This is a genomic window from Bacillus sp. SRL543 (assembly GCF_984799205.1).
In genome coordinates this window covers 2,610,838-2,720,904 of record NZ_OZ481794.1, presented here as the reverse complement: position 1 = coordinate 2,720,904, position 110,067 = coordinate 2,610,838, and the positions used below count along the sequence as shown (strand labels likewise).

General features: G+C 43.5%; 133 protein-coding genes and 3 pseudogenes (2 of these 136 cut by a window edge). 102 read left to right on the top strand and 34 right to left on the bottom strand.

Going from position 1 to position 110,067, the window contains the following annotated elements; genetic code table 11:
* Positions 1-74, top strand: the end of a protein-coding gene (locus tag AC4E8B_RS13860) for a GNAT family N-acetyltransferase (protein WP_490213967.1). The gene continues 775 nt to the left of window position 1, outside the view; only the last 74 of its 849 coding nucleotides appear in the window; its start codon lies beyond the left edge, outside the window; the stop codon is at positions 72-74.
* Positions 75-418: 344 nt separating this feature from the next.
* On the opposite strand, the gene AC4E8B_RS13855 is transcribed toward AC4E8B_RS13860, so the two are convergent.
* The gene (locus tag AC4E8B_RS13855) at positions 419-622 is read right to left on the bottom strand and encodes a hypothetical protein (protein WP_490213966.1); all 204 of its coding nucleotides are present in this window, start codon (positions 620-622) and stop codon (positions 419-421) included.
* A gap of 177 nt (positions 623-799) precedes the next feature.
* Here AC4E8B_RS13855 and AC4E8B_RS13850 point away from each other — a divergent pair, with 177 nt between their 5' ends.
* Positions 800-1,354, top strand: a complete 555-nt coding sequence (locus AC4E8B_RS13850; protein WP_490213965.1) for a GNAT family N-acetyltransferase — start codon at positions 800-802, stop codon at positions 1,352-1,354.
* A 170-nt stretch (positions 1,355-1,524) separates the two neighbouring features.
* Here AC4E8B_RS13850 and AC4E8B_RS13845 read toward each other — a convergent pair whose 3' ends face one another.
* The gene (locus AC4E8B_RS13845; protein WP_490213964.1) at positions 1,525-2,037 is read right to left on the bottom strand and encodes a CBO0543 family protein; all 513 of its coding nucleotides are present in this window, start codon (positions 2,035-2,037) and stop codon (positions 1,525-1,527) included.
* A gap of 200 nt (positions 2,038-2,237) precedes the next feature.
* Here AC4E8B_RS13845 and AC4E8B_RS13840 point away from each other — a divergent pair, with 200 nt between their 5' ends.
* The 7 genes from AC4E8B_RS13840 to AC4E8B_RS13810 all read left to right on the top strand — a co-directional run bounded on the left by AC4E8B_RS13840 (position 2,238) and on the right by AC4E8B_RS13810 (position 7,212).
* A complete protein-coding gene (locus AC4E8B_RS13840) occupies positions 2,238-2,729 on the top strand; it encodes an NUDIX domain-containing protein (RefSeq protein ID WP_490213963.1) in 492 nt (163 codons plus the stop codon).
* Positions 2,730-2,879: 150 nt separating this feature from the next.
* Positions 2,880-3,533, top strand: coding sequence for a hypothetical protein (locus AC4E8B_RS13835; RefSeq protein ID WP_490213962.1), 654 nt, complete (start codon positions 2,880-2,882; stop codon positions 3,531-3,533).
* A gap of 572 nt (positions 3,534-4,105) precedes the next feature.
* Positions 4,106-4,546: a hypothetical protein gene (locus tag AC4E8B_RS13830; RefSeq protein ID WP_490213961.1), complete on the top strand. Its 441-nt coding sequence runs from the start codon at positions 4,106-4,108 to the stop codon at positions 4,544-4,546.
* 149 nt (positions 4,547-4,695) lie between these two features.
* A complete protein-coding gene (locus tag AC4E8B_RS13825; protein ID WP_490213960.1) occupies positions 4,696-4,884 on the top strand; it encodes a hypothetical protein in 189 nt (62 codons plus the stop codon).
* Positions 4,885-4,910: 26 nt separating this feature from the next.
* Complete coding sequence (locus AC4E8B_RS13820; RefSeq protein WP_490213959.1) at positions 4,911-6,578, top strand: ribonuclease J; 1,668 nt, start codon at positions 4,911-4,913, stop codon at positions 6,576-6,578.
* A 68-nt stretch (positions 6,579-6,646) separates the two neighbouring features.
* Positions 6,647-6,805 (top strand): hypothetical protein, encoded by a 159-nt coding sequence (locus tag AC4E8B_RS13815; protein WP_490213958.1) that lies wholly within the window; start codon positions 6,647-6,649, stop codon positions 6,803-6,805.
* 53 nt (positions 6,806-6,858) lie between these two features.
* Positions 6,859-7,212: a hypothetical protein gene (locus AC4E8B_RS13810; protein ID WP_490219679.1), complete on the top strand. Its 354-nt coding sequence runs from the start codon at positions 6,859-6,861 to the stop codon at positions 7,210-7,212.
* 93 nt (positions 7,213-7,305) lie between these two features.
* On the opposite strand, the gene AC4E8B_RS13805 is transcribed toward AC4E8B_RS13810, so the two are convergent.
* Positions 7,306-7,713 (bottom strand): pentapeptide repeat-containing protein, encoded by a 408-nt coding sequence (locus AC4E8B_RS13805; RefSeq protein ID WP_490213957.1) that lies wholly within the window; start codon positions 7,711-7,713, stop codon positions 7,306-7,308.
* A 276-nt stretch (positions 7,714-7,989) separates the two neighbouring features.
* On the opposite strand from AC4E8B_RS13805, the gene AC4E8B_RS13800 reads away from it, so the two are divergent.
* The 9 genes from AC4E8B_RS13800 to mgrA all read left to right on the top strand — a co-directional run bounded on the left by AC4E8B_RS13800 (position 7,990) and on the right by mgrA (position 17,608).
* Positions 7,990-8,598 (top strand): alpha/beta hydrolase, encoded by a 609-nt coding sequence (locus AC4E8B_RS13800; RefSeq protein ID WP_490213956.1) that lies wholly within the window; start codon positions 7,990-7,992, stop codon positions 8,596-8,598.
* 119 nt (positions 8,599-8,717) lie between these two features.
* The gene (locus AC4E8B_RS13795) at positions 8,718-9,302 is read left to right on the top strand and encodes a GNAT family N-acetyltransferase (protein ID WP_490213955.1); all 585 of its coding nucleotides are present in this window, start codon (positions 8,718-8,720) and stop codon (positions 9,300-9,302) included.
* Positions 9,303-9,430: 128 nt separating this feature from the next.
* Complete coding sequence (locus AC4E8B_RS13790; RefSeq protein WP_490213954.1) at positions 9,431-10,870, top strand: glycoside hydrolase family 1 protein; 1,440 nt, start codon at positions 9,431-9,433, stop codon at positions 10,868-10,870.
* A 364-nt stretch (positions 10,871-11,234) separates the two neighbouring features.
* Positions 11,235-12,530, top strand: a complete 1,296-nt coding sequence (locus AC4E8B_RS13785) for an ABC transporter substrate-binding protein (RefSeq protein WP_490213953.1) — start codon at positions 11,235-11,237, stop codon at positions 12,528-12,530.
* Between the two features lie 67 nt (positions 12,531-12,597).
* Complete coding sequence (locus tag AC4E8B_RS13780) at positions 12,598-13,563, top strand: carbohydrate ABC transporter permease (RefSeq protein WP_490213952.1); 966 nt, start codon at positions 12,598-12,600, stop codon at positions 13,561-13,563.
* A complete protein-coding gene (locus tag AC4E8B_RS13775) occupies positions 13,560-14,402 on the top strand; it encodes a carbohydrate ABC transporter permease (protein ID WP_490213951.1) in 843 nt (280 codons plus the stop codon). Before AC4E8B_RS13780 ends, AC4E8B_RS13775 begins: the two co-directional genes overlap by 4 nt.
* A gap of 91 nt (positions 14,403-14,493) precedes the next feature.
* Entirely contained in the window at positions 14,494-15,510 is a 1,017-nt protein-coding gene (locus AC4E8B_RS13770; protein WP_490213950.1) for a LacI family DNA-binding transcriptional regulator, read from the top strand.
* Positions 15,511-15,558: 48 nt separating this feature from the next.
* Complete coding sequence (locus AC4E8B_RS13765) at positions 15,559-16,482, top strand: ROK family protein (RefSeq protein ID WP_490213949.1); 924 nt, start codon at positions 15,559-15,561, stop codon at positions 16,480-16,482.
* A 133-nt stretch (positions 16,483-16,615) separates the two neighbouring features.
* Positions 16,616-17,608 (top strand): L-glyceraldehyde 3-phosphate reductase, encoded by a 993-nt coding sequence (gene mgrA / locus AC4E8B_RS13760; RefSeq protein WP_490213948.1) that lies wholly within the window; start codon positions 16,616-16,618, stop codon positions 17,606-17,608.
* 31 nt (positions 17,609-17,639) lie between these two features.
* Here the strand turns inward: mgrA and AC4E8B_RS13755 are convergent, their stop codons facing one another.
* The 3 genes from AC4E8B_RS13755 to AC4E8B_RS13745 all read right to left on the bottom strand — a co-directional run bounded on the left by AC4E8B_RS13755 (position 17,640) and on the right by AC4E8B_RS13745 (position 20,408).
* On the bottom strand, positions 17,640-18,170 hold the full coding sequence (locus AC4E8B_RS13755; RefSeq protein ID WP_490213947.1) for a DUF2238 domain-containing protein: 531 nt from the start codon (positions 18,168-18,170) through the stop codon (positions 17,640-17,642).
* Between the two features lie 30 nt (positions 18,171-18,200).
* Positions 18,201-18,818 (bottom strand): DUF421 domain-containing protein, encoded by a 618-nt coding sequence (locus AC4E8B_RS13750; RefSeq protein ID WP_490213946.1) that lies wholly within the window; start codon positions 18,816-18,818, stop codon positions 18,201-18,203.
* 366 nt (positions 18,819-19,184) lie between these two features.
* Complete coding sequence (locus AC4E8B_RS13745; protein WP_490219678.1) at positions 19,185-20,408, bottom strand: Bcr/CflA family efflux MFS transporter; 1,224 nt, start codon at positions 20,406-20,408, stop codon at positions 19,185-19,187.
* Positions 20,409-20,609: 201 nt separating this feature from the next.
* Here AC4E8B_RS13745 and AC4E8B_RS13740 point away from each other — a divergent pair, with 201 nt between their 5' ends.
* The 4 genes from AC4E8B_RS13740 to AC4E8B_RS13725 all read left to right on the top strand — a co-directional run bounded on the left by AC4E8B_RS13740 (position 20,610) and on the right by AC4E8B_RS13725 (position 24,836).
* On the top strand, positions 20,610-20,753 hold the full coding sequence (locus tag AC4E8B_RS13740) for a hypothetical protein (RefSeq protein ID WP_490213945.1): 144 nt from the start codon (positions 20,610-20,612) through the stop codon (positions 20,751-20,753).
* A gap of 213 nt (positions 20,754-20,966) precedes the next feature.
* On the top strand, positions 20,967-21,167 hold the full coding sequence (locus AC4E8B_RS13735; protein ID WP_490213944.1) for a hypothetical protein: 201 nt from the start codon (positions 20,967-20,969) through the stop codon (positions 21,165-21,167).
* A 236-nt stretch (positions 21,168-21,403) separates the two neighbouring features.
* On the top strand, positions 21,404-23,017 hold the full coding sequence (locus tag AC4E8B_RS13730) for an aminotransferase class V-fold PLP-dependent enzyme (RefSeq protein ID WP_490213943.1): 1,614 nt from the start codon (positions 21,404-21,406) through the stop codon (positions 23,015-23,017).
* A complete protein-coding gene (locus AC4E8B_RS13725) occupies positions 23,004-24,836 on the top strand; it encodes an LTA synthase family protein (RefSeq protein ID WP_490213942.1) in 1,833 nt (610 codons plus the stop codon). The genes AC4E8B_RS13730 and AC4E8B_RS13725 overlap by 14 nt, the downstream gene beginning before the upstream one ends.
* A gap of 400 nt (positions 24,837-25,236) precedes the next feature.
* Here AC4E8B_RS13725 and AC4E8B_RS13720 read toward each other — a convergent pair whose 3' ends face one another.
* On the bottom strand, positions 25,237-25,560 hold the full coding sequence (locus AC4E8B_RS13720; protein WP_490213941.1) for a hypothetical protein: 324 nt from the start codon (positions 25,558-25,560) through the stop codon (positions 25,237-25,239).
* A gap of 591 nt (positions 25,561-26,151) precedes the next feature.
* Positions 26,152-27,267 (bottom strand): serine hydrolase, encoded by a 1,116-nt coding sequence (locus AC4E8B_RS13715; RefSeq protein WP_490213940.1) that lies wholly within the window; start codon positions 27,265-27,267, stop codon positions 26,152-26,154.
* Positions 27,268-27,393: 126 nt separating this feature from the next.
* Between AC4E8B_RS13715 and AC4E8B_RS13710 the strand changes: the two genes are divergently transcribed.
* From AC4E8B_RS13710 to AC4E8B_RS13700, 3 genes are all read left to right on the top strand, one after another.
* Entirely contained in the window at positions 27,394-27,816 is a 423-nt protein-coding gene (locus AC4E8B_RS13710) for a cytidine deaminase (protein ID WP_490213939.1), read from the top strand.
* Positions 27,817-28,024: 208 nt separating this feature from the next.
* On the top strand, positions 28,025-28,681 hold the full coding sequence (locus AC4E8B_RS13705) for a 2OG-Fe(II) oxygenase (protein WP_490213938.1): 657 nt from the start codon (positions 28,025-28,027) through the stop codon (positions 28,679-28,681).
* A gap of 206 nt (positions 28,682-28,887) precedes the next feature.
* Positions 28,888-29,664, top strand: a complete 777-nt coding sequence (locus AC4E8B_RS13700; protein ID WP_490213937.1) for a sulfotransferase family 2 domain-containing protein — start codon at positions 28,888-28,890, stop codon at positions 29,662-29,664.
* Positions 29,665-29,715: 51 nt separating this feature from the next.
* Here AC4E8B_RS13700 and AC4E8B_RS13695 read toward each other — a convergent pair whose 3' ends face one another.
* From AC4E8B_RS13695 to AC4E8B_RS13680, 4 genes are all read right to left on the bottom strand, one after another.
* Complete coding sequence (locus AC4E8B_RS13695; RefSeq protein ID WP_490213936.1) at positions 29,716-31,002, bottom strand: FtsW/RodA/SpoVE family cell cycle protein; 1,287 nt, start codon at positions 31,000-31,002, stop codon at positions 29,716-29,718.
* A 4-nt stretch (positions 31,003-31,006) separates the two neighbouring features.
* A complete protein-coding gene (locus AC4E8B_RS13690; protein WP_490219676.1) occupies positions 31,007-31,414 on the bottom strand; it encodes a PadR family transcriptional regulator in 408 nt (135 codons plus the stop codon).
* Positions 31,414-31,950 carry a sigma-70 family RNA polymerase sigma factor gene (locus AC4E8B_RS13685; protein WP_490213935.1) on the bottom strand — a complete coding sequence of 179 codons (537 nt, stop codon included), beginning with the start codon at positions 31,948-31,950 and terminating at the stop codon, positions 31,414-31,416. Before AC4E8B_RS13685 ends, AC4E8B_RS13690 begins: the two co-directional genes overlap by 1 nt.
* Before the next feature lie 133 nt (positions 31,951-32,083).
* Positions 32,084-32,272: a DUF4083 domain-containing protein gene (locus tag AC4E8B_RS13680; RefSeq protein WP_490213934.1), complete on the bottom strand. Its 189-nt coding sequence runs from the start codon at positions 32,270-32,272 to the stop codon at positions 32,084-32,086.
* A 76-nt stretch (positions 32,273-32,348) separates the two neighbouring features.
* On the opposite strand from AC4E8B_RS13680, the gene AC4E8B_RS13675 reads away from it, so the two are divergent.
* The 4 genes from AC4E8B_RS13675 (at position 32,349) to AC4E8B_RS13660 (ending at position 34,067) form a co-directional block, all read left to right on the top strand.
* Entirely contained in the window at positions 32,349-32,555 is a 207-nt protein-coding gene (locus AC4E8B_RS13675) for a hypothetical protein (protein WP_490213933.1), read from the top strand.
* Positions 32,556-32,618: 63 nt separating this feature from the next.
* Entirely contained in the window at positions 32,619-33,038 is a 420-nt protein-coding gene (locus AC4E8B_RS13670) for a VOC family protein (protein WP_490213932.1), read from the top strand.
* 56 nt (positions 33,039-33,094) lie between these two features.
* Positions 33,095-33,652 (top strand): AAA family ATPase, encoded by a 558-nt coding sequence (locus tag AC4E8B_RS13665; protein ID WP_490213931.1) that lies wholly within the window; start codon positions 33,095-33,097, stop codon positions 33,650-33,652.
* Positions 33,653-33,695: 43 nt separating this feature from the next.
* Positions 33,696-34,067 (top strand): NUDIX hydrolase, encoded by a 372-nt coding sequence (locus AC4E8B_RS13660; protein WP_490219674.1) that lies wholly within the window; start codon positions 33,696-33,698, stop codon positions 34,065-34,067.
* 270 nt (positions 34,068-34,337) lie between these two features.
* On the opposite strand, the gene AC4E8B_RS13655 is transcribed toward AC4E8B_RS13660, so the two are convergent.
* On the bottom strand, positions 34,338-34,868 hold the full coding sequence (locus tag AC4E8B_RS13655) for a hypothetical protein (protein WP_490213930.1): 531 nt from the start codon (positions 34,866-34,868) through the stop codon (positions 34,338-34,340).
* 181 nt (positions 34,869-35,049) lie between these two features.
* On the opposite strand from AC4E8B_RS13655, the gene AC4E8B_RS13650 reads away from it, so the two are divergent.
* The 7 genes from AC4E8B_RS13650 to AC4E8B_RS13620 all read left to right on the top strand — a co-directional run bounded on the left by AC4E8B_RS13650 (position 35,050) and on the right by AC4E8B_RS13620 (position 37,984).
* Entirely contained in the window at positions 35,050-35,526 is a 477-nt protein-coding gene (locus AC4E8B_RS13650) for a DUF2975 domain-containing protein (RefSeq protein WP_490213929.1), read from the top strand.
* Between the two features lie 9 nt (positions 35,527-35,535).
* Entirely contained in the window at positions 35,536-35,733 is a 198-nt protein-coding gene (locus AC4E8B_RS13645) for a helix-turn-helix domain-containing protein (protein WP_490213928.1), read from the top strand.
* Positions 35,734-35,864: 131 nt separating this feature from the next.
* Positions 35,865-36,068, top strand: a complete 204-nt coding sequence (locus AC4E8B_RS13640) for a helix-turn-helix transcriptional regulator (RefSeq protein ID WP_490213927.1) — start codon at positions 35,865-35,867, stop codon at positions 36,066-36,068.
* Positions 36,068-36,505: a hypothetical protein gene (locus tag AC4E8B_RS13635; protein WP_490213926.1), complete on the top strand. Its 438-nt coding sequence runs from the start codon at positions 36,068-36,070 to the stop codon at positions 36,503-36,505. Before AC4E8B_RS13640 ends, AC4E8B_RS13635 begins: the two co-directional genes overlap by 1 nt.
* A gap of 62 nt (positions 36,506-36,567) precedes the next feature.
* On the top strand, positions 36,568-37,035 hold the full coding sequence (locus AC4E8B_RS13630) for a nucleoside 2-deoxyribosyltransferase (RefSeq protein WP_490213925.1): 468 nt from the start codon (positions 36,568-36,570) through the stop codon (positions 37,033-37,035).
* Positions 37,036-37,230: 195 nt separating this feature from the next.
* Positions 37,231-37,686 (top strand): DUF4064 domain-containing protein, encoded by a 456-nt coding sequence (locus AC4E8B_RS13625; RefSeq protein ID WP_490213924.1) that lies wholly within the window; start codon positions 37,231-37,233, stop codon positions 37,684-37,686.
* A 40-nt stretch (positions 37,687-37,726) separates the two neighbouring features.
* Positions 37,727-37,984, top strand: a complete 258-nt coding sequence (locus tag AC4E8B_RS13620; RefSeq protein ID WP_490213923.1) for a hypothetical protein — start codon at positions 37,727-37,729, stop codon at positions 37,982-37,984.
* Positions 37,985-38,112: 128 nt separating this feature from the next.
* Here AC4E8B_RS13620 and AC4E8B_RS13615 read toward each other — a convergent pair whose 3' ends face one another.
* Complete coding sequence (locus AC4E8B_RS13615; protein ID WP_490213922.1) at positions 38,113-38,757, bottom strand: cupin domain-containing protein; 645 nt, start codon at positions 38,755-38,757, stop codon at positions 38,113-38,115.
* Positions 38,758-38,949: 192 nt separating this feature from the next.
* Here AC4E8B_RS13615 and AC4E8B_RS13610 point away from each other — a divergent pair, with 192 nt between their 5' ends.
* The 5 genes from AC4E8B_RS13610 to AC4E8B_RS13590 all read left to right on the top strand — a co-directional run bounded on the left by AC4E8B_RS13610 (position 38,950) and on the right by AC4E8B_RS13590 (position 42,664).
* Complete coding sequence (locus tag AC4E8B_RS13610; protein WP_490213921.1) at positions 38,950-39,462, top strand: SRPBCC family protein; 513 nt, start codon at positions 38,950-38,952, stop codon at positions 39,460-39,462.
* A gap of 148 nt (positions 39,463-39,610) precedes the next feature.
* Positions 39,611-40,615: a DUF3231 family protein gene (locus AC4E8B_RS13605; RefSeq protein ID WP_490213920.1), complete on the top strand. Its 1,005-nt coding sequence runs from the start codon at positions 39,611-39,613 to the stop codon at positions 40,613-40,615.
* Positions 40,616-40,872: 257 nt separating this feature from the next.
* Complete coding sequence (gene spxA / locus AC4E8B_RS13600) at positions 40,873-41,268, top strand: transcriptional regulator SpxA (protein WP_490213919.1); 396 nt, start codon at positions 40,873-40,875, stop codon at positions 41,266-41,268.
* 60 nt (positions 41,269-41,328) lie between these two features.
* Complete coding sequence (locus AC4E8B_RS13595; protein WP_490213918.1) at positions 41,329-41,745, top strand: RrF2 family transcriptional regulator; 417 nt, start codon at positions 41,329-41,331, stop codon at positions 41,743-41,745.
* Between the two features lie 346 nt (positions 41,746-42,091).
* The gene (locus AC4E8B_RS13590) at positions 42,092-42,664 is read left to right on the top strand and encodes a hypothetical protein (protein WP_490213917.1); all 573 of its coding nucleotides are present in this window, start codon (positions 42,092-42,094) and stop codon (positions 42,662-42,664) included.
* A gap of 137 nt (positions 42,665-42,801) precedes the next feature.
* On the opposite strand, the gene AC4E8B_RS13585 is transcribed toward AC4E8B_RS13590, so the two are convergent.
* Positions 42,802-43,557, bottom strand: a complete 756-nt coding sequence (locus AC4E8B_RS13585; RefSeq protein WP_490213916.1) for an SDR family NAD(P)-dependent oxidoreductase — start codon at positions 43,555-43,557, stop codon at positions 42,802-42,804.
* 298 nt (positions 43,558-43,855) lie between these two features.
* Between AC4E8B_RS13585 and AC4E8B_RS13580 the strand changes: the two genes are divergently transcribed.
* Complete coding sequence (locus AC4E8B_RS13580) at positions 43,856-44,464, top strand: hypothetical protein (RefSeq protein ID WP_490213915.1); 609 nt, start codon at positions 43,856-43,858, stop codon at positions 44,462-44,464.
* A gap of 177 nt (positions 44,465-44,641) precedes the next feature.
* On the opposite strand, the gene AC4E8B_RS13575 is transcribed toward AC4E8B_RS13580, so the two are convergent.
* Positions 44,642-45,784, bottom strand: coding sequence for a metal ABC transporter solute-binding protein, Zn/Mn family (locus AC4E8B_RS13575; protein ID WP_490213914.1), 1,143 nt, complete (start codon positions 45,782-45,784; stop codon positions 44,642-44,644).
* 445 nt (positions 45,785-46,229) lie between these two features.
* Between AC4E8B_RS13575 and AC4E8B_RS13570 the strand changes: the two genes are divergently transcribed.
* The 3 genes from AC4E8B_RS13570 to AC4E8B_RS13560 all read left to right on the top strand — a co-directional run bounded on the left by AC4E8B_RS13570 (position 46,230) and on the right by AC4E8B_RS13560 (position 48,919).
* Positions 46,230-47,048 (top strand): VOC family protein, encoded by an 819-nt coding sequence (locus AC4E8B_RS13570; protein WP_490213913.1) that lies wholly within the window; start codon positions 46,230-46,232, stop codon positions 47,046-47,048.
* Between the two features lie 24 nt (positions 47,049-47,072).
* Positions 47,073-47,831 carry a MerR family transcriptional regulator gene (locus AC4E8B_RS13565; RefSeq protein WP_490219672.1) on the top strand — a complete coding sequence of 253 codons (759 nt, stop codon included), beginning with the start codon at positions 47,073-47,075 and terminating at the stop codon, positions 47,829-47,831.
* Positions 47,832-47,965: 134 nt separating this feature from the next.
* The gene (locus AC4E8B_RS13560) at positions 47,966-48,919 is read left to right on the top strand and encodes an RNA polymerase sigma factor (protein WP_490213912.1); all 954 of its coding nucleotides are present in this window, start codon (positions 47,966-47,968) and stop codon (positions 48,917-48,919) included.
* A gap of 127 nt (positions 48,920-49,046) precedes the next feature.
* Here AC4E8B_RS13560 and wrbA read toward each other — a convergent pair whose 3' ends face one another.
* Positions 49,047-49,670, bottom strand: a complete 624-nt coding sequence (gene wrbA / locus AC4E8B_RS13555) for an NAD(P)H:quinone oxidoreductase (RefSeq protein ID WP_490213911.1) — start codon at positions 49,668-49,670, stop codon at positions 49,047-49,049.
* Positions 49,671-49,991: 321 nt separating this feature from the next.
* On the opposite strand from wrbA, the pseudogene AC4E8B_RS13550 reads away from it, so the two are divergent.
* The 3 genes and pseudogenes from AC4E8B_RS13550 (at position 49,992) to AC4E8B_RS13540 (ending at position 53,470) form a co-directional block, all read left to right on the top strand.
* Positions 49,992-51,188: pseudogene (locus AC4E8B_RS13550) on the top strand (iron-containing alcohol dehydrogenase).
* 36 nt (positions 51,189-51,224) lie between these two features.
* Positions 51,225-52,682 carry a CoA-acylating methylmalonate-semialdehyde dehydrogenase gene (locus tag AC4E8B_RS13545; protein ID WP_490213910.1) on the top strand — a complete coding sequence of 486 codons (1,458 nt, stop codon included), beginning with the start codon at positions 51,225-51,227 and terminating at the stop codon, positions 52,680-52,682.
* 218 nt (positions 52,683-52,900) lie between these two features.
* Complete coding sequence (locus AC4E8B_RS13540) at positions 52,901-53,470, top strand: hypothetical protein (RefSeq protein WP_490213909.1); 570 nt, start codon at positions 52,901-52,903, stop codon at positions 53,468-53,470.
* A gap of 41 nt (positions 53,471-53,511) precedes the next feature.
* On the opposite strand, the gene AC4E8B_RS13535 is transcribed toward AC4E8B_RS13540, so the two are convergent.
* Positions 53,512-54,168: a GntR family transcriptional regulator gene (locus AC4E8B_RS13535; RefSeq protein WP_490213908.1), complete on the bottom strand. Its 657-nt coding sequence runs from the start codon at positions 54,166-54,168 to the stop codon at positions 53,512-53,514.
* 267 nt (positions 54,169-54,435) lie between these two features.
* Between AC4E8B_RS13535 and brnQ the strand changes: the two genes are divergently transcribed.
* From brnQ to AC4E8B_RS13515, 4 genes are all read left to right on the top strand, one after another.
* Entirely contained in the window at positions 54,436-55,776 is a 1,341-nt protein-coding gene (gene brnQ / locus AC4E8B_RS13530; protein WP_490213907.1) for a branched-chain amino acid transport system II carrier protein, read from the top strand.
* Positions 55,777-55,840: 64 nt separating this feature from the next.
* A complete protein-coding gene (locus AC4E8B_RS13525; RefSeq protein ID WP_490213906.1) occupies positions 55,841-56,002 on the top strand; it encodes a hypothetical protein in 162 nt (53 codons plus the stop codon).
* 103 nt (positions 56,003-56,105) lie between these two features.
* Complete coding sequence (locus AC4E8B_RS13520; protein WP_490219670.1) at positions 56,106-56,951, top strand: aldo/keto reductase; 846 nt, start codon at positions 56,106-56,108, stop codon at positions 56,949-56,951.
* 110 nt (positions 56,952-57,061) lie between these two features.
* A complete protein-coding gene (locus AC4E8B_RS13515; RefSeq protein WP_490213905.1) occupies positions 57,062-57,547 on the top strand; it encodes a GyrI-like domain-containing protein in 486 nt (161 codons plus the stop codon).
* A 33-nt stretch (positions 57,548-57,580) separates the two neighbouring features.
* Here AC4E8B_RS13515 and AC4E8B_RS13510 read toward each other — a convergent pair whose 3' ends face one another.
* The gene (locus tag AC4E8B_RS13510; RefSeq protein ID WP_490213904.1) at positions 57,581-57,826 is read right to left on the bottom strand and encodes a DUF2164 domain-containing protein; all 246 of its coding nucleotides are present in this window, start codon (positions 57,824-57,826) and stop codon (positions 57,581-57,583) included.
* A 205-nt stretch (positions 57,827-58,031) separates the two neighbouring features.
* On the opposite strand from AC4E8B_RS13510, the pseudogene AC4E8B_RS13505 reads away from it, so the two are divergent.
* The 3 genes and pseudogenes from AC4E8B_RS13505 to AC4E8B_RS13495 form a co-directional block, all read left to right on the top strand.
* Positions 58,032-58,196 (top strand): annotated as a pseudogene (locus tag AC4E8B_RS13505) (DinB family protein); the annotation flags it as partial.
* Positions 58,196-58,648, top strand: coding sequence for a hypothetical protein (locus AC4E8B_RS13500; RefSeq protein ID WP_490213903.1), 453 nt, complete (start codon positions 58,196-58,198; stop codon positions 58,646-58,648). The pseudogene AC4E8B_RS13505 and the gene AC4E8B_RS13500, both read left to right, overlap by 1 nt.
* 9 nt (positions 58,649-58,657) lie before the next feature.
* On the top strand, positions 58,658-58,855 hold the full coding sequence (locus AC4E8B_RS13495; RefSeq protein ID WP_490213902.1) for a hypothetical protein: 198 nt from the start codon (positions 58,658-58,660) through the stop codon (positions 58,853-58,855).
* Positions 58,856-58,888: 33 nt separating this feature from the next.
* Here the strand turns inward: AC4E8B_RS13495 and AC4E8B_RS13490 are convergent, their stop codons facing one another.
* From AC4E8B_RS13490 to AC4E8B_RS13475, 4 genes are all read right to left on the bottom strand, one after another.
* The gene (locus AC4E8B_RS13490) at positions 58,889-59,152 is read right to left on the bottom strand and encodes a CotD family spore coat protein (RefSeq protein WP_490213901.1); all 264 of its coding nucleotides are present in this window, start codon (positions 59,150-59,152) and stop codon (positions 58,889-58,891) included.
* 127 nt (positions 59,153-59,279) lie between these two features.
* Positions 59,280-60,008, bottom strand: coding sequence for a ZIP family metal transporter (locus tag AC4E8B_RS13485; RefSeq protein WP_490213900.1), 729 nt, complete (start codon positions 60,006-60,008; stop codon positions 59,280-59,282).
* Between the two features lie 99 nt (positions 60,009-60,107).
* Positions 60,108-60,347, bottom strand: coding sequence for a hypothetical protein (locus tag AC4E8B_RS13480; RefSeq protein ID WP_490213899.1), 240 nt, complete (start codon positions 60,345-60,347; stop codon positions 60,108-60,110).
* 257 nt (positions 60,348-60,604) lie between these two features.
* Positions 60,605-60,745, bottom strand: coding sequence for a hypothetical protein (locus tag AC4E8B_RS13475; RefSeq protein WP_490213898.1), 141 nt, complete (start codon positions 60,743-60,745; stop codon positions 60,605-60,607).
* A 149-nt stretch (positions 60,746-60,894) separates the two neighbouring features.
* On the opposite strand from AC4E8B_RS13475, the gene AC4E8B_RS13470 reads away from it, so the two are divergent.
* The 10 genes from AC4E8B_RS13470 to AC4E8B_RS13425 all read left to right on the top strand — a co-directional run bounded on the left by AC4E8B_RS13470 (position 60,895) and on the right by AC4E8B_RS13425 (position 69,604).
* Entirely contained in the window at positions 60,895-61,320 is a 426-nt protein-coding gene (locus tag AC4E8B_RS13470; RefSeq protein WP_490213897.1) for a MarR family winged helix-turn-helix transcriptional regulator, read from the top strand.
* An 81-nt stretch (positions 61,321-61,401) separates the two neighbouring features.
* Positions 61,402-63,165: an ABC transporter ATP-binding protein gene (locus tag AC4E8B_RS13465; protein ID WP_490213896.1), complete on the top strand. Its 1,764-nt coding sequence runs from the start codon at positions 61,402-61,404 to the stop codon at positions 63,163-63,165.
* Positions 63,083-64,987, top strand: a complete 1,905-nt coding sequence (locus AC4E8B_RS13460) for an ABC transporter ATP-binding protein (protein WP_490213895.1) — start codon at positions 63,083-63,085, stop codon at positions 64,985-64,987. The genes AC4E8B_RS13465 and AC4E8B_RS13460 overlap by 83 nt, the downstream gene beginning before the upstream one ends.
* Positions 64,988-65,908: 921 nt before the next feature.
* Positions 65,909-66,163, top strand: a complete 255-nt coding sequence (locus tag AC4E8B_RS13455) for a DUF3949 domain-containing protein (protein ID WP_490213894.1) — start codon at positions 65,909-65,911, stop codon at positions 66,161-66,163.
* 116 nt (positions 66,164-66,279) lie between these two features.
* Positions 66,280-67,368 carry a threonine aldolase family protein gene (locus AC4E8B_RS13450; protein WP_490213893.1) on the top strand — a complete coding sequence of 363 codons (1,089 nt, stop codon included), beginning with the start codon at positions 66,280-66,282 and terminating at the stop codon, positions 67,366-67,368.
* A 35-nt stretch (positions 67,369-67,403) separates the two neighbouring features.
* A complete protein-coding gene (locus AC4E8B_RS13445; protein WP_490213892.1) occupies positions 67,404-67,589 on the top strand; it encodes a zinc ribbon domain-containing protein in 186 nt (61 codons plus the stop codon).
* Between the two features lie 18 nt (positions 67,590-67,607).
* The gene (locus AC4E8B_RS13440) at positions 67,608-68,135 is read left to right on the top strand and encodes a GNAT family N-acetyltransferase (RefSeq protein WP_490213891.1); all 528 of its coding nucleotides are present in this window, start codon (positions 67,608-67,610) and stop codon (positions 68,133-68,135) included.
* Positions 68,136-68,189: 54 nt separating this feature from the next.
* Positions 68,190-68,681 carry a GNAT family N-acetyltransferase gene (locus AC4E8B_RS13435; RefSeq protein WP_490213890.1) on the top strand — a complete coding sequence of 164 codons (492 nt, stop codon included), beginning with the start codon at positions 68,190-68,192 and terminating at the stop codon, positions 68,679-68,681.
* Between the two features lie 55 nt (positions 68,682-68,736).
* Entirely contained in the window at positions 68,737-68,931 is a 195-nt protein-coding gene (locus tag AC4E8B_RS13430; RefSeq protein ID WP_490213889.1) for a hypothetical protein, read from the top strand.
* A gap of 103 nt (positions 68,932-69,034) precedes the next feature.
* Positions 69,035-69,604 carry a histidine phosphatase family protein gene (locus AC4E8B_RS13425; protein ID WP_490213888.1) on the top strand — a complete coding sequence of 190 codons (570 nt, stop codon included), beginning with the start codon at positions 69,035-69,037 and terminating at the stop codon, positions 69,602-69,604.
* Between the two features lie 24 nt (positions 69,605-69,628).
* Here AC4E8B_RS13425 and AC4E8B_RS13420 read toward each other — a convergent pair whose 3' ends face one another.
* The gene (locus AC4E8B_RS13420; protein WP_490213887.1) at positions 69,629-70,147 is read right to left on the bottom strand and encodes an NUDIX domain-containing protein; all 519 of its coding nucleotides are present in this window, start codon (positions 70,145-70,147) and stop codon (positions 69,629-69,631) included.
* 640 nt (positions 70,148-70,787) lie between these two features.
* Between AC4E8B_RS13420 and AC4E8B_RS13415 the strand changes: the two genes are divergently transcribed.
* The 8 genes from AC4E8B_RS13415 (at position 70,788) to AC4E8B_RS13380 (ending at position 77,101) form a co-directional block, all read left to right on the top strand.
* A complete protein-coding gene (locus tag AC4E8B_RS13415) occupies positions 70,788-71,429 on the top strand; it encodes a pyridoxamine 5'-phosphate oxidase family protein (RefSeq protein WP_490219668.1) in 642 nt (213 codons plus the stop codon).
* Positions 71,430-71,447: 18 nt separating this feature from the next.
* The gene (locus AC4E8B_RS13410) at positions 71,448-71,639 is read left to right on the top strand and encodes a hypothetical protein (protein ID WP_490213886.1); all 192 of its coding nucleotides are present in this window, start codon (positions 71,448-71,450) and stop codon (positions 71,637-71,639) included.
* A gap of 561 nt (positions 71,640-72,200) precedes the next feature.
* Positions 72,201-72,737, top strand: a complete 537-nt coding sequence (locus tag AC4E8B_RS13405; protein ID WP_490213885.1) for an RNA polymerase sigma factor — start codon at positions 72,201-72,203, stop codon at positions 72,735-72,737.
* Positions 72,724-74,295 (top strand): DUF4179 domain-containing protein, encoded by a 1,572-nt coding sequence (locus AC4E8B_RS13400; RefSeq protein WP_490213884.1) that lies wholly within the window; start codon positions 72,724-72,726, stop codon positions 74,293-74,295. The genes AC4E8B_RS13405 and AC4E8B_RS13400 overlap by 14 nt, the downstream gene beginning before the upstream one ends.
* Positions 74,296-74,446: 151 nt before the next feature.
* Positions 74,447-75,301, top strand: a complete 855-nt coding sequence (locus AC4E8B_RS13395) for a phosphotransferase family protein (protein ID WP_490213883.1) — start codon at positions 74,447-74,449, stop codon at positions 75,299-75,301.
* A gap of 167 nt (positions 75,302-75,468) precedes the next feature.
* Positions 75,469-75,948, top strand: a complete 480-nt coding sequence (locus AC4E8B_RS13390; protein ID WP_490213882.1) for a hypothetical protein — start codon at positions 75,469-75,471, stop codon at positions 75,946-75,948.
* Positions 75,945-76,124 (top strand): hypothetical protein, encoded by a 180-nt coding sequence (locus tag AC4E8B_RS13385; protein WP_490213881.1) that lies wholly within the window; start codon positions 75,945-75,947, stop codon positions 76,122-76,124. The genes AC4E8B_RS13390 and AC4E8B_RS13385 overlap by 4 nt, the downstream gene beginning before the upstream one ends.
* Positions 76,125-76,420: 296 nt before the next feature.
* Positions 76,421-77,101 carry a hypothetical protein gene (locus AC4E8B_RS13380; protein WP_490213880.1) on the top strand — a complete coding sequence of 227 codons (681 nt, stop codon included), beginning with the start codon at positions 76,421-76,423 and terminating at the stop codon, positions 77,099-77,101.
* 253 nt (positions 77,102-77,354) lie between these two features.
* Here the strand turns inward: AC4E8B_RS13380 and AC4E8B_RS13375 are convergent, their stop codons facing one another.
* Complete coding sequence (locus AC4E8B_RS13375; RefSeq protein ID WP_490213879.1) at positions 77,355-79,076, bottom strand: glycosyltransferase family 4 protein; 1,722 nt, start codon at positions 79,074-79,076, stop codon at positions 77,355-77,357.
* 2 nt (positions 79,077-79,078) lie between these two features.
* Positions 79,079-80,173 carry a CotS family spore coat protein gene (locus AC4E8B_RS13370; protein WP_490213878.1) on the bottom strand — a complete coding sequence of 365 codons (1,095 nt, stop codon included), beginning with the start codon at positions 80,171-80,173 and terminating at the stop codon, positions 79,079-79,081.
* Positions 80,174-80,493: 320 nt separating this feature from the next.
* Here AC4E8B_RS13370 and galU point away from each other — a divergent pair, with 320 nt between their 5' ends.
* The 3 genes from galU to AC4E8B_RS13355 all read left to right on the top strand — a co-directional run bounded on the left by galU (position 80,494) and on the right by AC4E8B_RS13355 (position 83,825).
* Complete coding sequence (galU, locus tag AC4E8B_RS13365; RefSeq protein ID WP_490213877.1) at positions 80,494-81,378, top strand: UTP--glucose-1-phosphate uridylyltransferase GalU; 885 nt, start codon at positions 80,494-80,496, stop codon at positions 81,376-81,378.
* 112 nt (positions 81,379-81,490) lie between these two features.
* Complete coding sequence (locus tag AC4E8B_RS13360) at positions 81,491-82,798, top strand: UDP-glucose dehydrogenase family protein (RefSeq protein ID WP_490213876.1); 1,308 nt, start codon at positions 81,491-81,493, stop codon at positions 82,796-82,798.
* A 25-nt stretch (positions 82,799-82,823) separates the two neighbouring features.
* Complete coding sequence (locus AC4E8B_RS13355) at positions 82,824-83,825, top strand: NAD-dependent epimerase (RefSeq protein ID WP_490213875.1); 1,002 nt, start codon at positions 82,824-82,826, stop codon at positions 83,823-83,825.
* Positions 83,826-83,879: 54 nt separating this feature from the next.
* Here AC4E8B_RS13355 and AC4E8B_RS13350 read toward each other — a convergent pair whose 3' ends face one another.
* Positions 83,880-84,656 (bottom strand): Cof-type HAD-IIB family hydrolase, encoded by a 777-nt coding sequence (locus tag AC4E8B_RS13350; RefSeq protein ID WP_490213874.1) that lies wholly within the window; start codon positions 84,654-84,656, stop codon positions 83,880-83,882.
* A gap of 275 nt (positions 84,657-84,931) precedes the next feature.
* Between AC4E8B_RS13350 and AC4E8B_RS13345 the strand changes: the two genes are divergently transcribed.
* From AC4E8B_RS13345 to AC4E8B_RS13335, 3 genes are all read left to right on the top strand, one after another.
* Positions 84,932-85,222: a DUF5316 family protein gene (locus tag AC4E8B_RS13345; protein WP_490213873.1), complete on the top strand. Its 291-nt coding sequence runs from the start codon at positions 84,932-84,934 to the stop codon at positions 85,220-85,222.
* 261 nt (positions 85,223-85,483) lie between these two features.
* On the top strand, positions 85,484-86,017 hold the full coding sequence (locus AC4E8B_RS13340) for a GNAT family N-acetyltransferase (protein ID WP_490213872.1): 534 nt from the start codon (positions 85,484-85,486) through the stop codon (positions 86,015-86,017).
* Positions 86,018-86,212: 195 nt separating this feature from the next.
* Positions 86,213-86,650, top strand: coding sequence for a GNAT family N-acetyltransferase (locus AC4E8B_RS13335; protein ID WP_490213871.1), 438 nt, complete (start codon positions 86,213-86,215; stop codon positions 86,648-86,650).
* A 176-nt stretch (positions 86,651-86,826) separates the two neighbouring features.
* Here AC4E8B_RS13335 and AC4E8B_RS13330 read toward each other — a convergent pair whose 3' ends face one another.
* Positions 86,827-87,183: a hypothetical protein gene (locus AC4E8B_RS13330; RefSeq protein WP_490213870.1), complete on the bottom strand. Its 357-nt coding sequence runs from the start codon at positions 87,181-87,183 to the stop codon at positions 86,827-86,829.
* Positions 87,184-87,284: 101 nt separating this feature from the next.
* On the opposite strand from AC4E8B_RS13330, the gene AC4E8B_RS13325 reads away from it, so the two are divergent.
* The 4 genes from AC4E8B_RS13325 to AC4E8B_RS13310 all read left to right on the top strand — a co-directional run bounded on the left by AC4E8B_RS13325 (position 87,285) and on the right by AC4E8B_RS13310 (position 90,053).
* Positions 87,285-87,674 (top strand): hypothetical protein, encoded by a 390-nt coding sequence (locus AC4E8B_RS13325; protein WP_490213869.1) that lies wholly within the window; start codon positions 87,285-87,287, stop codon positions 87,672-87,674.
* Between the two features lie 329 nt (positions 87,675-88,003).
* Positions 88,004-88,132, top strand: a complete 129-nt coding sequence (locus AC4E8B_RS13320; protein WP_490213868.1) for a hypothetical protein — start codon at positions 88,004-88,006, stop codon at positions 88,130-88,132.
* Positions 88,133-88,293: 161 nt separating this feature from the next.
* Positions 88,294-88,773 (top strand): hypothetical protein, encoded by a 480-nt coding sequence (locus AC4E8B_RS13315; RefSeq protein WP_490213867.1) that lies wholly within the window; start codon positions 88,294-88,296, stop codon positions 88,771-88,773.
* A 392-nt stretch (positions 88,774-89,165) separates the two neighbouring features.
* Positions 89,166-90,053 (top strand): SDR family oxidoreductase, encoded by an 888-nt coding sequence (locus tag AC4E8B_RS13310; protein WP_490213866.1) that lies wholly within the window; start codon positions 89,166-89,168, stop codon positions 90,051-90,053.
* An 18-nt stretch (positions 90,054-90,071) separates the two neighbouring features.
* Here AC4E8B_RS13310 and AC4E8B_RS13305 read toward each other — a convergent pair whose 3' ends face one another.
* Both AC4E8B_RS13305 and AC4E8B_RS13300 read right to left on the bottom strand, forming a co-directional pair.
* On the bottom strand, positions 90,072-90,704 hold the full coding sequence (locus AC4E8B_RS13305) for a VanZ family protein (protein WP_490213865.1): 633 nt from the start codon (positions 90,702-90,704) through the stop codon (positions 90,072-90,074).
* Between the two features lie 151 nt (positions 90,705-90,855).
* Positions 90,856-92,319 carry a M20 family peptidase gene (locus AC4E8B_RS13300; protein ID WP_490213864.1) on the bottom strand — a complete coding sequence of 488 codons (1,464 nt, stop codon included), beginning with the start codon at positions 92,317-92,319 and terminating at the stop codon, positions 90,856-90,858.
* A gap of 235 nt (positions 92,320-92,554) precedes the next feature.
* Between AC4E8B_RS13300 and AC4E8B_RS13295 the strand changes: the two genes are divergently transcribed.
* The 12 genes from AC4E8B_RS13295 (at position 92,555) to AC4E8B_RS13240 (ending at position 99,838) form a co-directional block, all read left to right on the top strand.
* On the top strand, positions 92,555-93,400 hold the full coding sequence (locus AC4E8B_RS13295; RefSeq protein WP_490213863.1) for a YwqG family protein: 846 nt from the start codon (positions 92,555-92,557) through the stop codon (positions 93,398-93,400).
* A gap of 15 nt (positions 93,401-93,415) precedes the next feature.
* The gene (locus AC4E8B_RS13290; RefSeq protein ID WP_490213862.1) at positions 93,416-93,721 is read left to right on the top strand and encodes a hypothetical protein; all 306 of its coding nucleotides are present in this window, start codon (positions 93,416-93,418) and stop codon (positions 93,719-93,721) included.
* 124 nt (positions 93,722-93,845) lie between these two features.
* The gene (locus tag AC4E8B_RS13285; RefSeq protein ID WP_148972922.1) at positions 93,846-94,043 is read left to right on the top strand and encodes a hypothetical protein; all 198 of its coding nucleotides are present in this window, start codon (positions 93,846-93,848) and stop codon (positions 94,041-94,043) included.
* Positions 94,044-94,631: 588 nt separating this feature from the next.
* A complete protein-coding gene (locus tag AC4E8B_RS13280; RefSeq protein ID WP_490213861.1) occupies positions 94,632-94,973 on the top strand; it encodes a hypothetical protein in 342 nt (113 codons plus the stop codon).
* Between the two features lie 75 nt (positions 94,974-95,048).
* The gene (locus AC4E8B_RS13275) at positions 95,049-95,927 is read left to right on the top strand and encodes a pirin family protein (RefSeq protein WP_490219667.1); all 879 of its coding nucleotides are present in this window, start codon (positions 95,049-95,051) and stop codon (positions 95,925-95,927) included.
* Between the two features lie 12 nt (positions 95,928-95,939).
* Positions 95,940-96,878: a UDP-N-acetylmuramate dehydrogenase gene (gene murB, locus AC4E8B_RS13270; RefSeq protein WP_490213860.1), complete on the top strand. Its 939-nt coding sequence runs from the start codon at positions 95,940-95,942 to the stop codon at positions 96,876-96,878.
* A gap of 21 nt (positions 96,879-96,899) precedes the next feature.
* Complete coding sequence (locus tag AC4E8B_RS13265) at positions 96,900-97,148, top strand: YuzB family protein (RefSeq protein ID WP_148972918.1); 249 nt, start codon at positions 96,900-96,902, stop codon at positions 97,146-97,148.
* A 26-nt stretch (positions 97,149-97,174) separates the two neighbouring features.
* The gene (locus tag AC4E8B_RS13260; RefSeq protein WP_490213859.1) at positions 97,175-97,711 is read left to right on the top strand and encodes an NADPH-dependent FMN reductase; all 537 of its coding nucleotides are present in this window, start codon (positions 97,175-97,177) and stop codon (positions 97,709-97,711) included.
* 123 nt (positions 97,712-97,834) lie between these two features.
* A complete protein-coding gene (gene crcB / locus AC4E8B_RS13255) occupies positions 97,835-98,209 on the top strand; it encodes a fluoride efflux transporter CrcB (protein WP_490213858.1) in 375 nt (124 codons plus the stop codon).
* Positions 98,206-98,568: a fluoride efflux transporter FluC gene (locus AC4E8B_RS13250; protein WP_148972915.1), complete on the top strand. Its 363-nt coding sequence runs from the start codon at positions 98,206-98,208 to the stop codon at positions 98,566-98,568. Before crcB ends, AC4E8B_RS13250 begins: the two co-directional genes overlap by 4 nt.
* Before the next feature lie 136 nt (positions 98,569-98,704).
* The gene (locus tag AC4E8B_RS13245) at positions 98,705-99,463 is read left to right on the top strand and encodes a DUF2087 domain-containing protein (protein WP_490213857.1); all 759 of its coding nucleotides are present in this window, start codon (positions 98,705-98,707) and stop codon (positions 99,461-99,463) included.
* Between the two features lie 18 nt (positions 99,464-99,481).
* The gene (locus AC4E8B_RS13240; RefSeq protein ID WP_490213856.1) at positions 99,482-99,838 is read left to right on the top strand and encodes a GIY-YIG nuclease family protein; all 357 of its coding nucleotides are present in this window, start codon (positions 99,482-99,484) and stop codon (positions 99,836-99,838) included.
* Positions 99,839-99,862: 24 nt separating this feature from the next.
* On the opposite strand, the gene AC4E8B_RS13235 is transcribed toward AC4E8B_RS13240, so the two are convergent.
* Positions 99,863-100,828, bottom strand: a complete 966-nt coding sequence (locus tag AC4E8B_RS13235) for a cation diffusion facilitator family transporter (RefSeq protein ID WP_490213855.1) — start codon at positions 100,826-100,828, stop codon at positions 99,863-99,865.
* Between the two features lie 515 nt (positions 100,829-101,343).
* On the opposite strand from AC4E8B_RS13235, the gene AC4E8B_RS13230 reads away from it, so the two are divergent.
* Positions 101,344-102,636: a hemolysin family protein gene (locus tag AC4E8B_RS13230; RefSeq protein ID WP_490213854.1), complete on the top strand. Its 1,293-nt coding sequence runs from the start codon at positions 101,344-101,346 to the stop codon at positions 102,634-102,636.
* Positions 102,637-102,693: 57 nt separating this feature from the next.
* On the opposite strand, the gene AC4E8B_RS13225 is transcribed toward AC4E8B_RS13230, so the two are convergent.
* Positions 102,694-103,725 (bottom strand): AI-2E family transporter, encoded by a 1,032-nt coding sequence (locus tag AC4E8B_RS13225; RefSeq protein ID WP_490213853.1) that lies wholly within the window; start codon positions 103,723-103,725, stop codon positions 102,694-102,696.
* A gap of 474 nt (positions 103,726-104,199) precedes the next feature.
* Between AC4E8B_RS13225 and AC4E8B_RS13220 the strand changes: the two genes are divergently transcribed.
* From AC4E8B_RS13220 to AC4E8B_RS13205, 4 genes and pseudogenes are all read left to right on the top strand, one after another.
* Positions 104,200-104,385: a hypothetical protein gene (locus AC4E8B_RS13220; RefSeq protein ID WP_490213852.1), complete on the top strand. Its 186-nt coding sequence runs from the start codon at positions 104,200-104,202 to the stop codon at positions 104,383-104,385.
* An 845-nt stretch (positions 104,386-105,230) separates the two neighbouring features.
* A pseudogene (locus AC4E8B_RS13215) lies at positions 105,231-105,626 on the top strand (VOC family protein).
* Positions 105,627-105,867: 241 nt separating this feature from the next.
* Positions 105,868-106,119, top strand: a complete 252-nt coding sequence (locus tag AC4E8B_RS13210) for an NUDIX domain-containing protein (protein ID WP_490213851.1) — start codon at positions 105,868-105,870, stop codon at positions 106,117-106,119.
* Positions 106,120-106,272: 153 nt separating this feature from the next.
* Positions 106,273-106,788: an AAA family ATPase gene (locus AC4E8B_RS13205; RefSeq protein ID WP_490213850.1), complete on the top strand. Its 516-nt coding sequence runs from the start codon at positions 106,273-106,275 to the stop codon at positions 106,786-106,788.
* Positions 106,789-106,914: 126 nt separating this feature from the next.
* Here the strand turns inward: AC4E8B_RS13205 and AC4E8B_RS13200 are convergent, their stop codons facing one another.
* Both AC4E8B_RS13200 and AC4E8B_RS13195 read right to left on the bottom strand, forming a co-directional pair.
* Entirely contained in the window at positions 106,915-107,940 is a 1,026-nt protein-coding gene (locus AC4E8B_RS13200) for a DUF1646 family protein (protein WP_490219665.1), read from the bottom strand.
* A gap of 124 nt (positions 107,941-108,064) precedes the next feature.
* On the bottom strand, positions 108,065-108,655 hold the full coding sequence (locus tag AC4E8B_RS13195; RefSeq protein ID WP_490213849.1) for a TetR/AcrR family transcriptional regulator: 591 nt from the start codon (positions 108,653-108,655) through the stop codon (positions 108,065-108,067).
* Between the two features lie 170 nt (positions 108,656-108,825).
* Between AC4E8B_RS13195 and AC4E8B_RS13190 the strand changes: the two genes are divergently transcribed.
* Together AC4E8B_RS13190 and AC4E8B_RS13185 are read left to right on the top strand one after the other, a co-directional pair.
* A complete protein-coding gene (locus AC4E8B_RS13190) occupies positions 108,826-109,740 on the top strand; it encodes an ABC transporter ATP-binding protein (RefSeq protein WP_490213848.1) in 915 nt (304 codons plus the stop codon).
* A protein-coding gene (locus AC4E8B_RS13185; RefSeq protein WP_490213847.1) for an ABC transporter permease crosses the window boundary here: on the top strand, positions 109,741-110,067 show its start. It continues 1,275 nt past the right edge of the window; the window shows 327 of its 1,602 coding nt (coding positions 1-327); the start codon lies at positions 109,741-109,743; the stop codon falls past the right edge of the window.

Below are 110,067 nucleotides of genomic sequence, written 5' to 3'. Positions count from 1 at the left end.
TGATTTTAAACGATGATACAATGCCTCCAAGAAACGGCATGCTTTACGCCCTGGCAGCCCAGGCATTTGGCTAAGTGTCACATTGAGGTAACTGCTGAAACAGGAAAGTGCGAAGAAAGAAGCTGATCAGGCTTCCTTATACCTTGAAGAAAATGGGGCAGGACACCATCATGCGGGATGTAGAGCCGGATACATACTTCTAGGATCAAAAGGAAAAAGTTGTAAAAGATACCGTTCAGCCGGGGTCTATCATTCCCATCCTTCCTATTTATGTTCAGTCTGGAGGAGAGCTTGAAACGATTGAAGGAATTTTGTCATCATTAACAGAAGAAGGCTGCTCGTTTGTACCAGTCAATGAACTTCAAATGCTGGGAAGAAGGTGAAAAAGGTGGAGAGCATATTTGGCTCTCCACCTTTATTATGATTTATTTTTTCCGATTAACCGGATTGATTTTTGTCCGCTGTGGGGATGTGAGGATGAAGAGAAAAGCTGGCTTAAATAAAGCCCCTCGAGCTCCGTGCAAGTCATTTCCCCAAGTTCTGTTTTGTTCTGGAATTGTGCAATGGCCATCAGTTTATCGAGAATTAAACTTCTTCGGGATTCTTCCTTTGTCATGATCAAAATGCTCATCCCCCTCAATTATTTTCTAAGGCTTAAGCAATAAGTGATATAAGATATTATGTACAACTATAATCCCTACATATCCGATTTGTCAAGTTGGGATTGAATTCTTGTGCCGAAAAGAAGGATTCTGTCTTCTCTCCATGGAAGAGAAAAGAATTGGAAGGGGAGAGAAGAATGGATTTGTGCATAGCATCGAATGAGACAGAAAGGCTTATCATACGGCCATTTGTGCTGTCTGATTATGAAAACTGGTTCTCTGCTTTTGCAGGCAGAAATCCTTCATTATATAAGTATGATGAAGGAAGACCCGAGAATATGGAAAAAAACACAAAAGAGTGGTTTGAGAAGTGGATTGAACGATCTGAAATTGCAGCAAGGAAGGATCAGATGACAAATCTCGGGATCTTCCGGAAAAAAGATGGCCTCAATATCGGCAAAGTTGAGCTGTTTACCATCCTCAGAATGGACTATCAGTGGGGAATGATGGGCTACTCTCTTCATAATCAGTTCTGGAAAAAAGGCTACGGAACAGAAGCCGTTTCAGCAGCAGCTGAAGTATTCCATGAGAAACTGGGCTTTCATCGTCTTGAACTTCATATAAACACCGATAACCACCCATCCGTCACCCTGGCCGAAAGAAGCGGATTTCACTTAGAAGGCACCAGGAAGAAGTTTGCTTATGAATATGGTGAATGGAAGGACTTTCTCATTTTTGTGAGATATCAATGAGCTTGTGTCAGGCACCGCCAAAAGACAAAGCGGGTCAAAGTGTCCATTTGAGGTGCCTGGCACGTTATTTTTTTCTGTTGAGATAGATGGCCATAGAAATGTAAATGGTAATAGCCAGGATCAGAAAGACTGGTGTGGGTATTGGGTTAGGTTCCATGAAAGCACCCCGATTACTTTAAAACTTTTAAGCCTGGATGGAAGATGCAAAGCAGAATGATGATTATCGGCAAGGAGACAACTAGTGCAAGGTTTGGCTTTTTACTGTGAAGCCTGACCATTGTGAAAAGAATGATATTAAATAGGCCGGAACAAAGGATATTCCACCCGTTGTCATAGATAAAAAGACCTTTTTTATAAAATATATATTCTAGTACGGTGAAATAAGCAATCCATATGGATATATAAGTGAACCGCTTTTTGCCTTTAGGATAAAACCTGAGGTAAATCATAAGAACAACCGGCAAGATAAAAAAAGTGAAGGTTAATTCAATCAGTGTGTGGTTGAGCCATCCAACTGTCACTGCATGGTAACTCCATAGAGGATGCTGATAAAAAAGAAAATTGTAAAGAAGATTGCAGATAACGAAATATTGGATGGTCGGATAAAATTCGTTCCAGCGCTTCCAGTCGACAAGATAGACCGCAAATAAAATATAGACAATAATAACCAATAACAGATACATATCTTTAGCCTCTCCAAAATGATAGTAAACAGTATATCCACAAATGAAAATACTCAATCAGCAAAGCAGAAAAGACTATATTATCAGTACTAAGCATGATTTTTGCAATTGTGTGCCGAATCCAATTGAAAGCGGGCAGTTGCACCATTCGAATTTTATAGAGGAGATTTATGAAAACCAAAAAAGAGGAGGATAGTTTGATGTCATATCATATAAGAGTCAAAGCAGGGGCTGTGATTATTAAAGATGATGCAATCCTGCTGATTGAATTCAACGATGAAAATGGTCTCCATTATAATCTTCCGTCCGGCGGAGCCGAACCCGGTGAAACAGTCAGGGAAGCTGCCAGAAGGGAAGCTAAGGAGGAGGCAGACGTGGATGTAGAAGTAGGGGCGCTCGCATTTGCGTATGAATATGCTCCTCATAACTCGGACGGCCGGTTTGGAGGAACACATTCACTTTGTCTGATGTTTGAATGCAGCTTAAAAGATGGGTCACAAGCAAAATTGCCGGATAATCCTGATCAGCACCAAACAGGTGTAAGGTGGGTAAAGCTATCCGAACTTCATGAAATCATCCTCTATCCAAATATAAAGGAACATATAATAGAATACGCGCTAAATAAAAGGAATTTGGAGCTTATTGAGGAACATCAGCTCGGGGAGCATATACCAGATCCTGCCGGGAAGTAAAGTGCAGAAGAAACAGTAGTTTTGTTGGGCCACTTGGCTGCTTTCTGAATATCAGGACCTTTGAAAAAAGGAAGACTGCAGGCTGAATTGAAACATTTTTCTTTTTCATCCGTATATTAAGCAGATGATAAACGCAGCGGGGTGTTTTGCATGATTAATAATAAGAGAATGTTTACAGTGGCTCTCGTTCTTCTTGGTGCCGTCATGGTTTTGAATTTCCCTTTTCCGCATAAGTATCCGCTGGGCGAGGGCTTAATCACCGTATTCAATATACCGGTCACTTTGGAGAGCGGATTTCATTTGCCAGGAATTATTATCCTTATATTGCTTATGGGGAGTTTTTATCTGCTGGCCAAGTCATTGGACATGTTTAAGGGACGGGCCATTTTCGCTGCTATTCTCGCTGTTTCCCTGATTCCTCCATTCTTGGCGGATATGTATCAAAAAACAGCAGCAAGCGGGATATACGCTGTAAAGTATGAAAAAGAACTGAGCTCTTGCTCAATTGAAGCGGGGGAACGGAAACACGTACATGCAACCTGTACAGTTCCCTTAAAGAACTATAGCAGCCGCGGAACTGAATTCAGTCTTTCTTTTAGGGAATATCCTGACACTGAAGTACGATTTGCATCCCTAATGAATGAGGCAGGCCCTTTTAGCATACAGCTTAATCCAAACGAAGACCGTTTCATTGAACTTGAAGCTGATATAGACGTGTCAGGAATGGATCATTATGTGGATAGCGGAGAAGGAAGCTATATTAATATTGTGATTGAGGCTGAGGGGAAGGAAAGGCGGCTTTGAAGTCATTGTATTGCTTGTGATAATAACTGAATAAAACTAAGGGGTGCGATGCAAATTCCTTTGCAGCATCCCTCTAATTTATCCGCGGCAAACCGGAGAGCATCCAGCGTCTCATTCTGGTGTCAAACAGGACATCAAGCAGGAAAAATAGTAATGAAAGATGATGGCTGAAGTCCTTAGCAGTAAATCATCTTGCACTAAAAGCAGAACTGCAAAAGTAAAGCCAGCATAAATGCTTGCTGAAAATACAAGCTGGAGTGCTATCCTCTTTTTAAAAAGAGCGGCAGCCGCAGAAGCGAGCATGGAAACGGGGAGACCGTAAAATAACGGCAAGCGAAAACATTATTGTGAGAAACAGCCCGAGCAGAGTATCCAGCAGAGGTATCGGACCTGTAAGAATAAAGCTTATTACATACGAAGATATGGAATAGATAAAGGAAACTGCAATGGCTATTAGAAATTTTTGATATAACATTATGTACCTTCTGACTATTAGATTCGAATGACATTATATACTATTTTTCCTGAGAATTCCTCAGCCAAAATCATCCACTTCTGGGGAGATGTTGAGCATGTTTTTTAAAATTATATTGATTCTGTTTTCTTTGTCCGTATCTTTCTATAAAATATATTTAGCTTTCACCGCTGATCAAGGCTGGCCGGCTTTTCTGATTAGGATGACAGCAGGCATTATTATAATGCTGCTGGCTTTGCTGATCTATAAAGAGCGGAATATGACCAGGAAGCAGCGTCTTGTCAGATGGAAGAATAAAGATGAACCTCGCGGTATGGGCGTATTTATGCTGAAATGGGCGTTTGGCTGGGGGATAATTGCAGGGTTTATTGTTTTTTCTGACATGGCTGCTTTTACTGTAAACGAAGATTTAGCGGGAGAGTGCTTTGTTTATATGGCTGCCAATATGGCTGCTGGATTATTTGCCGGCATACTTGCCTGGCGGGTGAATCAGAATGAAATCAAAAAGTCAGATTATATGGATGAGGGCTGCTTCTAACAGGAAGCGGCCTTTTTTATCGAAAAAAGGCCGGAAAGATAGCAATTACTAATCTATATCAAGATCAGATTTTTACAGCTGTCTGGAAATAATATCATTCCCTATGGGTCATATTAACAGTGTAAGAAGTTTTGACAAGGGGGCACATCATGATGCATCAATCAGAGACCCGGTTGGAAAAGCTGCTTGGGCAAAACAGTTCAGCAAGGCATAAAAATGAAAATGAGGACTTGTCTTTAGACCATTATTTCAGGCAGCCAATTGTACATAAGCAAATCAATGGGGAAAAGGTGTATGTTCCATTGAATCTGGACAGGATTTGGAACCAGCCAAGCTAGTGGCATAAGATTAGGAGGGTAAGTGCATGAAGGATGGAGCGGTGTCTATTTTCGCCCTTGGCGGCGTGAATGAAATCGGCAAAAATATGTATGTTCTTCAAACTGGAGAAGATATTGTGGTCATTGACTGCGGAGGGAAGTTTCCGGATGAAAGCCTGATGGGCATAGATTTAATCATTCCTGATATTTCTTATCTTCAAGAAAACCAGGCAAAGATAAAAGGGATGATCATCACACATGGACATGAAGACCATATTGGAGGCATCGGCTATTTTCTCAAACGGTTGAATGTGCCTGTATATGGAACAAGATTTACATTGGGCCTTATTGAATTGAAATTATCAGAACACGGAATCCTGTCTGATTCAGAGCTTAACCAGATAGATTCTGATACAGTTTTGGACTTTGGCAGCATACAGGCAAGCTTTTTTAAAGTCAATCACAGCATTCCCGACTGTCTCGGGATTGCCTTCCAAACACCTGAAGGGATGATAGTTCATACTGGGGACTTCAAATTCGATCTGACGCCTATGAATGAGCAGTATGCTGATATCCATAAGATGGCTGAGCTGGGAACAAAGGGAGTGCTTGCTCTTCTTTCTGAAAGTACCAATGCAGAGAGGGCAGGATTTTCTCCGTCTGAACGAATTGTCGGCGATCATATCCTGGAAGCCTTTATCAAGGCGCCGCGGAAGGTGGTCATTTCGACTTTCGCGTCAAATGTGAACAGGGTCCAGCAGGTGGCGGATGCCTGCTTTAAAACGGGACGCAAGCTCGCACTCCTGGGCAGGAGCATGATCAATGTAGTGGGGGTCGCGATGGAACGCGGCTATCTGACTATACCTGAAGGCATGCTGATCCAGGGTGCGGACATTGACTCTCATCCGCCCGAAAAGGTATGTATTTTATGCACAGGGAGCCAGGGGGAGCCGATGGCCGCTCTGGCCCGTTTGTCTACCAATAATTTCAGGGATGCCGAAGTGCTGCCGGGCGATACGGTCATCCTTGCAGCCGGTCCGATACCTGGAAACGAACGGGGTGTGACCAAAATCATCGACAATCTTTATATGCTTGGAGCGAACGTTATCTATGGCTCAGGCACTTCAACCGGGATGCACGTTTCCGGGCACGGTTATCAGGAGGACCTTAAGCTGATGCTAACTTTGATGAAGCCTAAGTATTTCATTCCGATCCACGGGGAATACCGGATGCTGCACCATCACAGATTGCTGGCTGAGTCTGCAGGTGTTGAAGAGGGGCACACATTTATTGTGAAAAACGGTGATGTGGTGGATATTGAAGATGGCACGGCCCGTCAGACAAGGGAGGTGCCATCAGGGAATACCCTCATTGACGGGATGGGTGTCGGAGATGTCGGCGAGGTTGTTCTCCGAGACAGGAAGCAGCTGTCAGAGGATGGGATGCTTGTCATCGTCTTCACCTTCAGCAAGAAGGAAAGGAAAATTGTCTCAGGGCCTGATACTATATCTCGGGGCTTTGTCTATACGCGTGAGTCCGATGATCTGCTGCGAAAGGTGAATAGTATTGTTAAAAGCACGGTTAATGATCTGAGGCAGGAGAATTATTACCAAAGAAATTCTACAAAGCAGAAAATTAAGAAGTCAGTCGGGCAATATTTATTTTCCGAAACGAAAAGGAAGCCGATGATTCTGCCGATCATTATTGAGATTTAAAAGCCCAAGCTGCACCGCCCAGCCTTCCTGCATATATTGCCCATATGCTTAAGCAGGGAGGCTGAATCATGAAGATTGAAAAGCTGAAAACTTATTATGGCTATGATCTGCTGATTGACCGGGTGCTGTATAAAAGATGCTTGAACTGCGAGAACTGGTTTCCATTCGAAAATGAAATGGGGTTTTGCCGTTCTTGCCTCCATAAGGCACACAGGCCGTGTAAGTAAACACTTTGTTCATAGAAGGAAGGATCGGGTTGAGCAATAATTTGTTTGAAGCAATGGATGAAGAGACTAATAAGGAAGTCAGTGAAGCGATAGCAGGACTATCATTCACTAAAAATTTCCGTTCCCCTACTGCTGAAGAATGGTATGTGTTCCTGCCAGGATACCAGGATCCGCAGACGGGAGGAGCAGCAGGAAAGGCAATCATCCATTATAATATTTACGATACAAAGCATTTTAATATCAATACAACGATTGTTTGGGATGATCCGGCACTTTACCATGCACACAGGCATAAGTTTGTTTACGCAGTCTGTGATGAAATTGTCAATCGTCTTGTAGGCTATGCTGATACACTGCTGTCAGTCCATTCCGGCGAAAATTCATATAATGCAGAATACAGGCAGTAGGGAAATTCACTTGAATGAATCTCCCTTTGTTTGTTTTTAATAATCATATTATGTAAATTAATTTTACATTTAGTTTGCTTATTTGCGAAAAAATCACCTGTTCCAATGGGCAGGTATCTTAAGGGCGGGTGGCAGCTTAGTCGAAAGGTTTCCAAAAGATGCATTCACCTGGGCCTGGGTTAAAAATATACACCCCGTGAGGTCAGCTCCGCAAAGATTGGCATCCCGCAAATCAGCACCGATCAAATCGCTTTTCCGCAGATCAGCATTCTGCAGATCTGCCGCAATCAGAAGCGCCCCCCTCAGACTTGTTCCCCTTAAATCTTCACCTTTTAGCTTTGCACCAATAAAATCCATGCTTTTTTTCAGCTTAGATATTTTAGATTTTTTCTTATGCTGGATGCCTTTCCTGTAAAGTTCGCTGCTTTTGACCAGCAGCTCATTGACTATGCTTCTGTGTGCATGAACATCCAGAGCCATTATGGATTTTGCATCAAGCATTGCTAGTAATTTTATGTTGTCATAAGCAGTTTGTCTTTAAAGGCAAAACGGAAACTTCCTTTGAACGAATATATAGTAAATTATAACATGGTGCCAGTCATCAGAGTGGGTGATTTTTACAAATGATCGCTCATAGATACATACCTGTTGACATTATCTCGGAACCATCTTAGAATTATCTCGAATTAAAGGTAAACATCAGAAGGTTAAACACTGCCAAAATAGGGGAAATCAGAGATAGACAAAACAATTAAACAATACTGGAAGGTGAATGGGATGGAACATATTTTTCGAAAGGGCTCAAACCCGGATAAGCCGACACTCCTGCTGCTGCACGGGACTGGGGGAAATGAAAGGGACCTGATTCCGCTGTCAGTGATTATAGATGAAGAAGCCTCTGTACTCAGCGTGAGGGGGAATGTGCTGGAAAATGGGATGCCGCGCTTCTTCCGGAGATTATCGGAAGGTGTATTTGATGAAGAAGATCTTGTTTTCCGCACAAATGAACTGAATGAATTCCTGGATGAAGCAGCTGCCAAATATGAGTTTGACCGCAGCAATATCTTCGCCGTAGGCTATTCTAATGGTGCCAATATAGCTGCCAGTTTATTATTTCACTATAAAGACGCCTTAAAAGGTGCGATCCTTCACCATCCGATGGTGCCAAGAAGGGGTGTCGAGCTGCCTGACCTGACCGGAACCACAGTCTTCATCGCTGCCGGCAAAAACGATCCGATCTGCCCATCTGCAGAATCAGAAGAACTCACATCTCTACTGGAAGATGCCAATGCTGATGTTGAGCTGCACTGGGAGAATTATGGACATCAGCTGACATCTCAGGAGGCAGAGGCTGCGGCAGAATGGTATAAGAGCAAAGTAAAATAAAAGATTATGATTACTTAACAGATGCTGGCCATTTTTATGGTCAGCCTTTTTCTTGGTAAATCTATATATATATTAAGGGCAATTATGGTAAAATAGTGAAAACTCTAGGGGGAGTATTCATGTTTCATCTGGATTTGGATGCTGAAATTTCACTCAGGCTTTATCAGCCGGAGGATGCTGACGAACTTTTTAATCTGACAATCGAGTCAAAGGAATATTTAAAAGAATGGCTGGGCTGGCTGGATTATACCAAGACAGCAGAGGATTCAGCCGGTTTTATTCAATCCTCTCTCAGTGCGTATGAGAAGAATGGAAAGCATCCCCAGGCTGCGGCCATCATTTACAAGGGGAAGATTGCCGGCACGATTGGTTTCAATGAAATCAGCCGGATTCACAAAATCGGCGTATTAGGCTACTGGCTTGGTGAGAAGTATCAGGGAAAAGGAATCATGAACAGTGCTTTCTCAGCCCTTGTAGAATATGGATTCTCAGAAGCATGCCTCAACCGGATTGAAGTAAGGGCTGCTGCCGGCAATGTGAAAAGCCGGGCTTTGCCGCTACGGCACGGTTTCACGGAAGAAGGCATTATACGGGATGCAGAATGGCTCTATGATCATTATGTAGACCATATAGTATACGGTCTCCTGAAAAAAGAGTATACAAGCAGAGAAACAGATGATATTTTACATAGCACGACTATTTAGAGCCGCCCTAAGCGGTTCTTTTTTTATAAAAAATTATGCGGAATTATATTTCTGAATATATTGTTTTATCAGAATTTGTTATACTGTTTTAGGAAACCGGTTTCAATAAAAAGAAAGGGGCAGTGAAGATGATACATAAAGAATTGAAGGCTTTTCCGCAGAATTTCCTTTGGGGGGCTGCTTCTGCGGCCTATCAGGTAGAAGGTGGCTGGAACGAAGATGGCAAAGGTCTTTCCAATTGGGATGAATTTGTCCGGATTCCCGGCAAGACATTTAAAGGGACGACTGGCGATGTGGCTGTTGGCCATTACCGGCACTTTAAAGAAGATGTGCAGCTGATGGCTCAAATGGGATTGAAGGCATACCGTTTTTCAGTTGCCTGGACGAGAATTTTTCCTGAAGGAAAGGGAAAAGTGAATGAAAAGGGCATCGAATTTTATGATTCACTGATCAATGAGCTGATCAAACATGATATTGAACCCATCATTACTCTTTATCACTGGGATCTGCCGCAGGCACTCCAGGAGGAATACGGCGGCTGGGAATCCCGGCAGATCATTGAAGACTTTACGGCATACAGTTCAGAGCTGTTTAAGCGTTTCGGCGATAGGGTCAAATATTGGGTCAGCCTGAACGAGCAGAATATTTTCACGATGTTTGGCTACCGTAATGCCATGCATCCGCCTGGAGTCAAGGATGACAAGCTTTTTTACCAGGTGAATCACCATGCAAATCTGGCCAATGCCAGTGTTATAAAAGCATTCCGTAATTATGTGCCGGAAGGGAAAATCGGGCCGAGCTTTGCGTACACGCCTTCTTATCCGCGCTCTCCTGAACCAAAGGATATCATTGCCAGTGAAAACGCAGAAGAGCTCAACAGCCACTGGTGGATGGATGTCTACGCATGGGGCAAGTACCCGAAAGCAGCCTGGAATTATTTAGAGAATGAAGGGATCGCCCCTGAAGTGGAAGCGGGGGACTGGGAGCTTTTGCAGGCAGGGAAGCCTGATTTTATGGGGCTGAATTATTATCAGACAGCAACCTTTGAAGCGAATCCGCTTGATGGGGGTGTGGCTGAAGGCGAAATGAATACCACTGGCAAAAAAGGGACCACTAAAGCGTCAGGTGTGCCCGGCTTATATAGAACAGCTGACAACCCGTCCCTGGAAAAAACGAACTGGGACTGGACAATCGATCCTCAGGGGCTGCGAGTGGCACTGCGCCGGATCACAAGCAGATATCAGCTTCCAGTGTTGATCAGTGAAAACGGGCTGGGAGAATTCGATAAGCTTGAAGAAGATGGCACGGTGAATGATGAGTACCGGATTGCCTTTATCCGTTCTCATATCCAGTCCATGCAGGAAGCCATTTCTGATGGAGTGGACCTGCTTGGCTATTGCGTCTGGTCATTTACCGACCTGCTGAGCTGGCTGAACGGCTTCCAGAAGAGGTATGGTTTTGTGTATGTCAATCAGCATGAAGAAGGAGAGCATGACCTTAAAAGAACTAAAAAGAAGAGTTTTTATTGGTATAGTGAAGTAATAAAAAGCAATGGAGACACATTATAAGCTAATTAATAAAAAGAGAGCGATAGGCTCTCTTTTTGTTTGGAAATCGGTTTCTAAATTTGGGGAATATGAGTGAAATGGAGTGAATATGCAGCATTCAGAAACATTTTTAGTTTTGAAAATATTATATTAATCTAGTATTCAGAAAAATTATTGACTAAATTTTCAAAAATATAGTTGATTTCTTAAAAATAGGCTCATATAATTACAAATGAAAGCGGTTTCCGGTAAAGAACGAAAGCGGTTTCCGTAAAAAGATGCGACAGGTCCTTGGATACTTTCGGAGGGGGTGGCTTAAGGCAGGATAGGCAGGTTCTCTAGAGGGATGGTTTAAATTTACTTAATAATATTGGGGGAGATTCACTTGAAATGGAACAGCCTGAAAAAAATAGCGGCATTCGGAGCATCATCTGTTCTGGCATTATCACTTGCCGCCTGCAGCGGCGAAGAAACTTCATCCGGAGGATCGGATGGGGGCGGTGACGTGACTTTAAGCTTCTGGACGTTCGGAGCGACCAATTATGAGGAGCTTGCCAAAAAATATACAGAAGAAAACCCGAATGTCAAAATCAAAGTGAAATCATCAGAGACCGCAGATCATCATGATGCCTTATTTACTTCCTTGTCAGCCGGCAGTGGGGCGCCTGACATCGCCATGCTGGAAATTGACCAGTTTGACCGCTTCAAAGTTGCCCAGGACCGGTTTGAGAACTTATACGATCTAGGTGCCAAGGATGTCCAGGATCAATATCTGGATTGGAAATGGCAAGGCGGAGAGAACACGGATGGGGACTTCCTGTTCGGCATGCCGACCGATATTGGGCCAAAGGCTTTATACTATCGTTCAGACATCTTTGAGGAAGCCGGCCTTCCTACAGATCCTGCCGAGGTTGCAGCTCTCATCAACTCGCCTGAAGCTTTCCAGGAAGCGGGCCTGCAGGTGAAAGAAAAAACCGGGAAGCCTTTCGTCGACAGCATTGAAATGGCTTACAGGGCATACTTGGATTCGGCTGAGTCGACTTATCTGAATCCAAAGGGCGAGCTTCTTCTGGAGGAAGATGGAAATGCAGTGAAGGAAGCTTATGATTATGCCGTTAAGCTTGATGAATTGGGAATTGTCGGGAAATATGAGATGTGGTCGCCGGAATGGTCCAATGCGGTGAATAAAGGCGAGTTTGCAGCAGAGCTCGGGGCTGGCTGGCTTAAAGGCTGGATGGAAGGAAATGCTCCTGATGCTGTAGGCAAGTGGAAAGTAGCCACGCTTCCGAAGGAATTCGCTGCAAACTGGGGCGGCTCATATATTGCTGTTCCAAAGGAAACCAAAAATGCGCAGGCGGCGTATGACTTTGTTGAATGGCTAGTATCGCCGGACCGCCAGCTTGAATCTTTCCAGAGCAAGGGCCTTTTCCCATCTGCACCGGCTGTTTATGATATGGAAGAGTTCAAATCGAATGAAGATGAATTTTTCGGCGGACAGGTAACATCCAGCGTGTTTGCAGAAGCGGCACAGGATATCCAGGGAGCCGTCTATAAGGGAGAAAAATACTTCCCGGTTCACCAGGAAATTACAAATGCCCTGAAGAATGTCCAAAACGGCAAGGATCCTGAAAAAGAATGGAAAGCAGCCATTAAACGGGCTAAAGACCTGATAGGAAGATAAAGAATTAAAAAAAGGAAATGGCTTTCTAAAGCCATTTCCTGATTTATGATAGAAATGAGGCGGGAACATGCAAACGGCTGCCAAAGAAAGCAAACCGAATAAGAGGCCATTGCCTGGAACGAAGAAGCATTTGTCTGAAGCTAAAAAGGATATGATATCCGGCTATTTATATATAGCACCTTTTTTTATCATTTTTGCTATTATCGGCCTTTATCCGGCCATTTTCAGCTTGTACCTGGCATTCCAGAAATGGAACGGGCTGAGCCCGATGACATTTGCCGGACTGAATAATTTCAAGATTGTATTGGAAGATCCGCTTTTCTGGAAGTCGGTTTACAACACAATCGTGATGGGGCTTTTAGGAACAGCCCCGCAGCTGATTGTCGGGATCATCCTCGCCTTTCTGCTCAATCTTACGTTCATCCGGTTCAAGAATTTTTTCCGGGTGACCATTTTCATGCCATATATCACCTCGATGGTGGCTGTTGCCTTAATTTTCAGCGTCCTGTTCAGCAACCATGAAACCTCGCTGGCCAACTATGTCTTAAGCCTCTTCGGCTTTGATCCGGTCAACTGGGGAGCTTCGGAATGGGGCACGAAAATCGCAATTTCCATTATGGTCTTCTGGAGATGGGTCGGCTATAATACGATCATTTTCCTGGCAGGGATCCAAAGTATTCCAAATGACTTATACGAGGCGGCAACAATCGATGGAGCAAGCAAAACGCAGCAGCTGTTTTACATAACACTTCCGCTGCTGAAGCCGTTTATTCTCCTGACTGTTTTCTTCTCAACAGTCGGTGCGCTCCAGCTGTTCTCAGAACCTACTGTATTCCTTGGGGCCGGAGCATTTTCAAGGGACGAAGCAATGACGATTGTTATGTATTTGTACCGTGATGCGTTCAAGCTTCAATCATTTGGTACAGCATCTGCAACAGCCATCATCCTGCTTGTCATCATCGCTGCTTTCGCAACTATCAATACTATGCTGACATCAGGATATGGGCGGGGAAAAAGGAGGGCAACTAAATGAGCATGAACACAGCCAGAAAGAAACCCGGAAAAGGGAATCTGCCGATCTATCTGTTTCTGGGCATTGCTTCTTTAATTTCCCTTTTCCCTTTTTATTGGATGTTTGTGATGGCAACAAGCCCAAGCTCAGCATACAACACGATTCCCCCGACGCTGACACCTGGGAATCTGCTGGTGGCCAATTTCAAGAAAGTGCTGAGCAATATTGATTTTTTCAACGCAATGCTGAATTCCTTTATCATCTGTGCGGTTGTTACACTCGTGGTTCTGGCTATCAGTTCCCTGGCCGGTTTCGCATTTGCAAAATTTAAGTTTCCCGGGAAGAATATTCTTTTCATCTCAATCCTGGTGACGATGATCATTCCGCCGCAGCTCGGCCTCATTCCCCAGTATTTCCTGATTTCCAAGGCAGGGCTTCTTGATACACTTTCTGGAGTGATGGTCTTGTTCTTCCTGAATCCTTTAGGAATTTTCCTGATGAGGCAATATGTGAATGAAGCTGTTCCGGATGAGCTGATTGAAGCGGCAAAGCTGGATGGGTGCTCCAATTTCCGGATTTACAGAAGCATCGTTCTGCCCATCATCCTACCTGCCTTTGCAACGCTTGGAATTATCGTGTTTACGGCAGTATGGGGAGAGTTCCTATGGCAGTTCACGGTGCTGAGGGATCCGGAAATGTATACGATACAAGTTGCACTTGCTAATCTGAGCAACACTCATAATATCGATTTCGGAATGATCATGTCCGGCGTATTCTGGGCTACGGTGCCTCTTTTGGTCATATTCCTGCTGTTCAACAAGCTTTTCATTTCCAGCATCACAGAAGGGTCTGTAAAATAATCGGACCTTTCTGATTCTGGAGATTGAAACGAAAGGAAACAGCTAGTAATCTAGTAATAAAGAACATATTTTGGAAGCAGAAGGGATTCTCATGAGCCTAACGATAAAAAATATTGCGGAAATTGCTGGCGTCTCGGCCGCAACCGTTTCTAAGGTCATCAATAATTACGGAGGCATCAGTGAAAGAACGAAGAAAAAGGTTATGGCTGTCATTCATGAGATGGATTATGAACCGAATTTTTCGGCCAGATCGCTCGCTACAAAAAAATCCAATCTCATCGGCCTTATTTATGCCGGCAAAATCAATGTAGACATGACCCACCCATATTTCAACGAAGTCATTTCTTCTTTTAAAAAAAATATCGGCATGCTTGGCTATGATATCCTGATGTTCTCCAATGAAAATTTCCGGCAGGACAATGGGAGTTATATGGCAAGGTGCAGACATTTTAATGTGGACGGCTGTCTTGTCATTGCCGGGGAAGAAGTGGAGGAAGCAGTACATGAGCTCGCTAAGGCTGATTTTCCTTGCATCGGGATCGACATTGAACTGACCGGCCCGAAATCGGCCTTTGTCATGACTGATAATGTGAATCTCTCCCGAAAGGTTATTGAGCATCTTTATCTCAATTCTGTCAGGGATGTTGGTTTCATCGGAGGAATGAAGGGGTCTGTAATTTCCAATTTAAGAAAAAAAGGATTCCTTGAGGCGATGAACCAGTTCGGCCTTGAAATCAGGGAAGACTGGATCCAATACGGCGATTATCATGAAGGCAGCGGGTATCAGTGCATGCAAAGGATCCTTGAAGGGAAAAGGAAGCCCGAAGCTGTCTTTGCAGCCTCCGATTTAATGGCGCTTGGAGCACTAAGGGCTATTAAGGAAGCCGGGCTTTCCGTCCCTCACGATATAAGGGTGATTGGCTGCGATGATATTGCCGCCTGCCGCTACAGCGATCCCAAGCTTTCGACAGTCAAGCAGGATAAAGAGAAATTCGGGAAATTGTCGGCTTATATGCTGAACGATCTAATCAACGGCAAATCCCAGCCGCGGCCTGCCCTGATCGACTCTGAGCTGATCATCAGGGAATCCTGCGGAACACATATGTAATAGAAGGAAAATGATCCTTTGGCGGAAGGATACATGGGGGTAGGAGCATTGAGAAATTATGCAGCATTTGATGTAGGGGGCTCATCCATAAAATATGCCTTGATGGATGAAGCGGGCAGCATTATAAAAAAGTCATCAATCCCGACTCCAAAGGAAGGCATTGAAGCACTTATAGAAGCGATCGGAAAGGCTGTCGAGGAAATCGAGTTCATTAGCCCCGTGGAGGGAATCGCGATGAGCATGCCGGGAGCGGTCGATGTGGTAAGCGGGACCATCCATGGGGCAAGCGCCGTTCCATATGTACATGGCCCGAATATCAGGGAGCTGGTGGAAAGAAGGACAGGGCTTCCGGCGGAGCTGGAAAATGATGCGAATTGTGCCGGCCTTGCAGAAGGATGGATCGGTGCTGCAAAGGATGTTCGGGATTATATATGCATAGTTATTGGGACTGGAATCGGCGGAGCCATTGTCCTGGACAAAAAAGTGAGGCATGGAGCGAGCTTCCATGGCGGAGAGTTCGGCTATATGATCATGGAGGATTATTTAGATAATCCTTTAGGAAGAAGCTGGAGCGATCTTGGTGCCACTGGTGCACTGGTCAATATTGCAGCAGCCAGAAAAGGTTTGGATCCTGAAACACTGGACGGCCGTAAAGTGTTTGAAATGGCAGAGGGCGGAGATAAAGAAATCCAGGAAGAAATAGAGCGCTTCTACAAACGCCTGGCTGTCGGCATTCTGAATCTGCATTATATTATCGATCCTGAAAAAATTCTTATCGGCGGTGCGATATCAGGCAGACATGATTTTTGTGAGAGAATCAATAGAGTTCTTGCAAGCATGAAATCTGATATCCACTCGCTTGATGTAAAAGCCGAGGTATGCAAATTTGGGAACGACTCCAATCTTATTGGAGCGCTGTACCATTTTTTACAGCGCCAAAAGGCGAAAGATATAGTAATGGACTTAAGATAAAGATTAGTTTTCGGCTAATCTTTATTTTTTTCATTTAAAAAGAAAGCATGGCATGGGCAGTTTTTTTGTGAAGCTTCATGAAAGCGTTTAATATGGAAATGAGCTGCTAGTATTGCTTAAAGGAGGAATATTGATGGTGTATCTTGCAGGTGAACAGCGCTATGAAACTATGAAGTACAATCGGAGCGGACGCTCAGGGCTAAGGCTGCCAGCCATTTCCCTTGGTTTATGGCATAATTTCGGTGGAACTGATACATATGAAAATGGGAGGGGAATGCTCAGGAGGGCATTTGACCTGGGAATAACCCATTTCGACCTGGCCAATAACTATGGCCCTCCGGCAGGATCGGCTGAGGAAATGTTCGGCCGGATGATGAAGTCGGATTTTGCCCCTTACAGAGATGAAATGATTATATCCACGAAGGCTGGCTATTATATGTGGCCCGGACCCTATGGGGAGTGGGGAAGCAGGAAATATCTCATTTCAAGTCTGGACCAAAGTTTGAAGCGGATGGGGCTTGATTATGTGGACATTTTCTACTCACACCGCCCTGACCCGGACACGCCGCTGGAGGAAACGATGGGAGCTTTGGATTCAATAGTGAAGCAGGGTAAAGCCTTGTATGTCGGCATCAGCAGCTATTCGGCAGAGCAGACTGAAGAAGCTGTGAAAATCCTGAACAGGCTCGGGACGCCGCTGGTTATCCACCAGCCAAGCTATTCGATGCTTAACCGCTGGATCGAGGACGGCCTACAGGATGTTTTGGAAGAAAACGGTGTGGGATCGATTGCCTTCTGTCCGCTAGCTCAGGGGCTGTTGACCAACAAGTATATAAACGGAATTCCTGCTGACAGCAGGGCTGCCAGCGAGACTGGTGCGCTCAGCGGGGACCAGGTGACAGAGCAAACAATCGAAAAAGTCAGGAAGCTCCATGAACTCGCTTCTGAACGCGGGCAGAGCCTTGCTCAAATGTCGCTTGCATGGGTCCTTCGCGGGGGGCGGGTGACATCTGCTTTGATCGGTGCAAGCAGGGTCTCCCAGATTGAAGAAAATGTCGCTGCGCTGGATAATCTGGAGTTTTCGGCTGAAGAGCTAAGCAGGATCGAAGATATTTTAAAAAGCTGAAATATGGCCGGTTCCTATTAGGAGCCGGCCGTTATAGTTTCCTGAATCTCAAAATAATGCAGAATCCTGCTATTAATGCGCCTGAAGTGCCGGCAATGAGATCCAGCATGGTATCTTTATTGCCGCCGCGCTGCATCGTTTCCGTGAAAAGCTGGTCGCCGGCAAACTCATAAATTTCCCAGAGGACGCTCGCTGCGGCAGATAAGGAAAAGCTGAAAAGGAATAAAAGTGTGCGTGAATTCCCTTTTCCGCCGGATAATATCTTAAAGATAAAAACGGCAGCTATGCCGGCAAAAATTCCTTTATAAAGGTGAAGGGTGGTATCCCACCAGGCATATTTGTCATAGAAGCTTGCGATCGAGCCCAGGCAGATGGAGCAGAATACGAACAAAAAGTAGCCGAAGACCAGGGCAGCCGGGAACGGTTTTTTTACTAAAATCAGTAATAAGGGAAGTGCGCTTACGATGATTCCTCCGATAGATACCTGCCAGCGGGAAGAATCGTCTTTGAAAAGATAATAAATGCATAAAGCCGCAAAAAAAATGGTGAAAGCAGTACACAATATAATTAGAATCCTTTTTTTCGCCGCCATTTATTGCAGATGCTCCGGCGGCTCTGTGCTATGGGATTTATGGGCCACTTCCGCAAATAGATCCTGTTTTGACGTATCAATGGCGGGCACAGGTACGGCATTTCCATTCAGCAGCAAGATCATTTGGTTCATCTGCTGCTGAAGCTGCTGGATATCCTTTTTCAATGCCGGCTTGGCATCTTCCTTCAGCTCGAATCCAATTTGCCCGTTAGGCTCTAATGTTGCCCATTTGACATCCTGAAGGCTTGAGACATTATTCTGCCGGAGCTTCATCTCCAGCTGGTCAACAGTCAGCCTTACCTTTTTCAGACCTTTCTCATCAAGATTTCCATTATTGATTAATATTTTTGCTCTTCCGGTGATGAATTTCTCAACCTTATCAAACTTCACCTGCAAGAGCTCCATGATGACCAGGGTTACTACCAGAATTGCTCCTACAATGATGGTTGTCCAAATGTTTTTTCCGGCGAGCGGCTGAATTAACAAAGAACCGATTCCAATCATAATGACTGTCTGGGCAAGGGTCATCTGGGAAATTGATTTCCTGCCGGCTATCCTGAGGAGCAGGGTGCCTGCCACTACAATCAAGATCGATTTCCAAATCCAATTAAGATCCATTTACATCACCTTTCAGAAAAACCTTTTAGCATAGTCTTCTGCAGTCAAACATGAATATATGCATCCGTGACGGATAGACGGTATGGTGGATTCTAAAGTGGTGCAGTATTTTGGCAATAAATGTATTTTATGTAGAATGACGGTTAATTTATGTAGAATTATTGCCTTTTTATGTAGAATCATTGCTTTATTATGTAGAAAAATTAAAGATTTATGTAGAATTCCACTGCAGCAGCAATTTTGCTGACTAAAACTAAGCTGCTGCGGAGGATCATACTTATTAAAAGGCGTCTGAAGAAGAGTTTCACACGCATAAGCACAAAATCAACATGGAGCACGAACAAAAGTCTACAAAAAAGGAGGGGATTACCCCTCCGGATTTAGCTTCATATTAGACTGTTTTTCTTTTGTCAGTGTAAAGAAAAGAATGAAGCCGATAAATGATGTGGTGAATAAGATGCTTCCCATCGGTACGGCGGATGCTTCATTGATCCCGACAAGAGGGGAGACGATACTGCCCAGGAGGAGCGGCATCATGCCGATGACGGCGCTGGCGCTTCCTGCGCGGTGACCCTGATTTTTCAATGCGAGCGTAAAGGAGCTGGTAAGGATCATCCCCATAGACGTCATATATATAAATATCGGGATGACCAGCATAAACAGCGGCCCCTTAATGATGGTCATAGTAAGCAATAATGCAGTCGCGCTGACAGCAATGCAGACGGCTGTCCGAAGCAGCGTCCTTTCCGGAACAATGCCGGCGAGGCGGCCGATCAGAAAGCTCCCGGTGATGATGGCAATCCCATTAATTCCGAACAGGATGCTGAATATCTGGGGGGAAACTCCATAAATTCCCTGGTAAACAAATGGTGTTCCGGATACATAAGCAAAGCTTCCTCCATGTACAAAACCGACAATCAGGGCATAGCCTATGAAAGAGCGGTCCTTGAACAAGCCGCCCATTGCCTTGACTGTGCCGCCCAGGCTGCTGGGAATGCGCTTTTCAGCAGGAAGCGTCTCGGGCAGGCGAATTGAAATGATTGTAACGATGGCCAGTCCAAGCGCACATAAAAAGTAAAAAATGGTATGCCAGCTGGCGAATGGAAGCAAGAGGAGTGCACCGCCGGTCATAGGCGCAATCATCGGAGCGGTAGCATTTATCACCATTAATAAGGAGAAAAACTTCGTCAGCTCTGTACCGCTGAATACATCCCTGACAACTGCACGCGACAGGACAATCCCGGCTGAAGCGGTTAACCCCTGAAAGAAACGGGCAGCTATAAAAGTAGTGATATTTGGTGCAAGCGCACAAAATAATGAAGCGATGCTAAAAAGGGAAATCCCAATCAGAAGCGGTGTTCTCCTGCCTTGTGCATCACTGATCGGCCCGACAATCATCTGACCGGCAGCGAGCCCCATCAGACAGGCGGTCAAGCTGAGCTGTACAAGGGACGCAGAGGCATTCAGATCTCTGCCGATATCCGGAAAGCTCGGCAAGTACATATCGATGTTAAATGGCCCTAAGATTCCTAATGAACTAAGAAGAAAAGCAAGGGCGAGCCTTTCTCTTCCTGTTGGATTTTGAAGCATGATCTCAAACCTTTCTTTCCAGCAATCTGCTATTCTTGGCATAAATATGGCTAGTATACGCCAGCATTAAGAGGAAGTCCAGTGCAGAGCAATAGTATTGATGATATTTTTACAGAAAAGCAACGGAGCAGTTGTGCTGAATGAATTTCAATGCATGGGAAAGCCTCTTTTTAGACATCCTAAGTCTTGGAGGTGATTGACATGCGCAAAGATGATCAAGAAGGCGTGCCGGAGGAGAGCGGGCAAAACACCCTTATCGATACTGTAAATGCTACCTTTAACAGTATGGTTGAGGATGTCAAAAATATAATTAATGACAATGACGAGCGAGCCAGCCGAGAATGATAAACGCCTGAATGGGCGTTTATTTTTTAACTTGTTATAAAACTGGTATAAATTCTTTTGAAAAAGAAACCTTTCCTTTTAAAAAACGTAAAAGTGTTAGATGAAGGGGATACTCTCAAGTGCCAGCAGCTGGCTGGAGATTTTTTAAGGCACTTTATACAGGAAGTTTTTTAAAAAATATGATATGGTATATTAAGGAAAAGGGGGGGGAGGATGGGTAAAGTTTTCTTGTCAATTCTGCTGGTTCTGCTTGCTGCGACAATTGTCAGCTTTGTTTCGGGATTCCATTCTGCCGGCTATTTATTTGGCTTCATGTTCGGTACATTTGCAATGGGGATAAGCTTTGTGTACTCTGCCAGGGATGATGACCGGTACAGGCCGAATTATCTGAACAACGGAAGCGGGAAAAAATAGACCGCTGACTAAAGCAAGTCCGGGAACCCAAATTTTCAAGCGGGTTCTTTTTTATTTTGCGGGTTTGCAATATTTATAGAAAGGCTAAAAGAAAGATGTAATAAAATGAAACTTTTTACTCTTTTTAATCGTTAAATTATATATAGTATTACGAGGTAGTCTAAACTTTATTAATATATTATCCATTAGCTCAGCCAGTTAAACCGGATCATCATGTCTGACATAGGAGGGTAACCGTGGAAAGTTTAACATATAAGCTTGCCAGTGAGCAGAGTGAGTTTGAACAAATCCATCAGCTCAATTATCAAACATTTGTAGAGGAAATCCCGCAGCACAGCCAAAATGATGAAAATGAATTGATTGATAAATTTCATCAGGAAAATACATATATGATTGCCAAAAAAGGAGAGGAAGTGGTGGGCATGATTGCCATCCGTGCCAAAAGGCCATTTTCTCTGGATTATAAGCTTAAGTCACTTGATGACTGCCTCCCCGTAAAGGGAACAGCTTGCGAGGTCCGTCTGTTATCGATCAAGAAAGCATACAGAAGCAGCCGTGTCTTTTATCATTTATGCGAAAGGCTTGTACAGTTTTGCTTAGATAAAGGGTATTCGATGGCCCTTATTTCCGGTACGGTCCGGCAGCTTAAGCTGTACAGGCGGATCGGCTTCATTCCATTTGGCCCTTTGACAGGTGAAGAGGGTGCACAATTCCAGCCAATGTATTTAACGAAGGAGAATTTTGAACGGTCTACAAAAGCTTTTATCCGCCTGATGGCGAAGAACACTGAGCCTGTTAAAAAGATCTCATTGCTGCCAGGCCCGGTTTCGATCCATCCTGAGGCTGAAAAAGCTTTTACAGAGCCTGCCATTTCCCACCGGAGCGAAGAGTTTAAGAGAGAACTCAATGATCTTCGCAGCAGGCTGTGCAAGATGACAGGGGCTGCACACGCAGAAGTCGTCGCAGGTACGGGAACCCTTTCCAATGATCTTGTCGGTGCACAGCTTTCATGCCTGCACGGGCAAGGTCTGATCCTGGCCAATGGGGAATTTGGCTTCAGGCTCATCGACCACGCTAAAAGGCAGAGGCTTTCTTTTCAGTCTATTGAAAAAGAGTGGAATGAGCCGGTCGGAATATGGGAGATTGAAGAGGCAATCAATGACAATCCTTCTATCAGCTGGATTTGGACCGTTCACTGTGAAACCTCGACAGGCTATTTATATGATCTTGATTCACTCAAGAAGCTGTGCAGCCGCCACGGGATCGAGCTTTGTGTGGATGCCTGCAGCTCGGCAGGTGTCGTCCCCCTTGATCTGAAGGAAATCTATCTTGCATCTGCTGTCAGCGGCAAAGGATTGGGTTCGTATCCCGGCCTCGCGATTGTTTTTCACAGGGAGAGAGTTCATGGAGGCAGTCATATACCAAGATATTTGGATTTGAAAATGTATCAGGATTATGAAAGCATTCCCTATACCCATTCTTCCAATCTAGTAAAGGCGCTGAACAAAGCTTGCGGTCTCACTGATTATGAAAAAACAGCAAGTATTGCAAAGCAGGCAAGGGAAAGGATGAAGGCGAACGGGTGGAATGTCCTTGGGAATGACAGCTATTCTCCCGGTATTATCACGATCAGCGTGTCTGAGAATCTATCAAGCAGAAACATTGGTGATTACTGCAAGGGTAAAGGGGTGCTGATCAGCTATGAAAGTGAGTATCTGCTGAATAGAAACTGGATTCAGGCCGCCTTCATGGGGGCCATCAGCGAACAAGAAGCGGCAAAAGCGCTGGGCGTATTGGAACAGGCTTTTGAAAAACAGAAAGAAAAACGGTATCAGTATGGAACAGTATAAGAAATTGAAGCCGGTATGGATAGCTGTCTTATTGATGTGGCTAAAAACAGCTCTGGTATCTTTTATTGGCTTCAATCTTCATGCTGCAAGCCCGCTCGAGGTGCTGCTGATCACCGTTTCACCGCTGGGGCTGATTCTGCTGTTGATGGGTGCCGGACTTTTTTGGAAAAGGAAAGTGAAACCGGCTGGAATTTGGCTGACCATGCTCTTTTTAACTGGTATCCTTTATGCAGATCTTCTTTATTACCGTTTTTATACAGACTTTGTTACTGTACCGATCCTTTTCCAATTTAAGAACGTCGGCGGCCTCGGACCGAGCACCCTGGAACTGATCAGTCCCTGGGATCTGCTGCTGTTCGTTGACTTGGCATTATATTTTCTTTTAATCAAAAAGAAGAAACTTACCAAACTAGCGGTGACAGGAAGGACGGCAGGACAGTATGCGGCAGCCTGCATAGCCCTTTTCCTCCTGACTGGGGTAATAGGGCTTGCAAATGCGCCGCATCTCTTTACTGAATCATACAATCGCCCGCAGCTCGTCAAAAATATCGGGCTGTATCCGTATCATTTATATGATATTGGAGTAGCGGCAGCCTATCCGCTGCAAAAGGCATTTGCAGATGCTTCTGATGCCAAGGCTTCTGCCGAGTATGTCAACGGCAGGACAGAGGAGCCTTCAGATTATTTCGGCGCTGCAGAGGGGATGAACGTCGTTTTGATCAGCATGGAATCGACCCAGAATTTTGTTCTTAATCAAAAGGTGAAGGGGAAAGAAATAACCCCATTCCTTAATTCTCTGGCAAAGGACAGTTTTTATTTTAATAATCTTTATGATCAGACTGCCCAGGGGAAGACATCTGATTCTGAGTTCATGGTCGATAACGGACTGTATCCCTTATCGAGCGGATCGGCTTTTGTCCGCAAATTTGAGAATACGTATGAAAGCCTGCCGCATATTCTGAAAGAGAAAGAAGGCTACAAGGCAGCAGTTCTTCATGGAAATGAGCCTGCTTTCTGGAACCGGGAAGAAATGTATAAGACACTTGGTTATGACCGTTTCTTCTCTAAAGGCGATTATGAGGTGACAGATGAAAATTCAGTAAACTACGGAATAAAGGACATTCCGTTCTTTCAGCAGTCAATCCCGCATTTAAAGAGCCTTGAAACGCCGTATTATACCAGGATGATCACATTGACGAACCACTTTCCATTCCTGCTCGAAGAACGCGACCGGCTGATTCCGGAGGCTGATACAAGCGAGATGGTGGTAAACCGCTATGTCACCACAGTAAGGTACCAGGATGAAGCGATCAAAACCTTCTTCCAGGAAATGAAAGACAGTGGAGAATACGGCAATACGATGTTTGTACTGTACGGGGACCATTATGGCATTTCTGACAAATATGAACATGGTGTACTCGAGTTGTTAAACCAGGAAGACACGCTTGTCAACCGGATGAAGCTGCAGAAAATACCGCTGATCATCCATATTCCGGGACAAGAAGGAAAAACCATATCGACAATCGGCGGGGAAATTGATATAAGGGCAACACTGCTACACCTGCTCGGCATCAATCCTGAAGATCATTATAGCTTCAGCCGAAACCTTTTTGCCCGCAATCCAGAGCAGCCAGTCATATTCCGGGATGGCAGCTTCATCACTGAAGACTATCTTTATAAGAGCGGCAGCTGCCTGAGGGCAGACTCTGGGGGGGAAGAAGAGATTAGCAAGTGTGAACCTTATCTGGAAACAGCCAGAAAAGAGCTTGGGATGTCCGATGATGTTGTGAACGGAGATTTAATGAGGTTTTTGAAATAACAAAATTTTGATTAAAGTCACTTTCGATTAGAAAGTGATTTTTTTCGTTTGTAACATTATTATTTCACAAAGACAGTTAAAGGTATGTATCTGAGAACAATAGGCAGTATATCTCAAGAAGCAAGCTGTTCAAGGAAACAATACTAAAATAGGAATAAGTATCAGAAGCCTTGCAATGAATTCAAACATAAATTCCAGCCCCCTTTAAAGGATTCTCCCTGCACCTGGCTCCTCCTACGCCAAATGCTATGGCAGCCACGCATGCTGCCCCCGCTGATTTCTATACTAATAGGGAATTATTAAGCTGGTATTTATGTTTTGTTATAAAAGTTTAAGAAGAGAGCCAAAAGATCATGAAGCGCAGAAAAAAAGGACCCTGCAGTCCTTTTTCAGGCATTCTTTAGATATCCTGTTCCTCCAGCTCAATTTCCATCCGGGTTTGTGGAAAACCGTTGGCAACCCATTCTGCCCTTAAAGCGGAATCATACTGGGTAAGCCCTTTTTCTGCTTCCACTTTATCAGCATCAACACTTTCCATTTTGTCAATTTTTTCACTGTTCCTCATATCTGTATCTTCAATGACGCCATCTTTGATCGTATATGAAAAAGTTCTGGTATTGGGGGCAAGTTCTTCGCTGCGCTTCTTCAATGCCGCAAAGGCAAGTGCAGCTCCTCCTGCAGAAAGCAGAATGCCGGCAGCCATATTCAATGTTGACTTTTTCATAATTGTTCCCTCCGATATTTCATATTTTGTAGAATAGTAGTCTATTCTATATATTCCCCTGTTTTATTACTTTAAAAAGTATTTTATTTACAATTAGATTAAATTTTTTTCGCTGACTGTTAGATCGATTGAAAAGATCCTGCTAGTATCGGGCTCTCAGCTCAGCAGGATTAGGTAAGACCTTGATTTCTCAGAAAACAGCAATGTGCTTTCAGGGAAGTGAGCTGGGTCCGCTATTTCTCTGAAATACTGAAATAGTGGTTCCAGCGGAGTGAGCTGGAACCACTATCCCTCTGAAAAACTAAAATAATGGTCCCAGTGGAGTGAGCTAGGACCACTATTTCTCTGAAAAACTAAAATAATGGTCCCAGCGGAGTGAGGTGGGACCACTATTCCTCTGAAAAACTAAAATAATGGTTCCAGCGGATTGAGCTAGGACCACTATTTCTCTGAAAAACAAAATAATGGTCCCAGCGGAGTGAGCTGGGACCGCTATTTCTCTGAAAAACTAAAATAATGGTCCCAGCGGAGTGAGCTAGAACCGTTATTCCTCAAAAAAATAAAAATAGTGGCTCCAGGCCGGGATGGTTGCTAATTCAGGTCTTTTAGCTCCTGGTGTACTTTTTCCCTGAAATCTTCATCCTTCAGCAGTTTCAGCTGGAAGCTGTTCATATTGCGTGAGAGCTTAGCCTGCTCTTTTAAACTCAGATTGTTAGAAAGAAAGGCGATTTCAGTTTGATTGTTATCTGTATCTGTCGCATACATGGCCATTGTTAGGACAAAAGCAGTTGAACCGCCTTTCTGGCCTGCATGCAAAAGCCATTCCTGATTGCGGGAGTCTTCCATCAGCTGTTCGAGAACCGGGTCAAGATGTGTATGTATGTCTTCGCCCAGGTAAGATTTGCTGTTCAGTTTTTCCATAAGAGAAGCATACTCTGCAGCCGTTGATCTTGGGAGCCTGTCAGACCAGATTTGCTGAAAATCCATATCAAGCTTTTTGAGGAGCTGGGACTTTTCTTCAGGTGTTGGGGGAGCAGACTGCCAGGATCTGTGAATGTCAATTGCCATATCGCGGTATTGATCCAATGGCATTTCCTTCAGATTGGCCAGTGCTTCTTTTTTTGACAGATTATTTTCTTCCATTAGTTTCATTGGGATGAATAAGGAACTCGCCAGCGGGTATAGCAGTTCATGATTTTCTAAATTCAAGCTTTCCAGATTAGAGTTGATTTGCCTTAGACCAAGCAGTTCAATTAAATAGTCTGTGTTGGCATTCGAGCTGTAAGCAATCATGCCTTTTGCCACCTGCTGAAGTGAAGCACTGTTTGCTTTTAATTCAGATAGCCATGCTTCATGTGCGCCTCCGTCTGTTTTGGGTACATAGTATCTTTCAAGCTCCTTCAGGCTGACGTGCTGCTCAGTGTTTATCTTTCCTGCAGCTGCCTGCTTTGCGAATTCTATCGCCACAATATATTTGACTGTGCTTGCCAAAGGCAGGGCTGTCTCAGGATTGATATTGGCAATTTCCTCCTGATTGTATTTTATAACGAGTGCAGCATCCTTTGTATTTGCTTTCTCTTTTAAGAAAGAAACAAGATAGCCAGGTTCTTCATTTTTCAAATTCTTCCAATACATCCAGACTCCAATTCCGAATAACACAGCCGCCAGCAGCACAACGCCGGCAAGTATCCATAAAATAATTTTCATTCTTTAACCTCCTGGTCTACTTTACGGAAATGAGCGTGGAATGTTTCAATTTTTTTGCAATATCGAAAATTCCGCTTGTTTAAGATAAAATAGAGTCAGAGATTTTTATATGAGGAGAGAGGGCCTATGATAAAGACAATAAGTCTGGATGATAAAGATTTTGATCTGATCCAAGCTGCAGAGAAAGTCATCAAGAAAAATTACCGTTATGGACGGCACCATATCGGTTCTGCTGTCAGGACAGCTTCAGGAAAAATCTTTTCAGCTGTCCATGTAGAGGCAAATGTAGGAAGGATAACGGTTTGCGGCGAAGCGATGGCGATGGGGAAGGCTATTTCTGAAGGAGAGCATGAAATGAAGACGATTGTGGCAGTCGCCCATCCCCATCCTCACGAAGACATGGAAGATTGCTGGGTGGTCGCTCCATGCGGAATGTGCCGTGAACTGATCAGCGACTATGGCAAGGAAACGGATGTCATTTTTTCTTATCAGGGGGAACTCGTTAAATGCAATGTGATGGAGCTGCTTCCTGAAAAGTATGGAGTTTAAAAGGCTGCTTAAAAGAGGTATTGAAGCGAGTAATCTCGGCTTTCCAGCAATAAAACAATAGAAATAATTTCTTCGCCAGTGTAAAATTAGGATGAAATTCCGTGTAATTTCACTAAGGGCACTTTATCGCCGGAATATCCATTAGCGGTTCCAGGTTTTTATTTATCAAATATTTCAGAAATTTAAAAATTGAATAAGAGGACGATGAATGTTGAAAATAGATGCGAATGAGACACAAGTAAAAGAACAGACTATTTTTGATCATATTGGTAATAAAATTAAAACGGAAGATAGAGAGATTCATATCATTGCGAAAATAGAGGAACCGCTGATCGTCATTTTAGGGAATCTGCTGAGTGATGAGGAATGCGAAGGATTAATCAGGATGTCCGAGGATAAGCTGAAGCGTTCAAAAATCGGCAACACCCGCACGGTGGATGAAATCAGGACGAGCAGCAGCATGTTTTTTGAAGAAGGCGAAAATGATCTTGTGGCAAAGATTGAGAGAAGGCTGTCGCAAATCATGAATATCCCTGTGGAGCACGGGGAAGGCCTGCAGATGCTGAATTATCACATCGGGCAGGAATATAAGGCTCATTATGACTTTTTCTCTTCAGCCAGCAGGGCGGCAAGCAATCCAAGAATCAGTACGCTTGTTATGTATCTGAATGATGTCGAGGAGGGCGGGGAAACCTATTTTCCTAAACTGAATTTTTCAGTGAATCCGCAAAAAGGATCTGCAGTTTATTTTGAGTATTTCTACGATAACCAGGATTTGAATGATCTGACTCTTCATGGTGGGGCGCCAGTCATTAAAGGGAGCAAGTGGGCAGCCACCCAATGGATGAGAAGGAAGAAATTGTAATAAATGTACAAAATGGTCCCGGGACAGCCAGCTGGGACTGCACCGATAGACTTTTGGGATGAGAAAGCACTCAGTGTTTTCTCATTTTTTATAGGATCATATACTTATTTTATAGGATCATATACTTAAAAAACGGGTTACCGTCCAAGCGAAGGCCATCCAGCATGCATTTATTAATATAAAAAGAGGGAGGCAGAAGGATTCTTATGAACAAGAAAGAACAAAAGCTGAAGGAGGTCCTCACTAACTCCAGGCCGCCTTTATATGAAAAGGATTTTCCCATCATTTTTTTCTGGAGCCCGAAAAGCGGGTGCACTTCACTGATCAAGTGGTTTTATTTCCAGATTGGCAAACTTGAAGAGGCATTGAACCTTCATCCATGGGTCCATACGTACAGGCTGCAGGTTTACCAGGCTGAGCCCCAGTATTTGCTGCGCATAGCAGAACAGCTCCTTTTTAACAAGAAGGAATCGTTTAAACTGGTCCGGAACCCATATACAAGAGCGGTCAGTTCATACCTTGCCGCCATTTTTAATGAGCCCTTGATGGATCAATTCGCTCCCGGAGCGAAAGTAACCGGCATCTCCTTTAAAGAATTTCTCTATAAAGTGAAGGCAATAGGCGCAGATCACCCTTCGCTTGATCCCCATATTGCCCAGCAATATATTCAGGATGAAGAGCTGTTTGTCAAAAATAATATCCGGCTGGAAAGCTTTACAGCGGACATCCGCAGTCTAGAGCAAAAATTTCAGCTGAAGAACTCGCCTTTGCATGAATTCGTGAAATCGCCCCATCATCTCACACAAGCAATGAAAAGCAATGGACAGCAATCATTTGCAGATGTCAGATTTTCAAGGAGTACCATCAAAACACCTCTCCCGGATTACACAGATTTCTATAATGACGAAACAAAGAAGCTGGTTCAAGAGCTGTTTAAAAAGGACTTCAGCCACTATGGCTATGATGTGGAGCGGATTAAATAATCTTTCTTTAAATGGAAAAAGACTTCAGAAATAGAAGTCTTTTTTTCAGTATTATCTGGAGGCAGCGGCAGTAAAATCCTTTCGCCTGTAAACACTTAGGGCGATGCCTATGACAAACGCATTAAGAATGGCGGGTGTAAGGCCATAACTTATGAACGGCAGAGATATAGAGATGATCGGCAGGATTCCTAAGATCATGCCGATATTATAAATAAACTGGACTGAATACAGGGCGATGGCTCCTGTGACCAGCTGTCTGCCATAAGTATCTTTAATCTGTCCGGCGACTGATATCATCCTGGCCAAAAGGAGGGCAAGAACGATGATTAGCAGGCCAGCCATCAGCCATCCATAAAAATAGGTGATGTTCACAAAGGCATAATCAGAATGCAAATTAGGTATGGATTCCGTTTTATCCGTATTGCCAAGCCAGCCGCCTTCAGCCAGCATCTCTCTTATCTTAATATACATGAATCCCGAAGTCTCTGAGTATTCTTTTGGATTAAGGAAAGCGAGAATGCGGACCTTCTGGTATTCTTTGCTGGTAAACCATGCTATTGCACCAAATATAACAAAGATGCCACCGACAGATGATATGGTTGCAGTGATGGTTTTCCGCGTTACGGAGCTCCTGATAAACAATATCATGACAAGGATGCCGTACATCATGGCAATAGGGAAGCCTGGCAACGATAAGAATAGAAACAAGGTAGTGCTGAAAATAAGCCAGCCTATCCATAAGTTCGGCTTGTTCTGGGAAAAGAAGCTTGCCCAGAATAGGTAGAATAATGGCAGGATCGTGATTCCGCCGAATGCTCCAATTCCAGGGATCATGAAATAAGGGACCCCGTTTATAATGGCTCTGATTGTAAATGGAGCTATAAGCAATAGAACCAGGTATAAAACACCAACCGTAAGCAAGTGCCAGCTCCATTTCCGCAGTCTCCGATAGTCAATGAACATAACAGCAAGTGCAGCCAGCAAACCAATGCCAATATAGACGATTTGCTTTGAAACAAAGGCAACATCATAATCTTCATAATGGATATTAAACAACGGAAGCAGTCCCATCCCAAAAGCCGCTGCCGCCAGCCCGATCAGCATCCAATCCACCCTTGGCTTATGGATTTTGTTCAGCTGTACCCCCAGTTCGGCGGGGCTGCCCATCTGAAGGACGGACCTTTCTTCGGCTTCTGTTTCTTCGACTCCCTCTGCCATAAGCTCCGTTTTTGCCTGAAGAAGATGGTGCTCCAGTTCTCTATGGACAAAAACCTTTGCTTCTTTGGATTTTATATGCTTTTTGACCTCCGAGAGGAAGCCGTCTTTCTCAGCTGCCATCACTTCAGCCCTCCCATAATTCTTTGAAAGCAGTACGCCTTCCGGCCGATTTTTTCTCTGACTGCTCCAGGAGCTTCCTGCCCCTGTCATTCAGCTGGTAGTATTTGCGTGACTCCTGCCAGCTGGACTGCAGATAATTTTTCCGCTCCAGCCGGTGCAAGAGGGCATAGAGGAAGCCTTCATTTTTCTCAAAGTTTGAAATGCCCCTTGCGATGATGCTTCTGGTCAAGTCAAAGCCAGTCTTTTCATAGACAAGCAGCTGGAGGACTGCAAGTATGACATCTTCATCACTTTTTATCTGAAGACTTCTTGCTTTTGCTTTTACCTCTTCACGGGTCTTGTCTGTAAAAGACAGGTCCTGAAAAACGGTATTTTCCATCGCTTTTTTTAATCTTTTCAGGCGCTCTTCCATCATAGCTCCTCCAGTCGTTCTTTTAATAGCTGCTTTGCCCGCTTCAGGCGCGTCTTGATTGTATTTTGGTTGATGCTGGTGACGGCCGCTATTTCCTTCATGCTCATCTCTTCAAAATAATGAAGGTAAATGACTTCGCGGTATGAGTCTGGCAGGTTCATGACCGCTGCTGCGAGCTGTGAATCATCATCTTTTTTGATGACGGCTGCCTCTACCTCATCCTTCATACTGCCCCCAGACTTTGCCTGTTCTTCTGATAAGACGATATGGCGGTTGTGCCAGCTTCTGAGATAGTCTTTGCAATGATTGACGGCAATTCGCCAAAGCCATGTTTTCACCATTGATTTGCGGTTATATTGATGAAGGTTTTTATAGCATTTAATGAAAATTTCCTGTGTCAGATCCTCTGCCACATCCTTCTGCTTTACATATGTATAGGCAAGCTGGAGAATATCCTGGCCATAAAGCTGCATAATCTGGTCGATGGCTGCTTCCCTGTCTTCTGCCAATAATATTTCTGATAAAGTTTCTTCCACGGTCTTTTGCTCCCTTCCAACCATTAGACGGGGCACCCGCTGTTCAGGTTTGTGTTTTTAAGAAAAGTTACATTTCATTTTAGCTTTTAACAGGAGAATAAGAAAACCCCCCGGATCAGGAGGGCATAGATAATTATTCATATTTTTCCAGCTTTTTCAGCAATCTGATGATTTCATCCAGCTTGGCGTGCAGCTCCTGATCAGAAGAATAGGAGGCAGCCGAACGGGACACCATCCTCCGCATAAACAGGGTAAAAGAGAATACACCCAGCAAAGTCAGTAAAACAATGATTATCAAAATCAGCCAATCTCCCAGATACATACTATACCTCCAATACTTTTCAAACGACATAAGGGAAATTATGGTATAATACTATCAGTCAGCAGGAGGGATTGCAATGTTCAAACATATACAGCCTTTTCAGATTATTATAGGCTATTTGATTTCAATTGTTTCTTTTTCGCAGGCATACAGCAGCTATGCTGAGGGAAGGACTGCATCGTTCTATTTGTTTCTAATCAGTGGAGTGCTGATCATCATCCTATATACGGCAGCCTGGATCTCACTTTCATCCAGAAAAAAGGCAAATAAGACAGCAGAATAAAAAGGAATCCTGGTTCAGGATGGAGAATCTCTGTATATACTGAAATTTCCAGGAGGGGTTCTTATGAGCAAAAAGATTTGGAGGGTAGGTACTGCTTATATTCCGGTTAATGATGTTCAGGCATCTGCAGATTGGTATGCCGGGAAGCTGGGGGCAGAGCTGAATTATATTGATGGAGATAAAGCCATCCTTGATTTGGCAAACCAGAGCTTTTTCCTGGTTAAAGCAGCAGAATCTCAAACTAGCAATTTCACAGATGCTTCCGGAAAGGAAAGGTTTTCACTGACGTTTGAAGTGGACGGGCTGGATGCACTTGAAGCTGTTCACCATGAGTTCAGTGAACAAGGAGTTCATACTGGCGAGATCGAGGAGAGAGGTCACGCAGGCAGGAACTTTGTCTTCAGGGATCTGGATGGCAATCTGTTCGATGTATGGAGCGAGCTGAGTCCTTCATTCAAAAAGAAATTCATGGTATCGCAGTAAAAGGGCCTCCAGGTCCTTTTTTTGTCTATCTAAATTTACAAGTTGGAGCTGAATCTATGAAACGATTTGCAATCATGACCGTTGGGAAGACACACAGTGGAAAAAGTACATTTGCAAGGGAATTGGAGAAAGAGCTGAAAGACTGTTTTGTGATGGACCAGGATAACCACGCGGCTTTTCTCCATACATATTATTCGGCTCTTCTGCCTGCAGGCGGGCCGAATACCCTGAAGCACGGCCTTTCAAAGTATATTGTCAAGTATGCGAAAGAAAATACGAGCCTGCATATTATTGTCTGCAATTCAAATCTCAGCAGGAAAGCCAGATCATATCTTCTAGATGAGGTTTTTCCTAAAGAGGAATTTATCCGTATTCTTGTCCATTTTCAAATTCCGCATCCTATTCTTGAAGCGAGGACTGCAGAAAGCATGAGGAACACAAACATATTCAGGAGTGCATCCACTTTTAACGAAGTGCTGGAGCGGCAGAATGCTGATGCTCGTAAGGAAGATCCTGCTGAAATTGAGGCGGATTATCTTTTTGTTATCAAAGATAATGAAGAGGCTGGTTCTGTCATTAGAGACATTGTCAGGCTTTCTGAAAAAGTTTTATAGAAAAAGGGAGTAGAACGAATTGAGAATCTGCGGCAGGGCAGTAATGGTTAATGATGGGAAACTGGCACTTATTAAGCGGCTACGGGCAAATGAGGAATATTATGTGTTCCCCGGCGGAGGGGCAGAGCCGGGAGAGCTGCCTGAGGACGCAGCAGCACGTGAAGTCTTCGAAGAGCTGGGAATTACAGTGAAGGTCGGCGGACTGCTGGCCCGTCATGATTACAATGGCCCGCAATATTTTTATTTTGCAGAGATGGTGGAAGGTATTATGGGAAGCGGGACCGGAGAAGAATTCGATCCGGCGCGGGGCCGGGGCGCTTATGAGCCGCTTTGGGTGGATATCGGTTTATTGGAAGATTTGCCTGTAAGACCAGTTGAAGTGGCAAAGCTGATTAAGGAAATGCCATTTCTTTGAGCAGAACAGTGTAAGCCTGGAGTACGTCCGCCGATTCTAAAACAACGTAATCAGCTGACGACAATAAAGGGATACTCCAGCAGCAAATAACTGTACGCTATCATATTACAAAAAGAATATTGTATCCTATGCAAGTCTTTGCCCATTATACTGGTGGAGATGCAGCCGGGGTAAAAAATAGCTTTAAGAGGGTGCATGAATGCGTTTGTAATGAAAAAGAATTATAGAAATTTTGTTTGTATGAAAAGGCGGACATCAGGTCCGCCTTTTTCATTTTGTTTTTGATGAAAAACCAATGGTCATTATACAGACAACGCTTGCAGTGGCTGAGACGATCATCCCGAAAAAGAAGCCGATTGCCCGCATAAAGGGGTCATCACCAGGAAACTCAGGCTGAACTGAAAAATACTGATAAAGGAAGATGATAAAAACAAACAGATAAAAGCTGCTTCCAATCAGGCTCATTTGTATACGGCCTGTTTTAGATCCTCCCCATGCAAGTTTCATAACAATCCATAAATGGATGCTGATGGCTGTCGCCAGGAACATGATCAGAAGATGGATATAAGGAATATTCAGAAACAGCAGGAAATACAAAGCAAGCAGCGCAGCGAAGAATAAAAGGGCATTTGAAAAAAATAAAAACAGACCAGCTTTCCATTGGCTTTGAAACCATGATGTGTTTTTTAAGGTATTTGCCATTCTCTGATTGGCTGCACTGCCCTCAAGTGCAGGATTTTTTTTGAACAGTATAAGCAAGAAAGTAATACCTGCGATTCCAATAAATAAGAAGGATGTCATGATAAATAGCCTCCAGCAATATATTATGATATTTAATTTATCGTGATTCAATAAAATATGTCAACCCTGTTTGTTATTAAATACCGATTTATTTTTGTTGATAGTAGTTTTATTTTTATTGATAATCGATAAAATTTGTATTAAGATGGTAACAAACACAGACATAAACCGGAGGTATCTTATGAACAAGGCTATAACGAGTTTCCTTAAAGCCGCGATCCTTATTATGGGATTGATCGTGGCACTCCTCTGCATATTTCTTCTGCCTGGACTTGCAGGTGATGCAGCTGCAGAAAACCCTGAATTTGCTTATTTGAAATGGCCGGTCCTTTTGGGCATGTATGCTGCTGCGGTTCCATTTTATATCGCGCTGTATGAATCATGGAACCTATTAAAATATATTGACAGGCAGACTGCTTTTTCCGATATCTCTGTCCGGTCACTCCGCCGCATCAGGAATTGCGGCATTGCTTTGGGGCTGATATATGCTGCCGGCATCATCGGAGTCGGAGCTGCCGGGGCCCTTCATCCAGGAGTCTTCCTGATGGGTGCAGCCATTGCTTTCTGTTCTTTTGTCATCAGTGTATTTGCAGCTGTCCTGAAAGAGCTGCTGCGGAGCGCCCTTACTATGAAAAATGAAAATGAACTGACTATCTGAGGTGAAACAATGGCGATAATCATTAACATAGATGTTATGCTGGCAAAAAGGAAGATGAGTGTCACAGAGCTGTCCGAACGGGTTGGGATTACCATGGCCAATCTCTCGATACTGAAGAACGGCAAAGCAAAGGCAGTCCGGCTTTCCACGCTTAACAGCATCTGCAGGGCGCTGGACTGCCAGCCTGGAGATATTCTCGAATACTAGGGAGAAGAAGAATAGCAAAAAAGAGATAGGGCGAGCCTGTCTCTTTTTTTGCAGGTCATACCATATAAGAGTGGAATATATATTTTACATAATGGAATATATATGTTACATTCTGTTTGGAGGAAGAATATATGAAAAATAACGTGAAGCTGGCCCGGCTGCAGGCAGAGCTGACCCAGCAGGAGCTGGCGGACCGGGTGGGGATTACCAGGCAGACGGTGAGCTTGATTGAAAAAGGCAAGTATAATCCTTCTTTGAAGCTGTGCCTCCAGATCTGCTATGCAGTCCAGTCAAAGCTGGACGAATTATTTTGGGTTGAAGAGGAGGAGCTGTAATGAAAAAAATGACGGATGAACGCTTGAAGCGGAGGAATTTAGAGCATGTACGGATAGTCTATATCGTCCAGACATTAGGGATCCTTTGCATTCTTGCATACGATTTCATGCAAGGCGGCATGGAAGCTATGCGTGAGAATCCGCTTTGGCTTGTTTTTATCGGAACCTCGGTTGTATTTGCTTATCTATCCATGAGTGTGAGTGTAGAGCATGAAAGACAGGGAAGAGATCCGAAAAAGCAGTTCATTGTAAGCATAGCAGTCATTCTGGGAGGGGCAGCAGTCATTTCATATCTGATCAGCATAACACCTGACTATGGATGGAGTGATGGACTGCTCCTGGGTGTAATCATCGCGGTATGCGGCGGAATACCTGTCTTTTACATTTACAGGCTGCGGCTGAAACAGGCAGATTTGTATGATGAGGAAGACGAGTAAAGGATTTAACATAATTGCAGTCCTCCTGCACATATATATACAAAAAATGCGGAGGAATAACGATGGAAAGTAATCAATATTTCAGGACGGTAAGAGTATTTATCGCCAGCCCTTTTTTCAATGAAGAGCAGCTGGAAAGAATCGGCAGGCTGGAGAACGCGCTGAGGAAGAATCCCTATGTGGCTGATTTCTTCTCGGCGAGATTTTATCAGTTCCCGCAGCTGACTTTCGCTTCTGATCCCTGGAGGAAGACTGTTTTCCAAAATGATTTAAGGTTTTTGCGGCGCGCGGACGTGGTAGTCGCCATTCACGACTATGAGGGAAATTCTGTGGACAGCGGGACAGCTTTTGAGCTGGGTTATGCGTATGCATTGCAAAAGCCGATCATATTGATAAAAGAAACAGAAACCAGCATTCCGAACTTGATGCTGGTGGAAAGTCTGCATGCTTACCTGACTAAGGCAGATGAGATTGCCGGCTATGACTTTATCAATATGCCGGAAATTCCTTATAAAGGCCCGCTTATTTAAAGGCAATCATTATTTCTATATAAATCTATTGCCGGGCACAAGAATAAACACAGTTGTTGAATAATAAAGAGGCAAAGATTACAATAAAATAGGAAAATGATTCCTGATGATCATTTGAAATTTCAAAGCGGGATTGGCAGAAGTCTTAAGAAAGCAGAAAAAAATATTACATAATGAGCAGGGAGAGAAAAAAAGGTGGCAGATGAAACTTATAGGGTGCCTAAACTGCTGGGATATATTTCTTTTGCCGTCATATTCTTGATAAGCTTTGTCTCAGGGCTTTTTTATTTCCTCGTGCCAAGGGGATATACGACAAATATTTTAACTGAACTGATCAGCAGCGATCCAAAATTCCAGCGGGAAATGGCGGGGCAGGATGGAAGTGCAGCAGCCAGGGAGATAGCGGGCGGAACAATGCATTTTATCGAGGTTGTGCTCATCATCTTTCTCGTTTATTGGCTATTTATGCTGTTCCTGAACCTGGCAGGCATATTAACTCTTAAAAAAAATCCAAAAGCGGCAGCAGTCATTTTTATAATCATGGGGGTTCTGAATCTCCCCACTTTAATAATCCCGGGTCTCCTTTTAACATCCGGCATTTTGATCCTGACAGCCAATAAGAAAAAAGAACCTTCGTATCCGGATTACTAAAAAAGGGACAGAGCTCTGGAAATATCGAAAGGAAACTCAGATGTTTATCATTATCCCATTGGCTCTCGGCGTTCTATTAGAGTTCGCATTAGAGCCGGCTTTTAAAATTCGTCAAAAACTTTTCACCAGAATGGGCACAGTGGCAGCCGGATCATTGGCAATCATAGTCCCTTTTGCAATATGGCTGGTTCTCAATGAGCTTGTTCCCATAGAAGACGAGAGAATTTATACCTTTTCCTGCATCATGGTTACTGTATTCTTTATTTATGGAGGCGGGAAGAAGTACGCGAAAGCATAAAAATGAGAAACAATCTAATGTGACACTATTTTTTAAACGCCTAAGCTGTCCGCCGCTTTCTGATGATGAAAGCGGCGATTTTTATTTTTTTGACTTGTTGGGTACGCATTTAAAAACCTTAGAAGTATTCAACTTGGATAAACGGGCCAGTGTCCTGAGCTGGCTGGATAGGTGGATGGCTGGAAAGCTGAGTATTGAAGTCCATAAGGATTTTGATGTTTGCGCGCCGTTTTTTGGTGTTTGCTGCAGCTATTGGCGGGTCCGATATAGGCTGTAGGCTGCACTTGGGCAATCGTCTCTTTCCATTGGTTCTCATCTATGCAATAGGTGTTTGCCATAATATTGGCAGGTGTGAATTTCAGGATATCAGAACCCAGTATGACTTCAGGTGTCGGGGCGTTAAAAATGGCAAGAAGATGCGTGTTGTCCTGCAGGGCTACTTCATAATGCCACCAGCCTTGCGGAACATTGGCAACCTGTCCTGGTCCGATCGTATAATTTTGGATATTCTTTGTAAAAGGATTCAGCAGGGAAACGGCGGCTGCTCCGGATATGCAATAGACCAATTCAGCAGCATTCTGGTGATAATGGGGTTCTACAGCATTGCCTGTGCTTAGAAAAATATCGAGCAGGGAGATATTTTCAAGCGTATTCAACTGGGCAATTCCCAGAATGTTGATAAAGTTCCTGTTGTCTTTTTTCATAAGCGGGCTTTTATTCACATCAAAAGCATACGCAAGGGACGGGGAAGTATAATCGAGATAAGCGGTCATGATCAATTCTCCTAAAGTTTTTATTTCCATCAAACTATGCGGCAATGGGCTGATTGTGCCGGTGCCTTGTTGATGTAAGAATGTCGAATTGTATTGAAGTCTGCCGGAAAGGAAATATTCCCTGCTTGTTGAATATTAAAAAGGACAGAAGTTATAGGCAGCACGGAACATTCAAAAAGGGAGGCGAAAGCAATGAGCGGAAAGCTGGTTATGAGGGAAGAAGGCAACAACCTGATAATGGAGTGGGAATTTGATGCAACGAGGGAAGAAGTATTTAAAGCATTTTCAGATTCCAAAATGCTGGAAAGCTGGTGGGGGCCTGAGGGCTGGGAAACGAAGAATAAGAAATTTGAATTTGAACCCGGCGGGACCTGGCATTATGGCATGATCTGCAGAGACAAAAGCCAGGGCGAATTTTATGGGATGGAATCGTGGGGGCTTGCTGTCTATAAGGAAATCTCGGCACCTGAGAAAATTGTCTATACAGATGCATTCTCAGACGAAGAAGGCAATATAAATGAATCTTTGCCCAAAACATTAATAACGTCAGCCTTTAGTGAAGAAGAGGGGAAAACCAAGTATGTGTCCGTCACTGAATTTCCTTCCAAGTCAGCTATCAGGCAAATTATCGATATGGGGGCTGCAGAGGGATTTTCCTCCCAGCTGAAGAAGCTGGATGCACTTTTGGCAGCGAATAAATTATAAAAAAGAGCAAAGCCAAATCATTAATTTGGCTTTTTTTCATGAATGGCAACTTATAAAGAATCAAATTTCCTCCTTCTAATGTTTTCCGAGAAATAATTTTAGCAAAAAAAGCTAAAAATACAGGTTATACGAGCAGGGAGGAAATTGCATGGAACATAGCCGGCATAATACGAAAATGAATGCTGCTGAATATGCAGTGATATGGTCTCAATATATGAATGACAGTTTATCAAGCTGTGTGCTGCAGTATTTTCTGAAAGATGCTGTGGATGAAAATATCCGCGGAGTGTTTTCGTTCGCCCTTGAACTGTCAGAGAGGCATTTAGAAAAAATAAAACAGATTCTGAAAAGTGAGAATCAGCCTATACCGATAGGCTTTTCTGAAAAAGATGTAAAAATGGATGCACCGCGATTATTTACAGATGTGTTTAAAATCGTTTATCTGCATATTATGTCCCTGCATGGTCTGACAAGATATGCCGGGGCGACTTCAGTATGTTCACGGAAGGATATCAGGCAATATTTTGCGGGATGTACAACAGAGGCTTTGGAGCTGTATGACCGGACTACCGAAATCGCGCTGCAAAAGGGAATCATTGATAAAGCTCCAACTCTCAATAATAGACAGACAGCAGATTTTATCAAAAAGGGCTATTTGGCCGGCGGGATTGGGAAACGGAGACCGATCAACGCGATTGAAATCAGCGGTGTATTCCTCAATATGCAGAAAACAATGGTAAAGATGGTATTGGAACTGGGCTTTAGCCAAGTTTGCAAGACTAAAGAAATAAGTTCATACATGGAAAGAGCAAGAGAGCTATGTGTAAAGCATTTTGAAATCCTTGCAGCATTGCTGAAAGAAGAGAATCTGCATACTCCGAAAATCTTTGAATCAGAAGTGACGGATTCAACTATTTCTCCATTTTCAGATAAACTGATGCTTTTCCATATAACAGGCCTCCTGTCCGCAGCCCTCAGTTACTACAGCGAAGCAGCTGCTCTCTCCCAAAGAAGGGACATTATTACTGCTTATACCAGGATGAATGTGGAAATCGCTTTAATTGCCGAGGATGGCATGCAGCTTTTAATCAAAAAGGGCTGGTTTGAGGCACCTCCTGCAGCTGCTGATCATAAAGCTTTGGCTAAGGAGTAACCAGTCAGATTGCTGTATTCTGCTTTTTGTGCGGAGGTTTGAAAGTTGCCAGGGGGCTGGAAAAAATAATAGTAGCACCAGCTCCCAAGCCAAGAAACAGGTTGACTTTTTTAACTGTAAATATTAAAATTACAGTAGTGAATGCAAATCAGCTTATTTTTTTTGCAGGAACTGTAACTTTTTATTTTACACTTTAATGCTATCAATTATAAAGAAATCACTTAAAACTGAATCTTCATTAAAGGAGTGCATGATTAATGGTCAATCTGTATGTATCATCCAGCTGTACATCCTGCCGCAAAGCAAAAGCATGGCTTGAAGAGCATAATATCGAGTACAATGAGAGAAACATCATTAACGAACCGCTTACTGTTGAAGAAATCAAATCTATTCTCCGCATGACAGAAAACGGAACCGAAGAGATCATTTCAACAAAATCAAAAGCTTATCAGCAGCTGAATATGGAGTTTGATTCTCTTCCTCTTAAAGAACTGTATCAGTTGATTGCAGACAATCCGCAGATGCTGAGAAGGCCGATCATCCTTGATGAAAAAAGGCTGCAGGTGGGATATAATGATGAAGAAATCAGGAGCTTCCTCCCACGGAAGCTGCGTTCTTACTCTTTTATGAAAATGCAGCAAATGGCGAACTAATCTGCTGAAACAAACGAACAGCAGGAGGGCCGGGAACATTGCTTAGTTAGGAGGCTATTCATGAACAGCGATTTTACACTAGCCATTCACAGCTTAACCTATCTTGCCCTGCAGCTGGACCGGATGTCTACAAGCGAGGCCATTTCAAAGAGCGCCGGGGTCCATCCAGTACGGATCCGTAAAGTATTGAGCCTGCTAAAAAGGAATAACTTTATCAAGTCAAAGGAAGGGACCGGCGGCGGATTTATTTTTGCCAGGGAGCTGGATGAGGTCAATTTATGGGATATCTATAAAATTACCTCTGAGGGAGCATTGCAGCCAAAATGCCCGGAATCCAACGAGCAGTGCATAGTAGGGGCCAATATGCGGAATGTCCTCTTTAGCATCTTCATCGGAGCAGAAGAGCATCTTGGTGAATATTTGAAGAATTATACGATTAAGGACATTGTTGAACTGGTCAACCAGGACAGCAATTAAATATGAATGTATGTTTTACCAAGGGAAGGCCGGCTGTTGCAGCTGGCCTTTTTTATTTTAATAAGAAAGTATATTTTTTCACTATGGATATTGTCCAGCAGCATCTGCCTTATTGTGCCATCAGGAAGGGGAATTATAAAGACATTGCCACATAGAGTTTTACCGTTATTAGTCTGCATTCCTTTGTGAGTACGCTTTTTAATTAACTTGGAATAATTTGTTCCTTAACATCAAAACCTATGCATATATTTCGTTCAAGGCTGTGTTAAACAGAGTGTCACACGACAGAGCCTAAATTAACATGGAACACTGACAGAGCCAAATTTAAAGTAAAGGTGTGTAATTGATGGGTGAGAGACAGCGGGAGATGCTCAATGAAATAAGAGATAAAGCAGGTGCTCTTTCCAGTGAGCAGATTGATTATTGGAAAGAGTATTCGAGCTTTAATGATTGGGAGCTCTGGGCAGTAATTCTTATTCTTATTGTCCCGCTGATCCTTTTGTATTTTAAAATTGACCGAAGCAGAATATTGCTCCTTGGTTTTTACGGACTTAATTTTCACATTTGGTTTGCTTATACCAATTCAATCGGGATCAGGCTGGGGCTATGGGAGTATCCTTATGAACTGCTCCCCGTTCTCCCGAGTTTTGCCCTGGATGCTTCCTTTGTTCCTGTTATGTTTATCCTTCTTTACCAGTGGACTCTGAATAATCAAAAGAACTTCTATTTGTATTCTTTGCTTTTATCCGCTGTGTTTGCTTTTATCATAAAGCCTGTTTTGGTCAGCTTAGATTTTTTCACAATGTTCAAAGGCGTGAATTATTTCCACTTATTCTTATGTTATATTGCTTTTTTCCTCGTCTCTAAAATCATCACTAATATTTTCATCTCTATGCAGAAGAACCGGGCAGAAGTATAGCTCCCTTAAGATCAGAGGAAGGAGGCAGGGGAGTAGCCGCTTTCGTTATATAAGCGTATGCATATCAAGATAAGTAAATGAAAAGCAGAGGGATGTTCCTCTGCTTTTCTGGTTTCATTTCATATTCTGTCTGATTGCTATTTAGTATTGGTAAAGCCACCGTCAATACGGATCACTTCACCATTGATATATTCTGCTTTAGAAGTTAACAGGAAAGTGACAAGCTCTGCGACTTCTTCCGGTGTTCCTAAACGCTTTTGTGGGATACCGCCTGTGGCATTCGCTTTCATTTCAGGATTTGCGGCATAAAAATCTTTCACCATAGGAGTTTCGGTCGGCCCTGGAGCAATAGCGTTCACTCTTAAACCATCTTTTGCATACTCAGCAACTATGCTCTTCGTTAATCCGACGATCCCATGCTTGGTTGCGGAATATGTTACAACAGAATCCTGCCCGATCACACCCGCACTTGAGGCAGTATTAACGATTGACCCTCCGCCGTTTTTCAGCATCGCTTCAGCAACATAGCGGACGCCATACAGCGCTCCCATCAGATTGATGCCGACAATTTGCTCAATTTCCTCTACGTTTGTGTTAAGGAAGAATTGGCCGCTTCCGGAAATACCGGCATTATTGAAGAAATAATCTATCTTGCCGAATTCTTCAAGGGTCTTATCTACATAATTTTTAACTTCTTCTTTCCTGGAGACATCTGCTTTAATAAAGATTGCATTAGCACCCATCTTTTTAACCATCTCGACTGTTTCATTTCCGCCTTTTTCACTAATATCAACAACAGCTATATCAACACCTTCTTTTGCTAAACGAACCGCAGTGGATTGTCCTATTCCGCTCCCTGCACCTGTTATGATAGCTGCTTTATTGCTGCTCATGAATATTCCTCCTTGCTGAATGCAGTACTTTGACTTTTTTAGTGTACTCTCTATTTTTTCTCTTATTAAAAGCATTTAAACATGTCATCTGACTAACAGGTGCATGGTCTTTATTCTGCCAGATTAGAGGGCATAGCTTAACTTACAGGGTGCCCCCATAAGTCTTAAATACTGGATGGCAGACTGTTCGAGGAATATTTTTGAAAATATTGATTGATATTATAGTTATGGAGAACAGAATAATTAATTTGAGGCAGCCATCAAAAAATAATTGTTAAGCCACTCATAAGGATGATAAATGATGGAGAATAAACGAGTCGAAGAATTCGATAAAATTGTAGAGATGAATGAAAAAGGGCAGGATGCCCTCAATTCGTACTGGATGGATTATTCGCTGTATACATCTTTTGAATACTGGCTGATGGCGGCATTTTTCTTTGTTCCGCTAATTGTGCTGTATTTTAAAATAGATCGAAGCAAGATTTTTCTGCTTGGTTTTTACGGTTACAGCATTCATGTTTTTTTCAATTATACAGACTGGTACGGCAAAAACAGCGGCTTTTGGAATTACCCGTTTCCGCTGATTCCAGTGACGCCTGGAATATCCATTGATTCGAGCTTAATACCTGTCGTTTTTATGCTCGTCTATCAGTGGACTTTAAACAAAGGGAAGAACTATTATGTGTATACCATCCTCACAGCAGTATTTTTAGCATTTGTCTTTAAGCCATTTTTAATTGCAGTAGGCCTTTTTCGGATGTATGGAAACACTCATTATCTTCATTTGTTTGGAGGATATCTGATTGTTCTATTGACTGCAAAAGTTATTACAAGTGTTTTTTTGTGGATGGAAAAGCGGTACAAAAAAACGGGAAGAATGGAAAAAAGTAAAAGTCCTAGCCCATAATAGGGAGGAGACGATGAGTAATGCTGCTTATAATAAATTAGAAGAAAGCTCTGTTTCTGAAGGGAAGTTTCCAGATAAGAAAGGTTTTGCCGTTTTAGCCGGATGGAAAAAGAAGGGGGAGGGCAAATAAGAATCGGCCGAGCCCTCCGCCGGCCATGATCTTCAATATCGAGAAATTTAATTTAAAACCGTTTCAAGCGTTTCTAAATTACGCTCCATTATAGAGAAATAGTCTTCCTTCTTTTTAACATCTTCTTCGGTCACCGCTTCAAGATTATGAAGAGTCAAGCTTTCCGCACCGATTTCTTCCTGGATGACTTTTGCAACTCGAGATTCAACATTCTGTTCAAACAGGATATAATTCAGTTCATGCTCCCGCGATTCTTCTATGATCCTTGCAAGCTGCTGCTGGCTGGGCTCCTGTGTAGGAGATAGGCCTGCAATGGCGATTTGTTCAAGACCATACCTCTCCTGCCAGTAGCCATAAGCCGCATGGGATACAAGAATATATTTCGTGCTGCTTTCTGATATGGTTTGTTTAAAGTCTGCATCCAGTGAAGTAAGCTTTTCCTTCAAAGTGTTAAAGTTTTCTTCAAACTGTTCTTTTGCTTCGGGTTTTAATACAGCCATACTGTTTTTTATATTTTCTGCAAGTGTTACAGCCTTTGATGGATCAAGCCAAACATGGGGGTCATGATCGCCGTGATGGTGTCCGTCATCATGGGAGTGGCCCTCTTCAGAGTGGTCATGGTCTTCTCCTTCATGGGAGTGGCCCTCTTCGGAATGGTCGTGGTCTTCTCCTTCATGAGCGTGGCTCTCTTCAGAGTTGTCGTGGTCTTCTCCTTCATGAGAATGCCCTTCTTCAGAGAGGTCATGGTCTTCCTCTTCATGAGAGTGACCTTCTTCTTCATGACTATGCTCATCCGTTGTATTTAAAAGTTCGATTCCCTCAGCCGCTTTTACAATTTTAACTTTTTCGCCTTGAAGTGTTTTTTCAGCTTTTTCTGCAAAGCCTTCAACACCAGCTCCTGTATAGATGAACAGGTCGGCGTCAGCTATATTTGTCATCGTTTTAATATCCGGCTCATAAGAGTGTGCATCAATATTCGGGGGATAAATGCTCTCCACTTCAACTTCATTCCCGCCGATTTTTTTTGCGAAATCCTCAAGAGGGAAGATTGTGGTGTACACTTTAATTTTTTCTCCCGTAGTTTCCTCACCGGACTTTCCTTCATTATCTGCAGCTGAACAGGCGGCCAGGAAAGCAGAAGAGACAAGCATAGTGCCGAGCAGGACATTTTTCCATTTTTTCATTTCCATCTTTTTGTCTCCTATTCTCTAAAACTAGTATGTACTGTAAGTAGAAATCATTACGATTTACGTGGTAAAAAAATAGCTCCATAGAATTTTAAAGCGTAATGATTACTATTTGTATTCTAATGCAAGTATTTTAAAATTGCAAACAAACATTTTAAGATTATCAATAATTATGTTTGACCTTAAACTAACTTTAAGCTTTAGTATAAAGTATGGAAGAACTTTCCGTATTTTAAATGAAGGCTGTGTTAGTGTACCTTGTTGATTTTGGGTTCATTCGTGTGAAACTCTGTTTCACACGCATTTCAGCACAGCTGAAATGCAGCCAGATATTTATCCTGCCGCCAATAAAGCTCGCTTTCTTGGCGGCAGGATGAATATCTGGCTAAAATGATCCCAAAATCAACAACAATGTTTAACAAAGCCTAAATGAAAAGAGGTTCGCAATATGACATTTCGTTGGGATGGCGGCTTTATCATGGTTTCATGGGATGGATTCGAGGAGGGGGTGGAATGGTATACAAAGCATTTTGGCTGGAGCTGCCTGGATAAGGTCATTTCGCCGGTCGGCAAAAAAGCCTTTTTGAAGATGCCAAGACTAGGGGTTGTGACACTGAAATCTTTTGAAGGGAATTTCGAGCACTTTCAAAAGGGCAGCGCTATTGAAGGTCATGTGAGACTATGTTTTGAAATATTGGATATCGACAGGTCCCTTTCTTATTTTAAAAATGAGGGGATTGAAGTAACTCCGATAGCTGAGCTTCCTGGCGGCCATAAGAGTTATGATATTTTTGCATATGAAAATGCGAGAATCACAGCTGTGTATAACCCTGATGAAGCAGGTCATTTTCCGGATGCGAGAATCACGGGATTCGGTCCTGTTAATGCTAGAATAGGCGTGAGAAATCTGGATGAAGCAATCTCTTGGTATGAGGAGCACTTAGGACTTAAACTGGCTAAACGTTTTGGCAGCGAATTTGCTCATATGCAGGTGGAAGATGCTTACGATTGGATTCAGCATAAACAAGTATTCCATGACAGTGTATGGCTCGAAACGGCTGCTGGCGCTGCTTTCGAAAAAGGGAGTCCTTCAGCGAGGAATTATTTTGATCTTAGGCCTGATGAGTTTTATCAAACATATGAGCAGCTGTCTGAAAAAGGTTTAAGCCCATCCGAAATTGCAGGCAATCCAGCAGCAGGCTGGGGCGGTTTCCATTTCTATGACCCTTATGGGAACATGATCAATGTCTGGTCATATCCTTCATAAAAGAGAGCAGGAACTGCATTGGAAATGAATATACAGAAGTTTGCTGAGCGGACTGGGCTTCCTCCGAGTACTCTCCGATTTTATGACCGGAAAAAATTGATCCAGCCGGCAGGACGCAGTGAAAAAGGATATCGTATCTATACAGAAGAACAGATACACAAGGCAATGATCATCCATTCTCTCCGGCAGGCTGATATAAAAATAGAAGAAATACAATCCTATTTGGAGGCAGAAGAAGAAGAGAAGAAGACATGGATATCCGGATGGAAGCGGGAAATAGAGGAAAAGCTTGCGTCCATGAATATCGCGAAGCAATATTTGAGCTCCATGCATGCTGAAGAGCGGCATCTGCATCTCGTTAAGTGGGAGGGGGACAATTGCTTCATCTGGTTCAGGTGCACTGTTCCACGGGCTTTTCATCCTTTTCAAGAGAAAATGTCTGAAATAAGTGAAAGACTGAGGATATTGAGGATTGAGACAAAGCCAGGTGTGTTTGTAAGAACGTTAGAATCAAAGGGAGATACAATAACCGGGGAAGTGGGCTTCCTATTACATAATATACCCGGCAAAGAAATTGATTTTTTCGATGACTTATATACAGAGCGGTTCGGGCCAAGAATGTTTGCTGCAGTAGAGTGCAATGTGTACAATCCTTTCACCTGCTTCCACTATATGAGGCAGATCCACCGGTTCGGATTTAAAGCAGAGGGAATGAAACTGGAAAAATACGAATTTCCTGAGAGCCGGACGTTTAGTTACCTCATTCCGCTTGCTGGAAGCTGAAGGCATTTTTCTCAAATTCTAAAAAACCAACTGAAATTATCCTATAAAAATTACGACATAAATTTCATGCAGCCCGTATGTTTTCACAAGTCTTTTCCGTCTTACAAGTTAGATATAAAAAAGGGGGAGTTTTTGTGGAAAAACATAATGATTTGTCTTCTATCAGTAAAGAAATGGAGGAGCTTGCACCTTCTTTTGACTGCATTGTTCAGCCATACCGGGAACAGCTATGGCATTACTGCAGGAAGCTGACTGGTTCACCCTGGGACGCGGAAGATTTGCTGCAGGACACACTGTTAAAGGCGTTTTCTTCTTTATCAAGAATCGGGCAGACAATGAATGCAAAAAGCTACCTGTTCAGGATTGCGACGAATATTTGGATAGACCATTTCAGGAAAAAATCGCCTCAGCTGCTGGATATGGAGTCCGAAAAAATTCCGGATGGAGACCTCGTACCTTATTCAGAAGTGTTTGAAAGTGTAGAGATTCTGATTCATCAATTGCCTGCGAAGCAGGCAGCAGCCATTCTTTTAGCAGAGGTATTCCGTTTCACCATCCGGGAAACCGCTGAAATGATCGGTTCAACAGAAGGCGGTGTCCAGTCCTTGTTAAGCCGGGCGAGAGCTAATCTCAAAAAGCAGAAAGCAGTGGAGAATCTTCCTTTCCAAGAGGCAGTGCTGACGGATGAAAAAAAGCAAGTTATCCAGCAGTATATGGACTATTTTGTGAAAGGCGATTTTAAGTCTATCGGCGAGCTTTTAGGTAAATATGCAACAAATGAAGTGGTCGGGCAGTGCATGGATATCGGAAAAACACAGATAAGGAAGAACTCTATGGGCGACTGGGGCAGCAGTACAGCTGGACTCTCGGCAGAGCTTGCTTTCTTATGGGGACGGTATGCTGTCATCTATACAAGGGATGCAGGCTACGGCCCTGTATTATGGGACATAGCAACAGCGGAGATAGAGGATGGAAAGCTCATCCGGCATAAAAGCTATTATTTTTGCAGGGAGTTTCTGGAGGCTGCGGCGGCTGAACTTTCAATAAAGCTTGATACAGTGAAAGACCTGTTTGGACAGGAGTGGTAGGGGATTTAAGGTGAAGCCTTTTACATGTTGGTTTAGGCTCTTATCCTGTTTCACACGAACTCAGCACAGGCAATAAATCAGTTTCAAAAAAAAGCAATCAGCTGGCGAGCTGGTTGCTTTCTTCCCTTTACTGCTGCCCTGCACCATTCTTTACAGATTCAGCGATGCCAATAACACGTTTCGCCTGATATTTGATCGCTCCCTTATAAGCATCCTTATCGCCGACTATTTCATTGTTTTGGTCGACGGTGACACTTGCTCCGTAAGGATTTCCGCCTGCCGGGAATAATGACTGGTCAGAATAGCCGGGTGTTACGACGATGGCACCCCAGTGGTACATGGTTGTATAGAGGGAAAGGATGGTTGCCTCCTGCCCGCCGTGCGGATTTTGGGCTGAAGTCATGCCGCTGACAACCTTATTGACTGTTTTCCCTGCTCCCCAAATGCCGCCGGTTGTATCGAGGAACTGTTTCATCTGAGCTGCCATATTCCCGAAACGGGTCGGTGTACTGAAGATAATCGCATCCGCTTCAGCGATATCATCAGGTGTAACTACAGGAACATCCTTTGTTTCTTCCAAATGTGCTTTCCAAGCAGGAACGCCTTCGATTACGCTTTCAGGCGCAAGCTCCTGCACTTTGTAGATTTTGGCTTCAGCGCCTGCTTCCTTTGCGCCTTCGGCAGCCCACTGGGCCATCTGATAGTTGGTGCCTGTTGAGCTATAATAGACAATCGCAAGTTTAACTGACATATGAATATCCTCCATTCAAAGCAAATTATAATTTTCACCTTTCATTGTTTACCCTCTCAATGAGAGAATATACCTGCAATTTTCAATAGGTAAACTTAGGATTGCAGATGGCTTTTTTAGTTTCCTGGAGGAAGGTTTTTGAATAATGGCATACAGTATTTCATGTTTAGATGGTATAATTCGAATAATTAAACTATTCTGACGTCTGTATGTCTTGATCATTCCATCTAATACCAATAATCTGCAAATTAAGGCTATTAATGTATAAGTAGTGCCTGGTATAAAATAGCGGCGTCACAGAAATAAGGGGGTGCAGAAGCAATGAAGAAACCGGCGGTATTCCGGGTGCCAGAGTCCATTTTTTATGGGAGGGGTTCCTTTGAAGAAGTAGGATTGCAAGCGGCTTTTAGAGGGAAGAAGGCATTAATCATTAGCGATAAGATAATGGACCAGCTTGGATATATAAGCCAAGGCCAATCTTATCTTAATGATGCAGGTGTTCAAAATGCAGTCTATCTGGGTATTGCGTCTGAACCAACCGATAAATATGTGTCAGAAGCAATGGAGCTTTTTAAGTGTGAACAGTGCGACTTGGTGATTTCCATTGGGGGCGGCAGCTGTATCGATACCGCAAAAGCTATAGCAGTCCTGGCTGTAAATGGGGGCTTTATCGGCGATTATATGGGAGGAAAGAAACTGGCACAGCATCCGCCTGTCCCGCATATTGCCATTCCAACCACAGCCGGTACAGGTTCTGAAGCAACCGATGTAACCGTAATCACCAACACATCCAATAATGTTAAAATGATGATCAAGCAGCCTGCTTTCTTGCCGGATGCTGCGATCGTGAATCCTCTGCTGACAGTATCTACCCCAAAGAATATCACCGCGGCTACAGGGATTGATGCTCTAAGCCATGCTGTTGAAGCATACTAATCTAAAAAAGCACATCCCATGACAGACATGATGGCCATTTCAGCCATGAAACTCATTGCAGAGAATATTTTAACCGCTTACAATGATGGCGGAAATCTTGATGCACGAGAAAGGATGAGTCTTGGCTCACTGCAGGCGGGAATGGCTTTTTCGAATGCTTCAGTCTGCCTTGTCCACGGAATGAGCCGTCCGATCGGTGCTTTGTTCCATGTGCCTCATGGCATTTCAAATGCCATGCTTTTGCCTGCTGTATTGGAATTCAGCCAGGAAGCTTGTGTGGAACGGCTTGCTCATATAGGCCGGATATTTAGGCCGGATCTTGATAGCGGTGCCAATGCGGAGGCAGCCGAAACAGCTGTACAATCTGTAAAAGAATTATGCAGAAAATTAAATATACCCAACCTAAAAGAGTGGAGGATCGACGGGGAAGCCTTCAAGCAGGCAGTTGGAAAAATGGCAGCAGACGCTATTGAAAGCGGCAGCCCGGCCAATAATCCCAAAGTGCCCAGCCAGCTGGAACTGGAGGAACTCTATCATATTTGCTATGACTATGTTTTTTCCTCTGAAGCTGAGAAGGTGTAAATGCATACTGTCACTAATGTTGAAAGGAGCTTCTTTATGGCAGCGACATCCGTAAATGTTTTAAGGAACTTTATAAATGGCAAATGGGTGGATGCAAAAACAGAAAGGTTTGAAGCTGTTCCCAATCCTGCAACGGGGGAGGAACTGGCGCGCACACCGATTTCTTCCCGGGAAGATGTGGAAGATGCGGTACAGGCAGCCAGGGATGCCTATCAAACATGGAGCAAAACTCCGGTACCCAAAAGAGCAAGAATTCTATTCAAATATCAGCAGCTGTTGATAGACAATTGGGACGCACTTGCAAAGCTGATCACACAGGAAAACGGGAAAAATTATAAAGAAGCGTATGGCGAGGTACAGCGGGGGATTGAATGTGTGGAGTTTGCAGCAGGAGCTCCATCCCTAATGATGGGCAAGCAGCTGCCTGATATAGCGACAAATATTGAGTCCGGGATGTATCGCTATCCTGTTGGCGTCATCGGCGGCATCACACCATTCAATTTTCCTATGATGGTCCCTTGCTGGATGTTCCCGCTGGCAATCGCGTGCGGAAACACATTTGTACTGAAGCCTTCCGAAAGGACTCCGCTACTCGCAAACCGTTTGGCAGAGCTATTTGACGAAGCGGGCCTCCCGGGCGGCGTTTTCAATATTGTGCATGGAGCCCATGAGGTTGTTAACAGCCTTATTGAACACCAGGATGTTCCGGCCATATCATTTGTAGGCTCTCAGCCTGTTGCCGAGTACATATATAAATCTGCCTCTGCGAAGGGCAAGCGGGTCCAGGCGCTGGCTGGTGCAAAGAATCATTCGATTGTGATGCCGGATGCGGACCTTGACGGGGCAGTTAAAGAAATCATCGGTGCAGCTTACGGGTCTGCAGGTGAAAGATGCATGGCCTGCTCAGTTGTGGTTGCGGTGGACGGCATCGCTGACGAACTCGTGGCACAGCTGCAGGAGGAGGCAGACAGCCTGACAATGGGAAATGGATTGGATGAAGACATTTTCTTAGGACCTGTCATCCGCCAGGAAAATAAAGAGCGGACTCGAAACTACATTGAAATTGGCGAAAAAGAAGGAGCAGTCCTTGTCCGTGATGGCCGTAAGGACGAAGCACACCATGAAAATGGATACTTTATCGGGCCGACCATTTTTGACCATGTGGACCCATCCATGAAAATCTGGAAAGAAGAAATCTTTGCGCCGGTTCTCTCCATCGTCAGGGTAAAAAGCCTTGAGGAAGCGATTGAGCTGACCAATAAATCGGACTTTGGCAATGGTGCCTGCCTTTTCACCGACAGCGGAAGCAATGTCCGCTATTTCAGGGAAAATATTGAAGTTGGAATGCTCGGTGTCAATATCGGCGTACCTGCCCCTATGGCCTTTTTCCCATTCTCCGGGTGGAAGAACTCTTTCTATGGAGACCTTCATGCCAACGGCTCTGACGGAGTCGAGTTTTATACCAGAAGAAAGATGCTGACTGCCCGCTGGTAAATGGAATGATTGAAAAGACACCTGAAAGAGGGTGTCTTTTCTATTTCATAAGCTTGCCGGAAGTTGTCTGAAAGGAGACATAATGTCCTTTAAAGGGCAAAGCCTAGTTTTCTTCAATAACTCATGGAAATTAGATGCATACTTTCAGCAATCCAAACAACAATAAAAAGGCAAGTATTAAAAGTGCGGCTTGAAAATGATGTTATGGAGTGCTGAAGATGAGCTATAACGAATATTGGGACAAGATATTTCAGTTGGGCGAAGAGATGAATTCTCTGATTGATTCGTATTGGAAGAATTATTCCGGTCCAGGTACATGGCAATTCTGGGCAGTGGTATTTCTTCTGGTGCTGCCGCTTTTTATATTATATTTTACAGTTGACCGCAAAAGGATTTTTGAGGTGTTCTTTTTCGGCTTTGTCGTACATGCTCTGTGGACTTATACGGATATTGTGCTGGGCAATTACACCCTCCTTGTTCATACATACTATATACTTCCTGTTTTCCCGTATGCTTTTGATATTACGATGTCAGTACTCCCTGTCGGATACATGCTGATCTATCAGTACTGCACCAGCCGCGGCAAGAGTTTTATCCTGTATACTGTCATTCTCAGTGCAATATACTCCTTGGTATTTGCCTCAATAGAAAAGGCGCTTGGTATGTTAGAGCTGAATAAAGGAATGAATCTCTTTTATTTGTTTTTAATTGATTTAGCTATTGCCTTTGTTGCTTATATTGGTACCAGGCTGGTTCGGAATGCTCAAATCAGGGGAAATCTGGAATGAAAAAGAGGAAATGGCCAGCAGCCATTTCCTCTTCTTAATTGCTATTTTTCCCCATAATACTCGTCAATGGCTCTCAGCCAGTTTGTCCTGGCAACATGTGAGGCTTTTTCTGTGTTTTTCTCTTCAAAAGCTTTGATGATCTCTTCATGCTCATCGATCGAGCGGGACTTTAAAATAATCGTCTTATTATAATACAGCCGCATAACATGGGCCTGCAGAGAAGATACATAGCTGGTAATGTAAGGATTGTCGGCTTTCTCAATGATGAGGTTATGAAATTGCTCATCCTGTTTCAGTGCTGAAAAGGTATCGCCCTTTAAGAGTGAGTCCGCGAAAGAACGATTGATAAACCTCAGCTTTTCAACTGTGGCGCTGTCCATTGACGGAGCTGCAAGCTCTGCAGCCAGTGCCTGGAGAGACCCAAGCGGAGGCAATATTTTATTGATATCTTCCGGATTGATGGTTGTGACCTGAGTGCCGACGCCAGGGAACATTTCTACGAACCCCTGGACGCTGAGGAGCTGGAGCGCTTCCCTGATCGGTGTGCGGCTGACGCCGAGCGCTTTGGCAAGATCGGCATCATTTAATTTCTCCTGCGGCTTCAAGGTGCCGTCAATGATCCATTCCTGGATTTGCAGGAAGGCGCGGTCTTTGGCCGAAAGGCGTACAGGGGAGGCAAAATTGGCAGGGATGGGCATCTATCTTCACCTCTAGTATTTTCATAAATTAGTATATTTTTTACTGTATTATACATTTAGTATATAGACTACGATAGAAAAATTCAATATATTGCATAAACCGACAATTTTCTTTATGCGATATATTGCATACGGTCGGTTCCTGTGTTATCTTGGGTTATGCAATATATTACGTGATAATAAAATTGCTTTTTTCATTTTCAGAAATTTTAAAGTTGATAGATAATAAATCAGCCAGAATCTTTCACATAAAGGAGAATTAATTGGATGGGAACTAAAATACCGTTTTCTTATGTAGTCGCCGTAGGCTTTATGTTATTTGCACTTTTCTTTGGGGCAGGCAATCTCATTTTCCCAGCGATGCTCGGACAGTCTGCAGGTACCAGTATCTGGTCAGCCAATGCAGGCTTTATAGTCACTGGCGTCGGACTGCCGTTATTAGGGATATTGGCACTTGGCTTTTCTGGAAAAAGCGATCTGCAGTCGCTGGCAGGAAGGGTGCATCCAGCATTCAGCGCGGTGTTTACGATGCTTTTGTATTTGTCCATTGGGCCGCTTTTTGCCATTCCGAGGACAGCAACCGTTTCATTTGAAATGGGCGTAAAGCCGTTTTTAACCGGGCACAGCACAATCGGACTGATTGTTTTTTCTGTTCTGTTTTTTGCAGTAACAGGCTTCTTTTCTTTAAAGTCTTCCAAGATTGTTGATATTGTCGGTAAATACCTGACCCCGATCCTGCTGATTGTAGTAGGCATTTTGATCATTGCCGCTTTTTTCAATCCTATGGGTTCTTTCCAATCACCAGGTGAAAATTATTTAGCTAATACCTTTTTTAAAGGTTTCCAGGAAGGCTATCTGACTATGGATGCCCTGGCCGCGTTCGTATTTGGCATCATTGTTGTCGATGCAGTAAAAGAAAGAGGGGCCGCCTCCAGAAAAGAAATCATGGTTTCAATAGCTAAAGCAGGTCTTATTGCAGCAGCACTTCTTGCTGTTATCTATACCTCGCTGTCTTATATTGGCGCATCAAGCGTGGGTGAGCTTGGCAGGCTTGATAATGGCGGAGCCGTGTTATCCGGTGCATCTGAATATTATTTTGGTTCATTCGGCGCCCTGCTTTTAAGCATCATTGTTCTAGGGGCCTGCCTGACAACGAGCATCGGTCTCGTGACAGCTTGTTCATCTTATTTCCATAAAGTGTTTCCTTCGGTCTCTTACACAGTTTTTGTTGTTATTTTGTCTGTATTCAGCGCCGTCTTCTCCAATATCGGGCTCAGCCAGCTGATCAGCATTTCCGTCCCTGTTTTGACAGGAATCTATCCTTTAGCCATCTGCATGATGTTCCTTACCTTCCTGCATCCTCTTTTCAAAGGGAAAAAGGAAGTATACCAGGTAAGCATGCTGCTCACTTTCATCGTCAGCTTATTCGACGGATTAAAGGCTGCAGGCCTAAGCTTTGGACCGATTGAAGAGGTATTCAGCGCAATGCTGCCATTATATGAAGTCGGACTTGGTTGGATTATGCCGGCTGCAGCGGGTGCAGTGATCGGATATTTTGTGGCTGCCATTCGAAGCGGCGGTGTTTCGCAGGCTAAAGAAAGTCTTTGATAGAAAGAAAGACCTCCTTTGCGGGAGGTTTTTTGTTTCTGGGGGGTGTGGGTTGTGGAGAGCTATGGAATTAAGGTTGAGAGAAAAGCTGGAACCACTATTTCAGGAAGAAGGGAGAATAGTGGTTCTAGAGGAGAGAGCTGGAACCACTATTTCAGGAAGAAGGGAGAATAGTGGTTCTAGAGGCGATAGCTGGAACCACTATCTCAGGAAGAGGAGAGAATAGTGGTTTCAGAAACAGTGAACAGCAAAGTTCAAGCCCCGCAGCAGGGGGAAAAATCCAAAGTATGGTAAGGTAATAGTATGACAGAAAGAAGGAGTGAGGAATGTTGGTTAATGGGATACCTGAAGTGAAGCTTAATGACGGACTGTCCATTCCGGCGATTGGGCTGGGTACATATCAATTAAAAGGGAGTGCAGGCGTTGAGTCGATCCGCAAGGCGATTGATGAGGGAGGATACCGCCTGCTCGATTCTGCATATAACTATGAAAATGAGGGGACAGTCGGCGAAGCTGTAAAAAGAAGCTCTGTATCCAGGGAGGATTTGCTCATCACTTCGAAGCTCCCGGGGCGCTATCATGAATCAGCAAAAGGGATGATGGCGATTGAGGAATCTCTTTACAGAGCAGGCTTGGATTATTATGATATTTATTTGATCCACTGGCCAAACCCGAAGAAAGAATTGTATGTTGAAGCATGGCAAACATTAATAGAAGCTAAGAAAAAAGGGTATATCCGTTCAATCGGCGTCTGCAATTTCCTGCCGGAGCATCTGGACAGGCTGGAGAAGGAGACAGGGGTCAAGCCGAGCATGAACCAGGTCGAATTGCATCCTTATTTCAACCAGGAGGAACAGCGCGCCTACCATGAGAAGCACGGTATTCTGACAGAATCTTGGAGCCCGCTTGCCCGCGGCAGCGATCTTCTCGGAAATGAAGATATTCAAAAGATTGCTGAAAATCATGGGAAATCCATTGCGCAGGTGGTTCTCCGCTGGCACTATCAGCTTGGGGCTGTATCCATTCCTAAATCATCTTCAGCAGAAAGACAGAAAGAGAATATTTCCATCTTTGATTTTGAACTGGACGGACAGGATATGGCCGCCATTTCAAAATTAAGCCATCCCGGCGGCAGGCTGCATGACCAGGATCCGGCTGAATATGAGGAATTCTGATCAAAAATGAGCTGGCTTCAGCTCATTTTTTTTGCCTGAATTTTAGTATATTGGGGGGATTGCCTGCTCTCCATGTCGAAATAAGTTGTTAAAAGAAAGGGGCTGGCGGGATGCAGACTAATACGACGAGTAACAAGAGAATAGTTGAACTGGACGAAATCAACCTGATAGGCTTTCGTGTACTGTGTGAGGGAAGCCGATACATAGAGGAAATACCAAAGGCAGCTAAAAGGCTGCAGGAACGGGCTTCGGAAATCCACAATACGACGGGAAATGGACGGCAGATTGGGGCATTTATTGTTGATGCTTATTCTGAAGATAAAGATGGCTATTGGATCGGGATAGAAGCTGACCAAAACTATTCGGTACCGGAAGGAATGACGAGTCTAAGCGTCCCGCCTCAGCGGTATGCTGCCATCCTTCATCATGGTCCCAACAGCGAGATGCGAAAAAGCTATGAAAAGTTGCACACCTGGATTGAAGCAGAAGGGTTTGAAAGGGCCAATGACCGCTGGAATCTGGAAATTTATGATCAAAACAGCAACCCCGATAATCTTGAAAGTGTAAATGTGGAGCTTTTGGATTCTATTAAATAAAGGAAGCCTGGATTTTCTTCCAGGCAATCATGTCTATTTTTTAATTGGGCGCTGCAGGGTCAGGATTTCTTCTTCCATGGAAGCAAACTGCTGTTCCACAAGAATCTTGGCATCTGATACCGCGCTATTATAAAAATGCGGTGCAAGGGATTGTTTTACGAAATCGAGCACTCTTTCAGCCGCGAATTCTGAGATTTCTTCATCACGCTCCTGCAGGAAAAACTCCTGGATATCGGAAATCATGGTTTGCTGCTGTTCTTTTGTCAGCTTGATAAACATATAGACCACTCCTTAGGTTTTGCACCTACTATATTACGGAAACAGAGCAAATCCAAGACTGTTATTTTTCTTAAATATATGTACAGCAGGTGATTGGTGAAGAACTGCCTGGAATAGAATGATAGAGATGGCAAATAGAAGGGGGAGCAAGGCGATGAAATTTCTGCTGAGTGAAGCAATAGAAGTGCTGGAGCGGACACCCCAGGTGAGGGCAAGGGAGCTGGTTTCCACATGGGCGGTGCACGATCTCACCCATTTTTCACAGATCGCAAAGGTCATGGCTGAGAGATATCGGGAGGATGTTGGCCCTTGGTCAGAATATCTCGGTAATTTCAGCAAGTACCGAAATGCCATGTTAGGAGAAAAATAGTGAGAATCCGAAGAATGTTCTTTTCCTTAAGCATTTTATTTCTATTAACTGCGGCATATCCAGGCATCACTGGAGCGACCAAATGGGTGAGCAGCTTTGTTGTGTGGGAAGGCTATCAGTATACAGTTCAGGAAGAATATATAGAAGAACATGAAATTGAGTCAGAAATCGGGGAAGTAACAGCCTATTCTGACATGGAGCCTTTGGGAGGTAATTTTTCCAATAAGTTCCAGAAAGGAAGCAAATATTTTTCGATAAAAGGTGTCAGTACAGAAGAATCGATTGCGGTAGAAGCAGAAAGCGGGACGTATGTAAGAGCTGACAGGGGCAGAGAATATACATTTGCTAATGAGGAAAATGAATCTCGATGGCTGCTCATCCCAGGTCTTGCTGTTATTTTCTTACTGCTGATGGCGGCAACAGTTATAGCAGAAGCAAAGCTTAAGAAATGAGGAGGAGCCATGTCTAAATATATCAGCATCTTTTTTCTGGGAATCGGGTCCAGCATCATCCTGTTTTTTATCTTTGGGAGCCTTTTTGATGGCGGAGACCCGGCAGAAGTCGCTGCCATAACATTTGGCTGCATAAATATCATTCTGTTTTCATTTATCATTGCGTTTATGTATTATATTATCGATCTGATCAAAAAACTGAAATAGGCACCAGTGTATGGTGCCTATCATTCTGTCAGCTTAGATTCTTCTGCAGTTGCGGTTATTATTAGGGTCCCTGCCGCAATCGAAATTTTCCACGATGGTTTCGTTTACTGTCCTTTCAGTGACTGGAAAGTAATTCTCGTTGCGGATGATGGTGCGGTTGACATTCACGATTTCCGTCGGATGAATTCTTCTGATTGTTTGTGTGCGGGTATTGTTGCGGACAACCGTTTCCGTCGGGCTTACAATCGTTTTGTCAGCAGCAGCGCGTTCACGGCATCTTCTGCAATTGCATCTCATGATTACACCTCCCTCATCATGCCACTGCATTTATTTTATGATTGAGGGACGGAGCTTGTACTAGATGAAAGCATCATATTTAAGCGGAAGTTGAGGAGATGACAATTATATAATGATTAACGCCTTATTAAGAAGAATGGTCCAGGATGATGGAAACGAGCAGACCAAGGGAGGCGGCAAGCCCTGTAACAGGACCGCTGTCTTCATAGGCTTCAGGCATCATAGTGGAAGCGATCATGCTAATGATTCCCCCGCCGGCAAAAGAAGCGATTCCTGCCATCACTTCAGCAGGTGCCCCGTTGAGAAGGCTGTATCCTGAAAGGGATGCCATGGCAGAGATGGCGAGGACCGTGAACCAGAGCAGAAAAATTTTTGTGTTGGAATAGCCGCTTTTCTTCATGCCGGCTGTACTGGAAAGGCCTTCCGGAATATTGCTGATGAAGATGGCGACGACTAAAAGGAAGCTCACTGACTGCCCCTCGATCAAACTTGCTCCGATCATGATCGATTCAGGAATTGCATCAATGACGGTGCCGATGAAAATGGCCATTCCTCCGCTTCGTGCAGCCATATGGCTGGACCGTTTCCGTTTATCTGCACCTCTCCGGGAAACAATGCTGTCTAGGATGGTAAAAAGGAGGGCGCCCGAGAGAAATCCGATGCTTGTGGCTAGGATGCCGCCTTCAAGGACGGCATTTCCGATCAGTTCATATGATGCAGCACCGATCAGGACCCCCGTGCCGAATGCCATAATCAGCCCAATGAGTTTCTGAGGGATAGGCAGCAGCATCGATGCCAATGCCCCCAATAAGACTGCAGATCCTGAAATTCCTCCCCACAGCATTGCATTCCACATGCTGGCACCTCCTCATGATTGCGGCTTCTCTTAATTTATTTTTTTAGAGTGCACAATTGAAGGGGGAAACATGCTTATCAGTGCTTTATGAAAGTAATGTTAGTCTCCGGCCAGTTTCTTATGGTCAATCCTGAATTTTTGTACCGCTGTTAATAATGTCCAAATATCAGTATGAATAGTGGATGTTTCCGTGTCCAAGTCTAAAAGGATAAATGCCTTCTTTTCGTATGTTATGATGCTGTAGGGAATGTTCTGTTGGTTTGATAGAGTGAGGGAGATTTCGGTCTGCGGGTATTTTTCCAGGATTTTCAGCAGCTCTTTTAATTGATCTTCTTCCAAGCTCAGGACTCCTTCTTTTGGATATGGCATTCATAAAAGGATAACAGAGGTTTAGTGCGGCTTCCTGTTTGAATGTGCTGGAGATTGTTTTACTGATGCACTTTTCAGTATATTGTCTTAGGGCTTATACCATGCATCTTTATCATGACAGCCACATTTTCATTCGTCCTGAACTGGTGTCTTAAGTGGCCCGTTGTTAATGTTATGCAAAGAAAGGAGAGACACGTTGCCGCTCCAGTTCTTTGCCGTGATCAACCTCACATATTCGTTTTAGGATTTGTATTGAATTTTCCGTTTTTATTTTCCTTTTCTTGCCCATGCACCTGGTCTCCGCCATCGCCTTTTTCCTTTGCAATCTTTCCTCCCAGGCTTACATTTGGAAATTCCTTTTCTGCCATTCCAATCACCTCCATAACAGTAAATTACCCATCTGGAAGGATTTTATTTTATGCTTGATCACCTGGATTTGCTGCAGGCTGCAAGTCATTGACAAATAACGGTTTTTAATATCTAATAGTATTAGATAAAATAATAAAAGGTGCTGGTTATGGATTATAAAAATTTAGTGGATGAGTTTTTTAAGAATATAAGCAAATCGCCGAAGATGCCTTTCCAGAAGAAAATCAATGACCTTTCATACGGGGAAAGAAGTATATTGGGGTACCTGACCTTTATACATAATAACGTTACTTCAGGCGAACTGAGTGAAAAGCTGTGCCTTTCGACTCCGAGAGTTGCAGCCGCACTCAAAAATCTGGCAAAGAAGGAATATATCGAACGGAACAGGGATGAGAATGACAAACGCCTTGTAATTGTTTCGATAACGCCAATCGGCAGAACCTTTGTCATGGAAGAGCATGAAGAAGCAAAGAAAGTTGTTGAGCAGACCTTCAGGAAACTCGGGGAACATGATGCGAAAGAGTTTGTCCGCATTGTAAAACGCATTGAAGAAATCCATAAAGAAATGGAATGAATCATATCCGCTGAATGGTATTCATGCGTATATGATATCTAATACTGTTAGGTAAAGTGAAATCAGGGGGGGATTTGCCGGATGCTTGCTATGTTTAGGCATTTCAAAGGGAAAGATTGGCTGCTCGTTTTATGCAGCTTAGTATTTATCATTGTACAGGTATGGCTGGATCTGAAGCTGCCTGAATATTTACATGAAATCACCATGCTGGTGCAGACGGAAGGTAGCAGTATGGGAGATGTCCTCGTTCAGGGCGGATTTATGCTTTTATGTGCCATCGGCAGTATGGCGGCTGCCATGATTGTCGGCTTTTTTGCCGCGCAGGTTGCTGCCGGGTTCGCCGTCCGCCTGCGAGGGATGGTGTTTGAGAAAACAATGTCCTTTTCAATGGAGGAAATCAATGGATTTTCAACTCCAAGCCTCATCACCCGCTCCACAAATGACATTATGCAAATCCAGCTATTGATTGCTGTTGGGCTGCAGGCGATTGTAAAGGCGCCGATACTGGCTGTTTGGGCAATTTTAAAAATCATGGGCAAGAGCTGGCAGTGGACGGCAGCGACCGGTATTGCTGTTGCTGTCCTTATGGTGATGCTTGCTGTGATCATTGTGATTGCACTCCCTAAATTCAAAGTGATCCAGACTCTTACCGACAACCTGAATCGCGTAACCAGGGAAAACCTTACCGGAATCCGGGTTGTCAGGGCTTATAATGCTGAGGAATTCCAGGAAGATAAGTTTGATAAAGCAAACAGCGAGCTGACGAGGACAAATCTTTTTACAGGAAGGACCATGGCGATCATGATGCCGGTCATGACTCTCATCATGTCAGGTATCAATCTTGCCATTTACTGGATTGGAGCTTTTATTATCAATAATGCTGCAATGCCTGTCAAATTGACCCTTTTTTCAGACATGGTCGTTTTCTCTTCTTACAGCATGCAGGTCATAATGGCATTTATGATGCTGTCGATTATCTTTGTGATGCTGCCGCGTGCGACGGTATCCGCAAAAAGGATCAATGAGGTGCTGCAAACCGATTCCAAAATTCTTGACGGCAGCTTAAGCGGGAACAATGCAAAAGCTGCAGGGGAGATTGAATTCCGGAATGTCAGCTTTAAATACCCGGATGCTTCGGACTATATTCTCAAGGACATCAGCTTTTCTGCCCATAAAGGGGAAACTGTCGCTTTTATCGGATCAACAGGCAGCGGAAAAAGCACCCTGCTGAACCTGATTCCCCGCTTTTATGATGCAACAGAAGGCGAGGTACTGGTCGACGGCATCAATGTAAAAGAATACAGGCAGGAAGGTCTCCGCGACAAGCTGGGGTATGTATCCCAGAAGGCTGTACTGTTCAGCGGCACGGTAGCAGAGAATATAGCTTACGGTGCAGGGGGGGCGGAATCTGAAACTGCCGGGAAGGTTAAAAGGGCAGCAGAAATCGCACAGGCCTCGGAATTTGTTGAAAAGCTGGAAGAACAATTTAAAGGAGCGGTCTCACAGGGAGGAACCAATCTGTCCGGGGGACAGAAGCAAAGGCTCTCTATTGCCAGGGCCATTTATAAGGAGCCTGAAATTTATCTGTTTGATGATTCCTTCTCAGCACTTGATTTTAAAACGGACCGGCGTCTGCGCTCCCTCTTGAAAAAAGAAACCAGTGACAGCACAACCCTGATCGTTGCCCAGCGGATCGGAACCATCAAAGATGCAGACCGCATCGTAGTGCTCGACCAAGGGAAGGTAGCCGGCATCGGGACGCATGAAGAATTGCTGGACAGCTGCAGCGTATATCAGGAGATTGCCTATTCTCAGCTGTCAAAGGAGGAACTCGAAATTGGCTGATAAAAAATCTAACCGCAAAATTCAAAAGCAAAAAGGCGGGCCCGGTGCTTTGGGGCCAGAAGGCGGACAGAAGCCAAAGAATTTTAAGAAGACCATTAAAAAGCTGGTTTCCTATTGCAGAGCCTTTCTGCCATATATAGTGACAGCCCTTGTTCTGGCAATGGCCGCATCCATTTTCAGCATCGTCGGTCCAGACCTGTTGAGCAGGATCACCGACCTCATTGCTGAAGGAATGATGACGGAAATTAATTTGGACGAAGTCGTGAAGATAGCCTCTATCCTTGCTTTTTTATATGGGCTCGGCTTTCTTTTCAACTATATTCAAGGTTTTATCATGGCAACAGTCACCCAGCGGGTATCCAAGAACTTAAGGAGCGATTTATCATCCAAAATGAACCGGATGCCGCTGAAATACTTTGATTCAGGCAGCACCGGGGATGTGCTCAGCCGCGTGACAAATGACGTCGACCTGATCGGGCAGACGATGAATCAGAGCTTAAGCACATTGGTCTCGGCCATAACGATGTTCCTCGGAGCGCTCGTCATGATGTTCTATACAAACTGGATCATGGCTGTCTCTGCCATTCTCTCAACATTAATCGGCTTTGTATTTATGAGTTTCTTAATATCCAAGTCGCAGAAATACTTTGCCCAGCAGCAGGCAGAGCTGGGAAGGCTTAACGGGCATATTGAAGAAATATATTCAGGCCACAGCGTTGTAAAAGTATATAACGGAGAGCCAGAAGCAAAGGAAACTTTCCATAAAATCAATACAAGGCTATATGAAAGTGCCTGGAAGTCACAATTCCTTTCAGGGCTCATGATGCCGATCATGATGTTTGTAGGAAATTTAGGATATGTAGTTGTATGTGTTGTCGGTGCCATGTTAGCTGTAAATGGATCGATTACATTTGGTGTCATTGTCGCATTCATGATTTATATACGCTTGTTTACCCAGCCGCTTTCACAGCTGGCCCAGGCAGCGGCAAACCTGCAGTCGACCGCCGCTGCAAGTGAGCGGGTCTTTGAGTTTCTGGCCGAAGACGAACTGGAAAATGAAGGTGATAAGAAAATTGTTCTTACTGATGTCAAAGGGGAAGTTGAATTCAAAAACGTCCGGTTTGGCTACAGCGAAGATAAAATGATCATCCATGATTTTTCTGCTCTCGCAAAAGCAGGGCAGAAAGTGGCGATTGTCGGACCGACAGGAGCAGGAAAAACGACCATCATCAACCTTCTGATGCGCTTTTATGAAGTAAATGGGGGAGAAATCCTGATTGATGGTGTGCCGGCAAAAGAGTTGAGCCGTGAAAAACTGCGCAGCCTGTTCTGCATGGTGCTTCAGGATACATGGCTGTTTGAAGGGACGATCCGTGAAAACATCGTCTATTCCAGTAAAGGGGTAAGTGACCAGGAGGTAGTGGAAGCAGCGAAAGCCGTTGGCCTGCATCATTTTATCCAGACGCTTCCTATGGGATATGATACCATCCTCGATGATAAGGCAAATCTTTCAGCAGGACAGAAGCAGTTAATTACGATCGCACGGGCCATGGTAAAAGATGCGCCGCTCCTGATTCTGGATGAAGCGACAAGCTCTGTCGACACACGGACAGAAGTATTGATCCAGGAGGCGATGGATAAGCTGACAGCAGGCAAAACATCCTTCGTCATCGCCCACAGGCTGTCCACCATCAAAAATGCAGACCTGATTCTCGTCATGAAAGACGGAGACATCATTGAAAGCGGGAAACATGAGGAACTGCTGGGGCAGAATGGTTTTTATGCTGACTTGTATAATAGCCAATTTGAGGATGCTTCTTAAGAGTCTAGCAGGCCAGACTAAGACCCTCTGAATGCTGAAAAGTAAAACAGAGGGGTTCCAGCTGGCCGAACCAAAGCCCTCTGAATACTGAAAAAAGAAACAGAGGGTACTAGTCAGCCGAACTAAAACCGTCTGAACAGTGAAAAGAGAAACAGAGGGTTTTAGTCAGCTGAACTAAGATCGTCTAAACAGTGAAAAGAGAAACAGAGGGTACTAGTCTTGCGGACTAAGACCGTCTGAACAGTGAAAAGAGAAACAGAGGGTACTAGTCTTGCGGACTAAGACCCTCTGAACAGTGAAAAAAGAAACAGAGGGTACTAGTCTTGCGGACTAAGACCGTCTGAACAGTGAAAAAAGAAACAGAGGGCACTAGTCAGCCGAACTAAGACCGTCTGAACAGTGAAAAAAGAAACAGAGGGTACTAGTCTTGCGGACTAAGACCGTCTGAACAGTGAAAAAAGAAACAGAGGGTACTAGTCAGCGGAACTGAGACCCTCTGAATAGTGAAAAGAGAAACAGAGGGATCTAGTCAGCGAAACTGAGACCCTCTGAATACAGAAAAGTAAAACATAGGGTTCCAGCAAGGTGCTGTTCTAAGATTGTCTGAATAACGAGCGGCGGAACATAGGGCACCGGCAGAACAAGCAAAATCCTCTTAACACTCAGCTGATCTCCATTAGCGATAAACAAAATCAAAACACACCGATTCAGGCTGTCGACTAAAATGACAGCTTTTTTTGCTTTTTATAAAACCTTATTTCGGCCGGAAGATATCCTCCTAGCTCAAACAAAATATTCCTGTGGTTTACAAGCAAATTTAAAGGCAACACAAAATAAAGGAAATATTTTGAAAAACACGAAACCTATCTTAGCCCCCATTCGTAAATATAAGAAAACCACGCTGTAAAGGAGCTGCATATAATGGACAGATCTATCTTTTTATGGATTGCGGGCATTTACCTGCTGCTTTCATTTATTCTTGCTCCCGTTCAATATGGGTATATTAAAGAGCTGAAGAAAATGGATCAGAAACGGAAAGCAGAAGGAAAAGCCCAGGATGAGTTTTATGAGAGCATGTCCTTTGAAAATCAGCTGCTTCATTATAATGCTCAAGGGTTTCTATTTTGGGGAGCGAATCTGATAGCCTCATTATTTTACAGACTCAAAAACAGATAATAATGGAAAGGGCAGCCATTGCAGCGGCCCTTTTTTCCTGGAACAGAGCATTCCATAGACCCGGCAGCTCGCTTTGGGATATAATTCTATTATTCTGAAAAGACAGGAGAATACATATGCAAACTAAATCGCTTCAAGAGTCATACAGCCTGGCTAAATATCCGCTCGCCGGCCATGGCAAACGGAATGTAGAAGTATTGAAAAAGGCATTCGAACATATCAGCGGCAGCATAGAGAGTGAAATATACGGCAAGGGGAAGGTAATCGAGGACTTCCAGGATAAAATGGCAAAACTGCTCGGAAAGGAGGCTGCTGTTTTTTTCCCAAGCGGAACAATGGCACAGCAGATTGCTTTGCGCATCTGGTGTGACGAAAAGGGCGTTGCGAAGGTGGCTTACCATCCTTTAAGCCATCTTGAAATCCATGAAGAAGACGGGCTGAAAGAACTGCACCATATCGAAACAGTCCTGCTCGCAGACAAAACGAGGGTGATTGAACTTAATGATGTCACTGGCATGGAAGAGGATATTGCCTGCCTGCTGCTTGAATTGCCTCAGCGTGAGATCGGCGGACAGCTTCCTGATTACGAGACATTGGAAAAAATATCAGCTTATTGCCGTGAAAAAGGGATCAAACTGCAGCTCGACGGTGCCCGCTTACTGGAAGTGCTTCCGTTTTACAATAAAACAGCCGCAGAAGTGTGTTCACTGTTTGATAGTGTCTATATCTCACTCTACAAAGGAATCGGCGGGATTGCCGGTGCCATTCTTGCCGGAAGTAAAGAGTTCACGGAAAAATCAAAGGTCTGGAAACGCCGGCATGGAGGCGATTTGATCAGCCTATATCCTTACATACTTTCCGCAGATTATTATTTTGACAGGCGTTCAGGAAAAATGGCAGATTACTATCAGGAAGCGAAAGAGCTTGCAAATATGTTCAACAGCTGCGAAGGGATATCTACGTTGCCAGCTGTTCCTGTGTCTAATATGTTTCATGTATATTTCCGGCACCGGAAGGAAGAAATAGAGCCGATCCTGGTGGAAGTCCAGGAAGAAACAGGGGTAGGGTTTACCGGAAATTTAAGAGATAAAGAAGGCCAAGCATGCTATTTTGAGCTCAGCATTGGCGATCTATATGGAGAAGCATCAAAGGATCGGCTGGAGAAAGCATTCGAGCTTCTTAATGAAAAGATGGCAAAGATTTAAGGTGAGTGATTCAGCTTGCTGAAAGGAGCTTTTAGATGACCGAAGTACAGATTTGTCCGCAGTGCGGTTCAGAAGAAAGAGGAACCGGAGAATTTAAAGGCTATGGGTCTATTTTTAAGAAAAAAACCGTCCTGAAATATTCAGAGGTGGACGCCATTTTTTGTGGGAAATGCGGTTATATCCACTTTTTTAAAGTTAGGAATCCCGGGAAGTTACTTTAAATCGAGGAGAGATTATTTTTGGAACAGAGCGCTAAAGTGACTTTTTCAACAAGGATCGCCAAGATAGAAGATGCTAAGAGCCTTTCAGATTTGAGAGTGAAAATCGACGGCGAAACAGAGAACATGGACAGGGAGAGCGGCGAGAATTTTATCAATGAAGAAGGATTTAAGAATATCATTTTAAATGACAGCAAACAGAAGAACCATCTTTTTCTGGTGGCTGAAGCGGATGGCCAACTTGTCGGCTTTTCCCGCTGCGAAGGGTCCAATTTAAAAAGAACGGCCCATAAAGTGGAGTTCGGCGTATGCGTTCTTAAAGAATATTGGGGAAATGGAATCGGTAAGCGACTTCTGATTGATTCGATTCGATGGGCGGAAGACGCAGATATAAAAAAAATCACCCTGCAGGTGCTGGAAACGAATGAAAATGCCATCCGGCTTTATAAAAGGTATGGTTTTGAAATCGAAGGTGTATTGCGGAAGGATAAGCAGCTGTCTGATGGAAACTACTATAACACAATTGTGATGGGCAGAATCATCAACTAAAGTCGGCATGATGAAGAGTAAAAGTCTTATCACAACTCGCTGGGGGAGAAGAAGATGGATACCATCATTAGAAAAATGGAACAAAAAGATATTGAAGAGATACAAAAAGTCGCGAGAGCCAGCTGGCACAGCACCTATGAAGGCATCATCCCCCGGGAGGTGCAGAATCAATTCCTGGCTGAAGCTTACAGCAGCGAAAGGATGCAGCAGAGGCTTACTCACTCATACCTTTTTGTTGCAGAAGACGAAGGAAAGATTGCCGGGTTTGCCAACTTTACACCTGTCAACAAGGATGGCAAGGCAGAGCTGGCTGCTATCTATCTATATCCTGAAGCACAGGGCAAGGGTATTGGAAGTGCTCTTCTTGCTAAAGGGATTGAAGAACTGGCTGGTGTCAAAGAGATTTATATAAATGTAGAAAAAGAAAATGAAATTGGCAAAAACTTTTATAAAGCGAAAGGCTTCGAGCATATCAAAGAGTTCGAGGAGGAATTTGAGGGCCATAGGTTAATATCGATCCGAATGGTTTTGCGTTTGACTAATTAATGCTTTCAAGTCTCATCCTTTTAATCCTAAAAAACTTATAGAGGGAGGAGTCCATATGGATCGCTTCGATTTTAGCCTGGATAATAAGCTTGTCAGAGCCTGGCTGCTGATCATGCTGCCAGTTATAGCTGTGTCAGTTATATTGTATTGGTTCGTCCCGGCAGAATACTATTTGGTTCCCCACTTGCTGCTTATAGCAGCGACCTGCGGATTTTTTATATATTCTCAGCTTGTAAAAAAGAGAAAGTGATATTTGTATGTGGAATAGGTGCACGATAAAGGAAAGGACTGTGACCTTTTCCTTTTAAATATTTGGACCGGCTGCAGCTTAACTGGACAACAAAGGAGAATCTATGAAAACGTACATATACATGGTGAGGCATGGAGAGTCGCCCAAAAAAAATGAAAATGAAAGATCAAGAGGGCTGACTGAAAAGGGAAAAAGTGATGCTCTAAGGGTGTGTGAATGCCTAATTGATGAAGGAATTGAGGTGTTTGCATCAAGTCCATATCAGCGTTCTATCCAGACAGTGAAGGGGGCCGCAGCACAGCTTAATAAGGACATTTATATTTTTGAGGATTTGAAGGAAAGAGTATTCTTGCCGGAAGAAGCTATTATAAGTGGAGAGAAATTACTGCCGCTGCTGGAACGCTCTTTTTCCGACCCTGATTATGCTTTGCCTGGCGGGGAGTCGAACAGAGCTTGCCAAGATAGGTCTACAAGAGTATTGCTTGATATGATTAGAACAAATCAGGGCAGGAAAATTGCCATAGGTACGCATGGAGCGGTTATGACTCTAATGATGGGCTTTTTTTGTGATAGATACGGACTGGACTTTTTATTGAATTCTTCCAAGCCTGATATTTATAAATTAGAATTCGAAGCTTTCAAGCTGGCAGATGTAACAAGATTATGGCATTAATCTGCATCTCCGTACAGGCCTCCGCTAAAAAGCAGGAGGCCCGGCGCCTAGCTGCCGGCTGGCCAATGAATCTTTTAGTATTTCTTCGTACAGCGAATTCCAGCTCTTGTACCATAGAGAAGCTTTTTCAGGATCTATCAGCATCCTCTCTGCTGATTCAAAATTCCCTTCAAAAGGGTGCAGCTGCTCTATTTCCATTGTATAAATAGCCTGAAACCCGATTTTGGGATAAGGGCTTTGTTCGTTCCAAAGCGGATTTTCCTCATGACTGACGGTAATATACCCAAGAAGGGTACAATTCCCTTCTATATAGCCCTCTTCCCAGGCTTCCCGCCTGCAGCATTCTTCCGCTGTCTCATTTTCTTCCAGATGACCACCGGGAAAATCCCATCCCCGTTCATTCAGATTGACAAGCAATAATTGATCATTATAAAAGCAAAAGCTATGGATGCTCGTGATCCTGTCTAAGGCGGGCAATGAACTGCTTTTAGTCCAGGAAAGCTTGATTCTCGCATCTCCCCAATACACAAACACATCAGACATGAAAACACCTCCTTACTCTTCTATTTTATGATGGATATCTTTGGAAAACCAGTTCGGAATGTGTCAAATTTATATGTTTTTGAATAATAGGGTCAAAACAGCCACTCTGGTATATCTCCTTTTTGCAGACATGACAGGGTCCGGCCGCGCCCAGACCTTCACAAAACTTGTTGTAAATCCAAAGGATAAACAGAATTTATCAAACCTTCATCAGGTATCTTAGACTAGGCGAAAGGAGAGGCGGAAACTGCTTCTCTTTTTTTTGCAGAAAATTGAATCTTTCCTGCCAGTATTTCGTCTATTATACTGAATACATATACTTATTTGGAAGTTTGAGTGTAAATCTTTCCTGAAAAAAGGTTAGTCTTGTAATGAAGAATGGGGGAACAGGCTTATCAGGAACCCTAAATATTATCCCGCAGTCTTTTTTCTGATCTGGATGTTTTCTATCAGTCTATTTGATGTAATCCGGGGAGAAAGCATTGATTGGAAAAAGAAGGTAAGTATAGCATTATGTATTACTTGCGCCAGGCTATTTTTAACATGGGCATTTACAGATAAAAAGAGTGATTGTTAGGCAGAATGAGCATGAGTGCTACAGGTTTTCGAAAAAGTAATTCTGGTGGAAAAGGTGATTGAATTGAATACGATATTTAAAAATGTGATAGAAACTAAAGAAGAATTTGAAGAGTTCCGTTCTGTCGTCGGGTCTCCAAGTGAAAGGGCCTCAAGAAAAGTGATACCGCTAATCGACGAACATTGCCGGGAGTTCATCCGCATGTCACCGTTTCTGACGATGGCCACTTCCAATCGTGCCGGCGAATGTGATGTTTCCCCAAGGGGAGATATGCCGGGGTTTGTGTCCGTTTTGGATGAAAAACATTTATTTATCCCCGAAAGGCCAGGCAATAAAAGGCTGGACTCTGTCCAGAATATATTGGAAAATCCTCATGTTGGACTGATCTTTTTCATTCCAGGGCTGGGAGAGACCTTGAGGATCAACGGAAAAGCAAATATAGTCCGCGATCCTGAGCTTTTGGAAAGCAGTGCTGTAAACGGGAAGCTGCCTTTGTTCGGCATCGGGGTGCAAGTGAGAGAATGCTATACCCATTGCGCCAAAGCTTTTATCAGATCAGGGCTGTGGAAACCGGACACATGGGCAGAAAAAGAGGACCTTCCTTCTGCCGCTAAAATGCTCGTCGCTCATACAAAGATACAGAATGTTTCGGCTGAGCAGGTGGAAAGGGAGCTGCATGAAGGATATGTTAAGCGGCTTTATTGATTTAGGGAGATTTTTAACATGAGCATTGGAGCGGGCTTTACGCTGCTGTTCATAGCTGCTGGTCTCTTGATAGCAGGATGTTCTATTTTCAGCAAAAAAAAAAAGGCGGCTGCTGCAATATTGACTGGGGCCGCATTAATTCTTTGTATTTGTGTACTTTTGTTGACAGGGGTATATGATCCTTATAGCCAACATATTCGCTGGAAATGAAAGAAAAGTTGTGGATTATCTGGATGTGGGCTGCTTTGCAGCTCTTTTTTTTTGCTATTTTCGTAAAGATTGCTGCTTTTAAATATACATTTTACATTTTATGGTTTAACTTCATTGTTGGTTTGAGAGGCCAGCAAGCCTAAAAATAAGCGGAGAATTTCCGGTTAGACTGCTGAATATGGAACGGGTGGGTGTATATAAGCGGAAAATTTCCGGTTAAACGGAGCGGAGTTGCCCTTTTTCCTGTTTTTAGAGTCGATAGCCGGAATTTCTCCGTCTATTTGAGCTATTTTTATAGCTTTTTTGAAATTAGGGGGAATTTCTCCGCTTATTTTTCAACCTGTCATTGATTCCCCCATTCAGGTCAGGAACGGTCCGCTCTTTTATGGCCGGATGGGGAAGAAGCCGCCTCCTGAAGAGGTATTTTATCATGTCTTATAAGGATGACAAGATAGCAACGATCTATGCGAAAAGAACCTTTTTTTCAATTAAAGGGAACTTTCTGCAGCCTTCAATCCTCTAATTAGCAAAGAGACAGCAGGAAGGAGCCGGGGGAAGAGTGTGATTAAAGCGATAAAAGATTCAATTATGCTGAAAAAAATCAAGGAAAAAGATATCGATGCCGTCTTAAGCTGGTTTGAGTCCAGGAAATCCAAGTATTACAAAATTGGCTGGGCTTATTTGAAGAATCATCATGATGTGGAAGATGTATTCCATAATACAATTCTTAAAGTTCATGACCATATCGGTAAGCTGAAGAAGGACCGGTATTTTGAAACATGGGTCACAACGATTTTTATTAATGAGTGCCGGGAACTTTACCGAAAGAATAAGCGCAGGCAGCAGGAAGCAGTCATTGGGGAATATGAGGCCGGAAATCATCTTTCTCCAGAAACGTTTGATGTACTGGATGCACTGGGGCAGGTTGATGAAAAGTTCAGGGAGCCGATTTTGCTGAAATATATACAAGGATTTTCCCAGGAAGAAATCGCAGGAATTCTTGGTCTCCCGGTTGGTACTGTAAAAAGCCGTATTTACAGAGGATTGCTGATTCTTCGCAAAGAATATGGAGGTGGCGGCAGCCATGACATGCAGTGAAATACAAAACCTGATGCTGGATAGCCTGGAAGGAAGGCTTCAGCCTGAAGACGAGTCAAAATTGGCAGACCATTTTGCAGGTTGCAGAAAATGTGCAGATGAGTGGATGCAGATACAGAATATGAAAGCAGAATTGACCTCAATATCAGAAAAAATTGAAATGCCTGAAGGATTTATGATGAATGTAGGCAATAGGGTCAGAGAGACAAAGTCAAAAAAGAAGCAAACGAGAAATGCCAGCAGGATCGGCGGTGTGGCTGCTGCTGTCTGCTTAACCTTATTTGTCGGCACGGCAGCAGCAAATGGAGGATTCAGTACATTCAAAGACTGGTGGCAGAGCTTCAGTGCCGAGGAAAGCAAACAGGAGCAGCAATACATTCAGTCAGGTTTTGGCGAGAAGCTGGACCTGGAAGAGCACAGCAATGGAGTCAAAGTAAGAATTACCAGTGTGGCAGCCGATGACATCCAGACATTGATTTATTATGAAGTAGAAAATTTGGAGAATGCAGACCTTTTCATGCTTGATTATGACGGACTGGAAGTCGTGAATGCAGCTGAGTATTGGGGAAATAAGGATGAACCATCGTTCTCTCCTATACGAAGCCAAATCAACCTTTATTCCACTAAAGAAAAAACCTTCAGAGGAAAATTGTCAGTGGCACCAATGGATCAGCCATCCGGCACCATTGATCTGAAAATCCAGAGGCTTCAGAAATTCATTGAATCATCAGAAAAGGGACGGGCAGAAGAATTAGAACCTGAGACTTTAAAAGGGGAATGGTCATTTAAGATTCCGGTGGAAAAGCACCCTAGTATAGAATATCCTTTATCCGCCAAAACGGAAGCTGACGGGAATCCAATTGTCTTTGACAAGATCGTCATTGCACCGACAGCTACAATGCTTACCTACAGATACCAAAACACTCATAAAGATAAAAGTCTGGATTATATAGCAGTCAAGAGCATTGAAACAGAAAATGGCACCGTGCAAAATCAGCTGTTTGGTCAGGGCGGCGACTCATCAGGCGATGGATGGAATACAGTGACCGCTTCCTTTGATTCTATCTATGGAGAAAAGCCGAAACGTATATCCGTTCATTTAGGGGCTTTACAATATTCTATTGACAAACCGCAAACCGTTGAACTGGCAGGAAAAGAGCTTCCGATTGAGTTTGAATATAAAGGGAACATAATATCGATCGACAGCATCGAAACAGGCAAAACAACGACAATGGTCATGAATGAGGAGCTGCCGGAAAATCGCGCATACGAAAAACTGCGGTATACGATTTCGGCAATAGGCATGACTTCATCAGGAAGCAATTCAGAAGGGTATTTTATCGACAAAGATGGCCAAAGATACAGAACAGATGAATATTTTATGCGTACAGCTGAGCTCATCGAACCGAGACTGTATACAACCAGGCATAACATCAATCTAACTGGTGACGGAAGCAAGGAAGTGATTCCTGAGCGGCTGGAGATCGAGGGCTACAGCTATACTGAACTCAGCAGCAAAAAAATAACGATCGATTTGGATGGAAAAGCAGGGCACTGACCCTGTTTTTATTTTACAATTTATTACTTTTTAGAGGGTTTTTCAATTTGAAATCGAATTATGAAGAAAAGGAAACATCAAAGCACCAGCACAGGATTTGCAGTCAAAAGCACTGGCTTTGTTAAAAGCATATAATAGAAACGGAGATTACATGAACCTTATACAGAAATACATTGACCAGTTTAGCATAGATGCTTATCATATCAGCGATGTCCCAAATTCCTACAGTTCAACAGTATACAGGCTAACACTGAAGGAAGGACAGACAGTTTATCTGAAAATTCCCTATTCTAAGATAAAGCTGGAGAGGGAAATGGAAATGCTCCAATTATTGAGAGGGCATGTTCCAGTGCCTTCAGTCCTTGATTATTGGGAAGGAAATGAAGAATCTGCAGGCGCTCTGCTGCTCGAAGGAATTGCAGGTGAACCTTGCAGCGGGGGAGTTGACAGGGAGCTTGCCTTTCAAATCGGCCGGCATCATGCTATGCTGCATAATGCCCCGCTGCCCGGGGATTGTCCCGGCTTCGATCACATGGCATGGAGAGCGATGGTCAGGGAGAAGTTTGAAGACTTCACCCTGCATGCTTCCAAAGTCCTTCCTAAAGGTCTGCTTGAAAAGTCACAGAGGTATTTTTATAGTAGTCTTCAGGATCTTCCCGAACCTGATGGCCCATGCATCATCCACTTGGATTTCAGGCTGGGAAACATCCTGGTGAAAGATAATAAAGTTGCCGGAATCATTGATTTTGAAAGTGCCCGTCTCGGATCGCCTGAGATGGATTTTTCAAAAATTAACCGGGATGTTTGGGAACAGCATGAGGGTATAAAGGAAGCCTATGTTGAAGGCTATGAAAACATCAGGCCGATTATTGATCTGGACAGCATCCTTCCATTTTATAAGTTTTATGATGCTTTTTGTTCTGTCGGCTGGGGACAGCAGAGGGGAGCGGAGAAGCATAAAGAGTTTATGAGGGAGAATGAGCTGCTGCTTGCTTCGATGCTCTAGGGCTTTCCTTTTTGAAGTAAGTCGATTGATTCCCAAAAAGCCTGATCAATGGAGGTCTGATGATGTCTGCCAGTGGACGTCCTGTTTATTTTATCCGCTCATTTTTTTGTTTAACATTATTGGGGATCACCGGAATGTATCTCCTCATTAGACTGGCCATGATCTTTATGTCGGCTGCAGGCTTCGCTCTTATCGGACCAGAAGGGCAAGACCTGCAGATGGCAGCATTGGTTCCCGACTTCCTGATGGTCTTTGTGTTCACACTGGCTTCGGGAATATATTTTAAAAATAAAAAAATACCTGGGATGACCTCGGTGCTCCTGCTGCTCATCATTCTTGTATCCATCCTGCCAAGGCTTATGATTGCAGAAAACTATACGATAATTGAGAATACTGATTTTGCAATCACCGGATTTACCTATAAAATTCCGCAAAAAGATTATGATGGTGTGGCCATAAAGGTCTATAGCAGGGTTTTACCATATGTTTATCAGGAGGGAAAAGAATTTAGAGATGATTCAAAACTCGCTGAAAAGAGCCAGATGGAATTTATAAAGATGTCATATGAAGTGGGTGAGGGAAATACGCTGATAATCGGAGAGCTGAAAATACCGCTTGAATATTATGGAGAAGGAGGAAAATCATGATTTGGTTTCTGTTTATATTTATTTTCCTTGTCCTCGGATTTGCCTTTCTGATCGACTGGCGGAGGAAAAAAATCAATAATAATCCGCCCAATATCACCCAACCCCATGCCAAGCCAGGAGATGACTCGAATTATATGATGGGTGATAATAGGGATCATGGGGGCTCGAACTCATAAGAAACTGGCATATTCACCAGATGTCTTTTTCCTGCTTGCATCCGGAAAAGTGACAATAAGGAATTTTCGTGAGCATCAATTTGATGCTTTTTTTTATGCATTTTTTTTGGCAGCCAGCTTTTTGCAGCAGGGGTATTTACTCAATTTTTGTATTATGCTGCAACATGAGAAAGTTGTCCTATATCAATAATCCAATAGAAACATAATCTAATACTAAGGATTCAGTAACTCTGAAGACAAATTGGACAGGTTTAAGCAAAATTAAAAAACAAGAAACTTCCCAGGGAGGAAAAGTAATGTCAAACGAAGTTGTAAAAGCCAAAATCAAAATAGAGTTCTTAGAGGGAATCGAGCTGAACGAAAATTCATCTTATGAAGAGGTGCTGAGAGTTCTGACAGGTTCGTTGAATAATGAAGCAGTCGGGCAAGTCACTTTAAAGGTTGAGTTTGAAGATGGTTCTGAAACAGAATTTGAAAGAGCTGAGGATGAAGAAGCTGCTGGATTAACTGAAGAAGAAGAGGAAGAAGAAGAAGAAGAAGAAGAAGAAGAAGATGAAGAAGACGAAGAAGAAGATGAAGAAGACGAAGATGAAGAAGACGAAGACGAAGACGAAGAAGACGAAGAAGACGAAGATGAAGAAGACGATGAAGATGAAGAAGATGACGATGATGAAGATGAAGATGAAGAAGACGATGAAGATGAAGAAGATGACGATGATGAAGATGAAGATGAAGAAGATGAAGAAGATGACGATGACGATGAAGACGAAGATGATGAAGAAGATGAAGATGAAGATGACGATGACGATGAAGATGATGAAGACGAAGACGAAGACGAAGACGATGAAGAAGATGAAGATGACGGCTCACAATCTGCTGATGCAGGAGCCGCACTCGAAGGAAATGATACAGAGAAGACCCGGCTCAGAAGACGGGAATTTCTTAGGACATTCATACTCGACAGAATGGCACTTTAAGATAGGAAAATAGGTGTAAGAACCGGTCAATCCCGCAGACAGTTGCTGCAGGATCCGGTTTTTTTATGTGGCTTTTTTAATCCTCAAAAATTGCCTAAAAAAAAGCCGCCTTATATGGCGGCCAAACGGGGGGGAAGTGTAAAATCTTGTGTTTTTGATATTCGTCAATCATCTTAAGGGAAAGAAATAATAGGATTTTGCTTTCATACTTATTTACAAAACATTTTCAGTATTGTCCAAACAGTTTTTGCTTTTACTTCCGGTTAACTCTGCTTTCTTTTTTTGCTTGTTCTTCCATAAGCTGTTCAAGGGCTGTTGCTGCAGACTCCCTGAGCCATTCTTTGATAATCCCTTTTAGCTTCTCGTTTTTGGTTGTCTCTTTTGTTTTGTAGTGTTCAGAATTTACTTTACTGTCTCTTTTTTCAGCACTGGATTTAACCGAGGTGGGAGCTTTACTAATTGCAGCATCTGTATCCGATTCTGCATTGTTTTTCTTGTTGCTTCTGGTTTTCCTGGAGACTAACTCCTGATTCGACTTTTTCTTAGGTTCATTAAGAAGACTGAGAAGCCCTCCATAGCGGCTTTGGCTGGCGGAAGGTTTTTGTTCTTCTCGGGGGGGTGCCTGTTTAACTTTCTGTTTAGGTTGTGATGATTTTGTTTCAAGAGTCACTAGTGTTTCTTTTTTGCCTGCTTTAGCCATTTCGTTTATGGTGACAGCTGTTTCATTATTTTCCTTGAATGGGTCTGCAGGTTCATTAGCAGTGTCAATCAATGTTAAAGCTTCTTGAGGTTCATGATTCAGGGCACTTTCAGCAGCCATGCCGCTAGTTGTAAATATTGCCTGATTCCAGACGCCGAGCAGCTCAGAGGAGACCCTTGGCCATTCATATTGGGACACAGCCAATTCTCTTCCTTTAGCCCCCATTTTTTTCATCAAAGATTTGTTTGAAAGAATGTCAGAGATTCTCTCTGTAAAACAGTTTGGATCTTCAGGATTTTCAACAATCAGTCCGTTTTCTCCTGGCAATATAACTTCGGGATTTCCTCCCCTTGCGGTCGTGACTATAGGAAGGCCTGCAGCCATCGCTTCATAATGGACGCGTGCGAGCGGTTCCTGCCACTGTGACGTACATACAAACAGGTCTGCGGCTGCGAACCAATTATGAATTTCGCTCGGAGCGACGAAACCCGTAGTAACCACAGGTATCGGGAGTTTATTTGCCAGTGCCCTTACATATGCGACATAATCTGTGACATGATTTTGGCTGAACCAATTGCTGCCGACTATAACTAGGGCCAGATCCTTGAATTTTTCCGAAAGCTGAGGGAGTGCTCTGACCAGCCTGTCAACACCTTTGTTGTTGCTGAGCCGCCCGGCAAATAACAGCACGGTTTTATTTTCAAGACCATGTGCGCTTCTGATTTCGTTCCGGGTTTTCTGAATTTTTGGATGAGTCCCTGGCAGGAAACGCTGGGTGTCTACTCCTGAATAAATGGTCTTAAGCTTTGGGGCAGTTTGAGGATAAAGCTCCCTGATCACATTTCCGATATAATTGCTGACTGTAACAATACTTGAAATCTCTTCTAATGCTGCTGCAGCTTCTTCAGGATCAATTTTATCAGCACCGAACATATCATTGTGCATGCTCAAGGTGATTTTCGCCTTTGGAGCAGCCTGTCGGACGGGAAGGATTAGGCGGGGACGGTTGAAGACGTGGATCAGGTCAAATTGATTTTTTTCGATATAGCCGGCAACACCCTCGCGATAAAGGTCAAATAATTTGCCGGGAACACGCACATAGTGAATACCGTCCATTGTTTCCTGATCGGGAAGCGATACATCGCTGATTCCGAGGACGGTAATATCATGATGCTTTCCTATATGGGGAAGGACTCCGGAAATATAGGTTTGGATCGCCCCGCCCAGGACTGGAGGCACAGGAAGTTTCTCTGTACAGATCATTAAGATTTTCATGGTTATTGGGCTCCCTTCCAGTCATTTTGGATTTCCTCCAGCACAGGCCATTTCGTCTGGTCTGTGTCCAGGATTGTTTGGATTAGTTGTGTCGTTTGATCATTTAGAAAAATTTCAGGTTCATATACTGCTTCCTTCAAATTCTTGTAAAATTCATTTGGCATAGCAAGATCTATCAATAACAGGTCATACAGTTCAGGAGATATTGGATTTGCTTCGTGATAGGCTTTAATCATTTCCCTCACCCATGTAATATCCCATCTGTACAAATCTGCCATTGAACCTGTTATTAGCTTTCTTAAATCGCGGATTGGCAAATCATATGCAACTCCGTCAAGGTCAATAATCCACATCCCGCCAGAGCCCATTTGGCCATTAGACCAGCCGTAGTCCTGGTGCACAAGTCCCCAGAACTCATTTCCCTTTGATGCAAGATCGGCATAAGCTGACAATTTCAGTTTTTCTATTCCTTGCTTAGCTTGTTCTTCAAAATGGCCGACTACGTTTATTAAACTTTCGCTTGCCGGCATCTCTTTATATGCAGCCGCAATATTTCGGAGCCAGTCCATCTTGTTAAGCACCTTCTGATAGCTTTTCGGCCATTTTAAAATTCTTGAAGCAATTTCAGCAGATGGCGGGGGCGTATACCCTTTGCTTAAGCGGTGAAACTCGCCGAGCGCATAACAAAGCTGCTTAGCACCTTCCAAGTCCTTGGTAACCGGTGCCAGGGGCTCAATCCACTCAGCTGCGAACCAAAGCTTTCCTCCTGCTTCAACATAGTTAAGCCCGTCCATTGTTTTATAGATGGGCGGGACCCTGGCTTCCTGGACATCAACTAAGTACTCCTGGGCACCGAGGCTGAACAGGCTCCTCGTCGGCCTGCGGTGCAAAAGCTTTAAGCTTTTCGGGCCTGATACTGTTTCAAGCTTCCATATCGCTCCGCCTTTATCCGGCTTCGTTGTGACCACCGTCATGCTCTGAACAGAAAGGTCGTAGGATTTAAGAACCTCGGCAGCAAGCTCGTTTATATATTCTGGAACGAAAAATTCATGCATGGTTTCGGTGACTTCCCATGGAACAATTTCTATCCTTTCCATGCTATCCCTCCTTAAATTAATAAGTAGTTTCCCATAAGTTCAACAGCCAAGGAAGAGTCATTGTAGTAAAGAGTTCCACCTTAAAGCTCTTGTCCCGAATTTTTTCTTATTTTTTATAGAAAAAGCGGGGTCATTTGATGGGAGAGTACTTTTTACTAAATTATGATTTTAAAAGTTTTTTGTATAGGACAGCTCCCCCGCTTATCGAGAATAATCAGTAATATTTCGTCCCTCTGTGCTATCCCACATACGCATTGGTCCTTTTTGCCATAGAAATAGATAACAAGAGTTATGCAAGTCCTTAGAAAGGAGAGGAATAAGTGAAAATACGTAAAGCAATCATTCCTGCAGCAGGACTTGGAACGAGATTTCTCCCGGCAACGAAGGCATTGCCAAAGGAAATGCTCCCGATTGTGGACAAACCGGCTATCCAATATATTGTCGAAGAAGCAGTTTCATCGGGGATAGAGGATATTATTATCATAAGCGGACGGAGCAAGCGTTCTATCGAAGACCATTTTGATAAATCCTATGAGCTTGAAGAAACCCTTTATAAAAAAAATAAGCATAGCCTGTTAAGGGAAGTCCAGAAAATATCGCAGCTGGCAAATATTCATTATATCCGCCAAAAGGAGCCGAAGGGTCTCGGTGATGCCATCTATTGTGCCAGAAGCTTCGTCAACAACGAGCCTTTTGCTGTCTTGCTCGGTGATGACATTGTTAAGTCCAGTGTACCCTGTCTGCAGCAGCTAATCGGTGTATTCAGCCACTATCAGTGTTCTGTTGCCGGAGTCCAGCAGGTAGCAGAGGAAGAGGTTTCTAAATACGGTATCATCAAACCGAAAAACAGAAGCTTACAAGATGATGTTTTCAGTATCGAAGCATTAGTAGAAAAGCCGAAAAAGGAATTGGCTCCTTCCAGGATGGCTATCATGGGGCGATATATTTTAACACCGGGAATTTTCAGCATTCTTAAAGATCTGCCCCCGGGGTCTGGCGGGGAAATTCAGCTGACTGACGCCCTGAATATTTTAAACAAAACAGAAACAGTACTGGCCTTCGATTTTCAGGGGCAGCGTTATGATATCGGAACAAAGGCCGGGTTTATTCGGGCGACAATTGATTTTGCTTTAGACCGTGATGATCTCAAAGCTGAAATTTCAAGCTATCTAAGAAAACTTTCAGCAGAAGATAAATTACAATAGATCTGGGTTTCAAGTGGGTTTTTGACGGTTGCAGATTGGGACCGGCTGCCATACTTTATAGAAAATCGCCTTTCTGGAGGCGTACAGGCAGAAGTTGATTCGGGGTGAAGAGATGAATGTAGGAGTTATTGGAGCCGGTTATGTCGGAATTACCACAAGCGTGGCATTTGCCAAATACGGTCATAAAGTGCTTGTTATGGATCAGGATGAGTCAAAAATCAGCATGATGAAACAGAATAAACTTCCCTTTTTTGAAAAAGGGATAGAAAGTGAGTTTCAGCAGCTTTCATTAAATGGATACCTCCGTTTTACAAGCGATTTGAAAGAGTGTGTGACTGAGAGTGAATTTATTTTCATAGCAGTAGGCACACCTTCGTCCCATAATGGAAAAGCAGATTTATCCTATGTAGAAGCTGCTGCCAGATCGATTGGCCGCCTCTTAAATGATTATAAAGTCATTGTCATCAAAAGCACCGTTCCTGTCGGCACAGGAAACCATATCAAAAAAATAATTGAGAATGAACTTGCTGAAAGAAACAAAAACATTTCTTTTGATATTGTCTCGAATCCTGAGTTCTTGAGAGAAGGAAAGGCTTTAGAGGATGCCCTTCGTCCTGAAAGAATTGTTATAGGATGCGAAGCGGGCCCATGCCAAACGGCCATGGAAGGATTGTATAAGGATGTGCCGTCCATTCTATTATTTACATCAGTAAGAGACGCGGAGATGATTAAATATGCTTCAAATGCTTTCTTGGCGGCTAAAATATCCTTTATGAATGAACTGGCACGATTATGTGAAAAAACAGGAGTAAACATTAATGAAGTCGCAAAAGGCATGGGCCTGGACAGCCGGATTGGCCCTCAGTTTCTTAGAGCCGGTATAGGGTATGGCGGTTCCTGTTTTCCTAAGGACTTAAAGGCGCTGCTCGCCATTGCCTCAGAAAAGAAAATCCCCATGAACATACTCACCGCTGTTTCAAACGTTAACGAAACCCAAGCTGATTGGTTTATGGAGAAAGTAACAGACGCTCTAGGGTCTTTGAGCGGGAAAAAAATCGCCTTGCTTGGACTTACCTTTAAACCTCAAACAGATGATATCAGGGAAGCATCCTCACTCAGAATCATTGATTTCCTCTTGAGAAAAAAAGCCATCCTAACAGCTTTTGATCCTAAAGGAACTGAAAATATGAAAAAAATATATCCGGCGATCTCCTACACAGCTTCCCCTTTAGAAGCAGTTACGGAGGCCGAAGCCATTTTAGTTGTTACAGAGTGGGAAGAAATAGTAGAAATGGATTGGAAAGAAGCAAAAGTGCTCGCGTCAGGAAATCATTTATTCGATGGACGCAATGCACTGGACCCTTCAGCAATGACAAAAATGGGTTTTATATATCAGGGGGTCGGCATAAGTTCATTTTAAACCTAGAAGGAAAGGAGCTTAATGGATGCACCATAAGAAGAATCCTGTTTTTATTACCGGGTGTGCGGGATTTATCGGCTTTCACTTATCTAAGAAGCTGCTTGAAGAAGGTCTCCACGTACTGGGATTGGATAATATCAATGACTATTATGACCAGGACCTGAAGCAGGCAAGGCTTGAACAATTAATGAACTTTTCCGGTTTTTCTTTCATAAAAGGATCCCTTGATGACCATCAGCTCCTTGACTCCCTCTTCAGCCAGCATAAGCCCCGAATTGTTGTAAACCTGGCAGCCCAGGCTGGTGTCCGCTACAGCCTGCAAAATCCGCATGCGTATATCCAATCCAATGTGGCAGGTTTTATGAATGTATTGGAATGCTGCCGTCTATATAATATTGAACACCTTCTCTATGCTTCGTCCAGTTCTGTTTACGGCAACAGTAAAACCATCCCCTTTGCTGTGGAAGATCGTACCGATGAGCCAGTCAGTTTATATGCAGCAACGAAAAAAGCTAATGAGCTGATGGCATACACATACAGCCATTTATATAATCTCCCTGCAACCGGCCTCAGGTTTTTTACTGTTTATGGACCATGGGGCAGGCCTGATATGGCGTATTTCAGTTTTGCAGAAGCGATCATGAAAAATGAACCTATTGAAGTTTATAATTATGGAAATATGAAAAGAGACTTTACGTATGTGGATGATGTAACAGAATCAATCTGGAGGTTAATGGAGAATGGACCTGAGAAGACTAGGCCATACAGACTCTATAATATCGGCAACAGCCAGCCTGTGCGGCTGGATGATTTCATCAGTGTCCTGGAAGAAAAACTGGGCATGCCGGCAATAAAAATCTTAAAGCCGATGCAGCCGGGAGACGTGCTAGAAACCTTTGCCAAAGTTGATGATCTGGAGAAGCTGATTGACTACAAGCCTGGAACAGCCATTGAGGAAGGGCTGGAGAAGTTTGCCGATTGGTATAAGGAATATTATCAGGTTGAGCCGGATGCAAAGAACCCCTGATTTTGATATCCGGGGTTCTTTTGCAGGCCGCAGCCATTATTAAAAAAAGCTGATTTACTTAAGGATGCCATATTTTTTCAAGGCATACCCGATTCCATCCTCACTGGATTTCAGGGTCACAAAGTCAGCAATTTCTTTCAGTCTGTCCGTTCCATTGCCCATAGCAATGCCAAGTCCGGCCAGTTCAAGCATATCAATATCATTGTTCCCATCCCCAAATGCAATCATCTCTGATGGCTCAAGCTCAAAGAATTCCAGCACTTTCATAATGGCCAAAGACTTGGATATTTCCTCTTGGAGCACATTTGCTATAAACGGATGCCATCTTTGAAAAAACAGATGGGGGAAAGCGTGGATGTATTTTTCCATCATTTTCTCATTTGCGTACAGACACATCAGAAAAACTTCCTGTTCATGGATATCAGAGTAAAATGGCGGGTAATCGGTGAAGGCCAGGGTTTCCTTCAATATCTGCAGAATTTCTTCACTCTGAACGCCGTTTGTGCTGAATTCTTCTGTGAAAAAGGATAAACCATGATTTTCAGCCTGAGAAAAGGCTGCTACATCACGGATAACCTGCTGATCAAGCGTGACTTTATGGATGACCTGATCCAGGTGCTTTACATAACCGCCGTTTGCAGTCACAAATGTATCTATGCCAAGCTCCTCAAGCTCCCTGCACAAAGAAAGGGGCCTGCCGGTAGCAGCAGCGACCCTTATTCCCTGCTTTTTGAGCCTGAGGATAACTTCCTTCGTCTGTTCTGATATGCTGCCATCTTCATGATGAGTAATTGTCCCATCCACATCAAAAAATACAATTTTATAACTCATAAGAACCTCCGCGCGATAATAGATATCAGTCTATAAGTTTATACATATGGACATTAGCATTGTCTAAGTTCATTAAAGAGCTGCGTAAAGAACATTTTAACATTTTTAAAAAATTATGTTATTATTTGGCCATTGTTCTATCACACAAAAGAGGAATTGTCCGCTGCTGTAAAACGAATCGAAAAGAAAAAATGATTTTGTCAGAGTATTTCGTCTGTTATGAAACTAAAACCCAGCCAGCATCGTATTACAGATAAGAGAAAGGGGGAAGCGGTTTGATATATATTTTGATTGGCATTTTAATATCCATCCTTGGTGTAACAGCTTCGCTATTATTTGGGATCTTGGAATATGCCCATTTGGTGACCGGGGCCATTGGCCTGCTGTTCTGGGGAACTTCCGTCCTTATTTCAGGCATCATTATGGGACCTCATCGGTTTAAAGCCGATTTGCATGTGGAAGAACCGCCAGAGCAGAGAAAAAAGCGCAGAAGAACAGCGGCTGCCTCTATTTTAATAGGACTCCCGAATATTGCTGCAGCACTTCTTCTTTATATGGCCAGATGAAAAGGACCTGTGGAGAAGGTCCTTTTCACTTTTCTGGATGATTAAATTTCATTTCCTCGCAGTTCCTCTGGTTATCTCTGCCCATTCTTCTCTACATAATCCAGTATCCGTTCAAGCTGTCCGTCCTGTCCAGAGATGATATCTTTCCTGGTCTTTTCTATTTTTACATTTGGTTCAACGTATGGGAGGCGTCTTTTAAGTATTTAACAAATAGAGAAATATCTGTAAAATTAGTAAATGACATTCAGAGGGGGGAACTACATGTTTAAGGAGCTTGAGACAGAGAGATTAACGCTAAGGGAGATTGTGATGGAGGATGCTGCAAGCCTGTTTGGGTATTTTTCGAGAAGTGATGTTGTACGCCATTACGGACAGGATGCTTTACAGCGGGTAGAACAGGCGGAAGAAATGATTCGTTTTTTCCAAAAGATCTTCAGCGAAAAAAGAGGAGTCCGGTGGGGAATCGAAGTAAAAGAAACTAATCAGCTGATAGGCACCATCGGATTTAACTCTTGGCTTCCCAAGCACCATCGCGCTGAAATAGGCTATGAGCTCCATCCTGGCTTTTGGGGGAAAGGATATGCTTCAGAGGCGGCAGAAATGGTCATTGCTTATGGTTTTGAAGAAATGGATCTGTCCAGGATCGGAGCAGTCGTTTTTCTTGAGAACGAAGCATCAAATAAGCTCCTTTGCAGGCTGGGTTTTGAGAAGGAAGGTGTGCTGAGGGACTATATGTATCAGGATGGAAAGCCAAATGATACATATCTATATTCTCTTTTAAAAGAAAAGCGGTAATCATAAAAGAGAAGTATATACGAAGATAGAAAATTCTGCTATTATGAAGGTTCCCAGTAAATAACTGGACCATTTTGTTAGAGGAGGCGTTCATTATGCAAACAACCGCAAGAAGACAGCATAACAGCACAGAGGGGATTACGGCTTCTTAACATAATAGTCCAGCGTATCCCCTAAGGATGAAAGGGGAAAATAATGATTACATTAGAAGAAATCAATGAAGAAAATTGGTATGATTGCTGCCAGCTGAAGGTAGCCAGTGACCAGGAGGCTTATATAGAGTCTAATGCAGTATCGATCCTGCAGTCTCATTTTGAACAGACCTTAAGAGCTTATGCCATCTTTTATAATGGAAAAATGGCAGGCTTATTGATGTACAATACGGTTCCGGAAGAAATGGATTCTTTCTGGATATATAGAATTATGATTGATTCCAGTTTGCAAGGGCAAGGAATAGGCAAAGCAGCCACGCTTCTGATGATTGAGAAAATAGCACAGCTGCCAGATGCCCAAAGCATAGCTGTCGGCTATCATCCTGACAATCTGGCTGCACATAACTTGTATGCAAGCCTTGGTTTTATTGATAAAGGAGACAGATTTGGCAGGGAGATGGCTGTTGTAAAAGAACTTTAAGAAAGGAGCCCTTTATGGGCTTCCTTTTTTTGTCGGGAGGAAAAAAAAAACAAGTGTTGAACAGAAGGAAGGGTTCCAAAAGATTAAGATCCAATCCACTTTTACCAATCAAGACGGCAAGGAAGTGCTGCTCGCTGCAAGTCATGGAATTATTCGCGAGGGATAGCCATAATGATTTAGCCTTCTATCATGGCAAGATAGGGTATTTCTTTGCCTTCTACAATAGCGATCATAATAGGTGTGTCTGTTTCATATATTTTTGTCCCGGCCGGCAGTTTATTGGCCGTCCCGTTTTTGAAGCCAAAAGGCCGGTCTGATTGACTGGTGATTTCACCTGCTTCTTCTTCTAGTGAATATGTCAGTTCGGCGACCCAATCGAGATCTTCGGCATTGGAGTAAACAATATCTTCAAATAAAAAAATATCAGCTTCATCTTCCTTGAGAAAGTCTTTTGGCTGGGGATTTCCATTATTTGCGCAGGCTGCGAGCAGGAGAACAAGAAACATAATCAATCCAGGTAAAATGTTTTTCATAAAGTTAGCTCCCTTGTTATTTTTTCACAGCTAAGTTTAAAAAAGGGTGAAATTTCTGTTAAGCTTAATCATTATAGAAATCTTGCAAGGAGTGCCTGGATGTGAAAAAAAGAAATCCTTTGCTGCTATTATATATGCTGGCTGCTATTCTGGCAGGCTGTTCAGCTGAACAAGTTTTGTCAGTCGGGAAACCTTTCATTGAAAATGGAGTCGAAGGGGTGCGCTTTAATACTGATATAAAAGATAAAGAGCAAATCCAGCAGCTCCGTTCTTTGAATGACGAATTGACAGAGGAAAAGTCACCTGGAGATCCGCAAAGAGCAGCAGATACGGCTTTTGTTATAAAGCGACCAAAAGAGGGTGTTGCTGAGATATTTGCTTATATATGGTACAAAGAGGACGATACAGCGATCCTTAAAGAAGGAGAACATTTTTTTCTTGCCGATAAAGAGCAGACTGGAAAATTGAAGAAACTGCTGGGTCAGCAATAAGTATATACTTCCCTTTATAAATAAAATAACTGTCAGGCTGATCATGATGACAGAAAGAAAACAGCGGAACTAGGTAAAAATTGTGTTTGCAACCGCTGGTTTTAATTAGCCCTTATCAGAAATTTTTTCGGCTGCAATTTTCATAAGCAAATTTTTGCTGTTTTCTCCGATGGAACCTTTCTTGCGTCTTCGATTTACCATTGTTTTATCTCCTGCAAATTATATTATTTATAATATACCGGAATAGTCAATATATTATGAAAGATTACCCAACACTCAAAGAATAAATTTACATGGCAGTGTAACAATAAACAAAAGGGGTGACGACTATGAAAACAAAGGATAATTTTCTCGAAGGGGCCAAGGTTACGAATGACGGCCAGACCTTTGGCTCGAATAATAGTAAAGGCATTAAAGCAACAGGAGATTCACCAAATGATAATGTAAAGAAAAAGTAAACGAGAAAGCCGGGAACAGGTGTCCCGGCTTTTCGTTTTCATCAAGCATTAGTATATTCATCTAACCAAAAAATGTGCATAAAGCTGCATTATGTTTGTCCAAGCCTTTCAGTCCTGCCTGCCATAGTATATTGAGAATACTATCAAAGGAGTGATGAAAATTGAAAAGCCACGAAAATTGTTCTCCTGGCTTGGACATAGATATCATAGAACAGTTCACTTTTTTTGCAAGTGATAAAACCCTTGGGCGATTGCTTGAAAAATTAGCGGATAGATCCATCAATATTGCGGCCATCATGCTCACTAAAGATAAAAGCCTAAAAAATTTTGTCAGGTTTGTGCCTGGCGGCACGAACAGCCAAACAAAAGAAACACTGCGCTCTGTAAGGAAGATCCTTAATAGCCTTCATATCTATTTTAAGCAAGAAGCGGTTATCGCTATTACCAATATTCCAGCAGGAGTGCCGGGTACCTTAAACGAAATATATGGCACCCTTTGGTGCCGAACAGAGGTAAAAGCCTTATACAACGGAGAAAATGATTCTCTCTACATTACAGTATCCAATTTGAGAAAAGCACTTGAGGCCCTGTCCCAAAAGCATATCCGGCGCTGCAGTACGGAGTGCACCTGCTTTGAATGAGTGGGTATGCTTGCTGAAGTTTTTCCTTGCTTTGATGTATAAGTATTTTTAAATACATTGAAATACCAATATTGTGTAGTTAACCTCTCAAAAACCTATAATTAAATGAACTTTGTAAAAAAGAAAGGAAATGTGTGAGAGTACCTATATAAACGTGTGACCTTGGATCCCGCCGTTAATCAGGCGGGATTCTTAGTGATAAAAAGCCGGTGATTCTACAAATATACATATATTAACAAGCGTTCAACTGCTTCTTCAAATTTTTATTCTAGTTTATCAGCGGCAGAAAGGGGAAATGAATACTACGGATACATAGTGAAGAGCTGCACAATATAAAAAGCATGCTTTTTTATGTATTGAGACTATTATTCACAAAAAAGGAGTGCTGGAGAATGTCAAACCCTGAAAATCCGCTGAAGCAATATTTTAATGGAGATTTCCCGAAGCAGTATCAGGAGCCGCCAGGGGTCCAGAATGAGATGAAGGATCCCCAGCCTGATTGCGGTGAGAAAAGCTATAAAGGAACTGGGCGTTTGAAGGGGAGGAAAGCGCTGGTGACCGGCGGTGATTCCGGGATTGGCCGTGCTGCAGCCATTGCATACGCACGGGAAGGCGCCGATGTTGCAATCAACTACCTTCCTGAAGAACAGAAGGATGCAGAAGAGGTCAAAGAGCTGATTGAAGCGGAAGGCCGCAAAGCTGTCCTGATCCCGGGTGATTTGAGCGATGAGTCATTCTGCAGGGACATGATCGGACAGGCCCAATCAGAATTGGGAGGCCTTGATGTGCTGGCTCTTGTAGCCGGTAAGCAGCAGGCTGTTGAGAAGATCGAAGACCTTTCAAGCGAACAGCTTCGCAAAACATTCGAAATCAATGTTTTCTCCCTATACTGGACTGTACAGGCTGCACTTCCGCATCTGCCCGAAGGAGCTTCAATCATCACCACTTCTTCCGTACAGGGATATAACCCTAGTCCGAACCTGCTGGATTATGCCGCTACAAAGTTTGCCATCAACGGCTTCACGCGCGGGCTGGCAAAACAGGTAGCGCCGAAAGGAATCCGTGTGAATTCTGTGGCACCAGGGCCAATCTGGACGCCGCTGCAAATCTCCGGAGGCCAGCCGCAGGAAGTCATTCCGACTTTTGGCCAGGACACACCGCTTAAGCGCGCCGGACAGCCGGTCGAGCTTTCAAGCGTGTATGTGTTCCTTGCTTCAGAGGAATCAAGCTATGTGACTGCGCAGGTATATGGAGTCACTGGCGGGATTGAGCTTGCATAAGTGAGAAAACCAACCATCCTATTCAGGCTGGTTGGTTTTTTTTGCGGCTGAAGGCTTCCCGGCTATCTTAATAATATATGCCCTCTGCAGAAGCGGCGATAATGCATACCCTAAAAATACCCCAAGCAGGTTAAGAATAAGATCATCGATATCCAGGCTGCCGCGTCTGCTCAGGAATTGAGTGATTTCAATGGCCGATATAGATGCAATAGGAATAACCAACAAGGTAAAGAAAGATTTCTTTTTCATAAGGAAAATGAGAAATACGCCAAACGGAATGAACAGTATTACATTTGCAGCTAAATTGTAAAAGGCGACAAGAAAGTCAACCCGCCCGGCCAAATAGAATTCGATTGTGCTGAATGGCTCTAAATTATAGCTTGCATAAGCATTATTGCCCGGCCTGAAAAAAAGCAGGACGAGGAGGCATGCGCTATAAAGGGCAAAAGCGCTCAGGACCAGGTACTTGTTCAATAGAAGCTTTTGATTGCGTAAGAGCAGACCCGCCGTAATGGTGATAACTGTTATGATTGCCCATACAACAATCAGCGCGAGCGGATGCAGATATTTGATAAGATTGCTGATGAATGGCAGTGATAAAAGAAAGAAGAGCTGTGCAGCGGCAATACTGCCGATTATAGTGCGGGACATAATAGATTTCACCTTTTTTAAAGTTTCACAGATAATAGAATCATACACTGATAAAGGGGCAGGGAACAAATGAAAAATGCCCATTTTGCGTGCCTGGCACGGTAAATGGACACTTTCGCTGAATTTGTTCTTTTCGAAGGGACATATACAACTATTCTGCTGCATCTGCCTCCCTCATGATTTCAGCATAAAATGTGATGGCGTTCAGATAGTTTTCTATTGAGATATGCTCATTGGTGCCATGCATCCGGTTCAGGTCTTCAGAGGTAATGTGGACAGGCAGGAACCGGTATGTGTTTTGGGAGACAGGGTCATAATGCTTGGCGTCAGAGCCGGCGAACATCAAGTATGGGGCAATAACAGCATCTTTATAGACATTCCTTGCTGCCTGCTGCACTGTCTTGAACTGCCAGCTGTCTATGCTGGAAACCTTGGAAGCTTCGCTGCCAGTGACGGTGACCTTAATCTCATCATCTTCGATTGTATCTTCAATGAAAGATTGGATGGAATCAAGTGTGTCTCCCGGCATGACCCGCAAGTTGATGATTGCTTCTGCTTTTTCAGGCAGGGCATTGTATTGCTCCCCAGCCTGAAAAATAGTCGGAGCGATCGTCGTGCGGATGAGGGCGGCGGAAGCTGGCTGCTGCAGGAGTATCCGCTCAATGACAGGCTCGAAGATCAATTTATTGGCAAACACGTATTTCATCAGAAAACTCATTTCCGGTGCAGTGAAATCAAATAGGTCCTCGCCGGGGCCTTTCAAATCGCCCTTGAATTGTTTATCCTCAAGCTTTGCAATCGCGCTGGATATACGGCCTATATTGGTATGGTCCTTCGGCTGCGAGGAATGTCCTCCGCTGCCTTCTATCGACAGGACGGCAGTAGCAGAGCCTTTCTCAGAAATCCCTACAACTCCAACAGGCTGAGTAATGCCTGGTACCATCCCATCCACGATGGCGCCGCCTTCATCAAGGACAAATTCAAATTCTATTCCCCGGTTTTTCATAGTGTCAGCGATGGCAAAGGCCCCTTCGTCCCCGCCGATTTCCTCATCGAATCCAAACATAAGATAGATGTCCCTCTCAGGCTGATAATCTTCGGAAAGCAGGTGCTCTACTGCTTCAAGAATGCTGATGACGCCGATTTTGTCATCCAGCGTCCCGCGTCCCCAGATTTTTTCTCCCTCAACCTTCCCGCTGAAAGGAGCTTGTTCCCAATTATTTTCCGTTCCTGAAAGGACTGGCACCACATCATAATGGCTCGTCAGGCCGATTGGATTCTTCCCGGTACTTCCTTTCCATTTGTACACGAGCGCATAAGAATTTATTTTTTCAAGCTCCAGCTCCTCATGGATGAGTGGATAGCTTTGTTCCAGAAATGAAATAAACTTGTCAAATTCCTCCCAGTCAAATTTGTTTCTGTCCTGGTAAGAAACCGTTTTGTATGTAACTGCTTCTGATAAATGCCCGACAGCAAGATCTTCATCGATCCTTAGGACTGCTTCTTTCGGTTCTGGCTGCCGGGATTGTAGCATCAGTGTATTAAAGCCGGTCACAGCCACAAACAGCAGAAGCAGACCTCCGAAGATCATAAGACTGATTTTCCTTTTGCTCATATATTTCCCCCTTAGTTTTTTTGTCTCCTTTTATTATAAAATAGTTTGTTGAATTTTCGGAAAAATTTTCTTGTACTATTGTATTTCGTTAAAGTAATCTATATGTGGGGTTGAGCTTTTTACTTTCTATGATAAAAAGGAAAAAAGCACTAGGAACTGTAAGCATACAGCATCGTAATATACGTCGTTAGTAAAAATATGAGAGTCTATGTTTTGAAATCAGGAGGAATGCTTGATGAAGCAGGAAAAATTAATACGAAAGAACGACCGGGAAGACTTTGAAAAAACGAGAAGAGAGTTTGTCCAGCTTGAACTTGTAAGTTCTGAAGGGGAGCTTCGGCTTTGGGAGAGCAAGGCCGGGGGGCATCCCTACTTGCCGAAGGGTATTGAATATCCGCTTAATCAAACAGGGGAGCCCCTTCATTTGCTTGCCCAGCTTAATTTAGGTGAACTCCCTAAACTGCCGGATTTTCCGGACAAAGGCATTCTGTCATTTTACATCGACTTAAATGATGATGTTTTCGGGATGAATTTCGATCAGCAGGATGACCAGTCAGGCTTCCGGGTCCTATTTTTTGCGGATGTGGAGGAAAATGAAGAATATCTGGTTACAGATTTTTCGGCTATAGATGAACACCGTTCCAATTGTGAATATGATGTCCTCGAGGGCGGCGAGTATTTGATTAAAGGAAAAGCTTCAAGTATGTATATAGCGGCAGGGGATTACCGGTTTGATGAAGTGATCGGGGAATCAAGCCTTGATTATTTCGAAAGGCTGGCAGAGGAAGAAATGCCAGAAGGATATGAAGAGGTTGACGACCTTTATAATGACTACAGCAATCCTGAGGGGGCAGTACACCATCAGATGGGCGGCTATCCTTATTTCACACAGATGGATCCACGCGAGGGCGGGAGCAGATATGATACCCTCCTGTTCCAGCTGGACAGCGATTATGACAAGGCCAGTGAAAAATACGCGGTCATATGGGGCGATGTTGGCATCTGCAATTTTTTTATCAACGAAAGCGACCTGAAAGCACGCCGGTTTGACCGGGTGCTGTTTAACTGGGACTGCTGCTGATCCGGGGGGATTTCAATGAGTATTTTTGGATGGATTTTCTTATGGGGGCTGCCTGCTTTACTACTCTGGAGTACATTGCTTGCGGCGATTCACGCAAAAAGGGCAGGAAACGAAGGGCAGTTCCTCGGTAGGACATTGACCTTCATTAGTGCGATTTATGAATATACAATTAATTCCTTTTTTGCATGGCTATCCATCATTTTTCTGGTGTTTGGATTTTTTGCCATAAAGGAAGGCAGTATATGGGGATTCCTGTTCATGACCGGGACTGGCGGATTGATGCTCTATTTATCCTTTCCTAGGCTGAAGATGCCTGAGTGAGGGAAAGCTGCCATCATAAAAAGAAGGCTCTATTTGCGGCTTGGCTATTATCTTTTAATAAAAAAAAGAAATTATCTTCAGCTTGTATTATAATAAAAGAAATACGATCTGAAGGAGAAACAATATGTCCAATCAGGAAAATACTCAAAACGGCGAAAAGAAAAAAGTAAGTCTTCAGGAATTGATGAAGCAGCAGCTTGAGAAAAAGAAACAAGCGCAGGGAAATGGAAATCAAAGTACGAAGTCAGCTGCTAAAAATCAGGTGATGAAAAGCCAGATGACTAAAAAAGCGAGCAATACCCGCAGAAAAATGGGCGTATGACCAGAGGAACCCTTCTTTATAGGAAGGGTTTTTTTTTATCTTAAAAAAGAATCTAATTTACGCTTGAAACATGCAGAAAGAAAGAGGGTGAACATAAGAAGAGTCTAATCGATGCATGTGCCTCACTTGAAAAGGGGCTTCATGCATAGAAAACGGTCTAATCAATGCATGAGCCTCACTTGAAAAGGGCTTCATGCATAGAAAGCGGACTAATCGATGCATGAGCCTCACTTGAGAAGGGGATTCACGAATAGAAAGCGGACTAATCGATGCATGAGCCTCACTTGAAAAGGGGCTTCACGAATAGAAAGCGGACTAATCGATGTATGACCTGCACATGAAGAAAGGCCTCATGCATAGAAAACAGTCTAATCAATGCATGACCCGCACTTGAAAAGGGACCCCATGCATAGAAAACAGTTTAATCAATTCATTTGCAAGTTAGCTTCATCCCCAGGAGACCTCCCTGCAACTTTAGTCTTAGTCCACTCAGCCAAAAGCAGCATAGGCTTTTCGCCAGAATGACGGAAGGAAACCCTTCTGCTTTATGCTACATTATGATAGAAGAGCAAAAAGGGGGCTGAGCTGATGAAGGCAGTAATTGTTTCGGATAATGGGCGAGTAGGGAAAAGCTTAATATTGCTGCTGAAGGCATACCCAGAATTGGAGATATCATTCCTGAAGGATGCACGCAGCAGCGTGCCTGATGATGCGGATGTTGTTATTGTGGATATAGATTCAATGCTGGCAAATCAGCTTAGGTCCTCTTTTTTCAGCAATCATCCTGTAATTTTTTACAGCCGCTCCAAGGAGTTTTCCGAGCTGGTGGATTGGCTGCATATGTATAATGCGGATTTTATTAATGTATATACCCATCCTGATTGTGTGCTTCATCTTATAAAAAAGGCATGTTCACGAAGAAAGCTGTAATAGTTGATGTAACAACTAATATATGTTCTAATGAAGGCAAATAGTGATAATACCGATTATTACACGAAGAAGGAGATGAATAGATTGGAAGAAAAGAGCCTTTTTAAAAGAAGTGTCAAAGACCACTGGTATGTGGAGTATGAAGAAGCGAGCTTCCCGTTCATCCAGAAGGGGTGGGTACTGCCGGCTGACCGGTTCAAGGATTTTGATCCGTTCATCCTGATGGCGGAGGACTGGTTTAAGAAGGGGGCATTCTCTGACCATCCGCACAGGGGGTTCCAGACAGTCACATATGTTGTGGATGGCAGGCTGGAGCATATCGACAATGCAGGGGGCCGGGATATTCTTGAGCCTGGCGATGTGCAGTATATGAATGCCGGCTGGGCAGCGCGCCATGCCGAGGAGGGCGTGGAAAATGATATTGCCCACACGCTGCAGCTTTGGCTTAACCTGCCGAAGGAATTGAAAAAATCTGAAACAAGCTATCAGAATGTTTATGGGGAGGATGCACCCACGGTGGATTTCCAAGGTGGCTCGATTAAGGTTTTTTCCGGAGAAATAGCAGGTGTCAAGGGGCCGCTCAGTTCTGCTGTCCCCATTACTCTTTCTGAGATCAACTTAACTAAGGGTGCAGAATATACTCTGACCATCCCTGAAAATCACAATGCATTTTTGTATATCCTCTCAGGGGATATGGACTTTGGGGAAAATGAAGTGAATCTGAAAAAGCATGGAGTCGCGACTCTTTCATACAAGGACGGCGGGGATGTTAATAAAGGCAGCGAACTTGCCATAAAGGCGAACAGCAGAAAATCGAAGGTGCTTGTATACTCCGGTGCACCGATTAAGGAAGAAATTGTTCCCTATGGTCCATTTGTGATGAACACAATGGAAGAAATCAGGGAGGCTTACCGGGATTTCCATAATGGCAAATTCGGCCCGCCTGCTGTTTAAGGAGCTGGTTTCATGAATCATATGCTAAAAAATCTGTATGAATTGCTTTCCTCAGAATTGCCGGACTCTTCTTTTAGACTTAATGAACCCTTAAAGGAGCATGCTTATACAAAGCTTGGCGGACCGGCAGATCTTTACGCTGAAGCGGCATGCCCTGAGGATGCAGCTTATATCCTTAAGCAGGCAAAGCGGCATGGGGTGCCTGTGACTCTGATAGGCAATGGTTCGAATATGATCATCAGGGATGGAGGAATCAGGGGGCTTGTTCTGTCATTGTCAAAAATGAATAAGATTTCGGTCACTGGAGAGACGGTAATTGCCGAGGCAGGCAGCCGGATCATCGATGTTTCACTCAAAACATTGGAGCATAGCCTTTCAGGAATGGAATTTGCATGCGGGATCCCTGGGACGACTGGAGGGGCCCTTTACATGAATGCAGGTGCCTACGGCGGACAAATCTCTGATGTCCTTCAAAAAACACTGGTTCTCACAGAGGAAGGAAGCATCCTGGAACTGGGAAGAGAGAAGCTTGTGCTGAGCTATCGGAAAAGCATCATGGCTGAAAAAAAATTCATCGTCCTGAAGGCAGAGTTTAATCTGTCCTTTGATTGCAAAGAGGATATATCAGCCAGGATGAAAGAAAACACAGAGGCGAGGGAAAGCAAGCAGCCGCTTGAATTTCCATCCTGCGGGAGTGTGTTCAAGCGTCCTCCAGGCCATTATGCAGGAAAGCTTATACAGGACAGCGGCCTTCAAGGAAAAAATATCGACGGGGCAGAAGTCTCCCGCAAGCATGCCGGCTTCATCATTAATAAAGATAATTGTACGGCAAAGGATTATCTGGCACTTATAGAGTGTGTCAGGAAAACTGTGAAGGAAAAGCATGGTATCGACCTTGAAACCGAAGTGAGCACCCTTGGTGAGGAATTATACAGAGGGCAGCATGCCTAAAAAGCAGGGAGGTGAGCAGCGATGGGCATAGTAGTGGTGGAGATTTGCGACGGGAGCCTGATTACAGAATTGGATCTCGAAGGGCTCCTTGAAGGGGAGTATCCTGAAGTGGCCGTTATTGAAAGCAGCTGCCTCTCCTTTTGCGGCATGTGCGCCAGGCGCCCTTATGCAATGGTGAATGGAAAGAGGATTTTTGCAAAGACAGCAGAGGAGTGCCTTCATTTGATAAAAGAGCATATTGATAATGAATTGAAGGAATTTGCCATTTGAAAAAACTGACATTGGGAGGAATCGCTATGAAACTTGTCGGCATTTCAGGATCCCTGACTGGATCGAAAACATCAAAGGCTGTACACGAGGTACTCGCTGCGGCGAAACGCTTGTCGCCATCTATCCGGACAGAGCTGCTTGACTTAAAGGACTATGACGTTGAGTTTGTTACAGGAAAGCCGCTGACCTATTATAACAGTGATACATGGAAGGCTGTGCAGACTGTATCAGAAGCTGACCTCCTCATTATAGGCACACCGATCTATCAGGCCTCTATCACAGGAGCGCTGAAAAATCTATTTGATCATCTCCCGGTTGATGTATTTAAATCAAAAGCAGTCGGTATTGTCACAACAGGGGGATCTGACAAACATTTCCTTGTAGCAGAATATCAGCTCAAGCCGATCATTTCCTACTTGAAGGGAACTACCCCGGCCAGCTCAGTTTTTGTCCACAGCAATGACTTCAACGAAGACAATGAAATTGCAGCACCCATTGTGCTTGAGAGAATTGAAAAGCTGGCAGGGGAACTGATTGCTATCCAGGAATCCTTGGCCAAATAAGAATCCAGATAAGGACTCCTCCCATAGCCGGCAGGAGTTTTTTCATGATTTTCAAGACAAACAAGAAAAATGCTATACTAAAAAGTACGGTTAGAGATTATTAGAATTAAAGGAGTTAACACCATGATTTATATGTATGTCGGACTCGCCGGAATGTTAGGCAGCATACTGAGATACTGGATAGGGATCAGTCTGTTCGCGGAGAATGTTTTTCCATACAGCACACTGGCCTGCAATCTGGCCGGCAGCTTTGTGCTCGCAAGGGTGACAACCATTGGATTCAAAAGAATAAATGTCTCTCCTGAGCTTACGGCAGCTATTGGCACAGGCTTTGTCGGGTCGTTCACGACTTTTTCAACTTTAAGTGTGGAAACTGTCGATTTATTTAACAAGGGCCATCTGGTCCCTGGGATTCTTTATATCATCCTCAGTGTGATCGGCGGGCTGCTGTTCAGCAGGCTTGGATTCAGGATAGCAAAGGAGGAGCTGGCTTCATGAATTTCTATCACTTTGCACTGGTGGGCATCGGAGGTTTTTTCGGAAGCATGGCCCGGTTTGCCATAAGCCGGAAATACAACAGCAAAGAGAAATCCCTTCCCACTGGAACGATCATCGTCAATCTGTCTGGTGCCTTTCTGCTGGGCCTGCTGACAGGAGCTCATCTGGACCAGAATTATCTGTTATTCGCCGGCACCGGTTTTATGGGTGCTTTTACAACCTTTTCTACACTAAAGCTAGAAACCATCCAGCTGCATATCGGACAAAAGAAAAAAGCATTTTTCCTGTACATAGGCATCACTTATTTCTTCGGTATTCTACTCGCCTGCCTGGGCTATCTGACAGGAAAGAACTTTTAAAAATATTCGGTTATCCAAAAATGGATAGCCGTTTTTTATTGACTTATCACAAACAAAAATATATATTGTTAGTATAATTATAAACAAAAAAATAATACGTTTGTAATATAATCATTAATCTATTGGGGGTGTTTGTATGCCGGATATATCAGCAAGCCTTTGGGAGGCGAGTCTTGAAGAAATAAAAAAAGGATACAGAGAAGAAAGTGAGAGCTTTCTATGCTTGTTATGCGGGGAGAAATTTGAAAAGGGTATTGTCTATCCTTATGAAAACCTCTTGTATGAAGCTGAGAGATATACACGCCTTCATATCGAGAGATCGCATTCTTCAGTGTTTGATTATTTGCTGGGGCTTGATAAGAAGTGGACCGGGCTGACAGAGCACCAGAGCCAGCTTTTGCGCTTGTTCTATCAAGGGATGGCAGATAAAGAGGTGCAAGCTGAATTGGGCATTGGCAGTGCATCGACAATCAGGCATCACCGTTTTGCCCTAAAGGAAAAAGAGAGGCAGGCAAAGGCTTTCCTTGCCGTCATGGAGCTCTTAAGGGAGAAGGACCACTATGCGCCAGCTTTTATACCTCCGCATATACATGCCTCTATGGTTGATGACAGATATGCCATAACTGAGGAAGAACAGCACAAAATCGTTGATAAATTTTTACCCAATGGCATTGAAGGCGGCCTTGTAAAGTTCCCGCCAAAAGAAAAACAGCGGCTTGCAGTGATAAGGGAAATCAGCAAGCTTCTGAAGGCTGGCATAGTTTACAGCGAAAAAGAGTTAAACAGCATTATTGAGAGCATTTACGAAGACTATGCACTTATCAGAAGATATCTGATTGAATATGGCCTTCTGGACAGAAAGGCCGATGGAAGCGCATATTGGCTGAAAAGATAACCGAAGGAGGAAATAATCATGGACCGGAAAAAAGAACTGAAAAATCAATTCAAGGAAGCTCCTGTGGAAGCGGGTGTTTTTCAAATAAAAAACAAACACAACCATAAAATGTTTATTGGAAGTACCAGGAATCTAAAGACACTGAATGGATTAAAATTCAGTCTGGAAACAGACTCTTATGTAAATAAGCATCTTCAGGATGACTGGAGGAAGTACGGGATGGATGCCTTCGAAATCTCGGTGATTGAGGTTCTAAAGAAGAAGGAAAACCCCTATTATAATGAAAAGGAAGCCTTGGCAGAGCTGGAAGAGAAGTGGCATGAACATTTCCAGCCTTATGGCGAAAAAGGATATCACACCCCGCCAAATAAATAAAGGAGAGGTCTCCCTCTCCTTTATTTATTCTTCCTCTTCATCTTTCCAGGTCTGGACATTGTCTGTTTCCAGTATGCCAAGCGTTGCATCGCCGATATCGGTATCTGTCAGCAGCAGGTCGCGGACTCTGAATTTGATATCATCAGCATCTGCCAGTGAAAGTCCTGCCCTAAGCTCGATGTAGCTTTCTACATGAAAGCGCCGGCCTTCCTGCAAAATGCGCATGTCCATGATATCAACCACATCAGGATCAGAAAGGATCATATCCGCCACGCGGTCCTCAACGACTTTTGGTGCAGCTACCCCGATCAGGCCTATGGTATTTTCATAGCCGATTTTAACGGCTATCCCAGTAAGCAGCAAGCCGATCAAAATCGTCCCGACACCATCAAGAAAATAAAGTCCAGTAAAGTGGGCAAGAAGGATGGAAACAAGTGCGAGCAGTGCCCCGAATGTCGCGATCAGATCTTCATAAAACACCAGCCTTGTCGGCGGGGATGCCAGGCCATTATTTTTAAATGCTGTTGTGACAATGGCAAAGCCTTTGGCCTCACTGCGTGTTTCATGATTGATTTCCTTCATCGCTTTTAACAGGATGAAGCCGTCAACTCCTATCGCCAGAAGCAAAATGAAAATATTGAGCAGAATACTGGTTGATTCTTTTGGGTGCTGGATCAGTTCCCAGCCTTTGTGGATCGTTTCATAGGCCATGATCGCAATGACGATGACCGCTACCAGCACGAAAAGATTTACAACACGGCCGAATCCGGTCGGGAATCTTTTTGTCGGCTCCTTTTCAGCAAGCGCACTGCCGATAAAGACGAACCCCTGGTTGAGGGCATCCGCTGCTGAGTGGAGCGTGGTTGCAAGCATAGTACCGCTGCCGCTTACAGCAGCCGCTATCCCTTTGGCAATCGTCAGCACTGTGTTTCCTATGGCTGCAATGCCGGAAGATTTGTTTCCTTTTTTCAACAACTGGATTAAAGACATTGTTTCACCTCTCCATTTTTGCCAAAATGGTTTTGTCCATTAATTAGCATTGCCATTTGGGCTTCGGTTTATCATTTTTGAACATTCTGTGGACGGAAGGATTAATTAATTGCCTTCAGACCAATATGACAGTAAAATTAAAACTAACTATAACGTGCCGGTAAGGGGGTGATTCTTTTGGGAACGAGAAATTAAATCAGCAGGGCATTTCATCAGCAACCTATGATGCAAGGGGTTCTGTAAACTATTACACCAAATTTAGTTTGCTGAAACCTGTACGTTCTAAATTGAATTGCCGCTGCAGCCTGGCCGGGGAATCGGCTTGATTGATGGATGAAAGGCTGCTGCCGAAAACAGCTGCCTTTATTAAGTTCTTAAAAAAATAAGTTCTTTAAATCATAAGTGTAAAAAAAGAATTATTTCTCCTATTCAGCCTGATCTGCTCCAGGGGAAAAAGCAGCGGTCATGAACCTAATTTCTCAGGAGGTGTACGCCTTACTCAGTAAGGCTATTTATTGACCACTATCAACTTGATCATTTTTGCTATTTTAATTGCATTGACCGCCTTTTTCGTTGCGACGGAATTTGCGATTGTTAAAGTTAGATCTTCCAAGATTGACCAGCTCATCGCAGAGGGTACCAGCGGTTCCATGGCAGCCAAGAAAGTCGTGACCCATCTTGACGAGTATCTTTCAGCCTGCCAGCTTGGCATTACAGTAACAGCACTTGGAATCGGCTGGGTGGGTGAATCGACTTTTGAAGTCATCCTTCACCCTGTGCTTGAATATTTCCATGTCAGTGAATCTCTCTCTCATATTCTGACTCTGGCATTTGCGTTTGCCATTGCGACTTTCCTGCATGTTGTCGTAGGGGAGCTTGCTCCAAAGACTCTTGCAATCCAAAAAGCTGAAAAAATCACATTGCTTTTTGCCAGGCCGATCATATGGTTTTACCGCCTGATGTATCCTTTCATCTGGTTCCTGAATGGATCTGCCCGTTTGCTTGTCGGTCTTTTTGGCCTGAAGCCTGCATCCGAGCATGAACTTGCCCACTCAGAGGAAGAGCTTCGCCTGCTGCTGTCAGAAAGCTATAAAAGCGGTGAAATCAACCAGAACGAACTGAAATATGTTAACAATATCTTTGAATTCGATGAAAGAGTTGCAAAGGAAATCATGGTGCCGCGCACTGAAATGATTACTATCAGCATAGAAGATGAATTTGAAGACATCATGGCAACGGTGGAAGAGGAGAATTATACCCGCTATCCGGTTGTCAACGGAGACAAAGACCATATTATCGGGTATGTCAATGTGAAGGAATTCCTTACTGCTAAGATATTGGATGACGGGATGATTCACAAGCTGTCCGAGTTCGTCAAGCCTGTTATGCATGTGATTGAAAATATCCCGATCCACGATCTGCTCGTCAAGATGCAGAAAGAACGGACCCATATTGCGATCATCATGGATGAGTACGGTGGGACATCAGGACTTGTCACGGTAGAAGATATCCTTGAGGAAATCGTCGGAGAAATCAGGGATGAATTTGATGACGATGAAGTGCCTGAAATCCGGAAGGTGAAGGAAGATGAATATATCCTTGATGCCAAAATGCTGCTCGAGGACGTGAGCGACCTTCTCGGCATTGAACTATTGAGTGATGATATCGATACGATCGGCGGATGGGTCCTTTCGCAGGATTTCGATGCTGAACTTGGAACAGAAGTGAAAGCAGAAGGGTTTAGTTTCAAAATTAAAGAAAAAGACGGCCACCAGGTCCTTTATATTGAGGTAAAGAAAGATTCATAGAGATAAGAAAAGGATGCAGCGCTATACTGCATCCTTTTTAAATTGAAGTAAAGCAGGTCAGCTGGCGCGGACCTGCTTCGTTTGTTTTGGAGCAATTTCCTTAACCCCCAAAATATCCAAAAGGAACATAAATACAGGAATACCGACAATCAGACCCCAAATTCCGAAAAAATGCTCGGAGAAGATGAGTACAATGAAGGTATAAAAAACCGGAAGCTCTGTTTTGGAAGACATCAGCTTCGGGTTAAGGATATAAGCTTCGATAGCATGAATGACCATGACGACAAGGATGATATAGCCGACGAGCATGAATCCGCCTATGGAATAGGCTATTATTGTGAGTGGAAACATAGAGATAATGACCCCTGCCACAGGAATGAGCCCCAGGACTAATACCATCAGGGACAAGGCGACCAGCTGAGGGAAATCCATGATCCAAAGAGCCAGTGTCGTCAAGATGCAGTTGACAATGGCAATGACAAACTGTGCTTCAATAACTTTTCCGAATGTCATGGAGAATTTCCTTGAGAAATACTCAATTTCATTATAAAATGCAGCAACTTTGCTCGTCTTGAATTTTAGTGTAAAGTCGATCAGCTTATTTTTTTCAAGCAGGAAGAACAGGCTGAGCAGTAAGGAAATCAGTACTTGCATCCCAACTTTGCTTATATCGGTAAAATATTTCAGCAGAAACGTAAACCCTTGCTCAAGATACTTGTTGATATCGTTTTGTTCTATGAACAATACAATGTAATTGATAAATCCATTTTCGTGCGGATGAAGATAAAATGCCTGCAGCTGGGCGATCAATTGTGTTACTTCCCGTGAAATAACAGGCAGGTAATTGATGGCCGCGAGTGTCAGGCCCCCGAAGAAAACAAGGTATAAAAAAATAACCACCAGCGGCCGATGAAGGTTCCACTTGCCTGTAAGCAGGGTGGTCAGACGATCCATTAAAAAGGAAAAAATAAATGTCAGCAGGACGATATTGATCATGCTGTGAAGTGAAACAAGGAGCAGCAGGATGATCGCAAAAATGACAATCCGCTTCGCACCTGTCTTATCCCATATATTTCTCCAGTTTTCCATTCAAGTACTCCCTCTGATTCTTATTAACAAGGAACCGATTAATAAGAAATATTAAAATGATATTGCTATTCAATTATATCATTTAAACTCTCTAAAAGTGGTTTTCCTGGCTGCTGCTGGAATGTTTTTTTTTTAGTGTTCCGGGAGTTCATTTTATTAATAGATACGTGCTGGTTCTTTTTTTCATTCGCTCTCCAATAAAATAAATTGGCGCTATATGAAGGAATGAGAAGGCCCATCTCGTACAATAGAACTAGAATGATTTGTAACATAATTGTAAAAATCCTTCGTTAAGCATACAGAAATCTTATTCAAAAGCAGATAAGCTATTCGTATATAAATGAGAAGGGGGATCGGCTCTTGGAAGCAACTCCGCAGAAAATAATGTGTCCTTGCTGTTCCCGCGGGACCGTACAGAAAACCAGGCTGCTGGGCAAGATTCTTTCTTTGCCAATTCAGGGAAAAACTGCTGGAATGCTTTCAGAAAGCATTGAAGACTTTCTGCTTTCCGAAAGTATTCCGCTGGATAAACTTATGGAAATCCGGAAAGAACTGAACCTATCTATCCAAAGGCAAAAGAGCATTCAAGCAACTGTTAAAATTATTGACCGTTATTTTGCCGGTGCGAACCGCTGCTTTTACTGCTGCCATTCTTTTTAGCAGAGAGCTGCCGCTGATTCGTCCGGCTGAGCTTCAGCAGTGATATTTATTGCCGGATTGTTTATATACTTTTTATGGCTGTGTTATTCATGGGACACTAACAGAGATTAAAGGCTTTTTTCGCATAGACTGTTGCTATGTTGGCATCCATAGGTGATAAAATACTCCTTCAGGAGGCACATGCTGCTCGTGATTGCCAAATTTCAAATTACATTACCCTCAATTTCCTACATGTGGTATAAAAACAGCTTTACCTATGTTGGAACGACTGTATTTCTTATTATTCAGTAAGCTATTTGTTGAGGTCCAAGAAAAGCTATATAGGAGCAATTTTTTTTCTTCTGAATGAGGTAATCGGTCGGTGACAGGTGAAAAATAAGCGGAGAAATTTCCCCTATTTTCAAAAAAAACCTAAAAATAGCTAAAATAGACGGAGAAATTCCGACTATCAACTCAAAAAACAGGAAAATGGGCAATTTCGCTACTCTTAACCGGAAAATCACCGCTAATTTCCACCCATCCGTGCCATATTCAGCAGCCTGACCGGAAATTCTCCGCTTATTTTAAGGCTTGCTGGTCACTGAAAGAAGGATATGACTTCTGGTTTTTAAAACTCTTCATTATCCTGCCGCGTATAGCTGAATAAGCCTCTCTTTATGAGATCCATAAAATGTAAATATCCTTTGCTATAATAAAAGCAGCAATCTTCACGATAAGAGCTTATCAAAACCAGGCAGTAACTATCTTTATCTAATATCCTTAAGATTAAAAATATCAGCAATCCGGAAGAACCCCTCCCCAAAAAAATCTGGTAAACTGGATAAAACGCCAAGAGGAGGTTCAGCATGCATATTGAAATGACCACTCAAATCAGGGTGGATGATATAAAAAATGGCCAGAAGTGGTATTCCGTTTTTCTCAACAGGGAGCCTGACTTCATCCCGCATGAAGGGTTTGCTGAATGAGAGCTTATACCCGGGAGCTGGCTTCAGCTTGCCGAAGGGACAACCGCTGAAGGAGCAGGACCAATCCGGCTTGGAGTCATGAATATTGAAGCAGAAAAACAGCGGCTTATCGATGAATTAGAGATAAACTCCTTTGAAATTTATTCCCGCAGCGGGGTGCCGGTTAAATGGGGCACTCTTAATGATCCTTGGGGAAACAAACTGGGGCTTTTTGAATACCTGGATAAAACAGAAGAAAAGAAGCGAATCCAGGAAATAGGGGGCCATAGGTTATAAAGCAGGGTCGATAAGCCTCTGCTTTTTTCATTGCTCTTTTTTGTAACGTCTTCTTTTCCCCTTTTTCCTCCAAAAAGAAGGACTTCCAAAATGCAGTATCGAAATGCATAAATTATAACGGAATTTTGGAGGTACAGTATTGTGGAGAAAGGTGAGCAGTGCAACTGAACGGGTGAGCTTTGAGGTTTTTCTGAAAGGGACTGGCTAACGGTATGCATTACCCATCTATATAGCGAGTTTAATGAGCGCGGCACTTATTTTGCCGAGCCGTTCACTGAGTTCATTAAAGTGTACCGTTAGAGGGAAACGGTGGTCTGTACCTTCGGGTGGGCAGGAGCTTGGCGAGAGCAGAGAAGAATGCTGTATAAGGGAAGTGCTGGAGGAAACAGGCTACATGGCTGAAATCATCCGGCCACTGTTCGTAAAAAAAACGGAGCTTTCAGAAGTGCGTTATTTTGAGATCCGGATTACTGGGGGCAGCCTAGTGCTGTAAGATCCTGATAGGCTTATTTATGATATATCCTGGATAGGATGGGAAGATCTTGAACGGATGGTCCTTTCCTTTCCTGAAGACAGGGAAGTTCTGCTTCAGCTGATCGGGAAGCAAAAACTGCTGGCAGATATATAGAAAGAGGGAAATGCCGGAATGAAAGAGAAAAGAAAAATACATATCATAGGCTCCGTTGGAAGCGGTAAAACAACCTTAGCCAGACAGCTTTCAGCCAGCCTGGGAATTCGACATTATGAACTTGACAATGTGGTATGGGAAAGAGGCCTGCACGGTGACAGGCGAAGGACAGAAGAAGAAAGAGATGCTCTTTTTCAAAAAATCACCTCTTTGGAAAGCTGGGTCATTGAGGGAGTGCACCATACCTGGATCATGGAAAGCCTTAAGCAGTCAGATCAGATAATCCTACTCGATCCCCCCTATAACACAAGAACTTTAAGGATCATTAAACGGTTCATCAGGCAGAAACTCCATTTAGAAAAAGCAAATTACAAACCTACTTTTGAAATGTTCAGGAAAATGTTCAAATGGAACAAATATTTTGAAACTGTAAGCAAGCCTGAGATACTGGAAATGCTCAGTCTTTATGATGAGAAGCTGTATATCGTGAAGGAGGACGTTGATTTGTCTAATTGGATGGAGGAAGTTATATGAACTTGATGCTGATCCTGCTGTCCATGCTTTCTTCTATGGGGTTTCTGTATTATTGGGGCAAAGGTGGTGCAGGCGCAGATGAGGAATAGAAAGCTAAAAAACAAAGAGTCCCAAACCAGGGACTCTTCATCTGTGTTCAAGCCACATAATGGCCAGATAGTAAGCAAACATCGTAAGCAGCCCGACCGGTACCCCGAACCTGGCCCATTCTTTGCTGGTTATTTTGAGCTTGGCGGCAGAGATGATGTTCGGGATATTACCCGGTATCAGCATGCCTCCGGAGATCAAAAGCCCGAGCAGGATAGACTGAATCGTGAAATGGTCCATGGCAGGGCTGATTTCTGCTGCAGCCAGTGTGGCATTGTCGAGAATGGCGGAAATCATATTGACCCAATAGAGAAGTGTTGGACTCTGGCCGATCAGATAGTGCTTGATCAGCGGCTCAAAGCCGGCCCCAAGGAAGGTCAGCCCCATGACAAACAAATAGACTTTCATGCTTCTGACCAATATTTCTTCATATGTTTCACTTCCAGATTCTTTGCGGAAGCTTCCGGGCCGTTTTTCAGGAGGCTGGATAAGGAGCATGGCCATGATAGCAAGTGCCGTTATGGCCGCTATTACCTCAGCGCCGATCAGATTGACAAGAAAAAAGAAATCCTCGTTCAGCTTCGAAATGGCGATGGTTGATAAAGGCTCTCCGATCGGCGTAAGGGCAGCCCCGAGGCCAATGGAGAAGCAGGCCAGTACTGTGAAACGAACCTCTGCCTGCCTTTCAAGCCGGAGGGCGCCGACAATCAGCACGAGCACCAGCGCGGCAATGATCGCGGTGATAATGCTTGAAACAAATCCCAGCACGACAACCGTCAAAGCGGAAAACAGCCTGAATGGCATTCTTTTGCTCATGCCGATGATGATTTTCTCAAGCGGACGCTTCAGCCATTTAAACAGCAAACCTGCCGCAAAAACAGCCGCAGAAATTTTAATGGGGTCCCCGGCAGCCTTAAGAAATAGTTCTCCATTGAACATCCCGCTTATAAAAGCCGCAAGAATTCCCATCGCAAAGAGGAAAAGTTCCAGATTATGCTCCACAGCTTTCAGCGTAAATGGGAGCAGCAATACGAGGAAAAAGATTATAAGTAAACCTGTCATAATCATCTGCCCATTCTTGTTTAGATTTTCCCTAAAAGAAGGAACAGCCTATATATATGCAGCAGAAAGGACAAACTTTCATGATAAAGGGAATCAGCCGAAAGAGAATCGAAAAGGAAGACAGCTTTTAGCCGTCTTCCTTTTTTCCGATGATTCCATAAAAAAATATATTCGTGATATCCTCTGTCAGCGGCAAAGCCTTGCTGTATACCTCCTCACGCTGAAAATAATCCTTCATCATCTGGACATAGAGCAGCATAGCTTCGAAAGAAAGATCAGGATTGATATATCCCTTCTCCCGCCCTTCCTTGAACAGCTCTTTGAAATAGGGAATGGCTTTTTCCTTATAAATTTTTTCAATATAATTGCCTTCCTCTGAATACTCTTTCATCAAATACTGATAAAACTCTTCATGAATTCCGCTGGCCGCTTCCTTCTTGTTAAAAATGAGCATTTTAACTTTCTCAGGAAATGGCATGCTGCTGTTGATCAGCAGTTCAAACTGACTGGAAGCTTTATCGACATAATAGAGGAAAACTTCATGTATGAGCTTATGCTTGCTCTCAAAATAATTATAAATGGTCACCTGGGAAACATGGGCTTCCTTTGCAATTTCCGAAACGGAAACCTTTTGGATTCCATACTCCAGAAACAGCTTAAGGGCCGCCTCCAGTATGTGTCGCTGTTTTTGTTCTTTTCGGCGCTGAAAACCGTCCAATTTCTTCACCTCACTCTTATTGTAATGAAAAATATGTAATAAAACAAATGAAATAGTTCATAAACTCTTGTAAGTTATGTGATTTATGTGTATTATGAACTCGTTGAATAAAAATAATTCATAATTTTATAGAGTTGTAATAGTAACTATCGAAACAGGGAGGAATGGAAATGGCCATTATTGAAACGAACAGCCTTGTGAAAAGGTTTGGAAAATTTACAGCCCTGAATGAAGTCAATATTAAAGTGAATGAAGGGGAAGTATACGGTTTTATTGGGCCGAACGGAGCAGGCAAGTCCACTACAATCAAGATTTTGCTGGGAATCCTGAAGGCAACCTCAGGGGAAGCAAAACTGTTTGGAAAGAATGCCTGGAAAGACGCTGTCGACATCCACCGAAAAATAGCCTATGTTCCCGGCGACGTCAATCTATGGCCTAACCTTACCGGGGGAGAGGTAATAGACTTGTTTGCGAGGCTCCGGGGAGGCACTGATAAAAGACGGACGAACGATTTGCTTGAAAAATTCAATCTTGATCCTTCGAAAAAAAGCAGGACCTATTCAAAAGGAAATCGGCAAAAGGTGGCACTTGTGTCTGCCTTTTCATCAGATGCAGAGCTGTTTATCCTGGATGAGCCCACCTCAGGCCTTGATCCTCTAATGGAGATTGTCTTCCAGGAATGTGTGCTTGAGGCTAAAAGACAGGGAAAAAGCGTTCTTTTATCCAGCCATATACTTTCTGAAGTTGAAAAGCTGTGTGACCGCGTGGGCATCATCCGCCAGGGTGAAATCATTGAAACGGGTACTCTTGATGAGCTCCGGCATCTGACACGTACACATCTTGTTTTTCAAACCAGCAAACAGGCTCCTGATCTGGGAAGCCTGAAGGGGGTCCACGAGCTGGAATTCGAAGAGGGAGGCATTTCGCTGAAGGCGGATGCTGAAGAACTGGGCACTATACTTCAGTATGTCAGCCAGTTCGGAATTACGAAGCTGGAAAGCATGCCGCCGACCTTAGAGGAGCTTTTCATGCGCCATTATGAATCAGCATCCAACCCTATAGAGAAAAAGCAGGAGGGAAACTGAATGGGGAAGCAATTATTCAGCAGGACTGGTCTTCTGGCCATGTTCCTGCTTAGAAGGGACCGGCTGAGATTTCTTATTTGGGTGATTGCTCTTGCAGGGCTGACCATTGTGACTGCTTCCGCTTTTACGGATTTATATAAAACCGATGCAGAGCGCCAGGCCATTGCGGAAACGATGAAAAATCCGGCCATGACTGCGATGGTCGGCCCGGGCTTTGGCCTGGATAATTACACTCCGGGCCCTATGATGGCCCATCAGATGCTGTTATTCACAAGCATTGCTGCCGCAGTCATGAGCATCCTCCTGATGGCCAGGCATACCCGGAAT

Coding starts and splice junctions, on each gene's coding strand:
- AC4E8B_RS13780 (WP_490213952.1), top strand. CDS start 12,598: ATGCAAACGGCTGCCAAAGAAAGCAAACCGAATAAGAGGCCATTGCCT.
- AC4E8B_RS13210 (WP_490213851.1), top strand. CDS start 105,868: ATGAGCGCGGCACTTATTTTGCCGAGCCGTTCACTGAGTTCATTAAAG.
- AC4E8B_RS13305 (WP_490213865.1), bottom strand. CDS start 90,704: ATGTCCCGCACTATAATCGGCAGTATTGCCGCTGCACAGCTCTTCTTT.
- AC4E8B_RS13605 (WP_490213920.1), top strand. CDS start 39,611: ATGGAACATAGCCGGCATAATACGAAAATGAATGCTGCTGAATATGCA.
- AC4E8B_RS13745 (WP_490219678.1), bottom strand. CDS start 20,408: ATGCTTCAAAATCCAACAGGAAGAGAAAGGCTCGCCCTTGCTTTTCTT.
- AC4E8B_RS13510 (WP_490213904.1), bottom strand. CDS start 57,826: ATGTTTATCAAGCTGACAAAAGAACAGCAGCAAACCATGATTTCCGAT.
- AC4E8B_RS13320 (WP_490213868.1), top strand. CDS start 88,004: ATGAAAACAAAGGATAATTTTCTCGAAGGGGCCAAGGTTACGAATGAC.
- AC4E8B_RS13575 (WP_490213914.1), bottom strand. CDS start 45,784: ATGGAAATGAAAAAATGGAAAAATGTCCTGCTCGGCACTATGCTTGTC.
- AC4E8B_RS13465 (WP_490213896.1), top strand. CDS start 61,402: ATGCTTGCTATGTTTAGGCATTTCAAAGGGAAAGATTGGCTGCTCGTT.
- AC4E8B_RS13815 (WP_490213958.1), top strand. CDS start 6,647: ATGAAGATTGAAAAGCTGAAAACTTATTATGGCTATGATCTGCTGATT.
- AC4E8B_RS13190 (WP_490213848.1), top strand. CDS start 108,826: ATGGCCATTATTGAAACGAACAGCCTTGTGAAAAGGTTTGGAAAATTT.
- mgrA (WP_490213948.1), top strand. CDS start 16,616: ATGGTGTATCTTGCAGGTGAACAGCGCTATGAAACTATGAAGTACAAT.
- AC4E8B_RS13740 (WP_490213945.1), top strand. CDS start 20,610: ATGCGCAAAGATGATCAAGAAGGCGTGCCGGAGGAGAGCGGGCAAAAC.
- AC4E8B_RS13805 (WP_490213957.1), bottom strand. CDS start 7,713: ATGCTTGATGCAAAATCCATAATGGCTCTGGATGTTCATGCACACAGA.
- AC4E8B_RS13495 (WP_490213902.1), top strand. CDS start 58,658: ATGTCTAAATATATCAGCATCTTTTTTCTGGGAATCGGGTCCAGCATC.
- AC4E8B_RS13450 (WP_490213893.1), top strand. CDS start 66,280: ATGCAAACTAAATCGCTTCAAGAGTCATACAGCCTGGCTAAATATCCG.
- AC4E8B_RS13330 (WP_490213870.1), bottom strand. CDS start 87,183: ATGAAAAACATTTTACCTGGATTGATTATGTTTCTTGTTCTCCTGCTC.
- AC4E8B_RS13610 (WP_490213921.1), top strand. CDS start 38,950: ATGAGCGGAAAGCTGGTTATGAGGGAAGAAGGCAACAACCTGATAATG.
- AC4E8B_RS13425 (WP_490213888.1), top strand. CDS start 69,035: ATGAAAACGTACATATACATGGTGAGGCATGGAGAGTCGCCCAAAAAA.
- AC4E8B_RS13700 (WP_490213937.1), top strand. CDS start 28,888: ATGAACAAGAAAGAACAAAAGCTGAAGGAGGTCCTCACTAACTCCAGG.
- AC4E8B_RS13830 (WP_490213961.1), top strand. CDS start 4,106: ATGTTTTTTAAAATTATATTGATTCTGTTTTCTTTGTCCGTATCTTTC.
- AC4E8B_RS13245 (WP_490213857.1), top strand. CDS start 98,705: ATGCCGGATATATCAGCAAGCCTTTGGGAGGCGAGTCTTGAAGAAATA.
- AC4E8B_RS13390 (WP_490213882.1), top strand. CDS start 75,469: ATGTCGGCTGCAGGCTTCGCTCTTATCGGACCAGAAGGGCAAGACCTG.
- AC4E8B_RS13630 (WP_490213925.1), top strand. CDS start 36,568: ATGGAAAGTAATCAATATTTCAGGACGGTAAGAGTATTTATCGCCAGC.
- AC4E8B_RS13470 (WP_490213897.1), top strand. CDS start 60,895: ATGGATTATAAAAATTTAGTGGATGAGTTTTTTAAGAATATAAGCAAA.
- AC4E8B_RS13280 (WP_490213861.1), top strand. CDS start 94,632: ATGAAGGCAGTAATTGTTTCGGATAATGGGCGAGTAGGGAAAAGCTTA.
- AC4E8B_RS13370 (WP_490213878.1), bottom strand. CDS start 80,173: ATGGAAAGGATAGAAATTGTTCCATGGGAAGTCACCGAAACCATGCAT.
- AC4E8B_RS13535 (WP_490213908.1), bottom strand. CDS start 54,168: ATGCCCATCCCTGCCAATTTTGCCTCCCCTGTACGCCTTTCGGCCAAA.
- AC4E8B_RS13585 (WP_490213916.1), bottom strand. CDS start 43,557: ATGAGCAGCAATAAAGCAGCTATCATAACAGGTGCAGGGAGCGGAATA.
- AC4E8B_RS13290 (WP_490213862.1), top strand. CDS start 93,416: ATGAGTATTTTTGGATGGATTTTCTTATGGGGGCTGCCTGCTTTACTA.
- AC4E8B_RS13395 (WP_490213883.1), top strand. CDS start 74,447: ATGAACCTTATACAGAAATACATTGACCAGTTTAGCATAGATGCTTAT.
- crcB (WP_490213858.1), top strand. CDS start 97,835: ATGATTTATATGTATGTCGGACTCGCCGGAATGTTAGGCAGCATACTG.
- murB (WP_490213860.1), top strand. CDS start 95,940: ATGAATCATATGCTAAAAAATCTGTATGAATTGCTTTCCTCAGAATTG.
- AC4E8B_RS13705 (WP_490213938.1), top strand. CDS start 28,025: ATGTTGAAAATAGATGCGAATGAGACACAAGTAAAAGAACAGACTATT.
- AC4E8B_RS13525 (WP_490213906.1), top strand. CDS start 55,841: ATGGAATTAAGGTTGAGAGAAAAGCTGGAACCACTATTTCAGGAAGAA.
- AC4E8B_RS13300 (WP_490213864.1), bottom strand. CDS start 92,319: ATGAGCAAAAGGAAAATCAGTCTTATGATCTTCGGAGGTCTGCTTCTG.
- AC4E8B_RS13475 (WP_490213898.1), bottom strand. CDS start 60,745: ATGGCAGAAAAGGAATTTCCAAATGTAAGCCTGGGAGGAAAGATTGCA.
- AC4E8B_RS13750 (WP_490213946.1), bottom strand. CDS start 18,818: ATGGATCTTAATTGGATTTGGAAATCGATCTTGATTGTAGTGGCAGGC.
- AC4E8B_RS13435 (WP_490213890.1), top strand. CDS start 68,190: ATGGATACCATCATTAGAAAAATGGAACAAAAAGATATTGAAGAGATA.
- AC4E8B_RS13540 (WP_490213909.1), top strand. CDS start 52,901: ATGAGCTATAACGAATATTGGGACAAGATATTTCAGTTGGGCGAAGAG.
- AC4E8B_RS13710 (WP_490213939.1), top strand. CDS start 27,394: ATGATAAAGACAATAAGTCTGGATGATAAAGATTTTGATCTGATCCAA.
- AC4E8B_RS13385 (WP_490213881.1), top strand. CDS start 75,945: ATGATTTGGTTTCTGTTTATATTTATTTTCCTTGTCCTCGGATTTGCC.
- AC4E8B_RS13565 (WP_490219672.1), top strand. CDS start 47,073: ATGAATATACAGAAGTTTGCTGAGCGGACTGGGCTTCCTCCGAGTACT.
- AC4E8B_RS13615 (WP_490213922.1), bottom strand. CDS start 38,757: ATGACCGCTTATCTCGATTATACTTCCCCGTCCCTTGCGTATGCTTTT.
- AC4E8B_RS13285 (WP_148972922.1), top strand. CDS start 93,846: ATGTCCAATCAGGAAAATACTCAAAACGGCGAAAAGAAAAAAGTAAGT.
- AC4E8B_RS13225 (WP_490213853.1), bottom strand. CDS start 103,725: ATGGAAAACTGGAGAAATATATGGGATAAGACAGGTGCGAAGCGGATT.
- AC4E8B_RS13795 (WP_490213955.1), top strand. CDS start 8,718: ATGTTTCATCTGGATTTGGATGCTGAAATTTCACTCAGGCTTTATCAG.
- AC4E8B_RS13340 (WP_490213872.1), top strand. CDS start 85,484: ATGTTTAAGGAGCTTGAGACAGAGAGATTAACGCTAAGGGAGATTGTG.
- AC4E8B_RS13655 (WP_490213930.1), bottom strand. CDS start 34,868: ATGACATCCTTCTTATTTATTGGAATCGCAGGTATTACTTTCTTGCTT.
- AC4E8B_RS13515 (WP_490213905.1), top strand. CDS start 57,062: ATGCAGACTAATACGACGAGTAACAAGAGAATAGTTGAACTGGACGAA.
- AC4E8B_RS13810 (WP_490219679.1), top strand. CDS start 6,859: ATGGATGAAGAGACTAATAAGGAAGTCAGTGAAGCGATAGCAGGACTA.
- AC4E8B_RS13770 (WP_490213950.1), top strand. CDS start 14,494: ATGAGCCTAACGATAAAAAATATTGCGGAAATTGCTGGCGTCTCGGCC.
- AC4E8B_RS13620 (WP_490213923.1), top strand. CDS start 37,727: ATGTTTATCATTATCCCATTGGCTCTCGGCGTTCTATTAGAGTTCGCA.
- AC4E8B_RS13275 (WP_490219667.1), top strand. CDS start 95,049: ATGAATAGATTGGAAGAAAAGAGCCTTTTTAAAAGAAGTGTCAAAGAC.
- AC4E8B_RS13205 (WP_490213850.1), top strand. CDS start 106,273: ATGAAAGAGAAAAGAAAAATACATATCATAGGCTCCGTTGGAAGCGGT.
- AC4E8B_RS13675 (WP_490213933.1), top strand. CDS start 32,349: ATGTTCAAACATATACAGCCTTTTCAGATTATTATAGGCTATTTGATT.
- AC4E8B_RS13265 (WP_148972918.1), top strand. CDS start 96,900: ATGGGCATAGTAGTGGTGGAGATTTGCGACGGGAGCCTGATTACAGAA.
- AC4E8B_RS13250 (WP_148972915.1), top strand. CDS start 98,206: ATGAATTTCTATCACTTTGCACTGGTGGGCATCGGAGGTTTTTTCGGA.
- AC4E8B_RS13790 (WP_490213954.1), top strand. CDS start 9,431: ATGATACATAAAGAATTGAAGGCTTTTCCGCAGAATTTCCTTTGGGGG.
- AC4E8B_RS13220 (WP_490213852.1), top strand. CDS start 104,200: ATGCTTTCAGAAAGCATTGAAGACTTTCTGCTTTCCGAAAGTATTCCG.
- AC4E8B_RS13455 (WP_490213894.1), top strand. CDS start 65,909: ATGGACAGATCTATCTTTTTATGGATTGCGGGCATTTACCTGCTGCTT.
- AC4E8B_RS13800 (WP_490213956.1), top strand. CDS start 7,990: ATGGAACATATTTTTCGAAAGGGCTCAAACCCGGATAAGCCGACACTC.
- AC4E8B_RS13485 (WP_490213900.1), bottom strand. CDS start 60,008: ATGTGGAATGCAATGCTGTGGGGAGGAATTTCAGGATCTGCAGTCTTA.
- AC4E8B_RS13635 (WP_490213926.1), top strand. CDS start 36,068: ATGAAAAAAATGACGGATGAACGCTTGAAGCGGAGGAATTTAGAGCAT.
- AC4E8B_RS13260 (WP_490213859.1), top strand. CDS start 97,175: ATGAAACTTGTCGGCATTTCAGGATCCCTGACTGGATCGAAAACATCA.
- AC4E8B_RS13670 (WP_490213932.1), top strand. CDS start 32,619: ATGAGCAAAAAGATTTGGAGGGTAGGTACTGCTTATATTCCGGTTAAT.
- AC4E8B_RS13840 (WP_490213963.1), top strand. CDS start 2,238: ATGTCATATCATATAAGAGTCAAAGCAGGGGCTGTGATTATTAAAGAT.
- AC4E8B_RS13640 (WP_490213927.1), top strand. CDS start 35,865: ATGAAAAATAACGTGAAGCTGGCCCGGCTGCAGGCAGAGCTGACCCAG.
- AC4E8B_RS13490 (WP_490213901.1), bottom strand. CDS start 59,152: ATGAGATGCAATTGCAGAAGATGCCGTGAACGCGCTGCTGCTGACAAA.
- AC4E8B_RS13825 (WP_490213960.1), top strand. CDS start 4,696: ATGATGCATCAATCAGAGACCCGGTTGGAAAAGCTGCTTGGGCAAAAC.
- AC4E8B_RS13375 (WP_490213879.1), bottom strand. CDS start 79,076: ATGAAAATCTTAATGATCTGTACAGAGAAACTTCCTGTGCCTCCAGTC.
- spxA (WP_490213919.1), top strand. CDS start 40,873: ATGGTCAATCTGTATGTATCATCCAGCTGTACATCCTGCCGCAAAGCA.
- AC4E8B_RS13310 (WP_490213866.1), top strand. CDS start 89,166: ATGTCAAACCCTGAAAATCCGCTGAAGCAATATTTTAATGGAGATTTC.
- AC4E8B_RS13590 (WP_490213917.1), top strand. CDS start 42,092: ATGGGTGAGAGACAGCGGGAGATGCTCAATGAAATAAGAGATAAAGCA.
- AC4E8B_RS13850 (WP_490213965.1), top strand. CDS start 800: ATGGATTTGTGCATAGCATCGAATGAGACAGAAAGGCTTATCATACGG.
- AC4E8B_RS13580 (WP_490213915.1), top strand. CDS start 43,856: ATGATGGAGAATAAACGAGTCGAAGAATTCGATAAAATTGTAGAGATG.
- AC4E8B_RS13350 (WP_490213874.1), bottom strand. CDS start 84,656: ATGAGTTATAAAATTGTATTTTTTGATGTGGATGGGACAATTACTCAT.
- AC4E8B_RS13400 (WP_490213884.1), top strand. CDS start 72,724: ATGACATGCAGTGAAATACAAAACCTGATGCTGGATAGCCTGGAAGGA.
- AC4E8B_RS13775 (WP_490213951.1), top strand. CDS start 13,560: ATGAGCATGAACACAGCCAGAAAGAAACCCGGAAAAGGGAATCTGCCG.
- AC4E8B_RS13715 (WP_490213940.1), bottom strand. CDS start 27,267: ATGAAAATTATTTTATGGATACTTGCCGGCGTTGTGCTGCTGGCGGCT.
- AC4E8B_RS13360 (WP_490213876.1), top strand. CDS start 81,491: ATGAATGTAGGAGTTATTGGAGCCGGTTATGTCGGAATTACCACAAGC.
- AC4E8B_RS13645 (WP_490213928.1), top strand. CDS start 35,536: ATGGCGATAATCATTAACATAGATGTTATGCTGGCAAAAAGGAAGATG.
- AC4E8B_RS13835 (WP_490213962.1), top strand. CDS start 2,880: ATGATTAATAATAAGAGAATGTTTACAGTGGCTCTCGTTCTTCTTGGT.
- AC4E8B_RS13545 (WP_490213910.1), top strand. CDS start 51,225: ATGGCAGCGACATCCGTAAATGTTTTAAGGAACTTTATAAATGGCAAA.
- AC4E8B_RS13695 (WP_490213936.1), bottom strand. CDS start 31,002: ATGGCAGCTGAGAAAGACGGCTTCCTCTCGGAGGTCAAAAAGCATATA.
- AC4E8B_RS13570 (WP_490213913.1), top strand. CDS start 46,230: ATGACATTTCGTTGGGATGGCGGCTTTATCATGGTTTCATGGGATGGA.
- AC4E8B_RS13420 (WP_490213887.1), bottom strand. CDS start 70,147: ATGTCTGATGTGTTTGTGTATTGGGGAGATGCGAGAATCAAGCTTTCC.
- AC4E8B_RS13690 (WP_490219676.1), bottom strand. CDS start 31,414: ATGGAAGAGCGCCTGAAAAGATTAAAAAAAGCGATGGAAAATACCGTT.
- AC4E8B_RS13380 (WP_490213880.1), top strand. CDS start 76,421: ATGTCAAACGAAGTTGTAAAAGCCAAAATCAAAATAGAGTTCTTAGAG.
- AC4E8B_RS13660 (WP_490219674.1), top strand. CDS start 33,696: ATGGTTAATGATGGGAAACTGGCACTTATTAAGCGGCTACGGGCAAAT.
- AC4E8B_RS13445 (WP_490213892.1), top strand. CDS start 67,404: ATGACCGAAGTACAGATTTGTCCGCAGTGCGGTTCAGAAGAAAGAGGA.
- AC4E8B_RS13680 (WP_490213934.1), bottom strand. CDS start 32,272: ATGTATCTGGGAGATTGGCTGATTTTGATAATCATTGTTTTACTGACT.
- AC4E8B_RS13725 (WP_490213942.1), top strand. CDS start 23,004: ATGGAACAGTATAAGAAATTGAAGCCGGTATGGATAGCTGTCTTATTG.
- AC4E8B_RS13595 (WP_490213918.1), top strand. CDS start 41,329: ATGAACAGCGATTTTACACTAGCCATTCACAGCTTAACCTATCTTGCC.
- AC4E8B_RS13240 (WP_490213856.1), top strand. CDS start 99,482: ATGGACCGGAAAAAAGAACTGAAAAATCAATTCAAGGAAGCTCCTGTG.
- AC4E8B_RS13295 (WP_490213863.1), top strand. CDS start 92,555: ATGAAGCAGGAAAAATTAATACGAAAGAACGACCGGGAAGACTTTGAA.
- AC4E8B_RS13235 (WP_490213855.1), bottom strand. CDS start 100,828: ATGTCTTTAATCCAGTTGTTGAAAAAAGGAAACAAATCTTCCGGCATT.
- AC4E8B_RS13335 (WP_490213871.1), top strand. CDS start 86,213: ATGATTACATTAGAAGAAATCAATGAAGAAAATTGGTATGATTGCTGC.
- AC4E8B_RS13665 (WP_490213931.1), top strand. CDS start 33,095: ATGAAACGATTTGCAATCATGACCGTTGGGAAGACACACAGTGGAAAA.
- AC4E8B_RS13430 (WP_490213889.1), top strand. CDS start 68,737: ATGGATCGCTTCGATTTTAGCCTGGATAATAAGCTTGTCAGAGCCTGG.
- AC4E8B_RS13720 (WP_490213941.1), bottom strand. CDS start 25,560: ATGAAAAAGTCAACATTGAATATGGCTGCCGGCATTCTGCTTTCTGCA.
- AC4E8B_RS13735 (WP_490213944.1), top strand. CDS start 20,967: ATGGGTAAAGTTTTCTTGTCAATTCTGCTGGTTCTGCTTGCTGCGACA.
- AC4E8B_RS13820 (WP_490213959.1), top strand. CDS start 4,911: ATGAAGGATGGAGCGGTGTCTATTTTCGCCCTTGGCGGCGTGAATGAA.
- wrbA (WP_490213911.1), bottom strand. CDS start 49,670: ATGTCAGTTAAACTTGCGATTGTCTATTATAGCTCAACAGGCACCAAC.
- AC4E8B_RS13460 (WP_490213895.1), top strand. CDS start 63,083: ATGAAGAATTGCTGGACAGCTGCAGCGTATATCAGGAGATTGCCTATT.
- AC4E8B_RS13410 (WP_490213886.1), top strand. CDS start 71,448: ATGAGCATTGGAGCGGGCTTTACGCTGCTGTTCATAGCTGCTGGTCTC.
- AC4E8B_RS13650 (WP_490213929.1), top strand. CDS start 35,050: ATGAACAAGGCTATAACGAGTTTCCTTAAAGCCGCGATCCTTATTATG.
- AC4E8B_RS13355 (WP_490213875.1), top strand. CDS start 82,824: ATGCACCATAAGAAGAATCCTGTTTTTATTACCGGGTGTGCGGGATTT.
- brnQ (WP_490213907.1), top strand. CDS start 54,436: ATGGGAACTAAAATACCGTTTTCTTATGTAGTCGCCGTAGGCTTTATG.
- AC4E8B_RS13845 (WP_490213964.1), bottom strand. CDS start 2,037: ATGTATCTGTTATTGGTTATTATTGTCTATATTTTATTTGCGGTCTAT.